The 115,343-nt window shown below is 41.2% G+C and carries 95 protein-coding genes and 1 CRISPR repeat array (1 of these 96 only partly in view); of the genes, 33 read left to right on the forward strand and 62 right to left on the reverse strand.

The features are described 5' to 3' along the window. On the reverse strand, positions 1–553 hold the 5' end (the start) of the coding sequence (gene ilvD, locus AC0SAP_RS02410; RefSeq protein ID WP_286480026.1) for a dihydroxy-acid dehydratase. It extends 1,301 nt beyond the left edge of the window; the window shows 553 of its 1,854 coding nt (coding positions 1–553); its start codon is at positions 551–553; its stop codon lies off the left edge, out of view. 586 nt (positions 554–1,139) lie between these two features. Beyond that, a complete protein-coding gene (locus AC0SAP_RS02415; RefSeq protein WP_473382738.1) occupies positions 1,140–1,586 on the reverse strand; it encodes a YchJ family protein in 447 nt (148 codons plus the stop codon). 224 nt (positions 1,587–1,810) lie between these two features. Here AC0SAP_RS02415 and AC0SAP_RS02420 point away from each other — a divergent pair, with 224 nt between their 5' ends. Then, entirely contained in the window at positions 1,811–4,465 is a 2,655-nt protein-coding gene (locus tag AC0SAP_RS02420; RefSeq protein WP_473382740.1) for a ComEC/Rec2 family competence protein, read from the forward strand. A 110-nt stretch (positions 4,466–4,575) separates the two neighbouring features. On the opposite strand, the gene AC0SAP_RS02425 is transcribed toward AC0SAP_RS02420, so the two are convergent. The 15 genes from AC0SAP_RS02425 to AC0SAP_RS02495 form a co-directional block, all read right to left on the reverse strand. Further along, entirely contained in the window at positions 4,576–5,355 is a 780-nt protein-coding gene (locus AC0SAP_RS02425) for a DeoR/GlpR family DNA-binding transcription regulator (RefSeq protein WP_094567135.1), read from the reverse strand. Positions 5,356–6,527: 1,172 nt separating this feature from the next. Beyond that, positions 6,528–7,952 carry an Asp-tRNA(Asn)/Glu-tRNA(Gln) amidotransferase subunit GatB gene (gene gatB, locus AC0SAP_RS02430; RefSeq protein WP_473382741.1) on the reverse strand — a complete coding sequence of 475 codons (1,425 nt, stop codon included), beginning with the start codon at positions 7,950–7,952 and terminating at the stop codon, positions 6,528–6,530. Positions 7,953–8,125: 173 nt separating this feature from the next. Continuing rightward, positions 8,126–9,577 carry an Asp-tRNA(Asn)/Glu-tRNA(Gln) amidotransferase subunit GatA gene (gene gatA / locus AC0SAP_RS02435; RefSeq protein ID WP_473382742.1) on the reverse strand — a complete coding sequence of 484 codons (1,452 nt, stop codon included), beginning with the start codon at positions 9,575–9,577 and terminating at the stop codon, positions 8,126–8,128. Positions 9,578–9,589: 12 nt separating this feature from the next. Continuing rightward, positions 9,590–9,877, reverse strand: a complete 288-nt coding sequence (gatC, locus tag AC0SAP_RS02440) for an Asp-tRNA(Asn)/Glu-tRNA(Gln) amidotransferase subunit GatC (RefSeq protein WP_094567132.1) — start codon at positions 9,875–9,877, stop codon at positions 9,590–9,592. Then, positions 9,864–10,148, reverse strand: a complete 285-nt coding sequence (gene ccoS, locus AC0SAP_RS02445; protein ID WP_473382744.1) for a cbb3-type cytochrome oxidase assembly protein CcoS — start codon at positions 10,146–10,148, stop codon at positions 9,864–9,866. Before ccoS ends, gatC begins: the two co-directional genes overlap by 14 nt. Further along, complete coding sequence (locus tag AC0SAP_RS02450) at positions 10,145–12,610, reverse strand: heavy metal translocating P-type ATPase (protein ID WP_473382745.1); 2,466 nt, start codon at positions 12,608–12,610, stop codon at positions 10,145–10,147. Before AC0SAP_RS02450 ends, ccoS begins: the two co-directional genes overlap by 4 nt. Positions 12,611–13,006: 396 nt before the next feature. Then, the gene (locus tag AC0SAP_RS02455) at positions 13,007–13,840 is read right to left on the reverse strand and encodes a FixH family protein (protein WP_473382746.1); all 834 of its coding nucleotides are present in this window, start codon (positions 13,838–13,840) and stop codon (positions 13,007–13,009) included. A 20-nt stretch (positions 13,841–13,860) separates the two neighbouring features. Then, entirely contained in the window at positions 13,861–15,294 is a 1,434-nt protein-coding gene (ccoG, locus tag AC0SAP_RS02460) for a cytochrome c oxidase accessory protein CcoG (RefSeq protein ID WP_473382748.1), read from the reverse strand. 212 nt (positions 15,295–15,506) lie between these two features. Then, a complete protein-coding gene (locus AC0SAP_RS02465; protein ID WP_094567127.1) occupies positions 15,507–16,544 on the reverse strand; it encodes a cbb3-type cytochrome c oxidase N-terminal domain-containing protein in 1,038 nt (345 codons plus the stop codon). Between the two features lie 43 nt (positions 16,545–16,587). Beyond that, positions 16,588–16,818, reverse strand: a complete 231-nt coding sequence (locus tag AC0SAP_RS02470) for a cbb3-type cytochrome oxidase subunit 3 (protein ID WP_286480160.1) — start codon at positions 16,816–16,818, stop codon at positions 16,588–16,590. An 18-nt stretch (positions 16,819–16,836) separates the two neighbouring features. Continuing rightward, positions 16,837–17,661 carry a cytochrome-c oxidase, cbb3-type subunit II gene (gene ccoO / locus AC0SAP_RS02475; RefSeq protein WP_369828056.1) on the reverse strand — a complete coding sequence of 275 codons (825 nt, stop codon included), beginning with the start codon at positions 17,659–17,661 and terminating at the stop codon, positions 16,837–16,839. Positions 17,662–17,680: 19 nt separating this feature from the next. Then, positions 17,681–19,138 (reverse strand): cytochrome-c oxidase, cbb3-type subunit I, encoded by a 1,458-nt coding sequence (ccoN, locus tag AC0SAP_RS02480; protein WP_094567124.1) that lies wholly within the window; start codon positions 19,136–19,138, stop codon positions 17,681–17,683. A 170-nt stretch (positions 19,139–19,308) separates the two neighbouring features. Then, positions 19,309–20,667 (reverse strand): deoxyguanosinetriphosphate triphosphohydrolase, encoded by a 1,359-nt coding sequence (locus AC0SAP_RS02485; RefSeq protein ID WP_286480180.1) that lies wholly within the window; start codon positions 20,665–20,667, stop codon positions 19,309–19,311. A gap of 4 nt (positions 20,668–20,671) precedes the next feature. Further along, positions 20,672–21,691: a tRNA (adenosine(37)-N6)-threonylcarbamoyltransferase complex transferase subunit TsaD gene (gene tsaD, locus AC0SAP_RS02490; protein ID WP_473382750.1), complete on the reverse strand. Its 1,020-nt coding sequence runs from the start codon at positions 21,689–21,691 to the stop codon at positions 20,672–20,674. 66 nt (positions 21,692–21,757) lie between these two features. Beyond that, on the reverse strand, positions 21,758–22,120 hold the full coding sequence (locus AC0SAP_RS02495) for a diacylglycerol kinase (RefSeq protein ID WP_094567376.1): 363 nt from the start codon (positions 22,118–22,120) through the stop codon (positions 21,758–21,760). Positions 22,121–22,599: 479 nt separating this feature from the next. On the opposite strand from AC0SAP_RS02495, the gene AC0SAP_RS02500 reads away from it, so the two are divergent. The 5 genes from AC0SAP_RS02500 to dnaJ all read left to right on the forward strand — a co-directional run bounded on the left by AC0SAP_RS02500 (position 22,600) and on the right by dnaJ (position 31,757). Beyond that, positions 22,600–25,131 carry a DNA topoisomerase I gene (locus AC0SAP_RS02500; RefSeq protein ID WP_473382751.1) on the forward strand — a complete coding sequence of 844 codons (2,532 nt, stop codon included), beginning with the start codon at positions 22,600–22,602 and terminating at the stop codon, positions 25,129–25,131. A 221-nt stretch (positions 25,132–25,352) separates the two neighbouring features. Next, on the forward strand, positions 25,353–26,732 hold the full coding sequence (locus tag AC0SAP_RS02505) for a sigma-54-dependent transcriptional regulator (protein WP_473382753.1): 1,380 nt from the start codon (positions 25,353–25,355) through the stop codon (positions 26,730–26,732). Between the two features lie 36 nt (positions 26,733–26,768). Then, positions 26,769–27,521, forward strand: a complete 753-nt coding sequence (locus tag AC0SAP_RS02510) for a YggS family pyridoxal phosphate-dependent enzyme (protein WP_473382755.1) — start codon at positions 26,769–26,771, stop codon at positions 27,519–27,521. A gap of 536 nt (positions 27,522–28,057) precedes the next feature. Further along, positions 28,058–29,971, forward strand: coding sequence for a molecular chaperone DnaK (dnaK, locus tag AC0SAP_RS02515; protein WP_109235665.1), 1,914 nt, complete (start codon positions 28,058–28,060; stop codon positions 29,969–29,971). A gap of 643 nt (positions 29,972–30,614) precedes the next feature. Beyond that, positions 30,615–31,757: a molecular chaperone DnaJ gene (gene dnaJ, locus AC0SAP_RS02520; RefSeq protein ID WP_473382757.1), complete on the forward strand. Its 1,143-nt coding sequence runs from the start codon at positions 30,615–30,617 to the stop codon at positions 31,755–31,757. A gap of 153 nt (positions 31,758–31,910) precedes the next feature. Here the strand turns inward: dnaJ and AC0SAP_RS02525 are convergent, their stop codons facing one another. Then, positions 31,911–33,149 (reverse strand): multidrug effflux MFS transporter, encoded by a 1,239-nt coding sequence (locus AC0SAP_RS02525; RefSeq protein ID WP_473382758.1) that lies wholly within the window; start codon positions 33,147–33,149, stop codon positions 31,911–31,913. A 388-nt stretch (positions 33,150–33,537) separates the two neighbouring features. Here AC0SAP_RS02525 and cysS point away from each other — a divergent pair, with 388 nt between their 5' ends. The 5 genes from cysS (at position 33,538) to AC0SAP_RS02550 (ending at position 42,016) form a co-directional block, all read left to right on the forward strand. Continuing rightward, on the forward strand, positions 33,538–34,902 hold the full coding sequence (gene cysS / locus AC0SAP_RS02530; RefSeq protein ID WP_473382759.1) for a cysteine--tRNA ligase: 1,365 nt from the start codon (positions 33,538–33,540) through the stop codon (positions 34,900–34,902). Continuing rightward, positions 34,899–35,174, forward strand: coding sequence for an HP0495 family protein (locus AC0SAP_RS02535; protein ID WP_094567114.1), 276 nt, complete (start codon positions 34,899–34,901; stop codon positions 35,172–35,174). The genes cysS and AC0SAP_RS02535 overlap by 4 nt, the downstream gene beginning before the upstream one ends. 358 nt (positions 35,175–35,532) lie before the next feature. Continuing rightward, complete coding sequence (gene aroC, locus AC0SAP_RS02540) at positions 35,533–36,600, forward strand: chorismate synthase (protein WP_473382761.1); 1,068 nt, start codon at positions 35,533–35,535, stop codon at positions 36,598–36,600. Between the two features lie 288 nt (positions 36,601–36,888). Next, a CRISPR array of direct repeats spans positions 36,889–37,937; the repeat unit is 29 nt; unit sequence GTTAACTGCCGTATAGGCAGCTTAGAAAT. A 335-nt stretch (positions 37,938–38,272) separates the two neighbouring features. Continuing rightward, a complete protein-coding gene (locus AC0SAP_RS02545; RefSeq protein WP_473382762.1) occupies positions 38,273–39,949 on the forward strand; it encodes a hypothetical protein in 1,677 nt (558 codons plus the stop codon). A gap of 663 nt (positions 39,950–40,612) precedes the next feature. Then, on the forward strand, positions 40,613–42,016 hold the full coding sequence (locus AC0SAP_RS02550) for an NAD(P)-binding domain-containing protein (protein WP_473382763.1): 1,404 nt from the start codon (positions 40,613–40,615) through the stop codon (positions 42,014–42,016). 200 nt (positions 42,017–42,216) lie between these two features. Here AC0SAP_RS02550 and bioB read toward each other — a convergent pair whose 3' ends face one another. From bioB to AC0SAP_RS02580, 6 genes are all read right to left on the reverse strand, one after another. Continuing rightward, positions 42,217–43,245, reverse strand: coding sequence for a biotin synthase BioB (gene bioB, locus AC0SAP_RS02555; protein WP_473382765.1), 1,029 nt, complete (start codon positions 43,243–43,245; stop codon positions 42,217–42,219). 226 nt (positions 43,246–43,471) lie between these two features. Then, positions 43,472–44,062 (reverse strand): hypothetical protein, encoded by a 591-nt coding sequence (locus tag AC0SAP_RS02560; RefSeq protein WP_473382767.1) that lies wholly within the window; start codon positions 44,060–44,062, stop codon positions 43,472–43,474. 345 nt (positions 44,063–44,407) lie between these two features. Beyond that, on the reverse strand, positions 44,408–45,505 hold the full coding sequence (locus AC0SAP_RS02565) for a ribonucleotide-diphosphate reductase subunit beta (RefSeq protein ID WP_473382768.1): 1,098 nt from the start codon (positions 45,503–45,505) through the stop codon (positions 44,408–44,410). Positions 45,506–45,557: 52 nt separating this feature from the next. After that, entirely contained in the window at positions 45,558–47,801 is a 2,244-nt protein-coding gene (locus AC0SAP_RS02570; RefSeq protein ID WP_109235710.1) for a ribonucleoside-diphosphate reductase subunit alpha, read from the reverse strand. Positions 47,802–48,420: 619 nt separating this feature from the next. Continuing rightward, positions 48,421–49,017, reverse strand: a complete 597-nt coding sequence (locus AC0SAP_RS02575; protein WP_473382770.1) for a YfcE family phosphodiesterase — start codon at positions 49,015–49,017, stop codon at positions 48,421–48,423. A 92-nt stretch (positions 49,018–49,109) separates the two neighbouring features. Then, entirely contained in the window at positions 49,110–49,658 is a 549-nt protein-coding gene (locus AC0SAP_RS02580; RefSeq protein WP_473382771.1) for an elongation factor P hydroxylase, read from the reverse strand. Positions 49,659–50,101: 443 nt separating this feature from the next. Between AC0SAP_RS02580 and AC0SAP_RS02585 the strand changes: the two genes are divergently transcribed. The 5 genes from AC0SAP_RS02585 to AC0SAP_RS02605 all read left to right on the forward strand — a co-directional run bounded on the left by AC0SAP_RS02585 (position 50,102) and on the right by AC0SAP_RS02605 (position 53,312). Next, positions 50,102–51,034 carry a DMT family transporter gene (locus AC0SAP_RS02585; protein WP_473382773.1) on the forward strand — a complete coding sequence of 311 codons (933 nt, stop codon included), beginning with the start codon at positions 50,102–50,104 and terminating at the stop codon, positions 51,032–51,034. 130 nt (positions 51,035–51,164) lie between these two features. Further along, the gene (gene rhtA, locus AC0SAP_RS02590; protein WP_473382774.1) at positions 51,165–52,037 is read left to right on the forward strand and encodes a threonine/homoserine exporter RhtA; all 873 of its coding nucleotides are present in this window, start codon (positions 51,165–51,167) and stop codon (positions 52,035–52,037) included. A gap of 4 nt (positions 52,038–52,041) precedes the next feature. Then, positions 52,042–52,251 (forward strand): hypothetical protein, encoded by a 210-nt coding sequence (locus AC0SAP_RS02595; RefSeq protein WP_473382776.1) that lies wholly within the window; start codon positions 52,042–52,044, stop codon positions 52,249–52,251. Positions 52,252–52,629: 378 nt separating this feature from the next. Next, positions 52,630–52,968, forward strand: coding sequence for a DMT family transporter (locus AC0SAP_RS02600; RefSeq protein WP_198959030.1), 339 nt, complete (start codon positions 52,630–52,632; stop codon positions 52,966–52,968). Then, positions 52,968–53,312 carry a DMT family transporter gene (locus tag AC0SAP_RS02605; RefSeq protein WP_286480270.1) on the forward strand — a complete coding sequence of 115 codons (345 nt, stop codon included), beginning with the start codon at positions 52,968–52,970 and terminating at the stop codon, positions 53,310–53,312. The genes AC0SAP_RS02600 and AC0SAP_RS02605 overlap by 1 nt, the downstream gene beginning before the upstream one ends. Positions 53,313–53,478: 166 nt before the next feature. Here AC0SAP_RS02605 and AC0SAP_RS02610 read toward each other — a convergent pair whose 3' ends face one another. The 6 genes from AC0SAP_RS02610 to AC0SAP_RS02635 all read right to left on the reverse strand — a co-directional run bounded on the left by AC0SAP_RS02610 (position 53,479) and on the right by AC0SAP_RS02635 (position 59,307). Beyond that, positions 53,479–54,117: a LysE/ArgO family amino acid transporter gene (locus tag AC0SAP_RS02610; RefSeq protein WP_473382778.1), complete on the reverse strand. Its 639-nt coding sequence runs from the start codon at positions 54,115–54,117 to the stop codon at positions 53,479–53,481. A gap of 249 nt (positions 54,118–54,366) precedes the next feature. Then, positions 54,367–55,737: an adenylosuccinate lyase gene (gene purB, locus AC0SAP_RS02615; protein WP_473382779.1), complete on the reverse strand. Its 1,371-nt coding sequence runs from the start codon at positions 55,735–55,737 to the stop codon at positions 54,367–54,369. Positions 55,738–55,758: 21 nt separating this feature from the next. Continuing rightward, positions 55,759–56,187, reverse strand: coding sequence for a DUF423 domain-containing protein (locus tag AC0SAP_RS02620; protein ID WP_233146777.1), 429 nt, complete (start codon positions 56,185–56,187; stop codon positions 55,759–55,761). Between the two features lie 98 nt (positions 56,188–56,285). Continuing rightward, positions 56,286–56,648, reverse strand: a complete 363-nt coding sequence (locus AC0SAP_RS02625) for an ArsC/Spx/MgsR family protein (protein ID WP_473382781.1) — start codon at positions 56,646–56,648, stop codon at positions 56,286–56,288. A 143-nt stretch (positions 56,649–56,791) separates the two neighbouring features. Next, positions 56,792–57,481 (reverse strand): thiamine diphosphokinase, encoded by a 690-nt coding sequence (locus tag AC0SAP_RS02630; protein ID WP_473382782.1) that lies wholly within the window; start codon positions 57,479–57,481, stop codon positions 56,792–56,794. Continuing rightward, on the reverse strand, positions 57,481–59,307 hold the full coding sequence (locus AC0SAP_RS02635; protein ID WP_473382784.1) for a GNAT family N-acetyltransferase: 1,827 nt from the start codon (positions 59,305–59,307) through the stop codon (positions 57,481–57,483). The genes AC0SAP_RS02630 and AC0SAP_RS02635 overlap by 1 nt, the downstream gene beginning before the upstream one ends. A 145-nt stretch (positions 59,308–59,452) precedes the next feature. Here AC0SAP_RS02635 and ppa point away from each other — a divergent pair, with 145 nt between their 5' ends. Continuing rightward, positions 59,453–59,995 (forward strand): inorganic diphosphatase, encoded by a 543-nt coding sequence (gene ppa, locus AC0SAP_RS02640; RefSeq protein ID WP_109235721.1) that lies wholly within the window; start codon positions 59,453–59,455, stop codon positions 59,993–59,995. Between the two features lie 255 nt (positions 59,996–60,250). Here ppa and AC0SAP_RS02645 read toward each other — a convergent pair whose 3' ends face one another. The 8 genes from AC0SAP_RS02645 to msrB form a co-directional block, all read right to left on the reverse strand. Further along, positions 60,251–61,315 (reverse strand): hypothetical protein, encoded by a 1,065-nt coding sequence (locus tag AC0SAP_RS02645; RefSeq protein ID WP_473382785.1) that lies wholly within the window; start codon positions 61,313–61,315, stop codon positions 60,251–60,253. A gap of 381 nt (positions 61,316–61,696) precedes the next feature. Continuing rightward, positions 61,697–62,395: a fimbrial biogenesis chaperone gene (locus AC0SAP_RS02650; RefSeq protein ID WP_473382787.1), complete on the reverse strand. Its 699-nt coding sequence runs from the start codon at positions 62,393–62,395 to the stop codon at positions 61,697–61,699. 12 nt (positions 62,396–62,407) lie between these two features. Then, complete coding sequence (locus tag AC0SAP_RS02655; RefSeq protein ID WP_473382789.1) at positions 62,408–64,909, reverse strand: fimbria/pilus outer membrane usher protein; 2,502 nt, start codon at positions 64,907–64,909, stop codon at positions 62,408–62,410. A gap of 336 nt (positions 64,910–65,245) precedes the next feature. Next, positions 65,246–65,803: a fimbrial protein gene (locus AC0SAP_RS02660; protein ID WP_473382790.1), complete on the reverse strand. Its 558-nt coding sequence runs from the start codon at positions 65,801–65,803 to the stop codon at positions 65,246–65,248. 1,111 nt (positions 65,804–66,914) lie between these two features. Beyond that, entirely contained in the window at positions 66,915–67,325 is a 411-nt protein-coding gene (locus AC0SAP_RS02665; RefSeq protein WP_109217742.1) for a YeeE/YedE family protein, read from the reverse strand. Position 67,326: 1 nt separating this feature from the next. Next, positions 67,327–67,749, reverse strand: coding sequence for a YeeE/YedE family protein (locus tag AC0SAP_RS02670; protein ID WP_473382792.1), 423 nt, complete (start codon positions 67,747–67,749; stop codon positions 67,327–67,329). Positions 67,750–67,757: 8 nt separating this feature from the next. Next, positions 67,758–68,066: an ArsR/SmtB family transcription factor gene (locus AC0SAP_RS02675; RefSeq protein WP_094567085.1), complete on the reverse strand. Its 309-nt coding sequence runs from the start codon at positions 68,064–68,066 to the stop codon at positions 67,758–67,760. Positions 68,067–68,527: 461 nt separating this feature from the next. Further along, complete coding sequence (gene msrB, locus AC0SAP_RS02680) at positions 68,528–69,013, reverse strand: peptide-methionine (R)-S-oxide reductase MsrB (RefSeq protein WP_473382794.1); 486 nt, start codon at positions 69,011–69,013, stop codon at positions 68,528–68,530. A 338-nt stretch (positions 69,014–69,351) separates the two neighbouring features. Here msrB and AC0SAP_RS02685 point away from each other — a divergent pair, with 338 nt between their 5' ends. Both AC0SAP_RS02685 and AC0SAP_RS02690 read left to right on the forward strand, forming a co-directional pair. Further along, positions 69,352–69,621, forward strand: coding sequence for a rhodanese-like domain-containing protein (locus AC0SAP_RS02685; RefSeq protein WP_094567083.1), 270 nt, complete (start codon positions 69,352–69,354; stop codon positions 69,619–69,621). Between the two features lie 71 nt (positions 69,622–69,692). Then, positions 69,693–71,378 (forward strand): Na+/H+ antiporter, encoded by a 1,686-nt coding sequence (locus AC0SAP_RS02690; protein ID WP_473382795.1) that lies wholly within the window; start codon positions 69,693–69,695, stop codon positions 71,376–71,378. Between the two features lie 407 nt (positions 71,379–71,785). Here AC0SAP_RS02690 and AC0SAP_RS02695 read toward each other — a convergent pair whose 3' ends face one another. The 5 genes from AC0SAP_RS02695 to AC0SAP_RS02715 form a co-directional block, all read right to left on the reverse strand. Then, on the reverse strand, positions 71,786–72,634 hold the full coding sequence (locus tag AC0SAP_RS02695) for a c-type cytochrome (RefSeq protein WP_473382996.1): 849 nt from the start codon (positions 72,632–72,634) through the stop codon (positions 71,786–71,788). Next, positions 72,522–73,550: a c-type cytochrome gene (locus tag AC0SAP_RS02700; protein WP_473382797.1), complete on the reverse strand. Its 1,029-nt coding sequence runs from the start codon at positions 73,548–73,550 to the stop codon at positions 72,522–72,524. The genes AC0SAP_RS02695 and AC0SAP_RS02700 overlap by 113 nt, the downstream gene beginning before the upstream one ends. Before the next feature lie 135 nt (positions 73,551–73,685). Beyond that, a complete protein-coding gene (locus tag AC0SAP_RS02705) occupies positions 73,686–73,922 on the reverse strand; it encodes a hypothetical protein (RefSeq protein WP_473382798.1) in 237 nt (78 codons plus the stop codon). Positions 73,923–74,636: 714 nt separating this feature from the next. After that, the gene (gene glaH / locus AC0SAP_RS02710; RefSeq protein ID WP_286483354.1) at positions 74,637–75,554 is read right to left on the reverse strand and encodes a glutarate dioxygenase GlaH; all 918 of its coding nucleotides are present in this window, start codon (positions 75,552–75,554) and stop codon (positions 74,637–74,639) included. Between the two features lie 482 nt (positions 75,555–76,036). Further along, positions 76,037–76,354 (reverse strand): DUF3870 domain-containing protein, encoded by a 318-nt coding sequence (locus AC0SAP_RS02715; RefSeq protein WP_473382800.1) that lies wholly within the window; start codon positions 76,352–76,354, stop codon positions 76,037–76,039. 306 nt (positions 76,355–76,660) lie between these two features. Here AC0SAP_RS02715 and AC0SAP_RS02720 point away from each other — a divergent pair, with 306 nt between their 5' ends. Then, positions 76,661–78,031 (forward strand): phosphohexomutase domain-containing protein, encoded by a 1,371-nt coding sequence (locus tag AC0SAP_RS02720; protein WP_473382802.1) that lies wholly within the window; start codon positions 76,661–76,663, stop codon positions 78,029–78,031. Between the two features lie 222 nt (positions 78,032–78,253). Here AC0SAP_RS02720 and AC0SAP_RS02725 read toward each other — a convergent pair whose 3' ends face one another. The 5 genes from AC0SAP_RS02725 to galU all read right to left on the reverse strand — a co-directional run bounded on the left by AC0SAP_RS02725 (position 78,254) and on the right by galU (position 85,209). Beyond that, a complete protein-coding gene (locus AC0SAP_RS02725; RefSeq protein WP_473382803.1) occupies positions 78,254–80,125 on the reverse strand; it encodes an SWIM zinc finger family protein in 1,872 nt (623 codons plus the stop codon). A 150-nt stretch (positions 80,126–80,275) separates the two neighbouring features. After that, positions 80,276–81,292 (reverse strand): UDP-glucose 4-epimerase GalE, encoded by a 1,017-nt coding sequence (gene galE, locus AC0SAP_RS02730; RefSeq protein ID WP_473382804.1) that lies wholly within the window; start codon positions 81,290–81,292, stop codon positions 80,276–80,278. Further along, the gene (gene pgi, locus AC0SAP_RS02735; RefSeq protein WP_473382997.1) at positions 81,289–82,941 is read right to left on the reverse strand and encodes a glucose-6-phosphate isomerase; all 1,653 of its coding nucleotides are present in this window, start codon (positions 82,939–82,941) and stop codon (positions 81,289–81,291) included. Before pgi ends, galE begins: the two co-directional genes overlap by 4 nt. A gap of 79 nt (positions 82,942–83,020) precedes the next feature. Beyond that, complete coding sequence (locus tag AC0SAP_RS02740; RefSeq protein ID WP_473382806.1) at positions 83,021–84,325, reverse strand: nucleotide sugar dehydrogenase; 1,305 nt, start codon at positions 84,323–84,325, stop codon at positions 83,021–83,023. Continuing rightward, a complete protein-coding gene (galU, locus tag AC0SAP_RS02745) occupies positions 84,322–85,209 on the reverse strand; it encodes a UTP--glucose-1-phosphate uridylyltransferase GalU (protein WP_473382807.1) in 888 nt (295 codons plus the stop codon). Before galU ends, AC0SAP_RS02740 begins: the two co-directional genes overlap by 4 nt. Positions 85,210–85,554: 345 nt before the next feature. Here galU and AC0SAP_RS02750 point away from each other — a divergent pair, with 345 nt between their 5' ends. Beyond that, entirely contained in the window at positions 85,555–85,725 is a 171-nt protein-coding gene (locus tag AC0SAP_RS02750) for a hypothetical protein (protein ID WP_157953455.1), read from the forward strand. A gap of 162 nt (positions 85,726–85,887) precedes the next feature. Here the strand turns inward: AC0SAP_RS02750 and torD are convergent, their stop codons facing one another. The 4 genes from torD to AC0SAP_RS02770 form a co-directional block, all read right to left on the reverse strand. After that, positions 85,888–86,643, reverse strand: coding sequence for a molecular chaperone TorD (gene torD, locus AC0SAP_RS02755; protein WP_473382808.1), 756 nt, complete (start codon positions 86,641–86,643; stop codon positions 85,888–85,890). 109 nt (positions 86,644–86,752) lie between these two features. After that, positions 86,753–89,281 (reverse strand): trimethylamine-N-oxide reductase TorA, encoded by a 2,529-nt coding sequence (gene torA / locus AC0SAP_RS02760; protein WP_473382810.1) that lies wholly within the window; start codon positions 89,279–89,281, stop codon positions 86,753–86,755. A gap of 77 nt (positions 89,282–89,358) precedes the next feature. Next, positions 89,359–90,549: a pentaheme c-type cytochrome TorC gene (gene torC, locus AC0SAP_RS02765; protein ID WP_473382811.1), complete on the reverse strand. Its 1,191-nt coding sequence runs from the start codon at positions 90,547–90,549 to the stop codon at positions 89,359–89,361. Positions 90,550–90,600: 51 nt separating this feature from the next. Then, a complete protein-coding gene (locus AC0SAP_RS02770; RefSeq protein ID WP_473382813.1) occupies positions 90,601–90,774 on the reverse strand; it encodes a hypothetical protein in 174 nt (57 codons plus the stop codon). A 441-nt stretch (positions 90,775–91,215) separates the two neighbouring features. On the opposite strand from AC0SAP_RS02770, the gene AC0SAP_RS02775 reads away from it, so the two are divergent. Beyond that, positions 91,216–93,288 carry a hypothetical protein gene (locus AC0SAP_RS02775; RefSeq protein WP_473382814.1) on the forward strand — a complete coding sequence of 691 codons (2,073 nt, stop codon included), beginning with the start codon at positions 91,216–91,218 and terminating at the stop codon, positions 93,286–93,288. A 112-nt stretch (positions 93,289–93,400) separates the two neighbouring features. On the opposite strand, the gene AC0SAP_RS02780 is transcribed toward AC0SAP_RS02775, so the two are convergent. After that, positions 93,401–93,919 carry a hypothetical protein gene (locus AC0SAP_RS02780; RefSeq protein WP_473382816.1) on the reverse strand — a complete coding sequence of 173 codons (519 nt, stop codon included), beginning with the start codon at positions 93,917–93,919 and terminating at the stop codon, positions 93,401–93,403. Positions 93,920–93,936: 17 nt separating this feature from the next. Continuing rightward, entirely contained in the window at positions 93,937–94,224 is a 288-nt protein-coding gene (locus AC0SAP_RS02785; RefSeq protein WP_473382817.1) for a hypothetical protein, read from the reverse strand. Positions 94,225–94,588: 364 nt separating this feature from the next. Between AC0SAP_RS02785 and dnaE the strand changes: the two genes are divergently transcribed. The 4 genes from dnaE (at position 94,589) to sfsA (ending at position 101,401) form a co-directional block, all read left to right on the forward strand. After that, a complete protein-coding gene (dnaE, locus tag AC0SAP_RS02790) occupies positions 94,589–98,080 on the forward strand; it encodes a DNA polymerase III subunit alpha (RefSeq protein WP_473382818.1) in 3,492 nt (1,163 codons plus the stop codon). Positions 98,081–98,188: 108 nt separating this feature from the next. After that, entirely contained in the window at positions 98,189–99,157 is a 969-nt protein-coding gene (locus AC0SAP_RS02795) for an AEC family transporter (RefSeq protein WP_473382820.1), read from the forward strand. A 520-nt stretch (positions 99,158–99,677) separates the two neighbouring features. After that, positions 99,678–100,670, forward strand: coding sequence for a hypothetical protein (locus AC0SAP_RS02800; RefSeq protein ID WP_473382822.1), 993 nt, complete (start codon positions 99,678–99,680; stop codon positions 100,668–100,670). A gap of 23 nt (positions 100,671–100,693) precedes the next feature. Then, on the forward strand, positions 100,694–101,401 hold the full coding sequence (sfsA, locus tag AC0SAP_RS02805; RefSeq protein ID WP_473382824.1) for a DNA/RNA nuclease SfsA: 708 nt from the start codon (positions 100,694–100,696) through the stop codon (positions 101,399–101,401). A gap of 182 nt (positions 101,402–101,583) precedes the next feature. On the opposite strand, the gene AC0SAP_RS02810 is transcribed toward sfsA, so the two are convergent. Then, the gene (locus AC0SAP_RS02810; RefSeq protein WP_473382826.1) at positions 101,584–101,811 is read right to left on the reverse strand and encodes a sulfurtransferase TusA family protein; all 228 of its coding nucleotides are present in this window, start codon (positions 101,809–101,811) and stop codon (positions 101,584–101,586) included. Between the two features lie 50 nt (positions 101,812–101,861). Here AC0SAP_RS02810 and AC0SAP_RS02815 point away from each other — a divergent pair, with 50 nt between their 5' ends. Beyond that, positions 101,862–102,059 carry a hypothetical protein gene (locus tag AC0SAP_RS02815; protein WP_473382827.1) on the forward strand — a complete coding sequence of 66 codons (198 nt, stop codon included), beginning with the start codon at positions 101,862–101,864 and terminating at the stop codon, positions 102,057–102,059. Between the two features lie 77 nt (positions 102,060–102,136). On the opposite strand, the gene AC0SAP_RS02820 is transcribed toward AC0SAP_RS02815, so the two are convergent. The 3 genes from AC0SAP_RS02820 to AC0SAP_RS02830 all read right to left on the reverse strand — a co-directional run bounded on the left by AC0SAP_RS02820 (position 102,137) and on the right by AC0SAP_RS02830 (position 105,252). Beyond that, complete coding sequence (locus AC0SAP_RS02820; RefSeq protein WP_473382829.1) at positions 102,137–103,198, reverse strand: YeeE/YedE thiosulfate transporter family protein; 1,062 nt, start codon at positions 103,196–103,198, stop codon at positions 102,137–102,139. A gap of 485 nt (positions 103,199–103,683) precedes the next feature. Further along, complete coding sequence (locus AC0SAP_RS02825; protein ID WP_473382830.1) at positions 103,684–104,550, reverse strand: SDH family Clp fold serine proteinase; 867 nt, start codon at positions 104,548–104,550, stop codon at positions 103,684–103,686. A 183-nt stretch (positions 104,551–104,733) separates the two neighbouring features. Next, positions 104,734–105,252, reverse strand: a complete 519-nt coding sequence (locus tag AC0SAP_RS02830; protein ID WP_094567029.1) for an adenine phosphoribosyltransferase — start codon at positions 105,250–105,252, stop codon at positions 104,734–104,736. Between the two features lie 162 nt (positions 105,253–105,414). On the opposite strand from AC0SAP_RS02830, the gene AC0SAP_RS02835 reads away from it, so the two are divergent. Together AC0SAP_RS02835 and AC0SAP_RS02840 are read left to right on the forward strand one after the other, a co-directional pair. Next, positions 105,415–105,684: a hypothetical protein gene (locus tag AC0SAP_RS02835; protein ID WP_473382832.1), complete on the forward strand. Its 270-nt coding sequence runs from the start codon at positions 105,415–105,417 to the stop codon at positions 105,682–105,684. A gap of 162 nt (positions 105,685–105,846) precedes the next feature. Continuing rightward, on the forward strand, positions 105,847–106,827 hold the full coding sequence (locus tag AC0SAP_RS02840) for a PfkB family carbohydrate kinase (RefSeq protein WP_473382833.1): 981 nt from the start codon (positions 105,847–105,849) through the stop codon (positions 106,825–106,827). Positions 106,828–106,831: 4 nt separating this feature from the next. Here AC0SAP_RS02840 and AC0SAP_RS02845 read toward each other — a convergent pair whose 3' ends face one another. Continuing rightward, a complete protein-coding gene (locus AC0SAP_RS02845; RefSeq protein ID WP_473382835.1) occupies positions 106,832–107,071 on the reverse strand; it encodes a DUF3079 domain-containing protein in 240 nt (79 codons plus the stop codon). 256 nt (positions 107,072–107,327) lie between these two features. Here AC0SAP_RS02845 and lipA point away from each other — a divergent pair, with 256 nt between their 5' ends. Further along, positions 107,328–108,266, forward strand: coding sequence for a lipoyl synthase (gene lipA, locus AC0SAP_RS02850; protein WP_109235784.1), 939 nt, complete (start codon positions 107,328–107,330; stop codon positions 108,264–108,266). A 120-nt stretch (positions 108,267–108,386) separates the two neighbouring features. Here lipA and AC0SAP_RS02855 read toward each other — a convergent pair whose 3' ends face one another. Beyond that, the gene (locus AC0SAP_RS02855; protein ID WP_473382836.1) at positions 108,387–109,604 is read right to left on the reverse strand and encodes a DUF819 family protein; all 1,218 of its coding nucleotides are present in this window, start codon (positions 109,602–109,604) and stop codon (positions 108,387–108,389) included. 222 nt (positions 109,605–109,826) lie between these two features. Continuing rightward, entirely contained in the window at positions 109,827–110,558 is a 732-nt protein-coding gene (locus AC0SAP_RS02860) for a M15 family metallopeptidase (protein WP_473382838.1), read from the reverse strand. A 514-nt stretch (positions 110,559–111,072) separates the two neighbouring features. Here AC0SAP_RS02860 and AC0SAP_RS02865 point away from each other — a divergent pair. Continuing rightward, a complete protein-coding gene (locus AC0SAP_RS02865) occupies positions 111,073–111,999 on the forward strand; it encodes an Abi family protein (RefSeq protein ID WP_473382839.1) in 927 nt (308 codons plus the stop codon). Positions 112,000–112,510: 511 nt separating this feature from the next. After that, positions 112,511–112,645 (forward strand): hypothetical protein, encoded by a 135-nt coding sequence (locus tag AC0SAP_RS02870; protein WP_473382841.1) that lies wholly within the window; start codon positions 112,511–112,513, stop codon positions 112,643–112,645. Between the two features lie 85 nt (positions 112,646–112,730). Here the strand turns inward: AC0SAP_RS02870 and AC0SAP_RS02875 are convergent, their stop codons facing one another. Continuing rightward, positions 112,731–113,648, reverse strand: coding sequence for a glycerophosphodiester phosphodiesterase (locus tag AC0SAP_RS02875; protein WP_473382843.1), 918 nt, complete (start codon positions 113,646–113,648; stop codon positions 112,731–112,733). Between the two features lie 510 nt (positions 113,649–114,158). On the opposite strand from AC0SAP_RS02875, the gene AC0SAP_RS02880 reads away from it, so the two are divergent. Beyond that, entirely contained in the window at positions 114,159–115,295 is a 1,137-nt protein-coding gene (locus AC0SAP_RS02880; protein WP_473382844.1) for a toxic anion resistance protein, read from the forward strand. Positions 115,296–115,343: the final 48 nt, after the last annotated feature.

Here is a 115,343-nt window from a genome sequence, read left to right on the forward strand (position 1 = left end):
AGACCTTCTCATCTGCAGCGTCATCACTTGCCGCCATCACCATTGCATCAACGAGGTCGAGCTTCATCGATTCGCCATCCCAAGTGATCTTTCCAGCCTCCATGGGGCCACCGGAGACAAAGATAGTAGGGATATTAAGGCGTAATGCCGCCATTAACATTCCCGGCGTAATCTTGTCGCAGTTAGAGATACAGATCAAAGCATCTGCACAATGCGCATTAACCATATACTCCACTGAGTCTGCAATAAGATCACGGCTCGGCAGTGAGTAGAGCATGCCATCATGACCCATCGCTATACCATCATCCACGGCAATTGTATTAAACTCTTTAGCAACACCCCCAGCAGCTTCGATCTCTCTTGCTACCATCTGCCCTAAATCTTTTAGATGGACATGTCCCGGCACAAATTGGGTAAATGAGTTAGCCACAGCGATAATTGGCTTTTTAAAATCTTCATCTGTCATTCCTGTTGCGCGCCATAATGAACGCGCACCGGCCATATTTCGTCCTTGAGTTGATGTATGTGAACGATACTTTGGATCTTGAACCATCTCTATTCCTCTATTCTCCGTAATTTTCTTTTCTAACTGTTTCTAACTCTTCTCTGACCGACCTACTCATCGATACTCTTTTAAAGTAATCTTTAAAATGATCTTTAAAATAATCTTTAGAGCAATGATCGATATCTCTTGAAAATACCATATAAAACGGACTATCAGCGAAACTGATAGCGTATGGGGTTAGTATAGTTTTAATCTTTTTTGATAAGTCATTTTTTGATAAGTAAAAATGCTCGTTGAAGCTGATCTTTTCGCTCTACTATGATGGGGTACATCATTCCTCTCTCGAGACAACAGGGGTACGTTGTTCGCGACCTTAATAGCGATTTTGCGAGAGCTCTCTTAGACCTCTCCTAGATCTCTTTTCAAGTACTTTTCCAAAAAAGTACTTTTTCAATAACTTTTTCAATAACTATAGAGTAAAGCTATCACTAACTTAGAGGAAAATAAATAGCTAAGGTAGAAATCATCGGCAATCACTAAGAAGCAAGCACACTCCTTGATCCATTAGCAATGAAGGGAGGTACTCTCTCACCTACTCAATGCTCAAAATGCTATCCGCGCTACTACTTACCTTTTACGCTATAAACTCCCCATCAATATACTTCAATAATCCACTACTATCCTTAATAAAGCGACTCTTCTCACACATCTTATAGACCTGATGATTCTCACGATAACGCACCTCAAAAGTGACATATTGCTCACCTTGATCATTTTCAGCACAACTTTTGATCACGTTGAGATAGAACCACTGTTGCTCCGGCGATAATGTCAATGTTTCAGGACGCGTCTCCTCATGCCAGCTACTTAAAAGATAGCGCTCTAATCCCATAACAAAAGCACTATAGCGCGACCGCATCAATTGCTCCCCATTTAAAGGCACCTCTCCAAGATGAAGCGGTTCACAGCAATCATGGTATTCACAACCACTTTGACAAGGACAGATCAGAGTATTTCTCTTCCCTTTCTTCCCCTTCTTTCCTTTTTTATGCCATTGTCCGCTTCCATTTGTCGTGGTCATCTCTCTCTCCATTTAATATTAAATTGTAGCTATCAATACGGGTATAAATCGATTGAAGCTGCTTAAAGTTCTCAAAAAGAGGTGATCTTTTCCAAAATTTAAGATCTCTCATTTTACGCCTTTTTCACTTCGCAGAAAACTCTCCTACGCTTAACAAGCATTGTTACCACTTCGAAAAATATTAAAGAGAAAATCTGAAGATGCCTTTTCAGTAATCAACGATTATGGTCACCCTTACATTTGCTTTTGTTCTTCAAGCGCTCTGGCTGATACTCTCACCCTACTCTCTTACTATAACCATTATTATATCCCTCATCGCCCTGCTCTTCATTCTGATCATTCGTCGGGCACTACGATATCTTCCTCAACTCTATAATCGAATTTTGGCATTAAAAACGGATCTTCCCTTCAAACTCTCAATCCCTGTCATCTATTTGCAAGCACAAATCAAACAGGCAGCTCTCAATGGAAGTACCCTCTTTTTGCAAAAAGAGAAAAGCAATCAACTGCTCTTTTTTATAATCGGGCTTCTCTTCGCCACACCGCTCTATCTCTCGGCATTGACCGATTATCGAACCATTCTCGAATCACTGCCTGTCGAAATAGAGGCAACCTACCGTGTTATCTACAATAACTCCCCCTACAGCACCACAATTGAGATCGTAAAAGCTCATAATAGTGAGAAAAGTCAGCAAGAGAATCAAGAGAAGCAATCAAGATTACTAGCAGCTCTCAAGGGCGCACAACTGCGTATCTACTCATTGCCTCCTGATATTAAAAATCGACTAGAAGTCGGCGCACTCTATCGAGGAGATTTAGGATTACGCGCCCGATTTTTTCGCTCAATGCCGGGAGATCAACAACGGATATTACGTGTATTAGCGCGAAAAGAGATCGGTTATGGAAAGCTTCTATCTTCACCTGAAAAGATAGAGGCGCCACCTAAAATCGGTCTTCTTCGCCAAAAAGTGGCTGACATAATGTTAGAAAATTATAGTAATGGTGCTTATATGAGTGCGCTCTCGGTGGGAAAGAGTGAAGCATTAACGCAGCATGATTGGCAAATCTTACGTGAGACCGGCACAATCCATCTTGTTTCAATCTCTGGATTACATCTGACATTAACAGCATTCTATGCCTTTATTCTCTTTCGTATCCTCTTTGCCTTAATCAGCTGGCGACGCCCGGCACCCTATAAAATTGCGGCAGTTATCGCGATTGGTAGTGCTTGGGGTTATGCACTCCTTGCCGGCATGAGTCTTCCGACTATTCGGGCGGCCATTATGTTTTCTGTTGCGATGCTCTCACTGCTTATTGAAAAGCCGATCTTTACCCTCAATAGCGTTGCTCTCGCCCTGCTGATTATTCTCTCAATCTGGCCTCTCTCCATTCTTATGCCAGGATTTTGGCTCTCCTTTACTGCCGTTACCATTTTGACATTAACTGCCCGCATTGTTAAAACAACCGTTAAGGGCGTTATCCTCTCTCAACTAATTATCTCTCTTCTCTTAATTCCACTAACGGCTGCCTTTTTCCAAGAGATCTCGCTGATCAGCCCTCTCATTAATCTATTTGCGATCCCATGGACCTCGCTAATGATTATGCCCTCGCTCTTATTAGGAACACTGCTACTACCCTTTTCTCAATTCATGGCAAAAGTGCCACTTTTTTTCACCAATCAGAGCCTTACAATATTACGCTATGCCATTGAAACAACAGCAAATCTTCCTTTTGCCGCAGTAGAGACAACTTCAATAACACTCGAAATGGCCCTTATCGCAACAATACTCGCTCTTTATTGGATCGCCCATATCCCCAAAATACAACTCCAACGAAATAGGGAGAACACATTTCCATGGCTCTTAAAAGATCAAAGAGAGGAAAGAAAAAATCAGACCGGCAGGCAGATCAGAAATAGAACGCGTTATTTATTGATCGCTTATCTCTTAGGGGGAGCACTTTTTATGCTATGTTTCAGCATGATACTATTTGATCCTCCTATTACAGATAAACCCCTTAACGAGATATCTATCACAAGTCATCAAGACGTAGAGAAAATCTGGGGAAAAGAGCGACTCTACCTCTACCAACTTCCCGTCGGTGAAGGACTCTCCTTCTATCTTCAACTAGGAGATTATCAGCTTCTCTATGATAGTGGAAATCGCTTTGGTGCTTTTGATGCCGGCAGAGATGTGATTGTTCCCTTCTTAAAAAGAAGAGGGATCAATCATCTCACCCACTTAATTTTAACGCAAAATAATCAACAACATATAGGAGGGACTCGCTCACTTCGAGAAGCCATTCCTGTCAAACAGATCTTTGCTCATCGCTCGATAGCGCCAATGATCGATCAGGCTCAAGAGTGCCAAAGACTCTCCTATCGCTCAAAAACAATCTCTATTGAGCCCATTAAGAGAGTCCACTCTAGCTGCGCTTATCGCATTCTCTATCAAGATCAACTATTGCTCTATCTTCTCTCCGATATTAACCAATCTGAATGGCGCCACATTACCCATGTAGCGCTTCCTCAAGATCTGCAATCTACCAATATCAGTCAATTAATTCTCCTCTATCCAAACCAAGGACGGAGCCGTTTTAATATCGACCTTAATAAGACTTTAAATCGAATCGTCAAAGAGATCCCGAAAGAGAGAGAGGAGAATAATCTACAATCGACTATTCTCCTCTCTACAAAGTTTCCTCAAAAAGCATTGCGCTCTATCGACAATATTGAGTACTACAATGGCTATTTTGGTGCTATAGAGATGACCATCACTCCCGATAGCGCCTCACAACATACTCCCCGATTAGATATTCAAATCAAGAACTATGCAGATTCCAACCGATATTGGTGGGTGAAATATCATCCCTCCCACTAATAGCGCAACTAAAAGATCTTAACTGACAGCCCATTAACTCATTACTTTCTAACGAAGAATATGGGCTTGATCATCTTCTCTTTTATAACTGCGGGCTTTACCACTTACACTTAATAAGCAGCAGCCCCGGCATTATCTGTAATCAGATTAATTTTATGATTTTGCAAAATCTCCGTAATATCATCAGGTAGAGGCTTATCTGTAATCACCTCATCAAAATGTTTTAATGGCAAGGAGAAATAGGTATTAACTTTGCCATACTGCGTGCTATCCGCCACTAGAACCAATTTTTTAGCAACATCGGGAAGCGCTTTTTTGATCGGAACTTTATCTTCAGAGGTTGCCGATAACCCACGCTCATTCCAAGAGGAGGTTGTCACAAAGGCGATATCAATTAGATAATTTCGAATACCTTGTGCCGCTCCTTCCCCAACACTACAACTAGATACAGGACAGACCGTACCTCCCGTATGGATTAGTTTACCTTTTCCATTTTCAATCAGATAAAACATGATTATAAAATCATTCGTAATAATGGTTAAATCATCACGCCCCTTAATCTCTCTTGCAATCGCTAAAGTTGTTAAACCTGAATCTAAAAAGATACAACTCTGATCTGGAATTCTTGCAGCTGCAAGAAGTGCGATCTTCCGTTGCCCCTCCTCATTCAAAGATTCTTTTACTTTATAAGATAGCTGTGTCGATAGCTTCTCAGCAGCTTTTACGCCACCAGAGACTGTTACTACCTTCCCTTGACGTTCTAATTTTTGAAGATCTCGGCGTATCGTCATATGTGATACGCCTAAAAGCTCTATCAATTCATTAATCGTCGCTATTCCTTTTTCAGCAACAAGTGCCAAAATTGCCTCATGTCTTTCGACAGGAATCATTACTTACCCCCTTATTTAAACATCACTTTCTCTCTTTATCTCATGCATTTTTCATATTCATATCTTAAGCTCACTCCATCTTTATGCCGCATAACTCTTGCAACATGACGAAGTGTTTTATTAAAGCTATAAATCTCATCTGCATTAGAGAGATAAACTACAAATATAAGCTCATTAAATCGTTACTATCTCTTATTAACTTTTATTAATTTTTTATTGATTTATTTTAAGATTTTCAGTTTTCAAAAAACTTCAAAAACTTTTTTAATAATACTAATGATGTTAGTGATCTTTATAGGCGTCGCGACCTTCATACCCCAAAAAGGGCGCAACTGACAACAATTAGGACAGGGTGATAATATTCCTTAGATTAAATATTTAGTGGCTTGATAGTTATATTTAAGCTTATTAGCAAACTTAACAATAAAATTTCAATTAAGTTATAATTGAAATCTCTATATTATGTCGACATTATTACGTCAATATTATTATCGACACTAAATATCGATAGACACCATTTAATCTTGCCATTTATCCTTATTCGCTCTCGGTTGACCCAATCAAAATTGATATTCCAGTACAATCTTGATTCAATCTAAAAACTGATAAGCAAATGGCACTCATATAATCTTCCCTTCCCTCCATCTTATCGCTACTCTATATTACACATTTCAGATCTAATAAAACCTAAAGGAATTTGATCGAATTTAATCGAATTTAATTAAAACCAATAAGATCTATTTGATGTAATGTATTCACGCTTCCTCAAAGCTTAAAAGTGTAAAAACCGATTATTACACCCCTACCACAAGGCACGCTGTTATAACTCCTATCCTAAAAAGAGAAAAACAGAGATTAATAATAGAGTATTATTAAAAATATAAACTAACAGAAACTAATAAATAGTAGTAAATAGATAGCAAGCAACTCTCTTCACAAAAGACAACATTAATCAATCACCGATTAACATTAATAAACATTAATCATTTATCTTTAGCATTACATACAATATCAGAAATCAATATAAAGAATATAGCAAAAATAAAAATAATGATGAAATAAAAAGACCTGATGACTTTCGTCACCAGGTCTTCGGTAATCTCACTACTTAAAAAAAGATCGTTAAAAAGATCGTAAATAAGATTGTTAATATACTGTTATAACTGAAAAATTTAGATCAATTTTTGTTTAATCAATTCATTGATCATTGCAGGATCAGCCTTACCTTGGCTCAACTTCATCACTTGACCGACAAAAAATCCTAAGATTTTTGTCTGTCCTGAGCGATATTGTTCAACCTGTTTTGGGTTTTTACTAATTACCTCATCAACCCAAGCCTCAATTGCACTACTATCAGTCACTTGTTTTAAGCCTTCTGCCTCAATTACTGCATCAGCACTATCACCTCGCTCAATCATCAAGGCAAAGACTTTTTTCGCAATATTGTTAGAGATTGTCTTATCCTCAATTCTTGCTAAAAGACCGGCAAAGGCTTCAGCTGTAATAGGCAATTGAGTAATATTTAAGCCTTTCTCATTTAAGTAAGCAGAGACATCTCCTAATAACCAATTCGCCGCCATTTTAGCATCCACTTTTTGAGCAAGAAGCGTCATAAAATAATCTGCCATAGCGCGCGATTGGATAATAATCGATGCATCATACTCGGAAAGATCATATTCGCTCATTAACTTCGATTTTAGAGCTTCTGGCATCAATGGAAAAGCAGCCTTAACTGCTTCGATACGCTCATCCGAGATAATAATAGGCAAAAGATCTGGATCATGGAAATAACGATAATCATTCGCTTCCTCTTTTGCACGCATAGAGCGAGTCTCATTCTTGTCTGAATCATAAAGACGAGTCTCTTGCGTAATTGTTCCACCTGCCTCTAAAATCTTTATTTGACGCGCAACTTCATAATTGATCGCTTGCTCAATAAAGCGGAACGAGTTGATATTTTTCAACTCTGTTCGCGTTCCTAAAGGTTCACCAGCTCTTCTTACCGAGACGTTTGCATCACATCTAAATGAACCTTCCTGCATATTTCCATCACTAATATCGAGCCATGTTACGATCTGATGAAGCTGCTTAAGGTAGCTAATTGCCTCTTCTGCCGAATTAAGATCAGGTTCCGAAACAATCTCTAATAGTGGTGTTCCCGCACGATTCAGATCGATACCTGTCATTCCCGGGACTTCCCCATGACGTGAACTTCCGGCATCTTCTTCTAAGTGAGCACGATTAATACGAATCTTCTTCTCACCTGCTTCTGTCTCAATCATCAGATAACCATCATAAACAATCGGCGCATCTAGCTGACTTGTCTGGTAACCCTTTGGTAGATCTGGATAGAAGTAGTGTTTACGCTCAAAGATTGTCCGTTGCTGAACCTTAGCGTTAGTTGCTATCGCTAAACGAATCGCTTTATCAATTACCGCATCATTTAATAGTGGTAATACACCCGGTAGTGCAATATCAAAGATTCCCGCCTGTGTATTAGGTGGTTGACCATATAGCGTACTACTACCGGAAAATAATTTTGTCTTTGTTGTTAACTGAGTATGGACCTCTAGTCCAATTACAACTTCCCAACTCATTGAATACCTCTCATCATACTTGTAAAACTGAATTCATCTACCTGCACCATTAACTCTTTAATTTCTTCACTCTTTGACCGCCTATTTATGACACTTTTATAAGTCTTTTATCTCTTTTTTATGAGACTTTAATAATACTTATCAAAGAAGGCCCATCAAAGATTAAGAGAGCTTTATGCAAAATTTGTTGGGATCTTTTTATGCCAATCACTATTTTGTTGATATTGATGAGCAACTGCCAACAAACGCGCTTCATCAAATGCGCGACCGATGACTTGGAAGCCTAACGGCATACCATCACTAAAACCCATAGGATGACTGAGTGCCGGTAAACCTGCGAGATTTGCACCAATGAGATTGGTATCAAAGAGGGAGTTTTGAATGCTCGAAGCTTTATGATTTTTACTATATGCCGGACCTGCAACTGTTGGACCTGCAATAAAATCGACCTCTTTAAGAACCGATTGATACTCTTCACTAATCAAGCGACGAATCTGTTGCCCTTTAATGTAGAAATCTTGATAGAGCTTCTCGGTTTTTGCATAAGTTCCCATTAAGATGCGGCTTTTTACTTCATTACCAAAACCTTCAGAGCGAGTACGGCAATAGAGCTCTTCCAAGTTTTGAACATCTTCAGCACGGTAACCAAAACGAATTCCATCGTAACGTGCAAGATTACTTGCCGCTTCAGCCGGTGCAACAACATAATAAACCGGCGTTACAAGATCATGATATTTTAATTCCACCTCAACAAACTCTAATCCTAACTTACGATAGATATCGAGCGTCTCATCAATTGCTTTTGCTGTTGCTGCATCCATCTCACCTTCAAAGAAATTGCGTGGAAGCGCCATTTTTAAACCTTTTAGCGGCATATCGAGCGATTGGGAGAAGTGAGGTAACTCGATCTCCATAGAAGTTGGATCTTTCTGATCAAATCCCGCCATTCCCTCTAAAACTAAAGCACAATCTTCTGCACTCTTTGCTAATACACCGGCTTGGTCTAAAGAGGAAGCAAAAGGGACAAGTCCATAACGAGAAACACGGCCATAGGTCGGTTTAATTCCCGTTACACCACAAAAGCTTGCAGGTTGACGAATAGATCCCCCCGTATCTGAACCCGTTGCGGCAAGAACTAAACCGGCAGCTACAGCCGCAGCAGAACCACTAGATGATCCTCCCGCAACATGATCAAGATTCCATGGGTTATTAGTAATTCCGTAGTAACTAGTGCCACCGGTTGAGCCCATCGCGAACTCATCCATATTGACCTTACCTAATGAAATTGCACCATGATTCTCTAATCGTTCTACAATTGTCGCATCAAAAGGAGGAACATAATTACTTAACATCTTCGATGCTGCTGTCGTTAAGACACCTTTAGTCGAGACCAGATCCTTATGCGCGATAGGAATTCCTGTCAATAGCTTCCCTTCTCCATTTTTTAAGATCTGATCTGCTTTTTCAGCATCTGCTTCTGCCTGATCAAAAGTGGTTGTAATAAAACTATTGATCTGTGAATCATATTTTTTAATTCTATCTTGAAAGTATTGCGTAACTTCCGCCGCTGAAACTTCCCCCTTCTCTAACTGAAGGCGAAGCTCTGAAATTGTTTTTGTATGCATGATAACACTCTTCTATTCAATGACTTGAGGAACAAGATATAGACCATCTTCAACATTCTGCGCTAGTTTTTGTAACTCATCACGCTCATTTTTGACAGTCACTACATCGGCACGTAATGTTAAAGTCGCATCAAAGGGATTGGTCATTGGCGCGATGCCTTCAGTCTCTACATCGCGTATCGCTCGAATGACTTCCGCCATATTCTCAAGACGCAATTTCTGTGTTTCAATTTTATCCTCACTAATCTGTAGATGGGCCAAAAATGCCAACCATTCTACTGTCTTATCATCTATCTTCATCTTTTAACCTTTCTTCTGCCGTAAGTGAACCCTCATCTTTCGAGTCTTTCTTTACTAGAGAGCCTTCTTCTCTCTTTAAAGGCTCGCTGGAAGTCTCTTCTGCCCTCTTCTCCTCTTGATCAAGAGGTCTCTCATCCTCATCAAAAAGGATCTGATAAGCAGGACCTTCCATATCATCGAATTGATCTGAGCGAACAGCCCAAATAAATGCGTAACCTGCTACTACCATTCCCACTAATGTTAATGGTAGTAATATAAATAGCGGACTCATCGGTTTCGGCCCTCCCTAATTCTGAGTGTATTGCCTACTACTATTAATGAGCTTAAACTCATTCCGAGTGCTGCCATCCAAGGCAAGACAAAGCCTGTCATTGCGCATGGTATAGCAACGATATTATATAATAACGCCCAAAAGAGATTTTGCGTAATAATTTTATCGGTTCTTTTCGCTAATTTAACCCCCTCTACTAGTGGCATTAAATGTTGATCACTCATCAAAATCATATCTGCTGTCGATTGAGCTAACAGTGCTCCTTGACCAATTGCAATGGAGACATCTGCCTTAGCTAAAACCGGACCATCATTAATCCCATCCCCAAGCATCGCCACAATCGCACCCGATGCTTGCAACTCTTCAACTCGAGCCAATTTCCCCTCGGGAAGAAGATCCCCACGCGCATCTTCGATCTTCAGTGCCTCATTAAAGAGATCAACCGTCGTTTGTCGATCCCCACTTAAGATATGCAGACGGTAACCTTGCGCTCTTAAAGCTTCAACCACCTCTTGAGTATCATCTTTAAGTTGATCTAGTAGAGAGTAAGCTACTAAGAGTTGATCGCCGATTCCTAAGCCGACCCATAAGCCAGAATCAAATTTTCCTTCATATTCGCTAAGATCAAACCAATCAAGACGACCAATTTTATAGTTGATACCGTTGATTTCTCCCTTAATACCTCGACCTACAACATTCTCAATAATATCTACCGTGTAGAGCTCAGCTTGATTCTCATATGCCCACTCATTAAAACCGTAGGCGATAGGATGGTTCGAAGTCGCCTCTAAACTTGCGGCAACTTTCGTCAATTCAAACTCGCTATATTGATCGGTATAGAGAAGTATCTCATTAATCGTTAAGCGACCTTCTGTCAGGGTCCCTGTTTTATCAAAAACAATATCGGTCACTTTCCCTAAGGTCTCTAATGCTCCGGCTCGTGTTGCGATTAACCCCTTCTCAATAATCGCCTGATTGCCGGCACTTAATGCAGAAGGAGTCGCTAAAGCGAGCGCGCAGGGGCAAGAGACAACTAAAACAGCAAGCGTAACCCCAAATGCTGTCGGGGCATCTGCTAGAAAGTACCAAACTGTAAATGTTCCCACACAGCAGAGTAGTAATCCGATCACAAAGTAGGTGGAGATAATATCAGCTAATTTAGCGATCTTCGGCTTTTCACTCATAGAACGATCTATTAAGCGCGACATTTTAGAAAGAACAGTCTCGGCACCTACCGTTAAAACTTCCATCCGTAACGGCTGTTCATAGTTCACTGACCCTCCAATAAGACGATCGCCTTGATGCTTCTCTAGCGGAAGGCTCTCTCCTGATAAGAGAGATTCATCGACCATTGCGATATTATCGAGCAAGACCCCATCAACCGGGATACTATCACCCGGCTTTATCAGAAGAACATCCCCCACATTTAAACGATTGGTAGAGACAAGCTCCAAAGAGCCATCTTCTGCGATTCTTTCAGCAAAGTTCGGCTTGAGCTTTAAGATATCATCAGAGATCAATAACGACTTATGGCGTGCGCTTGTCTCCAATACTCTTGCTCCTAAAAGAAGGAAGACAAACATTGTGACCCCTTCATAATAGGTTTCACCAATCCCCATGTAGGTGTTATAACCACTCCATAAAGTTCCGGCAATGACTGCAATCGAAATATTTACATTCATTGTTAACCGGCCACTGCGCAAATCATGGTACATCGCTTTATAGAAGCTACGACTCGAATAGGTGGCACAAGGAATGGTGGCAAAGAGACTAAACCAGCGTAATAGATGGTAAGAGCTATCGCTCATATCTTCTGAATAATGACCAAAATAGAGTGCAACGGAAATAGTCATTACCTGCATTGAAAAGAGTGCGGCAATCCCAAACTCCATCAATAGTGAACGCCACTCTCTCTTTAGATTCTTCTGCTCAATCTGTTCATCATAGGGGGTTCCTTGATAACCTAAATTGAGAATCTCAATCAAAATCTCTGAGATTTTCACAACTGAAGGGTCAAAGCTTAAGTGAGCGCGATGAGTTGTCAAGTTGATATCAAATCGTTCGACACCCTTAATACGTTTGATACTATTTTCTAGCAACCAAACACAAGCGGCACAAGTAATCTTATCGATAATAAGATAGGCTTCAAAGATCTCTTTATCCTGTTTATTCTTTGATTTAGTAATAAATTGTACGGCAACATCGGGATGATCATAAAAGTGCATCTGTTGTCGTAATTCATCGGGAATTAAGTTAGGTGCTGTATCGGGACGTTCTGCTGCCTCAGACCGAAAATCATAGTAACGCGTTAATCCCGTCTGATCGATCATCTCAGCAACTGCTTTACAGCCAGCGCAACACATCGGTTGCTCTTCTGATTGAATCACTGCCATAAAGGGAGCTTTACCCTTAATCGGTAGCTCACAATGGTAACATTGTAATTGGGTACCCTTCTCACTCATTAAAATATCAACTCCATTAAAAACACACCTATCCTAAAGCCTATAGCGTAGTATAAAGCATCCGGCATCATCACAATGATTTAATCCTATTCATTGGCCTTTATACAACCATCTTTTGCCGCATTCCCTAACTCAACTAATGATGCATCCTGAGCAGAGAGAGTAAAATAGCCAAAGCACCAAAGAGCGACCATAACGCTTAAAGATACCTACCAAAAGTATTATTAAAAAAAACTCTTCTGAAAAAATCTCTCCGAAGACTTTTTTGAAATTTAATTAAAACTTAAAAAGGGAGATAAAGAAAAAGAGCATTCCTGCTCTTTCCCCTATCAATATCTTGTTCTTCTTGTTACATCATAACTTAACCTTCAATGGCTAATTAGAGACCTTAAGCTATCAATGTACTCTAAGACGCTCTTCTAACTTACACTCCATATCGGGTGGACAGTTGACTAGGGTTCGCCCTACCAACTCATGTCGATCCTCACCCTTAAGAATATCAAGTTCTAAACCCCAAGGTCCTATTCTCGGCAAACTAATCGGCACAGAATACAAACCAGGTTCTGACATTTCAAGATTAAAAGATCTATTTAATTCTTGCTCAGCAGAACGGGTGAACTTCGCCACAACTTCGGCATTCTCCAATGGGTTCCCTTCTTTATCTAAAAGCTGAACAACAAAGAAGTTATCCTGACCTACAAAAGGCGTTTCTGCAAAACCAAACTTCACCTGCCAACCACGCTTCTCTTGCTCCAAAAGACGCTTCTGATAAGCATTATAATAAGCCTCTTTTTTGTGATAGGCATTAGGAACCTCCCCTGGGAATCTTGTACTCACAAAAGTGTCTTCAGCATTTGTTTTAAAGATCAATCCCTTCTCTGCCATCACGACAAAAGCACCATTTTGAATCGTTAAGACTAAGAAGAAGCCCAATATCGTAATTGGCGCCCAATGCATACGTTTACCATCTTTATCGCGAAGGCTCTTCATACCGCCAGAAGCAATAAGATAGTATGCAAATGAAGTTAGCAGATTACAGGTGATATAGAGTGTAAAGACATCACCACCACGCCAATGTAAAATAGAGAAAGGAACAACTACCGCTATTCCCATCAGTGCTGTAATACTCGCTGCCTGTAACGGTGTAAATCTTAGTAGCCTGTGTAAAATAATACAGGCTACTAATACGGAGGCGATACCGAGCAGCATTATTGCTACAGTCTCATTCATAGACTTAAATTAATCCTCTTTTATCTTTCAAGAAATATCGCTTTCATCTGCTGTTTATCAATAATATCCCCTGTTTCTGGATCAGAAACGGTAACATTAAAGGTAACCTTCGGAATAAATGCAACATTCTTATCCTTACGAACTGCACCATTGAGGGCAACACGCTGACCTGGCTTTAAGACAATATCATTAAAACGCATTGCTAACTCATAACCCTCATCCTCTACTGCGACATGGATTTTTTGTGGTTCAAGCGTTAAGTTATTGAACTTCAATTCGTAAGTATTCTGAAGTCGACCATCACTTAAAAGTGTTGGCGGTTTACGGGTTGATTCAACAATATAGTGTGCAACATCTCGATGTGAAACGCTCCACGCTAATATCGCTGCAACAATGATGATTACAATACCATAACCAATATTTCTTGGTGTAAAGTAATTAGTCTTTTTGCCCTCTAAACTATTTTCAGAAGCATAACGTATTAATCCCGTCGGATATTTAAGGCTAGTCATCATATTGTGACAAGCATCAATACAGAGACCACACGTAATACAGCGATAGTTGATTCCATCACGGATATCGATTCCTGCAGGACAGACCTGTACACATAGATCACAGTCAATACAATCACCATAACCTTCTTCAATACGTGTATCACGATCTCTTAAAGCTTTTGTTGGCTTCGCTCTGCCTTTCGTTCTCTCCCCTCTTGCTTCATCATAAGTAACAACGAGCGTATCTTTATCGAACATCACCCCTTGGAAACGAGCATAAGGACACATATAGGTACAGACTTGCTCACGAGAGAAACCTGCCATAATAAAAGTTGCTGCTGTAATAAAGGCGATCGTACCATAGGCCGCAAAAGGAGCTTTACCAACAAATACAACCTTTATGAGCTCCGGTGCCGGCATCCAATAAGAGGTAAATGTAAACCCTGTCCAGGCCGCAAAAATCAACCATACCAACCAGGTTAAACCGATTTTGCTAATTTTCTCTCCATTCCATGGACCTTCATGCAGACGTTTACGTGCATTACGATTTCCTTGGATAACGCTCTCAATCATAATGAATGCATCAGTCCAAAGTGTCTGGAAACAGAAGTAACCACAGAATACCCGGCCTAAAACAGCGGTTACAAAGAAGAGTGAGAAAGCAAAAATAGCTAAGACACCCGCTAGCCAGAATATATTTTGAATATCGACAGGTAAGCTAAAGATATAGAAGGTCTTTGCCGTTAAATCAAATACGACTGCCTGCCCTGGTAGCCCCGGCCCCCTATCCCATGGCACCCAAGGTAGTAAATAGAAGACAAGAAACGCTAATGCTAAAACGGAACTTTTAAAGGTTCTAAACTTCCCCTTGACACTACGGGGGTAGATAGGAATACGTTTTGCATAAAGTGAATCACTGCTTGGAGTTGTATTGTTCTGCTCTGATAGATTATTTGCCACTCTCTTCATCCTTTATGAGCTAATGATTTTATAAGGGATCCATTATAACCAAATTTGATAAAAATCTTAAGTGTTCCCAGAAAGGAAATCATTTTTTACGTTCTAAATCAATAAAAAGGCCCTTTACTAACATAAAGGGCCTTTGAAGATCTTTTTAATGGAGCTCTGAAAGTATCTATACTACAACCATCTCGTCACTCCATTAAGAGAGCTTATTGATTAGACTCTTCCGCACTATTTCCACCTAATTGGTGAACATAGACAGCTAATGCACGAATCTGCTCTGGGCTTAAACGAGATTCCCAAGCCGGCATCACACGGTTCGTAGTATTAGGATCAACCCCGTCACGAATTTGTGGGATAATTGCCGCAACCTTCTCTTCTGGAGTCTCTTTTGAATTAATATCTACAATCTCCCAGATCTGGTCAGTCAAGTTAGGTGCTCCAAGAAGCGGATTACCCTGCGCCTTACGCGGATCTTTTGTAAAGTCTACGTGACATGTAAAACATGCACCTTTACCAAAGAAGAGCTCTTCACCACGTGACGTTGCTTCATCGGGAGTATAGTTATTAGAGAGTGTTAAGGTATATTTAGCAACATCTTCAATCTCTTGAGGAGTCATCGTTAATTTACCAGCGGGCATGTTACCACGACGACCTTTAGTAATTGTCTCCTCGATCTGCGCTAAACTACCACCCCAAAGCCAGTTATCATCATTCAGGTTAGGATAGAGACCAACGATTCCTTGCGCTTGTGGACCATGACATGTTGCACAGTTATCAACAAACAATGTTTTACCTGCATTTTCCGCAAACTTAATCATATTGGGATCATTGATAATCTCTTCCTCTGTTTTAGCCATTAACTCAGAGAAATGCTCATGACGCTTTAATGCTTCAGGAGATGATTGTAGTTCATTGACAAGTCTTGTACGTGTTGTCCAGTGAACTTTTACACGCTCCATCTGCGCATTATCTGCATCTTCTACATCTACGAGTAGATCACCTGACTGTTGCTCAACAGGTCTCTCAATCTCAACTTTATAAACCCCTTTGGTATAACCATTCGCCATTGGCCAAGTTGGAAAGAGAATCCAGTAGCCAATAGAGAAGATAATCGTTCCATAGAAAGCATATAGCCACCATCTAGGGAGAGGATTATTATACTCCTGGAGGTCACCGTCCCATACGTGACCGGTTGTTTCTACCTCTGCGTTGTTTAAATCTTTCTTATTTGTGTTTTCACTCATTATTTTATTCCTCAGTCACTTTGACCATGAAGAGATCTTTCACTTATTTGTGTCCATTGCTTTGATCTTGAGTTTTTTCTTTCTGCTCTTTCTGATCAAAGAGAAACTCTTCATCATCCATAAATGGAATATATCGATATTCATCAAATCGTTTTTTCCGAGCTTTACCGGTGAATGTGTAGATGATAATTCCGATAAAGACAGCAAAGAAGATAACAGCTGCTAAGGTTTTACTATTACCTAAGTCTGTAAACCACATAAAGAAATCCATCATCACACATTCTCCTCTAAATTAACGGAACTCACTAAACTCGATACCCTGGTCTTCTTTAAACTCAACCATTGTTCCTAATACCTGAAGGTAAGCAACAATTGCATCCATTTTAGTGAGACGATCAGGATTCATATCATAATTTCCTGCAGCTGCCTGTGCTTCCAAGTTTTGTGCCGCAAGGTCAATAACAAGCATATTGGCTACATCAACACCAAAGCGCTCTATGTTTGCCTGATATTCCTCTTCTGTCTTCGAGTAAGGCACACCTGCAATACGTGCTGCACTTAAGTGCTCCTTAACATCGGCATAGTAGAGATCATCTTCAAGCAACCAAGGATATTTAGGCATAATCGATGCTGGAACACGACTTTTTGGATCTACCAAGTGATCTACGTGCCATTGGTTATCCATTTTACCGCCCACACGAGCAAGGTCTGGCCCAATACGACGTGATCCCCATTGGAATGGCTTATCAAATTGAGACTCAGCTGCTAATGAGTAGTGACCATAACGCTCATACTCATCCTGCATAGGACGAATCTGTTGTGAGTGACAGTTATAGCAACCTTCCGCTACATAGATATTACGACCTAAAAACTCTAATGGTGTATAAGGACGGATCGCATCTACTTCACGCGTTACCATCACCGCATTACCATTTTCATCAAGAACGGGTTGGAAGTTCTCATCAAGCTTTACTTCTGTAACGTTCTTCTTCACCTCTTCGATCGTTCCATCAATATAGAAGAGTGGAACAATCTCGATCAACCCACCGATACTAATCACCGCAAGTGTGAAGAGAAGTAAAAGCCCTGTATTTTTTTCTAAACGTTCATGTTTAATCATTAAAATTTTCTCCTAATTACGCATGAGCTTTTGCATCAGGGATTAACGCATTGTTATCCGCTTGAGCACGAGTACCTACAATCATTGTCATTACAAAGTTAATGATCATAAGAACAGCACCCAATAAGAACATGCCACCACCAATTGCTCTGAAGATATACGGAGTATGCATAAACTTAACTGTTTCAATAAATTCGTATGCAAGTGTTCCATACTCAGGGTTAAATGCACGTAACATCATACCTTGACCGATACCCGCAACCCATAAAGAGACAATGTAGATTACAATTCCAATCGTCGCTAACCAGAAGTGAGCAAAGATCATGCGCTCGCTCCAGATCTTACCACCAAACACACGTGGAACCATGTGGTAGAGTGACGCGAATGTAATCATCGCAACCCATCCTAATGCACCCGCATGAACGTGACCTACTGTCCAGTCGGTATAGTGAGAGAGTGCATTAACAGAACGAAGACTCATCAATGGACCTTCAAACGTACTCATACCATAGAAGGAGAGAGATACAACCATGAAGCGGATAATTGGATTAGTACGGATTGAATCCCATGCACCTGATAAGGTCATGATACCGTTAATCATTCCACCCCATGAAGGAAGAAGAAGAATAATGGAGAATGTTGCAGAGAGTGAGCTCACCCAGTCTGGAAGTGAAGTCCAATGCAAGTGATGCGCACCAGCCCACATATATAGGAAGGTTAATGCCCAGAAGTGAACAATTGAAAGGCGATATGAGTAGATCGGACGACCCGCTTCTTTCGGTACGAAGTAATACATCATACCAAGGAACGCAACTGTTAAGATGAAGCCAACAGCGTTATGTCCATACCACCATTGCACCATTGCATCCTGCATACCGCTAAATACGTTATAAGATTTTAAACCCTCTGCGCCAAATACAGGAATCGAGATGTTGTTAAACACATGGAGAAGTGTCGTCGCGAGGATAAACGCAAGATAGAACCAGTTAGCAACATAGATATGCTTCTGCTTACGACGTAAAATTGTCATGACATAGACAAAGAAATACATCAACCAGATAACGGCTACCGCCCAGTCAAAGATCCACTCAAATTCAGCATACTCTTTACCTTGAGTGTAACCCATCATGTAGCTGATCGGAACCAATGTAAATACAACTGTCCAGCCAATCCATACAATATATGCCAAGACCGGATAGGCTAATCTTACCTGACATGTTCTCTGCACAACATAGAAAGATGTACCGATTAATGCAGATCCCCCCATACCAAAGATAACTAAAGTGGTATGAACAGGTCTAAGGCGCCCGAACGTTAGTCCTGGCAAATCAAAGTTTAATACTGGCCAGGTCAGCTCTAACGCCGCCCAAAGTCCAGCAGATAATCCTAGTGCTCCAAAAAACAGAGTACTAACTACGAGCCCACGGATTACTCCGTACTCATAATGATCATGAAGACTTTTACTTTGTCCCATAGTTCCCCCAAAATTTAACAAACATCATTTTAAAAATGCATCCCATACTAATGTTACTCGAGCCATCATCTTACTAGAATCAAGCAGTTGTGTCTTGATATCTATCAATAATAAATAGTATCAAAGCAAGAAGCGCCAACCTCCGCAGTTCAGCGCATATTAAACAAGAGTTATACAGGCAAATCAACCCCCGTAATCATTTTGAATACTTTTACCGCATAGCGATCAGTCATTCCGGAAACGAAGTCTGTAACCTGTTGCACTCGCCTATATGGATCAGAACTAATAGCTCTCCCTTCACAGAAAAACTGATCAGGCAGGAACTTTAACAACATCTTAGTTCTTGCCCCACCCTTCTCTCCAAATTCAACCGCCTCAGTAAAAGCTTCTAGCAGAGTCTCTAAAACTTTAAATCCTGCAATTCCCACCTCTAAAACTGTATCAGAGTGATAGACGTTTGCTTGCGAATAAGCTTTAATCTCTCGAAGTGACGCTGATGCCGGAATAAGATCTAGCAGACTCTTACTAAAACGCCCTTCTAAAATTGCTGCTTCATTCTCAATGAAAGCCTTTATTGTCTGATCTACAAGTAGACCTATCGCAAATGCTCTAAGATACTCCACCCGATCCTTCGATCGAGTAAAACGACTCAATTTCTCTTCAGGTAATTTTGTCGTACTAGTAATCACAGACTCTAAAAAATGGGCTACTTGCTCACTTCCTAATAATCTTAAACGATAAGCATCCTCTAAATCTACTAGATGGTAACAAATATCGTCTGCCGCCTCTAATAGATATGCTAAAGGATGGCGAAACCAAGCACCCTCAACTGTCGGGTGAGGCGTCATTGAAGATGCACGCGCTACCTCCGAAAAGAGCTTTTTTTCTGATTGAAAGTAATTAAATTTCTTAAATGCTACATTTTCATCACGGGGTTTATGTAGACTTGCACAGGGATATTTTAAGATTGATGCTAAAACTGGGATTGAAAGCTGTAATCCACCTCTATTAGTAGAGTTTTGCAACTTTGTCAAAACCCGAAAGGCTTGAGCGTTTCCCTCAAAAGCTAGAAAATCAGCTTGTTCTTCAGGCTTCATCTGCGCTAAAACATCACGCCCAATACTGTTACGTTTAAAAAAACGGCTAATAGCCTCCTCACCGGCATGACCAAATGGCGGATTACCGATATCATGTGCTAAAGCACCCGCTGCCATAATTGCCCCTAAATCAGCAGGCGTCATCTCAAAGAGCGCATCCTTACGTGCTAGATGCTCTCCAAGTAGAGAACCTAAACTGCGACAGACACTACTAACCTCTAAACTATGTGTTAAGCGAGTTCGAACATAATCGGTCTGCGCTAAAGGGAAAACCTGTGTTTTATCTTGAAGACGTCTAAAAGCAGCAGAGAAGATAAGACGATCGAAATCTTTCTGGAAATCGGTACGATAACTCTGCACCCCCTGCTTGACCTCCACACCTAATCGCTCTTGAGGTAATAACTCCTGCCAACGTCTACGATAACGATCCATCCCTCTACTCCTTGGCATCCCGCTCTGTTAACTGGTCGATCGGCCAACGAGCTAAAAGCTTTACAGATTCACTCTCTTCACCTCGACTCAAGCGTTCACATCCTAGATAAGCAACCATTGCACCATTATCCGTACAAAACTCTGATCGAGGAAAATAGACCTTAAAATCTTTAACGCCACTTAAACGTCTCAGCTCTGCGCGAAGATGCTGATTGGCACCTACGCCCCCCGATACCACTAAATTTTTAGCACCGGTCAGCTTTAGTGCTCTTAAAGATTTTTGAATCAAAGTATCGATTAATGCTTCCTGAAATGCAGCAGCAATATCAGGGTAGTCATCTTCAGTTGCCTCTTCAATCGTCAATAAAGCCTTTGTTTTAATACCGCTAAAACTAAACTCTAACCCCGGGCGATTCACCATCGGTCGTGGAAAGTGGTAACGAGTAGGATCACCCTTTTCAGCCAGCTTTGCTAATTCTGGGCCTCCTGGATAAGGAAGTCCCATTATCTTTGCTGTTTTATCAAAGGCTTCCCCAACTGCATCATCAAGGCTCTCACCTAAAAGTTCATAATCACCAAAATCACGCACTAAGACAAGTTGCGTATGCCCCCCGGAAACCAATAACGTTACAAAGGGATATTCTGGCCGCTCCTCCTCTAACATGACCGCCATTAGATGAGCTTCCATATGATTAACACCCAAAATAGGAATATTAAGCGCTAACCCTAAACCTTGAGCGTAAGTTGCCGCAACCATCAACGCGCCGATTAAACCAGGCCCTCGCGTAAAAGCGATTCCCTCTAAATCATGAAGATTAATTCCCGCCTCTTCAATTGCAGCATTGACTAAAAGGGGGAGCTTACGAATATGATCTCTCGATGCTAACTCTGGTACCACACCACCATATTGAGCATGCAAAGCAATTTGGGAGTAGAGCTGATGTGCTAACAACTTCCTCTCTGCCCCATCATAAATGGCGACACCTGTCTCATCACATGAACTTTCAATTCCTAATACAATCACTTTTGCCTCTGCTCACACTAATATTCCTCAAACCCATATTCCAACATATAGAACTCAATAAAAGAACTAATAAAAGAGAATCGCCAACCAAACAGTGGCAAAAATGATCAATGCCACCATTACAAGTGCTGAGCCAATATCTTTCGCTTGTCCCGATAAGGGATGATGCTCCAAACTTATGCGATCGACTACAGACTCAATCGCCGAATTAACAAGCTCCATCAGAAAGATCAAAATCGCACTTCCAAGGAGAAGAGCTAACTCAACACCACTATCTGCAATCAAAAAAGCAAGCGGAATAATCACAATTCCCGCCCACAACTCTTGACGAATCGCCTCCTCATTCCGGTAAGCTGCTTGTAATCCTCTTAGAGAATATTGGGTTGCTGCAACAATTCTAGCCAATCCCTTACGGTTAGGCTTGTTCATCTTTTGCATCACTATTACACCCTTCCCGGTTGATCTACCGATCCCATTACTGATCTCACTGTTGATTTCTCTCGATCTATTCCGATTCTATTCGGATTTCTGTTCGGATTCTGCTCCGAGTAATGATATGAACTATTGAGGCAACTCAACCTCAATAATCTGCGTTGTTTCATTCTCTTTATCGGTATCATCGAGCATCACCCATACAACAAAGGCGACTATAAGAATCAAATAGAGCCACTTGAAAGATCTTTTTGGTTTTTTCTGGTCGTAATACATATTGATATCAATTCTACTTTTTAGGTTAATTTATAGCGATAGCTTGAATTCTTAAGATAAATTACTCAAACTACTACTTCGTTTTAAATCTGAATTTAGAAATCTGAATTTGTTATTGTAGCAAATATGTGCCACTTTGAACCATAAAATATAGACACGTTAATAGATACGTTACAATCGTAGGATAATTGAGAAATTAGATGAGTAAATCTTTAGTTATTGTTGAATCCCCTGCAAAGGCAAAAACAATTGAAAAATATCTGGGCAAGGACTTTACCGTTCTTGCCTCTTTTGGTCACGTAAGACAATTAGTTCGCAAAACTGGTTCTGTTGATCCAGATAATAATTTTGCGATGAAATATGAGGTGATCCCCCAAAACCGAAAACATCTTGCTGCTATAGAGAAAGCATTAAAAGATGCGGATAACCTTATGCTTGCGACGGACCCGGATAGAGAAGGTGAAGCGATCTCTTGGCATATTTTAGAGTATCTTAAGAGTAAAAGAGCACTGACAGGGAAAAATATCACACGTGTTGTCTTCAATGAAATTACAAAAAGTGCTGTTCAATATGCTGTCGCCCACCCACGGCAGATTGATATGGATCTTGTAGAGGCACAACAAGCTCGAACTGCTCTCGATTATCTTGTCGGTTTCAATCTCTCTCCACTTCTTTGGAAAAAGATCAACCCTGGTCTCTCTGCAGGTCGCGTTCAATCACCGGCATTAAGATTAATTGTAGAGCGAGAAGATGAGATCAATGCCTTCGTCTCTCAAGAGTACTGGTCAATCTTTGCCAACCTTGCAAAAGAGAGCGCAACTTTCTCCGGCAAATTGATCGAATATAATGGTGAAAAAGTTGAACAGTTCACTATCACTGATGAGAAGAGCGCAAATGCGGCTAAAGCAACGCTAGAACAGACTTTTAATCATAAAATCCCTGTCTACAATGTTGAAAAGAAGCAGCGTCGTCGTAATCCGGCAGCTCCTTTTACCACCTCAACCTTACAGCAGGAAGCTTCACGTAAATTGCGATTTAGTACAACTCGCACAATGCGAACAGCGCAAGATCTCTATGAAGGGATTAACCTAGGGGCTGAAACGATCGGTCTCATTACTTATATGCGTACAGACTCTGTCACCCTCTCTAACGAGGCGCTTGAAGATATTCGTCGCTATATTAAGAGTCAACATGGCGATGAGTACCTCCCTAAGGCCCCTAGAGAATATAAGACAAAGGCAAAAAATGCCCAAGAAGCGCATGAAGCGATTCGCCCAACATCTGTCTTTAGAACGCCGGAATCGGTAAAAGAGCATCTGACTTCTGATCAATACCGCCTCTATGAGCTGATCTGGAAACGCGCCATTGCATCTCAGATGGAATCTGCGATCATGAATACCACCTCGATCGACTTAGGAGAGAAAGGTCTTCATACCTTCCGTGTAACGGGATCTACCATTGCTTTCCCGGGATTTATGAGCCTCTACCTTGAAGATGTTGATGATGAGAAAGAGGAGCAGAAAGATGAAGATAAGATCCTTCCAGAAATGGCAGTTGGTGAAATAATCGATCTTACCGAGATCAAACCGAATCAACACTTCACCGAACCACCTCCGCGCTATACGGAGGCTTCTCTTGTCAAGTCTCTCGAAGAGTTTGGTATTGGACGCCCCTCAACTTACGCCTCCATTATCTCAACGCTCCAAAATCGAGAATATGTTATTTTAGATAGTCGTCGCTTTATCCCTACCGACATGGGGAAAATTGTCGCGCGCTTCCTCTCTTCAGAGTTTACCCGCATCGTCGATTATGAATTTACGGCACTCATGGAGGATAATCTCGATGAGATTGCAAATGGAGAAAAAGAGTGGATTCCTCTTTTAGAAGAATTTTGGACCCCCTTTATCGCACAATGTAATCATGTTGAAGAGAATGTCACCCGCGCGGAAGTGGCTCAGGCAAAAATATTGGGAGAAGATCCTAAAACAGGAAAGCCGGTCTCTGTAAGAATTGGTCGCTATGGGCCTTTTGCTCAAATTGGGGATAAAGATGATGAGGAGAAACCCCGTTTTGCCTCACTTCTTCCAGGACAGAGTATCGATACCATTACTTTTGAAGAAGCGATGGCACTCTTCCGCCTTCCTCGCGTTTTAGGTCAAGGAGAAGATGGCTACGATATTCGTGCAAATATTGGCCGTTTTGGTCCTTACATTCAATATGGTCCACGCAAATTTGTCTCTCTAAAAGAGGATGATCCTTATAGCGTCACCTTTGAGCGTGCGATGGAGATTGTAGAAGCGCATAAAGCAGCGGAGGCCGCTAAGTTCATCAACTCATTCCAAGATGGTGATGTAATGATCGAAGTAATTAATGGTCGCTATGGACCTTATATTACAGATGGCACCAAAAATGCGAAGGTCCCGAAAGAGAGTGACCCGGCACTATTAACATTAGAAGAGTGTAAAGAGCTATTAGCAAAAGCACCGGCAAAAGGTCGCCGCAAAGCTGCAACAAAGAAGAGTAGCACTAAAAAAAGTGCGGATGACAAGGCTGAAACTAAAAAAACGACCGCCAAAAAGAGCACGACCAAAAAGGCCTCTCCCAAAAAGAGTACGGCAACGAAGAGCAGTACAACAAAGAGTACCACAGCTAAGAAGAGTACAGCCAAGAGTACTGCGACTAAGAAGAGTAGCAGTAAAAAGAGTAGCGCTAAGGAGAGCAGTGAGGAGTAATCATCCTCAAATAATTCTGAGCTCTATCTCTAATCTCTATCGCAATAGAGAACAGAGAGGCTAATTTTACAAAAGGGGTGGTTAAAGACACCCCTTTTTCCTCTTTATTGATAAAATGAATGCTATAGCACAGAATCAATAGCCCCTTTAAAAAGCATCTATTGATCTACCTAGCCCTATTTACCCTACCCTAATTTGATAAAAGAGAGAGTCAATTCACTATGTCACAAGAAAAACCTTATATCCTAATTATTGATGATGAAAAAGATATCTGTAACCTTGTTAGTGACATTTTACAAGATGAAGGTTACGAGGTCGCAATGGCTTACAATGGCTCAGAGGCTAAAGCACTAAAAGCGGAGCGAGAGCCAGATCTGATTCTTCTCGATATCTGGATGCCCGATATTGATGGCATCTCTCTTTTAGGAGAGTGGCGTAATAATAGCGAGCTACACTGCCCTGTTATTATGATGAGTGGACATGGAACTCTAGAGCATGCGATTGAAGCGACTAAATTAGGCGCCGTCGACTTTCTTGAAAAGCCATTAACATTGGCAAAGCTACTTCTCGTTGTTGAGAAGACATTGGAAGAATCAAAATCAAAAGCTCCTCAGGCAGAAGAGGCCTTACAGAGTACTCCGCCGGCAATTCCTCCCTTTGAACCGATTGGTCGAAGTCAATTGATGGTGACCTTAAGAGAGAGGTTAATCGAAGCGGCTAAATCAGACACCAATGTTCTTCTTCTCCATACATTTGGCTCTGAAGTGGCCGGCATTGCAAGTTATATCCATACTTCATCAAATAGAAAAAAAGCCCCCTTCTTGGAATTGAGTTTCAACTCACTCAGCTTAAATGAAGTAAAAGAGCTTATTGAAAATGCGGAGAAACGTTCACAACTCCTCCAGTCACTTGATGGCGGTACTCTCTATCTTAGCAACTTAGAGCAAGCGGATGATCGCGCACAAAAGCTGATTTATGATCTTATCCAAACAAAATCATATATCCACCCACAAACAGGCACCATTACCCCCACTAATATTCGCTACATCTTCTCGGCTCAGCCTGGACTACTCTCGCTTGTTGAGAGTGGAGATTTTCTTGAGCCTCTCTGGCATCAAATTAATGTCGTTCTTATCGAGATCCCCTCTCTTGCAGAACACCCTGAAGATGTGCCGGAGCTAGTTAATGCCTATATCCACTACTTTGTTGATGATAAAGGCTTAACCTATCGCCACTTCTCTATTGCGGCGCAAAATCGTCTTCGAAACCATCAGTGGAGTGGCAATCATCTCGCACTTAAAAATATCATCCAGCGCTTATTAGTCTTAGGTAAAAGCGATGAGGTTACACTAGAAGAGGTCAATCAGGCATTAGAGCAAGATCTTAAAAATAGTAGCAACTTAACCAACTTAACAGATCATCTACCGCTTCATCTCCCCTTAAGGGAAGCGCGAGAACAGTTTGAAAGAGCCTATCTGATCGCACAATATGAGCGCTCTGAAGGTAATATCGCAAATCTTGCTGAATTGGTAGGAATGGAGCGGACAAACCTCTATCGCAAGTTAAAATCGCTCGATATCGACCCTAAAAAAGGTTACTAGTGGCTAATAGAAGTTAAAAATAGAGGTAAATAGGACATGACGACAGAAGTACAGATCAGCGACCAACAACTTCTCTCCAATATCGAAAAGGTCTATCAACGGATCAAAAGCGCCGCAAAGTGTGTTCAAAGAGATCCCAATGAGATCTCCCTCCTCCTAGCAACAAAAGAGCAGTCGATCGATACAATTAATCGAGCAATTGCTCTCGGTTATGGGCTTATCGGTGAAAATAGAGCCCAAGAACTGATGAAAAAAGCCCCCAAGCTCCTCCAAAAGATCAACACCTCTTTTAAAACGCCCAGAGAGACTCACTTTATTGGTCCATTACAAGGAAATAAGGTGAATGAGGTTACAGCGTATGCAGATTGTATCCAAAGTGTTGATCGCATCAGAATCGCTCGCCGTATCGATCGAGCCTCTCAAGCTTTAAATAAAAAAACAGCCATTTTAATTCAGGTCAACAGCTCATTAGATCCCAATAAACAGGGATTACTTCCCGATCAGCTCGCTCCATTTCTAGAGGAACTCGCCCCCTTTACTCACCTTGAGATTCGAGGCTTGATGACAATTGGCCTTCAATCTAATAATCCAGACCTTATTCGTGCAGGATTCTCCACATTAAGAGAGTTGAGTAAAGAGATGAGGCAACAAGGCTTACTTCCAGAAGATGCTAAAGAACTCTCTATGGGCATGAGTGGAGATCTAGAACTTGCAATTGAAGAAGGCGCCACCATTATCCGTATCGGTAGCGATATCTTCGGCGCAAGAAGATCCTCAAAAGAGGTATAAATCTCAGAGATAAACACTAAGAGATAGGGTGGAGATAGATCCTATTTTGATCAATTTTCCACGAACTCCTTCAGCTAGAACAATCTCCCCTAAGGCCGATATATCGTAAGGAATGAGGCAAACCATATAACAAACCTTAGAGCTTTAAGAGTAAGATTTAGAAGAATGTTTAAGAAAAATTCAAAAAAAATTCAAAAAAAATTTAAGATAAATAGATAAAAACACTTGAAGTCTAAAAATTCGTTCCCATATTGTACTCAGAGAATGAAGTAGGCTAAAGAAAATGAAAGATAAATTGAAAGATTTTAAGTTGTAAAGAGAAGTTTAGAGCAGAGATCTAAGATCTTTTATGAATTGTGTTAGATCAACCTTTTCTCATCGATATTGAATCGGTATTTGTATGACTGATCTTATAGAACTCTAAAACCTTATAAATCTGATTTAAATCTGATTAATTCTGACTTTAACGCATTACTCAACAACAATTATTAACAATCATTGATTCAATAATAAGTGACAATAAAGGAAATAAAATAATGGCTAAAATTATTGGTATTGACTTAGGTACAACTAACTCATGTGTTGCCGTAATGGAAGGCGATAAAGTGCGCGTTATTGAGAACGCAGAAGGTGATCGCACAACCCCTTCTATCGTGGCATATACTCCCGATGAAGTTTTAACAGGTGAGCCGGCGAAACGTCAGGCAATTACCAACCCTAAAAATACACTCTATGCAATCAAACGTCTTATTGGCCGTCGCTTTGATGACGCAGAAGTACAGAAAGATCGTGAGATTGTTCCCTTCTCTATTATCAAAGCTGATAATGGCGATGCATGGGTTGAAGTATTAGATAATCAGAAGATGGCACCACCAGAAGTTTCTGCACGTGTCTTAATGAAGATGAAAGAGACTGCCGAGAAATATCTTGGTGAAAAAGTAACTGAAGCAGTAATCACTGTTCCTGCGTACTTTAATGATGCTCAACGTCAAGCAACAAAAGATGCAGGTAAGATCGCAGGTCTTGATGTAAAACGTATTATCAACGAACCAACAGCAGCCGCTCTTGCCTACGGCCTTGATAAAGACTCTAAGGGTGAGAAGAAAGTTGCAGTATTCGACTTAGGAGGCGGTACATTTGATATCTCCATCATCGAAATTGCTGACTTTGATGGCGACAAACAGTTTGAAGTTCTCTCAACTAATGGTGATACTTTCCTAGGTGGTGAAGATTTTGACAATGCTATCATCAACTACCTTGTTGAAGAGTTCAAAAAAGAGACTGGTATCGATCTCCAAAATGATCCTTTAGCATTACAACGTCTTAAAGATGCTGGTGAAAAAGCGAAAATCGAACTCTCCTCTGCACAGCAGACAGAGATCAACCTTCCTTACATCACGGCAGATAATACAGGACCAAAACATCTTAATATCAAGATGACTCGCGCAAAACTTGAAGCGTTAGTAGAAGATCTTATCGATCGTACGCTTGAGCCATGCCGCGTGGCACTTAAAGATGCGGGCCTTTCTGCAAGCCAAATCGATGATGTCATCCTTGTCGGTGGTCAGACTCGTATGCCTAAAGTACAAGAGAAAGTGAAAGAGTTCTTTGGTAAAGAGCCTCGCCACGATGTGAACCCAGATGAAGCTGTTGCATCAGGTGCTGCGGTACAAGGCGGTGTATTAGGTGGTGATGTTAAAGACGTTCTTCTTCTTGATGTAACTCCACTCTCTCTCGGTATCGAGACAATGGGTGGCGTGATGACTAAGTTGATCGAGAAGAATACAACGATCCCAACAAAAGCGAGCCAAGTATTCTCTACAGCACAGGATAATCAACCTGCGGTAACGATTCATGTATTACAAGGTGAGCGTCCACAAGCTTCTGAGAACCACTCTTTAGGTCAGTTTGATCTTTCAGACATTCCACCAGCACCACGCGGTGTGCCACAAATCGAAGTAACATTTGACATCGACTCTGATGGTATTATGAATGTTTCAGCAAAAGATAAAGCGACAGGTAAAGAGCAATCTATCCAGATTCGTTCAAACTCTGGTCTCTCTGAAGATGATATCGAGAAGATGATCAAAGATGCTGAAAAGCATGCTGAAGATGATAAGAAGTTCCAAGAGCTCGTTTCTGCACGCAATATGGCTGAACAGATGATCCACGCTTCTGAAAAATCACTTAAAGATTTAGCAGATAAAGTAGAAGAGTCTGAAAAAACAGCGATTGAAGCAGCGATCGAAGAGCTTAAAGAAGCGGTAAAAGGCAGTGATCTTGCTGATATCAATGCAAAAACTGAGAAATTAACAGAACTTGCGGGTGGGCTTGCACAGAAAGCTTATGCAGAACAAGGCGAAACAGCTGAAGGTCAAGAAGCGAAAGATGACAATGTTGTAGATGCCGAGTTTGAAGAAGTAAAAGATGACAAAGGTGAGAAGAAGTAATTCTCTTTCATCATAAGTACTCTATGAAGGATACCTCGAAAGGGGTATCCTCTTTTAAAGTCTAAACAAACAGAATTGATATTGGTCGTAAAAATAGTCAATAGAGATTCGATAGACAAGACTCTCAAATAGAGTTCTCATAAGAACATCGATAAAGATGAACCATAGATTTAATATCGATTAAACATCTTATCAATCATGATTAAATAAGTGCCCAAAGTAATAGGAATGGTGATAGTGATTAATCTAACACCGATCTCTCGCTAAGAGCTTAGAGGTTAGAGGTTAATCTGAAAGTTACCCACTTACCCACCTTCTATAAATCTAGATTGATAATCTGTTTAACGGCAACAACCAGAAAAACAAAGATAAATATATGAAGATCTATTTGTATTCAGATCTATTCAATCCTATTCACTCCTATTCAATAGGCATTAATAGTAGAAATATTGATATAGATACTCAAAGCACTAAAGGTATTAAAGATATTAAAGATATTAAAGATATTAAAAATGTTGAAGAGAGTGATATTTAACCAATACCGATAGTTTAAATAGTAAAACAGTAAAATAGTTATTACAGAAATCATTTATAGAAGATAGTGATAGAGTCAAACGATAGAGAAATTAAGGAATAAGCATATATGGCGGAACGCGATTATTATGAGGTCTTAGGCGTAGCGAAAACAGCGACACAAGATGAGATCCGTAAAGCTTACAGAAGACTTGCTGGAAAATATCATCCAGACCGTAATTCGGAGAACAAAGAGGAAGCTGAAGCGAAATTTAAAGAGGTTCAGAAAGCCTACGAAGTTCTCTACGATGAAGAGAAGCGAAAAATGTATGATCAATTTGGTCATGCAGGTGTCAATGGTCAAGCGGGTGCTGGACAAGGTGGATTTGGCGGCTTCGGTGGCGCTGATTTCGGCGATATCTTTGGTGATATGTTTGGTGATATCTTCGGTAATCGTGGCGGCGGCGCACAAGGTGGTCCCCGTGCATATCGTGGAGAAGATATTGGTTACCAACTCGATATCACCTTAGAAGAGGCTGTCTTTGGGACAACAACCCGAATCACTGTACCGACAAAAGTTCATTGTCACTACTGTAATGGTAGCGGTGCTGCTGAAGGATCTGAGCCGGTTACCTGTCCAACCTGTCACGGTTTAGGACAAGTTCGTGTATCGCAAGGCTTCTTCTCTGTACAGCAGACCTGCCCTGACTGTCATGGTCGCGGCAAGAAGATTACCAATCCGTGTAAACATTGCCATGGTAGTGGCAGTATTCGCAAGAATAAAACACTTGAGGTTAAAGTACCGGCAGGCGTTGATACTGGTGACCGAATTCGCCTTTCTGGTGAAGGTGAAGCTGGTGAAAATGGCGGACCGAATGGTGATCTCTACGTACAGATTCGCGTGAAGAAACATGCCATCTTCACTCGCGAAGATGAAAACCTCTACTGTGAAGTGCCGGTCAGCTTTACAACCGCAGCATTAGGGGGCGAGATAGAAGTCCCTACCCTCGATGGACGCGTTAACTTAAAGATCCCGGCAGAAACACAGACAGATCGAGTCTTTAGATTACGCGGAAAAGGGGTTAAGCCCGTTCGAGGTGGCGTGCAAGGTGACCTCTACTGCACAATCAAAGTAGAGACCCCGGTTAAATTGAGCAGCGAACAGCAAGAGATGTTGCGTAAATTTGGTGAAACATTAGGGGAAAATCACGCACCTAAACAGAATAGTTGGCTAGATAAAGCAAAACGTTTTTTCGAAGATTTAGGTAAGTAAAATCATTAGCTCGCCTCACGAAAAATAGGAGGCGATGGGATAATGAACCTACTAGCCAATTTTGAGCTAGCATCTTCACATCAGATCCCAAAATAGCAACCAAAAAAAGAGCCCAGGAGTTTAAACTTCTGGGCTCTTTAATCATTCAATCTCCTATTGATCTACGCTTTGATCCACGCTTTGATCTATACTTTGATCCACTCTTACCTCACGCCATGGCTGATAGAGAAGAAAATAAGCAATCGCTCCTGATATTCCCGAAATCCCCATCACGACAGTTAATAGCGCCTGATGATGAGTCACAATATAACTTGCAATCGCCCCCACAAAAAATTGTGTTGCTGAGTTTAGTGCCATTGCTGCTCCCGCTCGATGATAATTGAGCTCAATAATTTGAGAGACAATATTATTCCCTATAAAGCCAGAGACACACATCAAAAGGAAAGTTGAGAGGAAAAAACCAATGAGAGATTGATCTCCCCAAAACAACATAATAATGCCGGCAAGACTGATCCATACAAGCCCAAAAAGGATCAAAGTGATCACACTAAAACGTTTGAGACAGAGAATATTAAGGAGCGCACTAATAATCACTCCAACAATATTGAGCCCAAATAGAATACTAAAATGGAATTCACTTAAACCATATTGTGCCTGATAGAGATAGGAAGAGCCCGTGACATAGGCAAAAACAACACCTGCCGGCAAAGCACAACCGAGCATCGCACCTAAGGAGCGGCGATCTCTCAAGATCAAACCGTAATTTTTAAAGGTCTGGGCAATGCTGATCTCACCTCTCTCCTCTTTTTGGTAAGTCTCCGGCAGAAAGAAGAAGGTGAGAAAGAAAGCTGCACTACCGAAAAAGGTTAATACCCAAAAGAGCGCCTGCCAACTCTTAAAGAGATAGAGTACCGCAACACCGATAAGAGGTGCCAAGAGTGGCGCGATCATCATAATCACCTGCACCACCGACATCATCACCGCAACCTCCTTCCCCTTAAAGACATCTCGAATTACCGCGCGCCCGACCACCATACATGCGCCGGCACCAATTGCCTGAATCAATCGTAACGCTTGCAAACCTTCAATTTGGGAAACTAAGGTACTCAAGATACTGGTGATGGAGTAGATAATCGCTCCGATTAAGATAATATTGCGTCGACCATATTTATCAGAGAGAGGTCCATAAAACATCATCCCAATACAGAGGCCTAACAGAAAGAGCGTTAAGGTCTTTTTAACTTCAGCATCGGTGGTCCCAAATCCCTCCTGTATTTGTAAAAACGCCGGCAGATAGAGATCGATCGACATCGGAGCAAAAGCCCCCATCAGAGTAATGATAATGACCAGCAGTGGAACACCAGGGAGTTTTTTAGGAGTATAGAGAACCATAAATATTGATCGACCTAATCATTAAATTTTAAAATCGTAGAGTGAGAACTTAAATGAAAACTCAAGAAATGAAGACTCAAGAATTCATCGCTACTTACTAACCTCTACAACAAGTTATTGAGAATGAAAATTATATCATATCTACTATCATTTAGAGTTAAGAAGCAATCTATTTAAGATGTATGAGCTAGGCTATCAGCAATTCATTATCAATATAGTGCAAGATGCTGTAAAATAGTGGGCTTATTATTTCATTGAGTAATGGCCGTTTATCGATACCCTTTAAGCAATACTCTTTAAGAGAATCGTAAAGTAGCAAAGACGTAGAGATACTCATAAAATAACGACTGACCGATTGAGTCTTTTTTAAAGCTGGAGATCAAAGAGCATGATTCAAATCTACAATAGCCTAACACGCAAAAAAGAACCGTTTATACCGATTAATCCTGAGCAGATTAAGATGTATGTCTGTGGAATGACGGTCTATGATTATTGTCATATCGGTCATGCTCGCTCTCTCGTCGCTTTCGATATGATCAATCGTTATTTCCGGCATCGTGGCTATAATCTAAAATTTGTACGCAATATTACCGATATCGATGACAAAATTATTGCCCGTGCGAATGAGCGTGGAATTACAATTGATGAGCTAACAGCTGAATTTATCGAAAAGATGAATGAGGATTGTGATGCACTCAATATCTTAAAGCCTGATGAAGAGCCTCGAGCAACAGATCATGTTGCCGGCATGCTCACAATGATTGAGCAATTAATCGAAAAAGGACTCGCTTATCATGCGGATAATGGCGATGTCTACTATCGTGTTCGCCAATTTAAAGATTATGGTAAGCTCTCCAACCAATCGATCGATGAGTTAAGAGCAGGAGAACGCATCGCAATCGACCAATATAAGGAAGATCCCCTCGATTTCGTTCTTTGGAAGCATGCAAAAGCGGGAGAGCCGGCATGGGATTCCCCCTTTGGACCTGGCCGACCCGGTTGGCATATTGAGTGCTCTGTGATGAGTGCAGAACATCTTGGGGAGCATTTTGATATTCATGGCGGTGGAATGGATCTTAAATTCCCCCATCATGAGTGTGAGATTGCCCAATCTGAGGGATGCCACGATAAGCCGATGGCAAACTATTGGATGCATAATGGCTTTATCAATATCGATAATGAGAAGATGAGTAAATCGCTCGGCAACTTCTTCACTATTCGCGAGATTCTTGAGCTCTACCCTGCTGAAGTCTTACGCTTTTTTATCTTAAGCACCCATTATCGTAGCCATATTAACTACTCAACTGATACCATCACTCAAGCAGGAAATGGATTAAAACGGCTCTATACCGCACTCGCTACAGCGCCTAAAGAGATTGTTCCGATGCCGGAGAGTCACCCAATACTGGACAATTTCTACGCAGCTATGGATGATGACTTTAATTCTCCCTTAGCAATCTCCATATTACATGAAGTAGCGAACAACTATAATCGAACTAAAGAGCCTGTTTACTATACGCTTTTAAAAGAGTTAGGTGCTGTACTAGGAATTTTACAACAAGATCCAACCCACTTTTTACAGGGGGATACAGAGCACTTAGCGATCGATATTGATGCAATGATCGCTGCCCGTAATCAAGCGAGAGCCGAGAAGAATTGGGCTGAGTCAGATCGTATACGAGATGAACTTGCCGCATTAGGAATCGCGCTTGAAGATAAAGATGGTCAAACAACTTGGAGAAAAATATCATGATTAATCCAGAAACTGGCGAATCACTTGTCGATTTCCCAACCCACTTTGCATTTAAAGTAACAGGGGAAAATAGTGACGACTTTGAAGAGCTGATTATCGGCTTAATGAAAGAGGTTGACCCTAAACTAGATCACGATCGTATTAAGCGTAATATGAGTAAATCTGGTAAATATATCTCTTTAACTATAGAAGTCTTTGTCACTGAACAGGGACATATCGATAAAGTCTATGAGTTACTAAAAGATGAGAAACGCGTACTTTTCGCAATCTAGATCATAATTCATAACGAAAATTAGCAAATAGCCACACCACAGAGGTCCACTCATATGGACCTCTTTTTTATGCACCCCACTCGCTTCTATAGATACTCTCCTTTGTAGATCCTTTAAGATTCTTTAAAATTCTTTCTAGCAATTCTTTATAGAAAGTAGATAAAAAAGCGACAAACCTTTTTCGGCAATTAAGAGTGCTCTCAAGAAGAAAAACAGAAGGGTGCGACAACTCTAAAAAGGTGCTATTCTGCTCAATGGACTGAATCGAGAGCGATTCAAAATAAATCCAGCAAATAAATGAAATGCAACAATAAAGAAATAAGCAGTTAATCTCATATCGACAAGGGAGAGAAAGTATATGTCGGGCAATAGCATCGGAAAATTATTTTGTGTCACAACCGCAGGAGAGAGTCATGGAAAAGCATTAGTTGCGATTGTTGATGGTTGCCCTCCAGGAATCGAAATTAATGAAGAGATGTTACAAGTCGATCTTGATCGCCGTAAACCAGGACAATCACGCCATACAACTCAACGCAGAGAAGCAGATCGAGTCTCTATTCTCTCTGGTGTTTTTGATGGTAAAAGTACGGGAACCTCTATCGCCCTACTCATTGAGAATGAGGATCAACGCTCGAAAGATTATAACGATATTAAAGATCTCTTTAGACCTGGTCATGCTGATTATACTTATCACCATAAATATGGCGTACGTGATTATCGCGGTGGTGGGCGCTCTAGTGCGCGGGAAACAGCCATTCGTGTCGCTGCCGGTGCAATTGCAAAAGCTGTGCTGAAAAAACTTTATGGAACGGAAATTTATGGTTATCTCTCACAATTGGGGCCGATCAAACCAAGTCAGTTCCAAAAGGCGGCCATTGAAGCGGAAGGAAATCCCTTCTTCTGGCCTTGCTTAGAGGATATGACCGAGCTAGAAAACTATATGGATCAACTCCGCAAATCTGGAAATTCTATTGGCGCGAAAGTCACCGTTATTGCCGAGAACCCTCCTGTCGGTTTAGGAGAGCCGGTATTTGATCGCTTAGATGCCGATATTGCACATGCCATGATGGGGATTAATGCCGTAAAAGGGGTTGAAATTGGTGATGGATTTGCCGCTGTAGAAGCGCTTGGTACCGAATTTAGAGATGAGATCACAGCTGATGGATTCCTCTCTAATCATGCCGGTGGAATCCTCGGCGGAATCTCATCAGGGCAACCTATCATTACCCATATCGCCTTAAAACCTACCTCAAGCCTTCGTTTAGAAGGAAGAACTGTAGATATTGATGGCAATGAGACATCAGTCATCACCAAAGGGCGACACGATCCATGCGTCGGTATTCGCGCAACCCCCATTGCAGAAGCGATGTTAGCGATTACCCTACTCGATCATGCCCTGCGTCATCGCGGACAAACCGGCCAATAAATATCATCAATCGATGAGTCGCCTAACCCACGACTCATTGTGAATTGAGCTTCAATAAAGGGTGAGATTCTTATCACCACTACTCTTCACAAAAGTAGTAAAAATCTCTTTACAGAGGGGGATTAATATGATTTTAACGCGTTAATTCTTTTTTGACCTTTATTTTATGTTCTTTAAAAACTTAGCAATAAATCAATAAGTTATGAAATATGAGGAGATAATAGGTTTTTAAAGGCAAAACCACCTTAAACTTAGAATACTCAGCCCTTTTAAGACTTAAATCTATTGGTTAACTGCCGTATAGGCAGCTTAGAAGTTTCGGTGTATCTCGTACGCGCAAAAACGTCCGTTAACTGCCGTATAGGTAGCTTAGAAGCCATTGCCATATTCAGAAATCAAAGCAACAGCGTTAACTGCCGTATAGGTAGCTTAGAAGATTTGAAGTTAAAATCGCCGTTCTCTGATTGCGTTAACTGCCGTATAGGTAGCTTAGAAAGATTTTTTGTCGATGCGCTTTCTCTTAGAATCGTTAACTGCCGTATAGGTAGCTTAGAAACTGTCTCTAAATCGACTTGCCCCAATCGTTTTGTTAACTGCCGTATAGGTAGCTTAGAAATGAAATGGTAGGTAGGTCTAAAGAGGCAATGGGTTAACTGCCGTATAGGTAGCTTAGAAATGCAAAGTGTTCCAAAAGATCGATGCAAGCTAGTTAACTGCCGTATAGGTAGCTTAGAAAATCGCATCGCCTACACAATTCAGCTTGATCTCGTTAACTGCCGTATAGGTAGCTTAGAAAATAGCTATCCAATTCCCAAATGTATTCTGTCTGTTAACTGCCGTATAGGCAGCTTAGAAATTGCCGATCTTTAATCTCTCCACTTACAACCAGTTAACTGCCGTATAGGCAGCTTAGAAATTAGGCGTTCCGTTGTATCCACTCGATATGATGTTAACTGCCGTATAGGCAGCTTAGAAATGAGGTTGTTGAAGATGTTGGGTGTGCTGGTGGTTAACTGCCGTATAGGCAGCTTAGAAATTCTTGCTTCTTGCTCTGCTACTTGCTCTAAAGTTAACTGCCGTATAGGCAGCTTAGAAACTTATCTTTTCCCCTCAAATTTCCGTCAGTGTGTTAACTGCCGTATAGGCAGCTTAGAAAAGAGTCTTACTTCGTGAGATCTGTATCAGATTGTTAACTGCCGTATAGGCAGCTTAGAAATACAAAATTCAGCTCTAGCCAATTTTAATACCGTTAACTGCCGTATAGGCAGCTTAGAAATCTAGCGATCTTAGAAGCTGGTTCGCACATACGTTAACTGCCGTATAGGAAGCTTATAAATACTTCCCCTGGAAGGAACGCAACTATTGCTGCTAACTACTATTTAAGTAACTCATTCAATATATGATCTATTTCAATATGCGCTTTAAGTTAAAAATAATTAATATATCAAATAGAGGATCAACAAAGGCTATCGATAAAGTCAAAACAGTTAAGATAATAACTCCAATAAAAATATCACTACGATCAATTAAAAGAGTGCAAAATCAATCCTTAATATATTATTCACAACAACATAATCATAAGGCTGATAAGATGGGGCTATTGACCTGATGAGTCCCTTCACTTAATGTGGAAGTGCGCAGCTCGCAAAGATTATGCAATAGGGATAAATATATGACCATCCATTTCAAAATCCGTACCCTCTTCTTCACCCTTCTTCTCCTCTTTTCAATGGCGACTTCCCTCTCGATGGCGGAAGATACCCCCTTAGAAGAGCGGACAGAAAAACTCAACGATATTGAGCTCAAACTCGATGATATTATTGAGCGTAAGAAAGCTCTCCAAAAGCAGCTTAAAGATAGAGCGCTCTCTGAAGAGGAGGTAGCAGATCTCAATCAACGCCTCCAAACCTTGATGCATCAACAGAAAGAATTTAATGCACTCTTCGAGCAGACAGCTCTTGGAGGAATTGATCTCTCCCTCTTTAATGAACCTGAGATAGCGCCGGAAACAGAAACACAGATCAATTATGATTGGCAACAGGAAGTATTACAGATTTTGCAACCCTTCTTTGCACAGATGCAACGTGCAACTGAAAAAGCGCGAACAAAAGATCTCCTCATTGAAGATACACGTGAGCTGGCAAAAAAGATTGAACTTGCTCAATTTGGACTCAATACCCTACAGAGTATCGATCGAGAGGATCTCAATCCCAAATCACTCGCGGCGATTACCAAGATCGAAGAGCAATGGACCGATAGGATCAAATCTTTAGAGCATCAGAAAAATATTGTAGATCTTAAGTTACAAGATCTCACCGATAATCGCCCCTTTTTAGTCAAACTTTGGGATAATCTCTGGCATTTTATTACAGAGGAAGGGATCACGATTGTGATCGCTTCAGCCGCATCACTCATCTTCTACTATCTCTTTAGGCAGATTATTCTGCTCTACTCCAACTACCAACAGCGCGATCGAAAACGAACCCTCGATTTTAAATGGCGCTTTATGATGCTTTTACTGCAAGCGGCAAACTTCCTTCTCACCTTAACGATCTTTCTTGTTATTCTCCATACGAGTGGGAATCTCATGCTCTTTGGAATTGTGGTCTTCGCTCTCTTGATGCTCGTTGTCAGCTTTAGGGCAAAATTTCCACTCTATCTGCAAAAATTACGGATCTTCCTCAACCTTGGGCAGGCACGAGAAGGTGAAAGAATTATCTATGGCGATATTCCATGGGAGATTAAAAAGATCAGCCTCAATTATGTCTATCTCACCAATCCACTACTCGATAATGGTACGGTGCGTGTCACCATCGATCTCCTCGATAAATTCTATTCTCGCGAAACAATCACCGATGAGCTCTGGTTCCCGAGTCGAAAAAATGACATCTTACTTCTTCCTGATAAACGGATCATCAAAGTATTAAGACAGACTCCAGAATCGATCTATCTCGATCATGATGGCTCAACGATTGTGATGCCGACTGCGGAATTCTATAAGCTCAAATTTAGCAATCTATCCAGAGGATATAGCTTAACGCTCAACTTTACGATGGAGGAGCCTAATCCTGAATCCCCTCTCACATTCGTTGAAATTGAAGAGAGTATGGTCAATGCCATCAAATCTGAATTTGCGCAATATGAAGAGGGATTACCAAATGGCGTTAAAAATATCACCTTCTATCTACGGCAGCTGCTCTCCGGCACAACAACAAGCTATCAAGTTGTTGTGGAGATGGCCCCAAATGCTGCTAAATATTATCTTCTTGCAAGAACTGCCCTCAATCGTGCGATTATTACTAATGCCCGTAAAAATGGCTGGCCAATCCTCTTAACAGAGAATATCTAATAGGCGTTGAAGCAATCAATACCGCTCTATAGCATTTTATAGCGATAGAGCGGTTATCATACCTGCAACACCTTCCTAAAATTTTCCTACAATTTCAACACATAGTAATATTTATAGAAGGTTAACCTCCCACTATTGAGAGAAAATGGCTCACTACTTTTTATCACCTAGATACATTTCAACCACTTTTCTTCCCTTCTCTTGTCTCTTTTTCCCCTTTTAGCACACAACTAATTGTAAATAATTTTGGCAAAAGGCCGATAAATCGCCATTTGAGATCTTCTTAATCTTCACTAAATGATAAAAAAATCACCATTGATCAATATTTAATCAATTGCCGTTTTCCCTTGATTGAAGCCTCTCTTTTATTTTTTATAGCTGAAAACTACAATATAACTACACAAAGATCTCTTCTCTTTTCTCAATAGAGGCTCACTCCCCATAGCTATCGCCTTAAAGCGCCTATGGCTCTTCCTCTTAAAATGGTCGAAAAGCATTTCAAGCATGCGCTGAGCGAACAGAAGTTAATAAAAACGGTTACTTTTAAGATGACCCCTAAAGAGTGCGTTTTAATACAGCGTTTTTCAAGAATTGTCAATATTGTATCAAGTTTTATTTTTCGATACTGTTATAAGCGTTATTGGCAAACGTAGAAAGGTATTTATGAATCAACAAACTAGAATTGCAGTATTAGGCGCAGGCCCAAGCGGACTTGCACAATTAAGAGCTTTCCAAACATTACGTGACCAAGGAACAGAGATTCCTGAAATTGTCTGTTATGAAAAACAGGAAGATTGGGGCGGTATGTGGCGCTACAATTGGGAAACCTGTACAGACCGTAACGGAGAGCCCGTACATGGCAGTATGTATCGATTCTTGTGGATCAACGCACCTAAAGAAGCACTCGAGTTTGGTGACTACACATTTGATGATCATTTCAAAGAGCCGATTCCATCCTATGTCCCAAGAGCGGTATTGAAAGAGTATGTAATCTCGCGTGTTGAGAAGAACAATGTTCGTCAATATATCCGTTTCAATCATGCGGTGCGTTGGGTTGAATATAATGAAGAGACAGAGAAGTTTACTGTTTCTGTCATGGATCATAATCAGAATAAGTTAATTACAGAAGAGTTTGATTATGTTGTCTGTGCAACAGGTCACTTCTCTACGCCGAATATCCCAAGATTTGATGGTTTATCGATGAGTTCTGGTCGTGTCCTTCACTCTCATGAGTTTAGAGATGCCCGTGAATTTAAGGGCCAGGATGTCTTAATTATCGGTAGTAGCTACTCTGCTGAAGATATCGGTACACAATGTTACAAATATGGTGCTAAATCGATCACCTTTAGCTATCGTACCAATCCTATCGGTCATGATTGGCCTGAAGGTTTTACTGAAGTTCCCCTTCTTGAAAGAATGGATGATGATGTTGCACACTTTAAAGATGGCACAAAGAAGAAGATCGACTCTGTCATTCTCTGTACAGGCTTTAAGTTCAACTTCCCATTCTTACATGATAATGTTCGCTTAGTTGCAAAAGAGAGTATCTATCCTGAGAATCTCTATAAAGGTGTCTGCCTGATCGATAACCCCAAAATGTTCTATGTGGGAATGCAGAATCAGTACTACACCTTCAACATGTTTGATACTCAAGCATGGACTGTACGCGACATGATTATGGGAACGCAAAAACTTCCTTCAAAAGAGGAGATGCGCAAAGATAGCCAGAAATGGATCGATCGTTTAGAGAAGCTCTCAACAGACCATGAATTTATCGATTATCAAGCATCCTATATTGAAGAACTGCTTAAAGATACAGATTATCCTGACTTCCATGTACATGAGCAGGGATTAATCCTCAAGTCATGGCAAGAAGATAAGAAGGAAGATATTATGGGCTTCCGTAATAAGAGCTATAGCTCAACAATTACCGGCACATTAGCTTCTGCCCTACCAAAGCCTTGGATGGAGATTATGGATGACTCCTATCGCGGCTTTATGGCACAAGAGTTTGTCGAAGCAAAAGAAGATGCTTTAACAGGTGAACCTGTTGAGTGTGAAAAGTAATAGAAGTCACAAAAAACTCACCAATAGAGCTCTCATCTAAAATTCTCATTGATCCTTAAGATTAGGATTTAGGATTAGGATCAGGAGAAAATGAGAAAAAGAGAAAAAGAGAGGCTTTATAAAGAACCCCCTTTAAGTGATCACTTAAAGGGGGTTTTCAGTATCAGTCGATAATATCACGAAACTTAATGGTTAAGATATTAAGCCGTTACGGCAGCTTTTTTGACCGACTCTTCTAGATCATTTTTTGCCGTATGGGGATTATGCCCTGGTTTATAAGGATCGTGCGTTGCCGTAATATCGAGCTTCTCAAAGAGCTCCTTATCGGTAATTTGATCCGCATTTGGCGTTGTTAAGAGCTTATCACCATAAAAAATGGAGTTAGCACCCGCCATGAAACAGAGCGCTTGCAGCTCTTCGCTCATCGTTTCGCGACCAGCAGAGAGACGCACCATCGATTTCGGCATCATAATACGTGCTACTGCTATCGTTCTTAAAAAATCAAAGTCATCGACTCGCTTATTCTCTTCAAAAGGCGTTCCGGCAATTGGAATAAGGCGATTGATCGGAACACTCTCTGGTGGCGTTCCCATATTCGCTAACTGGACTAAAAGTGAAGCTCTATCACGGACAGACTCACCTAATCCGATAATTCCCCCTGAACAGACCTTAATGCCGGCATCACGCACATAATCGAGCGTATCAAGACGATGTTGATAGCTATGTGTTGTGACAACACTCGCATAATATTCAGGAGAAGTATCGAGATTATGATTGTAGTAATCTAAGCCAGCATCCGCTAATTCTTCAGCCTGCTCAGCATTGAGATGCCCAAGCGTCATACAGGTCTCTAATCCAAGAGATTTAACCCCTTCGATCATCATCTTAATCATCGGCATATCGCGAGCTTTAGGATTACGCCAAGCAGCCCCCATACAGAAACGGCTTGCGCCCGTCTCTTTTGCCGCTTTCGCTTCATTAATAACCTTCTCAACCTCTAGTAACTTCTCTGGCTCTAATCCTGTATCGTAACGAACGCTCTGTGCGCAATATTTACAATCTTCTGAACAATTTCCCGTCTTAATTGAGAGCAATGTACTTACTTGAACCTTTGTAGGATCAAAATTTTGACGATGAACTCTCTGTGCTTCAAAAAGTAACTCAAAAAGTGGTTTTTCAAAGAGCGCTAATGCCTTCTCTATTGACCACTCATTTGTGTAATATTCCATTGTTGTTATTCCTCCAGCCCTTAAGAGCATTCTTAGATATAAACGTACCGTACTATCATAGGGGAAATAGAGATGAAATGTGATTTTATTTAAGATTATTGATGACTCTTTACTCATTTCACCATGACTGTAAAGAGCCATATTCTTCTAATGAATCCTCATAAAAAAGCGACTCTCCTCAAAGAGTCGCCGGCACACTCTATAAATGTCTCTCTTTTTCTCTAATCTAGAGGGTATAACCCGCATAATGGCTTAAGTAATGGGCTAATGTTCTTTTTGTAGAAAAGTCAGCACTTCTTCGTAATGCATAACCTGAAGCATATGCCTCAATCTCTATTAATGCGGCACTTGAGAGTCTGATATCTTTGTTTTGATGATACCAACATTGCTCCTCCCAAGAGTAGTAGCCGAGTAATTTCGATCGCTGATTTTCTCTATCTACTTTATAGCCCTGATCAGTAGCACTATTTAAGTCTGTTGCGGGATTATCTCTCAACCAGATACCGATGCGCCCTGATGCAGGAACGCATTGTAGAAAGAGCTGATAAGGAGAGGCTTGTAACTGATATTGATGTACCGCTATTTGATCAAAATCGATCTGCTTAGAATCGGTCTCTCTAAGATGGGGATCAGAGGCAAAATGGTGAGCATTCCCTCGCTCTAAAGCATCTTTTCTGTCTGATCTATTGTTATTCTTATCATTATTGACATTATTGTTATTATAATTTTGTTTCTGACCGCGTTGATGCTCAACTGATTGATTGTTTTGTTCAGAATCGATATTTTGCATATCAAAATGAATATGATGTTTTGTCATTTTCTATCCTTTTTAGCTGAAATGTAAGGGCCGCAATTAGGAAATCGCCCCAAATAAAAGAAGTGATCTCAAGAGATCACCTTCATAGAATAGAAGAATATGCGATCCTACGCAATAGATATTTCAGTGCCACATCAATCAATAATAGAAATGCCCCATAGAGTATTAGAGTATCTAGCAATGACAACAAAAAAAATAATAACAACAAACGTAACAACAAAGGCAACAATAAGAAGCAGCAATAAAAAAGATCCTAATCATTAAATTAGGATCTTCCAACTAATGATAGATAAAAATAGATAGATATCAAAATTTAGACATCTATTTAGAGATATCTATTTATATTTAGATATCAAAAATCTCATCTTCCGCATCATCCATTACGCTATTGAGACGATAGTTGGTATTATCCATCTCTTGGTTCGCATTTTGCGTTTTATTAAGATCGAACCAGTTATCCATCCAGGAGAGCGGATTCTTCTCAACACGCTTATACGGGTTTTCTAACCCGAGGAATTGATAGAGATCTTGAGCATTCCAAAGAACCCACTCATTTAGAAGCATCTCATTGAGCCCTACGATCGAACGCCCTTCACTAAAGAGATAACGATTCCAATCAAACTCCTGATCGATCACTGATTTAATGATCTCATAGACAGCATCCTTATTCTCATGAAGAAGCTCAACCCACTCAGGATCTTTAAAGAGGATCTCTAAAACTGCCTCATCCATCATCACGTGAACCTGCTCATCTTGGGCAATCTTCTGAACGAGTTTCGCAATACCTTGGAAGATATTTTGCTCAGCGAGTGCAAAAGTACAAGCAAATGAGCTCATAAACTCAATTTTTTCTAAGCAGTAGAGCGCAATAAAAGCACGAAGAATGACAGATTTTAACTCTCTTGAGTCACGATCAATTTTCCCTAACTTATAGAGCGCACCATAACGATCTAACGTATCAAAACAATCGATCACCGTTGTAGAGCGGTTAAGAACTTCATCATTACGCATCACCTCTTTAAAGACCTCTTGAGGATCAGAGATACATTGACGAATAATCTCAGAATAGGTCAATGCGTGAAGATTCTCCATCTCCGACTGTTTTGAGAGCATCACCCAAAGCTCAGAGTTTGTCACAAACGGCGCAAAGAGTGGCGCAATCGTTCTTGATGCGACAGAGTCAAGCTCCCATTGGAATGCGAGCGTCTTGACCATGATATCATAGTTGTTCTTAGAACAGTTTAGGAGGTCCATGCGAGATTGTTCAAGATTGACCTCATCTTCAGTCCAATCCATCGATTTTTGCAACTTATAGAGATCAAATAGACGCGGATATGGCGTATTGATCGAATCATAAAGTGCTAAAGGTTCACCTAAAAAGAGTGGGTACTGACCTGTTTGCCAGTTATCATTCTTCTGATTAAATATTGATATATCTTGCATAAACTTTCTCCAGTAAAACGACGAAATTTGCAGGACTTCGTCGATTATTCAATTAAAGTGTGCATGCTCCGCCGGCGCAACTCTGATCCTCTACCTTCTCATACCCTTCATGGACAATGCCTGAAGCACTATTGAGATAGTAGCGGGTCTTACAACCTAACTTCATCATATAGATAAAGTCAGAGAGGAGCTGTCTGCTCGAAATCGTCTGCTGATTTTGTAAATTGAGGTAGAGGTCAGCACTAATCGCTTGCCCTGTAAATTTCTGAATGATGGCATACATTTCGATAAGATCTTTAGAATCGAGATTCCAAGCGATATCGTAGTAAGGCGCTAACTCATCCATATCAGGAGCGAGTAGAAGATTCTTTCCTGTTCCTGAGGTCTTCATCACTTTCAAGTTACGAATGGGATAGAGTCCATTTGTAGTATTTGTCAATTGTGAGCTAGATTCCACCGGCATCATCGCTTCTAATACCGAGTGACGAATCCCTCCCTGCGCAATAATTCCTTGGCGAAGGCTCTCCCAATCATACACTAATGGCTGCGTATGCACACTGTCGACATTACGATTGTAGGTATCGATCGGCAACCAACCTTCCGGATACTTCGTACGATCAATCCATGCAGCATTCCCCTTCTCTTCTGCTAAGCGTAAGCTTGCTTTATGGAGGAAATAGGAGTGACGCTCAGCAATAAAGTGAATGTAGTTTTTACCCTCTTTTGAAGCGTAGCTCAATTTTTGAAGTGCCATCTCATGCGCAAGGTTTGTGATCCCTACACCAATTGAACGACGTGCTTTTGCCGTTGTCTCAAGTGATGCAAATGGATACTCCATAATCTCAATAACATTATCAATCATCAAGGCGCAGTAGTAAGCAACATCTTCATACTCCTCTTCCGAGACGCGCCCTACCACTATTGAAGCGAGCGAACAGAGACCGATCTCCCCTTCAGGGTCGCTTGAGTAGAGATCAGGCATGCCAGTATAAGGTTTTGTCGGCAGTGCGATCTCAAGACAGAGATTTGAAGAGTAGATTGTATCTTTAAATGGAGTATGACGATTCATCTCATCAATATAGGTGAGATAGATACGCCCTGTTTCTGCCGCTTCTGTTAATGATTTAATCGCAATATCACGCGCTTTAACCAATGTCTTTTCGATAGAATCATCTGCTAAGACACGCTCATATTCTTCTTTAAACGCTTCATAATTTTCACTATAGAAGAGCTCATAAAGTTTTGGTGCATGGAGCAGACTTACTAACATCCAATCTTCATTACGCGCCACTTTCTCAACAAAGTAACGATTCACTAACATCGCATAGTCGATATCACGAATACGTTTTTGCGTGATAGTTGTTGGATTTTTCAAGACTAAAAGGTCGAAAATTTCAGGATCTAACACATTGAAGTAGACCGTTGCTGAACCACCACGAGATGCTTGCATATTGGCATGTACTGCCGATTGAATCATCCGATAATAGGGTAATTTCCCTTGATGCACAACGCGCCCCTCTTTCACCGGATCACCTTTCGAACGGGTTAAAAGATGGGAACCGATTCCCGCTGAAGCACAGGTCATCATATAGGCAATATGGTCACCCACCGCTAAGCTCTTCACATTATCTGCCGTGGTATAGACACAGCATGAAGCATAGCCTTTATGGGGAGTACGCATATTGATCAACATCGGCGTAGGCGTATTGATCTTTAACTCATTCAGATAACGATAGAGTTTCTTAATATCTTCCATACGGCGTTCACGGGGTTGGTTCTGCATATTTTGCATCGCCATGCCCATAAACATAAATTGAGGTGACTCTAGGCAGAGTCCTGTTACACGATTGCTGATCAAGTAACGATCTTTCATCTGACGAAGCGTTGTATAGTTGTAGTTAATATCGATATTGTGATCGATAATCTCTTCCAATGCCTCTAGCTCTTCACGGGTGTAATCCATCGCTTCCCAATGGTTAAGCGCCACCATATGATCATAAAACTCAGGAAGCGTTGGAATCTTTTTAAAACCGCCAAAAGCTTCTTTATAGATCGTTCCAATTAAAAGGCGACCTGCCATCTTTAGGTGCTGATGATCCTCACGTTCAACACAAGCGTCAATCATCGCCTTATGTAGTTCTAGCGTTGTGCAACCGTCATAACATTTACGGTAAGCTTCTAAAGCGATCGCACTCCAATCAACCTCATAATGAGCAGCAAATTCAGCCCATTTATTGAGTTTATCGGCATCGAACTTCTCTCGTTCGCCATTACTTTTAACTACGTAATTAATCATCTCAGCACCCTATGTCAATTTGAAATTTTAAATTTTTCTCATCACTAAAAAGCAAAAAATTCCCGCCTCCGACCTGATGATGAGAGATGGAAATTTGTTCAACAATTGCTTGACTCATTAATAAACGATGGGAATAAATGATGAGAAAAACTCAAGATAAATTTGAGAGACTACTATACCACTCTTATCACTTAATCGTAAGCTGAAGACTTGCCCGTTTTATCCTCGATCATCCACTTGAAAAGTGGTAAAAGATAGTAATGATAGCCCCTTTCAAAGGTTCCTATCGCTCTCAAAAAATTTAAAAATATTTCCCTTGAACAAATTCTTTTTTACTGCCTACAATCTTTCCGGCAATCAATTTAAAGTCTCTACAATCAGCTAATTATCGATCAATTCAAAACTATCTCTCCACTATTTCTCTACTATTAGTTGCTATAAACTAATCAGACTCTCTGAAAGATCTCTCTCATTTGCGTCCTCTTTTTCAAAAAAGAAGAGGGGGTATTTTAAGAACCCCTTTTGAGATCCCTTATAAGGAACCTTATAAGATTAAGATCGATCTTAAATACTCGCGAAAAACCATCGATTAACACGCTCTATCCCCCGCTATTGGCCTCTATTTCCTCAAGGTGAAAAAGTACTCTTCCACTCTGCGCTCTGCATCTACTTTTAGAAGAAGATATCCTCTCTGAGAACCCCCACGTGGATAGCGAATCGCACCGGGACTAAAGAGTTGAATCCCCTCAATCTCTTTAGCTGCCGGAATATGGAGATGACCATGAAGCGCAATATCAGCATGATTGATTTTAGCTCTCTTAATGACCGTAGCTTCAACTTCGCGATAGCTAGCGATATGACCATGAGTCAGATAGATTCGTCTCCCGGCAATCTCTACTACATTCTCTAAAGGAAAATTAAGGCGACTATTCGGTGCTATATGGGGATCATTATTACCGCTAACGCCATAAAATGGCAGATCAGGAAAGATATATGCTGCCTCTAAAAGTTCCTCGGCACCATCGCCTAAAAAGAGCACTGCTGAGATTCGATTCTCCCATCGGGTAATAATATCAACCACACTGCTAAGATCACCATGAGAATCGGAAAGAACGAGCAATAGCTTATCTTCAGGCTTCAAAGTTGCTTCGATATCTTCACGCAATCGATCCTCTCTCTCATCCCATTGCTTAATCGGCTGTCTAATCTCTTCCATTGTTTCTCCTATCGCCTCTTTAAATCCTCTTTAAATCTTCTTTAAATCTCTGTTGCGCAGGCAGATATCTCTACCCCTTACTGAAACTTTCTCTAAAGATCCCAAATCGTCTCGGGATAGGGAAAATCAGCTTCTCTTAATGGAGGTGTTTGATAAAAGTGTTGTAGTGCCACTATCAATTGTTCTCCACGCGGGGGAATTCCTTCATTGAGCATCTTAATCACTTCCTGCTGAACTCGCTGCTGAAATTGAAGGCGATCAGGCTCAAAATCGCCGGCAAGGTTATCACAGCTGACAGAAAATTGACGACCACAAGCTTGTGAAAAGAGCCACTCTAAGGCTTGAGGGCGAATCTCATGCGTTTCAAATTGAGCTTGGGTCGCTTCATCCCGGCCATCGGGGCAATACCAATAACCAAAATCGACCAACTGTCGTCGCTCCCGACCGGCAATACACCAGTGGGCAATCTCATGAAGCGCGCTCTGAAAGAAGCCATGGGCGAAAATAATTCGATGATGAGGAGAATTTGCATCTGCCGGCAGATAGATCGGCTCATCATCCCCTTTGACTAAGATGGTATTTTCACTCTCCAAAAAAGTGTTATTGAAAATCTCAATCAGATCCTCATAGCGGTGATTCATGATGCGCTCCTACTCATTGATCAATAATTTTGATAATAGATTGATTCTGCCCCGTTATAATCTGGGACGCTATTTTACCATAAGCTAATCCTTCACTTCTTGACTAAGAAGCAAAAGGAGATAGGTATAAAAAAGAGGGCAGAAGAGATAAGAAAATATAAGAGAGATATAAGAGAGAGAGATAGGAAAAAAGAGGAGGAAAATAACAGACAAATTTTAACTTTGATATTTTTGACTTTGATATAGTAGAGAGCGGTATCGATATTACACCCCATTTAATCGATCGACTCTTACAAAGTGTCAATAGATTATGACTTCGCCCATACCATGAACGAGAGGCATAATTATAAAGATAAAGAGAGAAGTGATAAGCTTTTGACAAAATCAGGCTTCACTACCATCAGCCCACCCTATTTCAGCTATCTACACCGAAGAGTTTTATTATGATGGAGAACACCCTAACGCCGGCACTCAATAATCGCTCGGCATTAACAAAGATGTCGATCGCCATGATCCTTTTTGGATCTGTTGGCTTCTTTTCCCAGCGAAGCGGTATCCCGGCGCTCGAACTTGTTTTTATTCGTTGCATCTGTGCTTGCCTCTTTTTGGGGCTCTTTTGGTGGCTGACAGGCCAACTACGCCGAGAACGCTGGATTCCTAAAGAGGTTATCAAGATCTTAATCTGCGGCATCTTCTTGATCCTCAATTGGGTCTACTTCTTCAAAGCAATTGAAGAGAGTGGCGTAACGGTTGCGATCTCCATCTACCACCTTGCGCCAGTCATTGTGATGATTCTAGGGGCATTTATCTATAAAGAGCGACTCACCCTCATTCCGCTATCGGCCATTATTATCTGCTTTATCGGCACCCTAGCAATTGCAGAGATCAATCAAACAGAATCAGTTGCCGACTTTTTCAGTAAAGGTTTAATCTATGGACTTCTCTCAGCACTTTTCTATGCCCTCTTAACCTTAACCGGCAAAGGCTTTAAATATGCGAGCTCCTACGCCATCACCACTATTCAGGTACTCTTTGGCGCCCTGCTATTAGCCCCCTTTATCGATTTCTCTCTCTTTGAAAATTTAACCTCTCTTAACTGGTTCTATATCCTTATTACAGGCTTTGTCCATACCGGCATTGTCTTCTATCTCTTCTTCGATTCTATCCGCTCACTGAAGACAGAAACGATCGCACTTCTTGTCTTTCTCGATCCCCTCGTTGCAATTTTGATGGATATCTTTATCACAGGATTCTTCCCTTCTCCCGAGCAGTGGATCGGCATTATTGCGATCTTTGGTGGAATGGCATTGACACTCCTACCACGGAAAAAAGTTAAAAATAGACATTCAAAATCTACATTAAAAAATATGGGTTAAAAATAAATAATCCTCAGATCAGATTCAAATGACTTTGTTGCGCCAAAAATAGTCCCATCATGATACAATTAGCCCCCATTAACATCTGTTGATGATCTCTCTTTAACCCCTATAACGATCTGATATTATTATGATTCATTCAAACCGTGGTTTTCTTCTTCCGCTCCTCTGCCTCTTTGCGGCAATGATCTCGATCCAAGGGGGCGCAACATTAGCAAAACAGCTCTTTCCTTTGGTAGGCGTAGAAGCGGTTACTGCTTATCGCCTAGGATTTAGCGCAATCATTTTGCTGATCATCTTCAAGCCCTGGAAGCGGAAATTGCAGGTGGGATATCGTCGCTATCTGCTCTACTATGGGATCACTCTGGGAACGATGAATTTTCTCTTCTATCAATCAATTAAAACTATTCCTCTTGGAATCGCGGTAGGATTAGAATTTACCGGCCCTTTAGCTGTTGCTCTCTTTGCTTCACGCAGAAAAATTGATTTTCTCTGGATCGGCTTAGTCGTCCTCGGATTATTAGCACTCATCCCTTTTCAAGATAGTAGCTCAATCGATCTGCTAGGAGTCTTCTATGCATTAACAGCAGGTGTCTGTTGGGCACTCTATATTGTTTTTGGTCAAAAAGCGGGGAACTACTACGGAACGGCAACTGTTGGTATCGGAGCGGCAATTGCTGCCATTATCTATGTTCCCATCGGTATTGCGAGCGGAGGATTCTCCATTTTTGCACCTCAATATCTGCCGATGGCGATCGCCGTTGCCGTCTTAACATCGGCACTCCCCTACGCACTTGAGATGATGGCGCTGACCCGAATGCCGGCAAAAACATTTGGGACATTAACCAGTTTAGAACCCGCCATTGCTGCTATCTTTGGATTTATTATCTTGAGTGAGGTTCTCTCTACGGTACAACTTGGGGGGATTTTAGCGATTATTATCGCCTCTCTCGGCGCCTCTCTCTCCTCAAAACCGATTGAAACTGTCAAAAAGGTGAATTAAGTAGATGCCATTTGATCGAGACTTTAAGCAATATCAACAGAAAAAAGGGATAACAGGTCGCTTTGGAAAGTGGATCGGCGCAATCCTCCTGATCTTTCTTTTACTCTTTATTATGAATCATCTTGTTAAAAAGAATGTTGCAGAGCTCATTGAGCAACAGCAAACGACAAAATTGCCGGCTGATCATTCACAGATCATTCACAATAATCTTTGATCAGCTATCAAGCATCAGAGCGTCGCTTCACGAAGTTGAAATTTCTCTCTTATCCCATATTGACATTCTCTTAAGAGAGAATAAAATATATTCACGATTAACAACTCTCCTAATTTTATGCGCTTTAGCGACAAACAGCAGTACAACCACTCTTCTCTTTTTATTGCCCGATTCTGTCTTCTCTGCTATCGGCGCGGGTGAACTCACCCCTTGATGAATCCTCCTCGATTCATCGATGATCCTTAATCTTGGGTCATCACTCTCAAGCACAATCAAAAACTATCAGAAAATATCAAGTCTAAGTGGAAATCTACTAGGCACAATCACGATTGCCTATCCCAACTTATCAATTATCGTTATTTATATACGGAAACTATTATGAACAAAGCGTGGATTTACGTTGCGCTCACCTCTATTTTTGAGCTGATATGGCTTTATGGATTTAATGTAGCATCAACTTGGTGGCACTGGGCTATCGTTGGTATCTTTGTCCTCCTCGACCTCAACTTTCTTGCGAAAGCTTGTGAAGGGCTTCCCACCGGGACCGTTTATGCGATCTTTGCCGCAAGTGGTACGGTCGGTACAGTCTTAATGGATTACTTCCTCTTTGATGAAACCATCACAGGAGAGATGCTCTTCTTTATGGGAATTATTTTAGTGGGAGTTTTAGGACTCAATCTCTTTGATGTCAATATTCGAGAAGAGGAGAATGCATAATGGGAATCTCATATATTACAATCGGTTGGATTTTTGTGGCGCTTGCCTCTGTCGCTGAACTGATCGGTGTCTTTGGATTGAGCCTCTATAGCCAAAATAGAACCTTGATCAATCGGGTACTCTATTATGGTGGGATCTTTGCATCCTTTGCCCTTCTCTACTTCTCATTCCGCTTTTTACCGCTTAGTATCGCTTATACCGTCTTTACAGGAGTGGGGACAGCTGGTGCGGTGACGCTCAACATTATATTTTTCAATGAATCGAAAAATATTAAGAGAATTTTGAGCTTAGCAGCAATTATTATTGGCGTAGTCGGTCTACAGCTCGTCACGGCAACACAATAAATAAGAGAGTGCTCTCAATAGCATAAGATGAGATATCAATCGAAAAGGTGTGGATCAGTCTCCACACTTTTTTTATCTCATCGATAAGATCTCTTCACGATAGAATGTCTTCACGATAGAAGAGTGCTATTAATTGGGCTGATAACTGAGTATGGGTTAACTTACTTTAGGTCAATAGCATCATGATCTGCTCATAACTAAAGCGCAGAAGTTGATAGATAATAAATAACATCATCAGAGCAATCAAGAGATTGAGAATCCGCCAAGTTAACGGCTTTCGGAAGATCGGTGCTAATTTTGTTGCGGCATACCCCAAACTATAGAACCAGATACTCGATGCCGTCAAACTCCCTAGCAGAAAAGCGATCTTATGCTCATCCTCGAGGGTGCCGGCAACTCCGCCAATAATCACTATCGTGTCAAGATAGACATGGGGGTTGAGTAACGTAATAGCGAGTGTTGCTAAAATAACGGATCTCAGTGAGGATCGCCCCTCATAATATCCTGTACTCATCACCTGCTCTTGGAAGATCGCACGTAATGAGTTATAGGCAAAGATCGCTAAATAGAGCGTCCCGAGCAGTGCTAAAATAAGCTGCAAAATAGCATTTTGCGCCACCATTGTGCCAATTCCTAAAACACCAACCGACATTAAGAGAAAATCGCAAAGAAAGCAGACTGTTGCAACCCAAAAGATATGATTATTCTCTATTCCCTGTTTTAAAACATAAGCATTTTGCGCACCGATAGCAACAATGAGTCCAAACGATAGCAAAACACCCTGTAGATAGATCTCCCAAATCATAACTTCCCCCCTCTTTTATACCTTTATCGGCTTTCTTATGATCTCTCATGAGATCTAGCGATCTTTGATGATCTTTTTATTTTTTAGGTTCTTTAAGCTTTTTAAGCTTTTTTAAATCATAAAAAAATATTTACAGCAACCGAAGTCACTGTAAATATTCTTATCAATACTCTTATTACGCATCTCTTCAATCTGAATATTGATACCCAATATTGAAGAGATGATTCTTTATAACAGAAATGTTAAACGTTAGATCTCACGAGCTAATTTCTCAGCAAGTCCAACATACGTTGCCGGCTCGAGCGCTTTAAGTTGCGCTTTCACTTCTGGAGCAAGCTCTAACGTATCGATAAACTCACGCATCTGCTCAATATTAATACGCTTACCACGTGTGAAATCTTTCAATTTTTCATAAGGATTCTCAATACCATCACGGCGCATCACCGTCTGTACCGCTTCCCCTAATACTTCTACGTTTGCATTAAGATCTGCCATTAAGGTCTCGGCGCTCACTTCTAATTTGCCATGACCTTTTAAGAGACTACTAAAACCGATCAAGGTGTAACCGAAAGCAGATCCTACACTACGAAGCACCGTAGAATCACTCAAGTCACGTTGCATTCTTGAGATCGGTAACTTCTCTGCAAAGTGGATAAAGAGTGCGTTAGCAATCCCAAAGTTCCCTTCTGCATTTTCAAAGTCGATCGGGTTCACTTTATGTGGCATCGTTGAAGAGCCCACTTCGCCGGCAATCGTGCGCTGTTTAAAGAAGTTGTGGCTAATGTAGTTCCAGACATCACGCGCCCAATCGATCAAAATGGTATTGATACGGGTCATTGTGTGTGAAAACTCAGCGATATAATCATGGCACTCAATCTGTGTTGAGTAAGGGGTAAAAGTTAAACCAAGATCTTGCGTAATAAAATCTTCTGCAAATGCTGGCCAATCAAACTCGGGATAGACTACAACGTGCGCATTATAGTTACCAACAGCACCATTGATTTTGCCTAAAAACTCTGTGTTTTGTAACTGCTTGACCTGTCTTTCAAGACGATAGATCACATTAGCGATCTCTTTCCCTAAAGTTGTCGGTGTTGCTGGCTGCCCATGGGTTCTTGAGAGCATCGGAATCGCAGCAAATTGATGTGCCATATCACGCATAGAGGCGATCACCTCTTGAAGTTGTGGCAATACAACATCATTAATTGTGCTCTTAAACATCAAACCATATGAGAGGTTATTGATATCTTCCGAGGTACAGGTAAAGTGGGTGAACTCTGATGATGCTGCAAGTTCTGGGTGATCCTTAACCTGATTTTTGATCCAATACTCAACCGCTTTCACATCATGGTTCGTTGACTTTTCAATCTCTTTGACAGCCATGGCATCTTCTGGAGAGAAGTTCTCATAGAGCGAAATTAAGAATGCTTTCGCCTCCTCCCCAAATGAAGGAATCTCTTCAAAATGCTTTTCAGAGGCAAGCTTAATTAACCACTTGATCTCAACCATCACACGATAACGAATTAAACCATACTCACTCACCTCAGCCACTAATGGCTCAACACGACTAGCATAACGACCATCGAGTGGAGAGACAGATAATACAGAATGAATACTCATAATATTTCCTTTATTAAGTACTTAAGCACGAATTCGAGTAGATAATAGCGCTGCACAGATCAGCAATATCCAACCGACAATAAAAAAGAGACCGCCTATCGGCGTCACCAATCCCAAATTCTTAACAGACAAGAGTGCAATAAGGTAGAGACTCCCTGAAAAGAGAATCGTACCTATCAAAAATGAAAAACCCGCTAAACGGAGAAGTTTAGGGGTTGTCAATAGAAGGAGAAGTATGCCAATAATAATGAGAGCGATACTATGAATAAATTGATACTGAACCGCAGTCTCCCAGATCTCTTTACCGCGCCCTACAAGTTGATCACTTAAGGCATGGGCACCAAAGGCACCGACCATAACGGCTAAGCCGGCTAAAATAGCGCCGATAACAATAAAAGATCGGCTTAATACTACTGGCGCATTCATCAATTCCTCTCTCGTCTGTTCCATTCTCTCTCCCGATTTTTGTAAGCGCAATGCTCTACCTCAATCTGTCATGAATTCTCTAAACTCTACACCTTAATCTCAATCTAAATCCCAATCTGAATCTACTTCCAAGCTTTCGCTAGAAGATGATCGATCGGCGATGGATCAGGTCTTGCAATTACGGCATCCTCTCGGTAGACAACAATCGGTCTTTCAATCACAATAGGATTCTCTACAACAAAGGCAATTTTTTGATCATCATTCCAAGTAAACCACTCTTGCGAGATCTCTTGAAACGGTGCTTCTTTCATTCGAATAATGCCATCAATCCCTAACCCTAATTTTGCAAGAAGAGAACGAATCATCTCCGCTGAGAGCGGCTCGTCAAGATAGTTGATTACCTGATATTCAATCTTTTTCTCATCAAGATATTCACGCGCAGCTCTCGATTTTGAGCAATCGCCATTATAGATAATTTGCCACATATTTAACTCCCTTCGGTTTTCATATTGTCAGCCAACATTGCAAATGCAAATACCGCATATTCAAATATTGCAAACTGACACACAATACCATTTAAAATTTGCGCTTATTCTACCATCTATCCCACTATTTAGATACAGAGTGGCTAAAGGGAACGCTCACAATTTGCTGGCAAAAGATAGAGCCACGCCCTTCCCGCCTTCATTGATACCGTAATCCCTCTCTCTGTTATCACTTCATTGGAATAGGTCAATCCTGAACCTATCTCAAGATCATGTTGCACCAACGGCCACTTGACCCCGGAGAGATTGATGCCACAAAGATCGCTCAAGGCGATAAGACTCACCGTCGCTCCTACTGGTGGCGTAAAATGGTACTCTTTTCCCGCTTCTAAAAAATAGAGCGTCTCAACACCATCGGTATGAATCACTCTTGCTTCGGGATATTGTGCCGGCAAAAAGAGCAGTGCCGCTTGATGATCAAGGCGTCCGCCTATTCCTCCTAACAATAAGAATTGATCAACCCCTTCTCTTCTTGCAAGGGAGAACGCAAGTTCTGTATCGATCTCATCCTTCTCAACAGGATAACTCACCTTCTCTCGATAGAGTGCCGGCGAAATCTCTAGCCTTCTACTCGAATCGAAATCCCCCACCCAAAAATCTACCGCCACTTCACGCGTTTGACTCAACGTTACTAACGCCTCTGCTTTATCAATTCCTTTATCGACGGCAATCACCATCGCATCTTGAAACCAATCTCCAAAGGAGGCCATGACAGCCTCAAAGTTAACAGCCCCAGGTAGTAAGATCACGGCTCGAGTAGGCTTCTGACTCACTATTCGCCCTCCTCAGATGCGCCACTCGATTCACCTTCCGCTGTAGTCTCTTCAATATCGAAATCATCATCTACATCATCGCTAAGATCATCTAAGTGCTTATCTAAAATCCTTTCTCCCCTGCCGGCAAAAGGATCTTCCGGAAGTGCATCAATCACACGCTGTGGTGGAATATCGGCGATAACATCTGCTCGTTTAGGAGTAAAGATCAAGGTTGTCAATGCCTCATTGAGTGGCACCCACTCCAATGTTTTGATCCGCATTAGAGCAATCACCGGCACATGAACCGCATTAGCAAGATGCATCACCGCCGTCTCAACAGAGATAATAAGATCTGAATTTGCCAACATTGCCGGCAATTGGAAGAAATTATCGAGTGCACTAAATGGCGCTGTATTTTGCAATTGATGCTTCTCTATCAAGGCTCTGATCTCAGGGAAAATCTCAGGAATACCATTAATAATAAAGAAACTATTTTGCCATTGAGGATGCTTTTGCATCAGCTCAATCAACTCTCGCACCTGCTCTAACTTCCAAGAGCGACGCGGATTTTTAGCAATATGATTGATAAAGACAATCGGTTGCTCTGCGGTAGCACCCCATTTTTTAAGTTGCTTCCGTGCATCTTTTTGCCACTTTTTGGGAATTCTCACAAAAGGATAGCGCTCCTCTGGAAAGAGCATAACGCCCCCTATTTGGGAAAACCAGTAAGCATAATCATCACTAATATGGCGATCACTTCCATTATGAGGCTTAACAACTTCAATAGTTGCATTCAGTTTTTTAAGATCTAATTTCTCTCGAATTTGATACCAGCGATAACGAATATCCATCCCCATCGCAAATCCATCAGGGCCGGCAATATCACGCGCTAATCCTGCACCATTGAGTGATGCTAAGGTCTCAATTGAGACAACGATGGGATATTTTTGTAATTTCGCTTCCACAATCGATTCAAGGCGAAGTGCTGGTGAGTAGTTTTTATTGTAGATCTTATCAAAGATGCCACATTTTCCGACCCAATCGTAGAGGGAGTATTTCTTCAAAAAGGGCCATTTTTTAGGATCATTGGTGCAACGAACCTCTTCAATAAAGAGATCGATCTTTAAGTGAGGATAAGCTTCCTTAAACGCTCTAAAACCATTTTGAAGATAGGTAAAATCACCAATTGCCAGATGCGCGATAAAGAGAATTCGCTCCGCCTGAGCAAGACGCTCTGCCGGGATCTTCCCAAGCGCTAACCTTCTTCGCATCGTAATATGGGGCTCCCCCTCTTCTAAAAAGGTCTCACCTTCTGCCTTAAATTGATAGCGCTCATAAAATCCCTTTGCCGCTAATTGCGCATGCAGAATCACTTCATCACTCTCTGCTAAGACCGCCATCTTCTTTAATGCCTCTTTTAAGAGAAATTGCCCTAATCGATATCCACGATATGCTTTAAGAATTGCCACCCGTCCTACTTGATATACGCCATCGCTATTGAGAAAAAATCGGAGCGTACCAATCGCTTCTAAATGGGAGCTATCGAGGCTATTCTTACTCTTACCCGAAGAGAGGCCGATCTCGGCAGCTTCTAGAGCAAGATCATGCTCAATCGTTAAATCTTCAAGCTTCTCTACACGGTGCTTTGATCTATCTAATCGATCTAATCGACCTAAGTCTTCTTTATCATCACGATAGAGTAGGAGATGCCATGAATTTTGATCCATTGCATCATGATCGATCTCCGCGGGGAATCCCTGCTCTTGTGTAAACACCGTATCCCTAACCGCTAATGCATCTTGAAATGCAGATGCTTTCTCCCCTTTAATCCAGATAAATTTCATAGCAAAACCTCTCAATAACGATCTGTTAATACTATCAAATATGGTCATTTTTTGCAGTTAAAATAGGAATAGAAAACAAAGTTGCTATAATTGAGTGCTAAGATTTAATACCCATTAATTATATTAGAGAGAGGCAAAGAAGATTATGAGTTTTGCAAAAGTTCCCGCAGCCAATGATATTGCAAAGATTACAGAAGATTTTAACTGTATTATTGAGATCCCTGCAGAATCTGATCCTGTTAAATATGAAGTTGATCACGATACTGATCTAATCTGGGTAGACCGCTTTGTCGGCACCAATATGCGTTATCCTGCAAACTACGGTTTTATTCCTAATACATTGTGTGATGATGGTGACCCACTTGATGTCTTAGTAATCACCCCATTCCCACTGATTCATGGCTCTGTTGTTCGTTGCCGTCCATTGGGTGTTCTCAATATGACTGATGAATCTGGCGGCGATGCAAAATTGATCGCTGTTCCTATCAGCAAACTCTGCCCGATGTATGATCATATTGAAGATATTAAAGATCTGCCAAAATTACTAGTTGATCAAATTGAATTCTTCTTCCAAAACTACAAAGGTCTTGAGAGTGGCAAATGGGTGAAACTCGATGGCTACAGCGATAAAGCTGCAGCACAAAAAGAGATTGAAAATTCCCTTAAACTCTTTAATGAGAAGCAATAGCCGATCGAGAATCGTTAAGCTCAATAATGATCAAGGATAATCAATGACAATAAAGATTTATAAGATCTAACGAGTGATAAAAAAGCGATAAAAATTTAAAGCAATTAAAAAAGGAGCAATCCCATAGTACAGATTGCTCCTTTTTTATCACTACTACCAACTCAACAAAATTTCTTTTGGTTGAATTCGAATACAGTTTAACCCAACTTAATTAAAATCATAACGCTAACGCCCTGTCCTATCATGCTAATGCAATTAACGGAACTCAATATGATAGATCATCACAGTTGAAAAATATCCTCCCCTTAAAGGCTTCTCTGGATTTTTACGAAGATTTGCCGTGATATACAGATTAAGCAAACCTTGAGGCTTTAGCTCTCCAAACCGTAAAGGCGTATTAAATTGTAACTTTTTAGTTCCTATCGTACTCTCTGGGGAGAGGTCTTCGATTACAAACGAGAGATTGGTACCATTGGGAATCTCTATCTCATCATTAACAACAGGATCCGTCGCTTTAAATGTAATAATTGGATATAGGGAGTGACCGCAAGTATCGTCAGCAGGTCTAGCTAATCTGAAAAAAAAGCTCTTTTTAACGCTTTGCACAAGATCTTCCCGATTAAGTACTCCAAAATCAATGTCTGTCGGCACATAGACTCCTGGTCCAGGCGTTACACATGGATCTGGGAAAGTATCAAATGTCGATACTAAATAGAGCGGATAAGGGGCATATCTCTTCTCTAATTGCACATCAGAAGAGTTATCGATTACAGAAAAAAGTGGTATGTAAAATGGATTGATAGGCTTTGGATTTTCAGGAATGACACGAGGTTTTACAACTCTTTCACTAATATTTATCTTAACCGAAAATTCATGAAATTGCCCTTCACCTAATGCCGGTAAAAATAGCTGCTTACCAAGCTGACCAGCCGCAATATCAAAGACATATAGAGAACTTTTTTGTGTTTCCCCACTATTGAGCGCAACAACTGTTGTTTCCACATCAAAAATTCCAGTAGTCGGCAGGTATTGATTAACAATATTATTAGCAAAAATCGATACTCCCCCACTTCCTGTTAGTGTTTGAACAAAAATTGGGACATTTCCCTTACAGCGCAACCTAAACTCAATAGTTTGCGCAGGAGCAACCTCATTTATTGGTAAATTTGTCTCAATATATCTTGGTCCGCCCAGACCTGTATCACTGGCAATACATAATGGATTATTCCAATCATACCCCTTTTGAGCATAGTTAGGAGTAATGATCATTATTCCTAAAAAAAAGATTAATATAGCCTGCAGCCTAATTCTAACTCTCATTATATGATTCTCTCCACTATTTTATAAAAACATAAACTAATTAATTAGGGTCTGTTGAGCATTCATAGCTTCAACAGACCCAAAGCTTTAAAAAACTGTATTATGCTTTCCAATGTATTCTAGTAAATACCTCCAGGGATACTCTATTTTCAGACGATATAAGGTTCCCATAAAGATATTTCTTAAATTTGGTTTGTCATAGATGTTCAAATCTAGGAGAATGGCCCTTAGTTTCTACCAATGCTTGTCATTCAGTAATGCTTGAAGCATACGTATAGAGAGTTAATATTGTGTTTTGCGACTGCATTTAACTACTCTCTATTTTTTATTTCAAATATTAAACTGCCCTAGATAGATTGAATTATAGTTAGATCGTAGTGATTACTTATTACGATCTACTAGTTGACAACTACTACCACACTGATAACTTTGCGACTCTGTGCCACCATAATCATTGATAAAGTAGATTGTTGGTGTATTACCCAAAGATTGAGTAACTGTTACGCTCCCAAAAGGTTTCACAACAAGATCTTTTTCAATAATTTTCCCCTTTGGACCATTGCTGACACCAAATATCACGATATGGTAAGGAGATGGGTTTTGTAGTGTATAGCTATTACCTGACTTCGAAACTTGTAACTCTTTTAACCAACCATTATCTTTATACTGTGGCAAACCCTTTGGTCGATAAAAGAGTTTTACTTTTGATTGAATAACTATGTTAACTTGATTCTCAGCATCTGTTTTCGGAGGTACTCCTAAAACATTAAAGAATAACATTGTTTCACGATCTTCAGGTAGATGACTCTGCCCGGCTAAAGAGATCTTCACTTGCTTTTCTTGCCCAGGATTGATTCTTTGAAGAATCGGTAATGCAACAAGAGGTGTTTCAATCTTATTTCCTGATTCATCTTCTATCCAAGATTGTGCTAAATAAGGTTCATTTTTATTAGTATTCGAAACAACAATTGATTGAGAGTTAGATTGTGCTCGATCAAAAATAACACGCGTTCTATCAAGCGTTAACTGAGCAAAAGAGACATTGAGTAAAGCTACTGCTAAAATTAACAGTCGTTTCATAATTAGTTACTCCTAGTGACAAATAATAGTAGTTAAATCTTTAGAGTCTGTTGACCGGATAGGCAAGGTACATGATTGATCTCTTCCCCACTTCACAACAAACTCCGCCTTTTTATTAAGCCCGGTAAGATATGTTCTGCCTTGATCTGCAACCATTCCTACTTCTGTACCCTGACCATTCTCTCGATAAACAATAGCACCAAATGGCGGGTGAGATCCATCAGGAAGTGTAATCGTTACTAACGCCTTTTCCCCACTAATCGCATTTGCTGACCGATATGCAATCGCCCCTTTAGTCGGCGCAACTTCCATCACCCCATCTTGAATCTCAACATTATTGGGTAGATTATCATTATCGATGAGATAAGTAGAGCGATAGTAGTTTGGAATATTACTAATACCGGCTAGACCAAAAATATTAGATTTACTACTATCTCCCTGCATTCCTACCCCAGGAACACCGGCATCGATAATCAAACGTGAACCCTCTTCAAAAACATAAGGATGAGTTGCTAAACCATGCTCTGTTAATGTTAAAGAACCACTGAATCCTGCAGTAACATTTTGCTGATCTGAGGCATAACTTACAGAGCCATTAAAGTTACCAAAACTTAATGTTGTGTTATAAGAAGCACTTAAAGCATAATCGACTGAACCACTCAGATCATGTTTGTGGTTCATTGCGGCACCTAGAGAATAGTTGCCTCCCAGTCCTTCACTATAAAATACTGCTTGTTGTGAGACATTTTTACGATTTCTCTCATAACGAGCATTATATGAGAGGCGAGATTTTCTATCTTCCAAAGGAATAGAGACATAAAATCCAACTAGATCATCCTTCGCCCCATAATTACTCTTATTATGGGTAAAGTTAAGGGAAACCGATGAGCTTCGGAACCAGCCACTTTCAATCGTCTTATAGAGCGAAAGATTGTAGTAAGAATTACTCTCCTGATTCCAATAGGTCGATTTTGAAGCGGTTGCAGCTACACTAATATTCCACTGCGGGACATATTGTGACACACTTAGAGAGAAACGATTTTTTTCTAAATAGATCCGGCTATCTCTTCCCGTTTTCATATCCACATAGTTACTCAAGGTTGTATAATCTCGACTTGAGAAGCGATAACCCACAATATTGAGTGAGGTATTCTCACCAAAACGTTTTGCATAATTAAAGCGATAGCTCTGCCCCGTTAAACGGCGACCTGGATTCGCTTTATTCTCTGATTTAGTGATATCAAAGGAGAGCGCCCCCACGATTCCAAGATTGAGACCTAAGCCCGCATTGTAAGCAATATACTCATTATTTGTTGTATAGGTTAGCCCACCAATCAGAGAGATCATATCGGTCAAACCATATGACCCATCCGCTGATGCAAACTTTACATCAATTTTATGCGAATTATTTTGAGGTGCTAATTTACCGGCGTTAAGATTGTAGCGTAATGCCCCTTTTCGCGTTAAGTAAGGTACATGCGCTATCTCGACCTGAAACTCATTGATTGAGCCATCGCTCTCTTCTACCGTAACATCAACAGTTCCACTCAAATAGGAGGGGAGATTGGCAATCGCAAAAGGTCCTGGGGGAACTTGCACCTGCTTAATGATATTGCCATATTGTCTTACCGTTACAACGGCATTTGAGGTTGCTGTCCCGGTCACTTGAGGTGCATAACCTTGTAAATAGTTAGGCATCATACTCTCTTCAGTATAGAGAGAAACCCCCTTAAAACGCACAGAACTAAAGAGATTTGAGCGAGAGTAGAGCTCTCCGGCATAAAGATGTGCATTAAGAGCACCTATATCGGTAAATCCATAGGTTTGTGTTCGCTCAAACTTCTTCACATTATTAGGGCTATATTGATAATTGGTTCTAAAACGAAATCTCCCGAGATTAAAACCGATTACACCATAACTTGAGAAGTGATTACTACTATAGTGTCCACCATCACTTCCCTTATAACGATTATAAGTTTTGAGTAAGTTGTAATCTAAAAACAGACCACTAATACCATAATCACGCTTATTTGGTGGAACCCAATAGGGATCGAAGTCCACCAAATAAGCATGAGGCATACGAATCTTAATCTTTTGTTCTCTATCATCAAACTCTGCCGCAATTGCAGAATCATACTGCTCTAATCCATAGCACTCACCTGCATCAGTACTATTGACTAGCGTTTTTTTAGCCCCTACACGGAGCTCTTTGCTAATAGGAAGAGATGTTAACAATTCATCGGTATAACAGATATAACTCTGCCCTTCCTCGCTATAGAGATAGACAGGATAGTTATAGAAAATATTTTGCTCATTGATTACAATATCAGCAAGATATTTACCCGTAAATTGATCATTACTCCCCGCAAAGGCAGAAAGATCAACATTCTCAAATCCTAAAGACTCTAATATTCTATTATCAAATTCAAATGCATAACTGATAGGTGATAGTAGAGCACCGATAAGAATTAGGGTTCCCCCTCTTTTCACAGCAGCTTTCATTAAAGGTTTCATTACTCAGTAACTCTTTCTAGGATGATTATCTAGGATTAGGATGATGATAGAGAGATGGTCGATAGGAGAAACTTTCCCATCAAAATAATTATCTTGAATCTATTTATTGAATCTATTTATAAATCCATTAACAGCACTTTTTGATTTAAGTTTTAAATAAATTTTAAACAAAATAGTTAACTTACAAAGTGCATCGTCACCACCGCTCAATTGATTCAAAAGTAGGTACCCCTCAATAAACTTAGAGGGATACCTATCCTTTATTGCATAGAAATTAAAGTACTAATGAACCACTAAAGTGACTAACCTTAATTTCTAAGTTTTTGCTAGAGCGACCTATTTATAGCTTGCAGTAAATAATATAGTTGCATCAACAGATCCAGGAGTTACAGTAGCAGCACCTGCCATACGACCCTGCACTTGATACGTAGCAGTATTATTTACTCCGTCAATTTTAGCAACAATCGGTTCTGTAACGCCTGCAGGAGTAACTTTCTTAATGCCATCTTGACCACCAATTTCTACTTCGATGCCGACACCAGTTGCTGTACCTGCATTTGCCCATAGATTGTCACCAAAATCTGCCTTTTTACCTGGGTTAATGGTAATTTCAACAGATTGAATTGGCTTCTCCTCATCCTTAATTCCAAAATTACAATTTTTAAACTTAATACTTCCTGTCCGCCAACCACTGAAGGAATTTTGAAGAACAGCTTTAGGCTCTGATCCAAGATCAATAGTGGCTGAAGTAGGATCAATGGTACAACCTGCTTCTGTAATGGTTCCAGTGAACTTAATTTGGCCATCTGAACCAGGTACAGATTTAGGCTCTTCTGCAAATGCTGCTGTCGATAAAGATAATGCCGCCACTAATGCTAATGATAATTTTTTCATAGTTTTCACAACCTTTTTAATTCAATTTCTATTTAACAACTTGTTCAATATTAAAAAGAGGGAGGTGAAATCCTATAGAATTCCTCTCCTCAATGTCCTCAATCTGACAAGCAGAAAAGATGACAGGGAGAAACCTAGCATAAAAAATATTTTAAAGTAAAGTGACGCGCTCACACCCTTAATCTTGTTTGATAAATAAATGAAGAGATAATTATGGAAGTAAATATTCGATAACCCTTAACAAAGCCGGCAAATAAGCGGAAGAGGAAAAATATAAAAAATAGGGAATTTTAAAGTTATTATTTTTTAATAGGTATTCCACCTTAAAATTTTGATCAATATTTATGCAGAATCAGGGGAGAAAATCACATAAATAAACATTATTTAATGTAAATTATTGTATATTGGTGTCCTCAAACATAAAATTTTTATTTTAATGATTTTAACAATGTAAATGTTATAGGCTTTTGTTGACGCTACTAGCATCTATCCATCGCTCTTCTTGAACCTAGATCAATATCGCATATACAGCAAATTGAGAAGATAAAGAGAGATAAAGATCAAGATATTAACAATATATACCACACAGATAGATCCTGCCTCAAGGTGTTAAAGAAACCGGCAATTTAAAGATAATTTTTCTAAATTATCTTTAAAAAATATAGATATATCAGAACTCAAAATACCCAAATAACAGAGAAATATAGAGGAGATAATAAAAAGTTAACAAAAAAACTACCAAAAAATAACATTATTTTATATTGGTTATTTATGTGTTGATTATTGATAGATTATTAATAAATACTCTATTGTTTGTCTATTACTGATCTATTAGTTACCTATTACTTATCCCTTAACTACAAACAGTTAGTTAGAATGACAACCAGGGTCTTATCCCCCTTCAAAAGAATAAGATCTCCTCCTCCGATCTCTTTTTTTTTAAACAATAAAAAAGCCTAGTCAAAAAATGACCAGGCTCATGAAGATAGAATAGTAGGGACTTTAAAATATTTAATTATATAAATTACTTATATCTATTAAATCTTTTAAATATCTACTTGTAATAGTAGATTTATAGCATCCTCTATCGAAGACTCAACCCCTAATTGACTTAACGATTTTTAAAGAATGTGACCAGACGCATTCCAACAAGCATTGCGATCACAAAGATGATTCCTTCCCACATTCCTCGCCCAAGGAGTACTAATGCTGGTGCCGGACAGATCCCAACTAATCCCCAACCGATACCAAAGATCAATCCCCCTAAGATAAGATCTTTATTAATCTTGCTATTTTTAGGAAAATTGAGCGGATCGCCCGTTAATGTTTTGTCTCGTCTTCGAGCAATAAAGACGCCGAGAAAAGAGATCAATAACGCGCCAACCATAACCCATAAAAGCGCAGGATTCCAATCCCCAAAAGGATCTAAAAAACCTTGAACAACTGCAGGATCAGCCATACCTGAGTAGAGAAGCCCTAAACCAAAAAGCAATCCTGAGGCAAACGAAATAATCAACTTCATCTTAACCTCCCATCATCAGATGTTTTAGGACAAAAACGGTGACGCCACCTGCCACCATAAAGAGCACCGTAATAATAAGGGAGCCCGGAGCAAATCGCGAGATACCACAGATACTATGGCCACTTGTACAACCTGATCCCATCGCAGATCCTACCCCGACCAAAAGGCCAGCGGCGATCAGAAGAGGTATTGAAGCGGTGACAGAAACCGTTGGAAGTGACCCCGCAATTAGATAATAAATTCCAGGAGAGATAAGTAAGCCAACCACAAAAAGAACGCGCCAAGCTGTAATACCTTGACGCGTTAAAAGATTACTTACAATACCACTCACCCCCATAATCCGCCCTAACCCAATAAGGAAGAGAACAGCGGCACACCCAATGAGCAATCCCCCAAGGAGCGCCGGAAGCGAAAAGAATGTCATAATATTGATTACTCCTTAAATTCTTTAGAACAGAATAGACCATAAATACAATGTAAGAGTGTAATCACTTTTGGATCATCAACAGAGTAGTAGATCCACTTCCCATCACGTCGGGTATTGACCAAATTATCTTCTCGCAAGACACCCAATTGCTGTGAAAGTGTTGGTTGTTGAATGCCGGTCAGCTCTTCGAGAGCAGAGACAGAAAACTCCCCCTTACTTAAGTGACATAACAGCAGTAATCGGTCTTCATTCCCAAATTTTTTTAAAAAAGCAGTCGCTTCCGTTGCGCCTTCACGCATCTCTTGAATATTCATCTTTCCCCCTAAAAACTTACTAACGTTAACAAAATCGAATCATTGCACCGATATCTGCATCCCAAATCGATTACAATGATCATTATACCTACTAATAATATATTTAAAAATTATATCTTTACTTTTAGACAACATAAAAGAGCACTATTCCCCTCTCTTTTTAGGTACAGCACTCCTATACTCCCCTTTTATCCTTACTTCTGTGACTATAGTCAAACTTCAATGGAGCGATATAGATAACGGCATAACCTCAGTTGATCTAGGCAGTAATGGTTATCTTTCTCACTCAATCTTCTTATTATCTGATTCTTTATATCTAATTCTTTTTAGCCGCTCTTATTAAACGTTCTATTACCCTTATTAATCTGTTTCTTACTATCTCTTTATTATGCCTCGACCTTTAATCTTCAATCTCCGATTCCAGATTTCCGATTTCCGATTTCCGATTTCCGCTTTATGGTTTATGACTTTTTATCTAACAGTGAAAGATAACGCCCATATCCCTCTTTTTCCATCTCCGCTTTTGGAATAAAACGAAGGGCTGCAGAGTTGATGCAATAACGCATTCCCCCAAGCTCTTTTGGACCATCATTAAAAAGATGTCCTAAATGGGAATCTGCGTTACGGCTCCGTACCTCTGTTCGGTGATAGCCATATGAGAGATCATCATGCTCTGTAATCTCTTCTGCCTCAATAGGACGAGAGAATGCCGGCCACCCACAACCTGCATCAAATTTATCACAAGATGCAAATAGCGGTTCGCCAGAGACGATATCGACATAGATCCCCTCCTCAAAATGTTGATCATACTCATTTTGAAAGGGGGGCTCTGTGCCATTCTCTTGAGTGACAAAATATTGCATAGAAGTTAACCGACTCTTTAAAGAGGCTTTCTCCTCTTTCGATAATTGATGATCGATTTTCGTCTCTTTTTTTATTTCATCCATAGCATTCCCCTTGTCTCATTTCGGTATCTGTTAGAGAGAGATAAAATCGCACTCTCTCCGCTGTTTTTCTAATTTAACACTTTTTAATAAAAAAATGTGATCCCCATTGCTAAAATTATAAACGCTTTACCGTTCTCTGTCATAAAATCGCAACCCCAATAACATACAAAGTAGGTATACTTTAAATGATTTGAGAATTACAATTACGCCTTAACCACAAAAAAGTAAACCCTTCTGATGATAATTTATTTGTCGCTTAACTATTTCTCTATTTATGCATCTTACACACAATGGTAGAATAATCGCTTCTTTTCATTGAATAAAGTGAACCTATCACCATGCTAATCATCGATGTAAGAACTCCTGAAGAGTTCAGTGCCGGACACCTAAAAGGGGCGATTCTTATTGAGTATCAAAATATATTAGAGGAGATTGAAAACTATATCGACTCTAAAGATGCGCCTATCGGTCTCTATTGCGCAGCCGGCATTCGTTCCGAATTTGCAACCCAAGCATTACTCCATCATGGCTACCATCAAGCGGTAAACTTAGGAAGCTTCACAGATCTTTGGCAACAATACCCTCAATTACGAGATGAATCGCAATAAAAGAATGCCCTTTTATCCATCAAGATTTCCCTTCTAGATTTCCCTTCTAAAATAGGAGAGCGTTCAATCGTATGAGTATATTTATTACTATCTTTGTCATCATTCTACTTATTGCGCTTGCGAGCACAGTTCATAAGTTGATCCCTTTTAAGTTCCCACTCCCCTTTATTCAGATCTTAATGGGGGCGATTGTCTCATGGCCTCATGATGGCTTTCATGTCACCTTTGATCCTGAGCTCTTTATGCTCCTCTTTATTCCGCCACTTCTCTTTGAAGATGGCCGGAAAATGCCGCTCAAAGACTTTCTGAATTCAGGACGGGAGATTGCAAGCCTAGCCCTTGTCTTGGTCTTTGTCACCGTCGGTGGTTTAGGATACTTGATCTACTACTTTATGCCGGAGATGCCTCTTCCGGTTGCATTTGCGCTTGCGGCTGTTCTCTCCCCGACCGATGCGGTCGCGCTCTCAAGCATTGTTGGTAAAGGGCGTCTCTCCCATAAATTGATGCAAGTCCTTGAAGGGGAGGCGTTGATGAATGATGCTTCGGCACTGGTCTCCTTAAAATTTGCGATCGCTGTTGCCCTTGGAGTCGCGGCACTCACAACAACAGAGGATTATGCCCTATTAAGTCTGACATTCCTCAAGATGGCAGTGGGTGGCGTTATTATCGGGATCGCCTTCTCATGGGTCTATATTAAGCTCATTTTCTATATCGGGAAATTACAAGGTGATGAGGTCGGATCGCAGATGATTATGTTAATGCTCCTCCCTTTTGGAGCCTATGCCATTGCCGAACTACTCGATCTTTCGGGAATTTTATCAGCCGTCACCGCGGGGATGACCGTCAGCTTCTCTAAATTCTTCCAGACAACACCGGTCCAGATGCGTCTGCGTGCTAATAGTATCTGGGGATTATTGGAGTACCTCCTCAATGGTGCCGTCTTCCTAATGTTAGGATTACAGATACCAAGTATCTTCCAAGAGACCTATCTTGATGCCTTAGTCGATCCTTCTACCACTTTTACGACATTGATCGGGGATATCGTCCTCATCTACTTTGCATTGATGCTCTTACGCTTTCTCTGGTTGCTACTACTGCGCTATACCAGCCCGATTACGCCTTTCAAAAAGCCGATGGTCTTTGCCAAAATGAGTTTTAAAGAGCTTCTCATTTTAACCTTTTCTGGAGTTCGTGGAACGGTCACGCTCGCGGCAGCCCTCTCTATTCCGCTCTTTATCTCAACGAATCCTGATATCCCCTTCCCGGCACGCTATCAGGTGATCTTCTTAGCGGCGGGGATTATTATTATGTCTCTTGTGACGGCCGCCATTGTGCTTCCCTTCCTCTTAAGAAAGAAACAGGAAGCGGAACCGATCGCGATAGAGAATATTAAAGAGGAGCATGAAGTTCGCTCTGAGATCGCAACAGCGGCGATTGAAGCCGTTGAAAAGACAGCTGAATCACTCAATGCCGAGAAATCTTCTGAAGAGGAGGATGAGCGACAACTCTTTATTCGTCAGATCAGTAATCATGTGATTAGTGAAATTGAGCAGGTCAATCATATGATTCAAAAAACGAAGGAGAGTGATGCCATTGAGGTTCATATTCGTCTTGCCGCCGTCCGTGCAGAGCGACGCAAACTCTATGAACTCAACTCGAAAAAGCGGCTCACTCCAGAGCTCTATGCTAAGCTACTCTATGAGATCGACTTAGCAGAGACCCTTATTTTAGGTCGCTCTCCGATTCACCCTAACTAATCTCTTTTGACCTGCTGATCGCTTCTAATTATTGATAAAAGCATTGATAAAAGCGTCACCAAAGCATTAAAAGGTCATAACAAAAGAGCGTCATAACAGAAAGAGCGAGATGAAATTAAAATCATCTCGCTCTTTTTTCATTCTGCCCTAAGCCTTATCCTAAGCTCTATAAAAGTGCATAGAAAATCATGAGAGATCATAGAATCCATACTAGAATCCACAAAAAATAGGCAAGAAAAAGGCCCCTTGGGACAAAGTAATTGTCGGGGCCTCTTTAAGGGATGCCTATACAATATGGAGATGAGTACCACTATTTCAAGGGATTAAACTCATCATTCGGCTTAAATAGTCAATTAAGCGAATCAATATTGACCTAAGACAAATTCAGAGAGATGCATCTCCTACTCCTAATAACGCGCATCTTTCGGCTTTTTACCATTGGGCCAAACATTCACTTTTCCTTCAAAATTAGGACGTGGAAGATGGGTAAAGTACTCAGAAACATCCACTGCCTCTTGATCTGTTAAGACGCCACCCTGTCCCCATGCACCTTCAAAATTGACGGCCATCGGCATATTATATTTGACAAATTGTGCCGCCTTATAGGTTCTCGCCATCCCTGCCCCAATATTGAAAGATTCAGGTCCCCAAAGTGGTGGGAAGATCACATTACCACGCTTATCTTTTAAGCCTTCGCCCTGATCCCCATGACAACTTGCACATTGCGCTTCATAGATCGCCTGCCCACGCACAGGATCGGGCACTAAACTCTCATCGACAGGCCCTGAATTAACAATCGCCACTTTCGCATCGGCAGGTTGACTTGCACTTAACCAGGACATATAAGCGATCATCGCTTTCATCTCTTTTGATTTAGGATCGAGCGGTTTTCCATTTATCGAACGTTGAAAACATCCATTAATTCGCCCCTCTAAAGAGACCATTTTGCCGGCACGTGGCATCACTTTAGGATATTGATGCGCTGTTGTTAAGTAAGGTGCGCCATATTGCGCTTTCCCCTCGGCGATATGGCAACTATTACAATTCATCGTTGCGCCGACATTATCGGGAAGCAGTCGCTTTGTCTCATTGAGTAATACTTTTCCGTAGAGAATCTCTTTGGCATTAGGCTCTTTTAAGATCTCAAGATCGGAAGGAACCGTATACCAACCTAAATCTTCTCCATTTTGATCGGTCATTGGAAAACGTTCCGGATCTGCTTCTGTTAAATTCGCGGCAATCGCGACTGCCCCGATCCCGGCAATTGATCCCCCTAAAATAAGGGCTAAAATCGATTTTTTCCAACCTTGACGATCGCTCTCTTTCTGACTCTTCATCGCTTAAGTGATTAAAGGCTGGCATCGTAAATGCCATCCGATCTGCCGGAGTGGCCGCCATCTTGCCCCCTTCTAGCGTCACCTGAATCACAGATTGAGCATTATTAGCAATCACTGCGCTATTTAAGTTTAATGCCGGGAAGATTCGAGGGACACCATCACCATCTGCTCTATGGCAGGTATAGCAATGTTCAACATAGAGGATCGCACCAGGATCACTATATTGACCCGATAGAAGCAGGTCTGTCGTAGTATCCTCTTTTTCAGGAAGCGTTAAAATCTTATTCGGTGCCGGCGATAAGCTCTTTAAGTAAGCTGCTGTTGCCGCAAGATCTTGATCACTCCAATATTGAGAACTATGCTCAATCACATCAGCCATCGCGCCAAAAGCGATAATACGATCTGTACGCCCTGTTTTTAAGAACTCCACGAGCTCTTCTTGGCTCCACATCTTCAGCCCTTGTGCTTCTCCACGAAGACTCTTTGCGCGCCAACCATCAATCACAGCGCCTGAAAGGAAAAGATCGGAGTCATTAGAGAGCGTCACCTCTTGATAAGCGATACCACGCGGGGTATGACACGCACCACAATGCCCAGGTCCTTCAACAAGATATGCACCATGATTCTCAAGCTCACTCAATGCCGGATCAGGCTGAAACTCACGTGATGGTGAGAAGAAGAGCTGCCAATAAGCCACCGGCCAGCGCATACTCATAAACCAAGGGAATGTCGTCGGCGCATTGGGCTTCATTACTGGCTCAACGCCCATCATAAAGTAAGCGTACATCGCCTCCATATCCTCATCTGGCATAATCGCATATGAGGTATAGGGCATCGCCGGATAGAGTGGTGCATTATCTTGACGAACACCATGTTTTACCGCATTAGTAAATTCCTCTAAGCTATAGCCACCGATACCGGTCTCAAGATCGGGGGTAATATTGGTGGAGTAGATCGCACCAAAAGGGGTCTACATTGCCAATCCGCCAGCATACTCAGGTTCACCCGGAACCGTATGACATGCCGCACAGTCAGAGAGCCTTGCCACATACTCTCCCCGATTAATCAATGCCTCATCATAAGCGATCTTAGCGCTATCTGCCGGCATCTCCACCTTTCGGGAATGGGTTAAAAATGTGGACCCAGCGTAGGCGCCTAAAAACCCCACTACGCCGATGATCACTAGACTACTTATCAGCCTCTTCATACTTGCAGCCCTTCTACTTTTAATGCGTTTAATGCACTTTTATTTAAATACTCAATCCCTTTAATCAACGATACTTCCGATTGCGTGCTCTACTCTTTTTTCTACTTGCTATCTCTCTTATTCGTTTTCTAGAGCGATTTGATAAAGCTATTTGATGGATCTATTTGAGATAAACAACCTGAGATAGAACTGCTAAACACTCCGCTTTATCGTAAGCTTCAATTGCCCGAAACTCGCTGACTTATTAGCTTCTCAGTCTACTGCGCACTCAATTGGAGAGAAAGCTATCCATTAGAGCGATTGACTTATATCGCTTTATCTGATTCAAAAAAATCTCTTTTTGACTTTCTCAATATTACCAAGGGGTTAAAGTACTCTCTTTCTCTAGAAAACCTGTATTTCTACTTAATTAGGCTCTTTTTTAAAAAGTAACAATTTGCAACAGATATGATATTCATCAAATAAAGATCAGGAAAAAAGAGGAATATAAAAAGGCTCTAAAGTCATATTATCTGACTTTAGAGCCTCTTCTTTTGATAGCGAGCTATTACGACAGGAGCTATTTATTGTAATCCCATTAAGTTAAAAACTAACTTAAAACAGATTGGGCCTCAATAAAACTTCTTTCTTTTCTCTTTCACTAATAACTCGACTATCCCCCCATTACCGCTCACCGATTAAGCGGTTATCCTTCCTTGATTTTCTGCTATTGATCTACTCGTAGAAACGCCCTCTCTGACGAAGTAGCTCACGATTGAGGTTAGGGTTCTTTTCAAATGCTGCGCGCCCATGCATCCAAAACTCATTATTAAGTACTACAAGATTACCTACCGGTAACTCAAGCTCAATCACACTCTTATCCGCTTCAAGTGATTGTGAAAGTGCTTTTAAGAATTTCGCCTCTTCAATTGTCTCAGGATAAGCGAACTGATCGATAAAGCAGATACAAGGGCGATTATTTTTTAAGAAGAAGAGCTTACGGAAAACAATTTCCTGTACATTTTTACTCGGCGGCGCAATATATTGGAACTTATGCTCACCTAATGAACTTTTATGGAATTTATCGAGCTCGCTCCAATCATCGAGATGGAGTAATCGACTCTCGCCGCCTACGGCATTCTCCTCAACCATCTTCATCATCAAGAGCCAATCTGTCGGTTCATTAACAAAAGTTCCATCGGTATGGAGTGTAAAGAGGCGGTAAGCTTGACGCAGATAGGAGTCACTATTATCGGTATCTTTTACTGTAAAGCGGGCATAATATTTACCCGTCATCGAGTCGAAATTAGAAATTCCCACAAGATGGGCAATCGCTGTTGAGAAGATGACATACTCATCGGTATCTTCCGTTACCCCTTCAAGACCGATGGTAAAACCACCTGTTTCACGGTCATTCACGATCTCACGTAACATATTGCCAAAGTCATTACCTACCTCTTCATCTAGGTAACTTGCAATCACTTGACGCTCATAAGGAGTATACTCAAGGCGCTGAACTCCGATCTCTTCTTCGCGAATACGCTTTAGAAAATTCTCAACAACGCTCTTTGAGAGATTAACATTGAGTAGACGTTTCGATTGTGGATTAAAACTGACTTCGAGCTGATCGTTTTTCTGAATAAACTTGGACATTCTCTTCTCCCTATTTCTCTTTTCTTTAAATGTTTTAAATACATTAAGTATGTTAAATGCATTAGATACTTTTCATGCTTGCCGTTAAATTTTAGCCACAAAAAAACCAGCAAACAGACCGACTGAAAATTTCATAAAATCTTCAATCAACCTGTCTACTGGTTTATCCATTCTTGTTGGTCAGCTATGCGACGATGCACTCACTTCTAAATCTCTAAGTGGCTTCGCAGGATAAGTGATCCAAAACGGCTCTGCAGTTGACAATTAACGGCAAAATATATTGGGTAAGTTCAAGTTAAAGGAGTGGTTCTATTAATGAATCGATCCGATAAGGGTATCTCATTAATGAGCACTGCTATCTGTTGAACCTTGATCTTGAATGTAGCATGCAACAAAAAATAATGCTACCCCTTTTTATAAATTTTTTCTCTTTCTACCGCTTAGCTATCTCTTACCCTCTCTTCACCGCCCCACTTAACGGCTTAACGCCGCTTTAACTGCTGATATTGATGCTCAAGATCTTTTAGTGCCGCAATCAGAGCGCTTGTCGCCTTACCTCGATAAGCATCATGGATCGCTTCAACAATGGTCTCAATGCCCTCATTTAAGCTATAACCTCGCAATAGCTGACCAATAAAGTTACGCCCAAGCTCGGTAATTAAGGTGCAATCGGCAGCTAAAATAACCCCATATTTCGGCTCAATTTCTACTGTGATTGTCATCGATTCAAAGAGATTTTTTGCCGCCATCCCTTGAGGTAAACGCGCATATCCTGCTAAAAAGAGTGTTTTACTATTCATTGATTATTCCCATCTTTCTCTGATTTTCCATCCCTTAAATTTCCAATAACGATTCCAATAGCGATTGCTACTTATCGTAACAGTATTGAGGCGTCTTACTCAACTATTACAGTTAATGATCTTCCCAAAAAGCATTCTCTAACTCTTAATGTGAAACTTCCCAATCCTTTTCATTCGACAAGTCAAAGTGATCAACAAAAAAATGGTGAACGATTATAATGGTGGGAAAGATTAGAGAGAAAAAAAGAATCATGACACATTAAGAGAAAATAAAGATCAATATAAGGATAAAAATAAGGATAATTTATGATACAACTTCCCTGCTTTAAAGCTTACGACATTCGAGGAAAACTTGGTGAAGAGCTCGATGAAGCCCTTGCCTACAAGATTGGTCGTGCCTATGGCGATATCTACCAACCTCAAAAAGTGGCGGTAGGAGCGGATATTCGCCTTACTAGTGAATCGCTCAAAAAAGCGGTAATCGATGGCCTGACCGATGCCGGCGTAGATGTATATGATCTCGGCATGACGGGTACTGAAGAGGTCTATTTTGCCGCCTTTCATCTCGATGTTGAAGGGGGAATTGAAGTGACAGCAAGTCACAATCCGATCGATTATAACGGCATGAAGCTCGTCCGTGAAAATGCACGCCCCATCGGCATGGAGAGTGGCCTAAAAGAGATTCATGACAGAATCATTGCCGATCAATTTAATGAGCCGGCAAAAAAAGGATGTGTCACCTCTTACAATATCGTGCCGGAGTATATCGAGCATCTCTTAACCTATATCGATCCTGCGAAAATTCGCCCGCTAAAACTGGTGGTTAATGCCGGCAATGGCGCTGCAGGACATGTGATTGATGCTTTAGAAGCACGTTTTAAAGATCTAAATATCCCGATCGAATTTATTAAAATTCATCATGAAGCTGATGGCACCTTTCCCAATGGAATTCCTAACCCACTCTTAATTGAAAATCGTGAAAGTACCCGAAGTGCAGTATTAGCGCATCAAGCTGATATGGGCATTGCTTGGGATGGCGATTTTGATCGTTGCTTTCTCTTTGATGAAAAGGGAGGATTTATTGAAGGATACTATATCGTTGGCCTCCTGGCACAAGCCTTCTTAACACAAAAACCTGGCGCAAAAATAGTCCATGATCCACGCTTAATCTGGAATACCTTAGCCGTTGTAGAATCACTCAATGGTGAGACGATTCAATCAAAATCGGGGCATGCCTTTATTAAAGAGGCGATGCGGGAGGAGAATGCGATCTATGGAGGCGAGATGAGCGCGCATCACTACTTTAAAGATTTCGCCTATTGTGATAGCGGCATGATCCCGTGGCTCTTAGTCGTCATGCTTCTCTCTGAGACGAAAAAGCCACTCTCAACACTTGTCGGAGAGATGATTACCCAATTCCCTTGTAGTGGTGAAATTAACTTTAAGGTGAAGGATTCAAAAGAGACTATCGCACGAATTTTAGCGCATTATGAGCCCCTCAATCCTGAGATCGATACCACCGATGGCATCAGCCTAAATTTTGGCGAGTGGCGCTTTAATGTACGCGCCTCCAATACCGAGCCGCTCCTTCGTCTCAATATCGAATCAGACACGTCAAAAAACCCACGCCCTATGCCGGAGTATGTTGCAGAGTTAACGACATTGATTGAGCAGTAATTGACAACCTCTGCAAAGTCTCTAGAAAAGTTGCTGCAAAAGATTGAATAGCTCAATTGCCCAGGTCAATTGCATAGGTTAATTATATAGGTCAATCACAGAGATCATAAAAAATCCCTCACTTTAGATCAAAGTCGAGGGATTTTGTTATGGGGAACTTATTGTAATATTAGAGAACTCTATTCGTATAAGTATGTTCTACATAGCAACTCTATGAAAAATCTATTGAATAAACTTTTGTAACTCCTCAATGAGTTTTTTACGTCGTGCGTAATGCTCTGTACAATAGTGAACAAAGTCTTGTATCTCTTGAATCAATCCTACCTTGTGACAAGTTGCCACCACTTCGAGTGTAAACTCATAATTATTACTACGGCACTCTCTTAAATAATCTTGTTCTATCATTAATAGAGTTTTAAATAATAATTGAATATCTGGAGTTTGACGTACTGCTGATAAGGCACGAAGATAAAAAAGTAGGGACTTTTTGTGTTGTCCACTTTTAAAAGTGTAGTTATTCTGCAATAAACTTTGCGTTCTAAACCACTTAAAATAATCTAATAGTCGTAAATATTCTCCTGATTCCCAAAAAAACGTAGCTTTATCAGCTTCATTCATATTTTGGTGTTGCGCTACAAACTCATAAAGTGTGAGTAATGATTGCTTTTTAAGTTCTCTATCTTTTGCAGTTTTGACAGGATGATAATCTTCAATCAAATCTCGTTGTAAAGATGCCGCCTCTTTAAGTGTCAATACCGATCGACTATTAATCGCATAATCTCTATCTGACAAAACTCGATCTAATATTAATTGTACTTTCTCCCACTGATTACTCTCTAGCAGATAAAAAAACTCATACCGATCTATACGATCACCCGAAAGAGAATCGCAATATTGTAAATACTTCTCCATTTGCCCTGTACGATTGTAATAGAGCTTATAATAATCCGTTCGCTTCTTCTCTGATATTAAGTCGCATTCTGCAATCACCGAATAAAAAAATGGATCATCTGTCGTGAGATCTGGCCTCATAACAATAAGCGCTAAAGTGGATAACTGAAAATATGCATTACTCTCCACTCCTTCTATTGTTCGAGTATTACTGAACTCTATCCGCTCTAGAACTAACCTACGCGCTTGTTCTTGCCCCCAACTCACTAAAGCCCGCCAAATTGCTTGATTAACATCTCGATTGAGTGCCATTTCAACGATAGGCTTAATCTCAAGAGGATCTGTTTCTAACGCTGTAACAATAGAAAGTGCAAAGACCTCATAAAGATCTTCAATTTCTACAAAATTATATCCTTCATAAATCAACTCATCATAGATCAGCTGTAATATCTGTAACCATAATTTACACTTTTCTACAGTACTATTCACATTCATCTCTATATGATGAATAACATTCGCAAAAAAAGAGTCAATCTCCAAGATCAGCCGTCCGCTTTTCTCTCCATAAAAATCGTGGGCGAATCCCTTTTTCTGTTTATTCACAAATGCAATCACTGATTTCATATCCAATGCTTGCGATTCTAACCACAATTTAGTTGCACTATGTGTCACTTTTTCAGTTTCTAATAAATGCATTAAGAGTGCTAACTTGTCTGCATCTGTTGCTTCTTCGAGGAACTTTTTCAAATACTTGGGATACTTCAACTTAGTGGATTCTTTTGACCTTACTAGCTCTGCTAATTGTCGTTTCAATATGTGACTTTTAGATGATGCAGATCTATTATCCCCCTTCGTATTATTTAACTGAATATTCTCAAATAGCACATCTTGCTCTATAGTGCTTCTAGAAGTCTGTAACAATTTCTCATTCGGTTGATAATCATTGTCCGCTAAAGCATAGACCGTAGCAATGACATGTTTACACTTTTGTTGAGGCTCATCACTAGGACAGCCACACCGCCCTGTTAAGCGCCCTAAATCAATTCTAACTTGATAATAACACTCATTACCTCCGGCAACATCGGCAGTGACTATATTCGATGGTTGTTTCATTTCAAAAGTGAGTATTCTACCCTCTTTATAGTATTGTACTCCTTTACGATATTTTTCGGGTGAAGTTAAAATAGATAGCCAAGACTTCATCTCCTGAATATCAGACTTATATTGTTGTTGTATCTGCTGTTGAGTACTTATCATATTTATAGTCAATTTGGTTTAAGAAAAATGATTTTAAACAACACTTGCAAGATGCCGAATAGCATGGTTTTCTAAGGCGCTTAATACCTTGATTACCTACTCCCGATACCCTCTCGGATTCTCTTTCTGCCAGCGCCAGCTATCTTCAAGCATCTCTTTAAGGCCATATTGTGGCTTCCAGTTGAGCTCTTTGACGGCACGCCCATTATCAGCATAAGAGATCGCAACATCACCGCTTCGGCGCTCTGTGATCTGATACGGAATCTCAACACCATTGACGCTCTCGAAGGTCTCTTTCATCTCTAGAACGGAGGTGCCATTGCCGGTACCAATATTCCATGCACGGCAGCCGTGCGCTTCAAGACGATTTTTAAGGGCCGATAGATGCGCTTTTGCCAGATCCACCACATGGATATAATCGCGAATCCCGGTGCCATCTGTTGTGGGATAATCATTGCCGAAGATATAGAGCTTATCACGCATCCCGACTGCCACTTGTGTCATAAATGGCATCAGATTGTTGGGCGTTCCTTGTGGGTCTTCCCCAATTTTACCGCTCTGATGCGCCCCAACAGGATTGAAGTAGCGCAATAGCGCGATCGACCAACGCGCATCGGCGATCGCCGCTTTTTGTAAGAGCTGCTCAACAATCAGTTTTGTATAACCATAGTTGTTAGAAGGCATTCCGGTGGGCATCTCCTCTGTTAATGGCGAGATATTGGCCTCATCATAGACCGTTGCGGAAGAGCTAAAGATCAGCGTGAAGCATTCTGCTTTCTCCATCGCTTTGATCAAGGAGATGGAACCTGCGATATTATTATCAAAGTAGACCAGTGGAATCTCCTGACTCTCTCCGACCGCTTTAAGGCCGGCAAAGTGGATCACCGCTTTGATCTCATGCTCTGTAAAGAGCTCATCGAGCGCTGCACCATCACGAATATCCCCTTCGATAAAGATAAGGGATCTCCCCGTAATCTCTTCTACCCGCTTTAAAGATTCAACAGAGCTATTGGAGAGATTATCAAATACCACTACCTCAAAGCCTGCTTCTAATAATTCAATAACGGTATGAGAGCCGATATAGCCCGCTCCGCCGGTAACTAAGATCTTCATTTCGTGTCTGCTCCTTGTAGATATTGAATCAACCCTGCTGTGGATGAGTCTACCACACTACCTGTAGGTCGATCCCCCTTTAATAAGGGGATTAATTGACTGGCGATCTCTTTCCCTTTCTCAACACCCCATTGATCGAAAGGATTGATATTCCAAATGACCGATTGCACAAAAACTTTATGTTCATAGAGCGCGATCAGCATCCCTAATGTCTTCGGTGTTAAGCTCTCGATAAGGATCATTGAGCTCGGTTGATTTCCCTCATACCCTTTATAGGCAGGGATTCTCTCCATCGCTTCAATGTTCTCCTCATGCACTTCCACTAGTGCCGCATTTCCAAAGGCGAGAAGGCGCGATTGCGCAAGACAATTGGCTAATGCCAAATCATGTTGCTCGATCAGCTCTGTCGCATTCTCACTATAGGTAAATTGATCATCGGTATAGCGCCGTTTAGGGGCGATAAAGTCAGCACTCACCGCCTCTGTCCCTTGATGGAGTAATTGATAGAAAGCATGTTGCGCATTTGGCCCTACCTCACCCCAAATAATGGGGCAAGTGGTATAGTCAACGCGCTCTTCTCCGCGGGTGATATTCTTACCGTTCGACTCCATCTCAAGCTGCTGCAAATAACTGGCAAAATATTTAAGGCGACCATCATAAGGGAGAACGGCATGGGTCTGAATATCGAGGCAATTACTATTCCAGATCTCAATCATCGCCATCAAGATAGGGAGATTTTCAGTAAGAGGCGCCTCTCTAAAATGGCAATCCATGGTATATCCCCCTTCGAGGAAGGATTTAAAGCCCTCGACGCCAATAGTGAGCGCAATGGGAAGACCGATCGCCGACCAGAGCGAGTAACGCCCGCCGACCCACTCCCAGAGATAGAGTTGCCGCTCTTTGGCAATCCCCCATTGGCTCATCGCCTCACTATTACTGGAAACGCCAATAAAGTGATTTTTCAGCAGTTGTGGCTCATCGCCTAATGCCTTCTCCATCCAGCTGCGCACTGTTGCCGCATTCTTAAGGGTATCGATCGTGCCAAATGATTTCGATGAGATAATAAAGAGCGTCGTCTCCGGGCGCAATTGGTGCAGCAATTCAGAGAGTTGGCTCCCATCCATCGTAGAGACAAAGTGGATATTGAGTTCTTTTTCTGTTCTAACGGTAAAATCAGCTAAAGCATAAGAGGCCATCAATGGCCCAAGATCAGAACCTCCGACCCCGATATTGACCACATCGGTCACCACTTCCCCTGTCGCCCCTCGATATTGTCCTTGATGAATCTGCTCCACCAATGCATACATCTTCTCAAGCTCATGGTGAATCGCACTGCTAATTTGTGGATCGATCCCTAACGCCTGAAGCCCCTTTTTAGGAGTACGAAGCGCCCAATGCATTGCCGCTCGACTCTCACTCTGATTGATCTTACTCTCCGAAAAGAGAAGCGCAATACTCTCTGTAAGTTTGCGTGATTTTGTCAGATCAGCAAGTTTCTCCAAAACCGCTTGATCGATCCGTTGCTTACTAAAATCGATCAAAAGCCCCTCTAACTGAAAGTGAAACTTGCTAAAGCGATCAGGCTCCTCCGCAAATAGGCGTGCTAGCGGCTTCTTCTGCATCGATTCTGCCATCGCTTCTAGCGCCATAAAGTGGGGATCTACCGATAATGGTGGTAATGTCTCTAATATCGTTAATGATTCTTTCTGCATCGATCATCTCCCGGCACTAACGGCCGATTCCCTTATAGATAAAGCCTAAATTTTGCATATAGTGTGGATCAAAGATATTGCGCCCATCGAGAATAAAGGGATGCGCCATCTTCTCCTTGATCAATCTGTAATCGGGGCTAAAGAACTCCTTCCATGCCGTTAAGATAATCAGAGCATCGGCATCTTCGAGCGTCTGATACTTATCCTCACAATAATCGATCGGCTCAAAAGGATAGGCATTCTTCACTGCCGGCATCGCAGCAGGATCATAGAGCGAGATCGTGACACCTTGCGCAACCAGTGCGCGAATCATCTTATGAATAGGCGAATTATAGATACTCGCCGTCTCCTCTTTAAAGGAGGCGCCCCAAATCGCCACTTTTTTACCGGCAAGATCGCTCTCGTAATAACGCCAGAGATGGCGGAAGAGTACCTCTTTCTGATCCTCATTCACTTCCCAAACTTGATCCATCAAGCGGCTTTTAACCCCACGGCGCCCCACCTCTTCAGAGAGCATCAAGATATCGCTTGAGAAGTTCTCTCCCCCAAAGCCCGCTCCCGGCGAAAGATAGGCGCCACCAATTCGGCGATCTGCCGCTAAACCCTGTTTAACATTGAGGATATCAACCCCAATCGTCTCTGCAACATTGGCAAGATCATTCATATAACTGATGCGCGTTGCGAGCATCCCGGAGATACTCAACTTCGTAAGTTCCGCATCGAGAATCGGCATCACTAACCATTGGGAAGGAAGTGGGAAGAAGGGACGAAAGAGCTCTTTAAGTCGAATCAATGTCTGCTCCGATTCTATCCCCACAATCAGCTGCGCAAGATCGACAAAGCTCTTGACCGCATTTCCCTCTTGTACGATATCAGGAAGATAGGCCCAATCCGCTTCTGGAAATGCTTGGCGCAATGCCTCCGTACCATAGAGTCCAAACGTCGAACCATTGATCAAAAGCGGGATATTATGCTGCTTCTGCTCGATATGATTCTCGGCAATTCTACTTGCCATCGCTTCTAAAAAATCGGCCGCTCTGCTCTTCTCTAACGCATTAAAACTGAGAAAGTAACAATCGATCTCCGTTGAAAGATCCATCAACTCTGCCATAGAATCGAGCTGTTTGAAGCTCTGCTTCTCCTCTAGGCGCTCCAATTCTGCTAATAATTGCGGGTCTTGAAGATGGGGAAAGAAGGATTGTTGCCACTCATTCTCTCCCTGATCAATCCCCGTTAAGACATAGACCTCATTCCCATATTTAGAGAGTAGCGCCGTTAAGACCCCAGCTTGGAGGGTTGATCCAATAATAGCGATCTTCATAACTTTATCTCACGCGCGGATCTTTCAATTAAAGCTCTGAAAGGCTCACCCAATGTCGGATGAATCGCACCATAATGGAGAACCGCTTCTAAATACCCAATTTTGCTACCACAATCGAAGGTCTGCCCCTTCATGCGATACGCTTCAATCGGTGCCTCTTTCTGTAATAGTGCGATCGCATCGGTAAGTTGAATCTCATTGCCGGCACCTTTCGGCGTCTTCTCAAGCAGCGACATAATCTCCGGAGGCAAGATATAACGACCAATCACCGAGAGATTCGACGGCGCGCTCCCCACTGCCGGCTTTTCCACAATCCCCTGCATCACAATCGATTCCCCTTCTGCCGGGGTTGATGCCACATCGACAATCCCATATTGATCCACCAAAGATGCCGGCACCTCTTCCACCATAATCTGCGCTGCCTGATGCTGGTTGTAATACTCAATCATGCGCGCAAGATCATTCTCTTCCCCTTCGTTATAGACCAATACATCAGGGAGAAGGACGGCAAAAGGTTCATTGCCGATCAATGATTTCGCGCACAATACCGCATGCCCCAAGCCAAGTGGCTCGCCCTGACGCACGCTCACAACGCTCACCTCTTTGGGAAGAATCGATTCGATCTCCGCTAAGATATCGAACTTCTGCTTCTCTTTAAGGATTGTCTCTAACTCAAAGTTCTTATCGAAATAGTTCTCAATACTCCCTTTTGAGCTATGCGTTACTAGGATAATCTCTTTAATCCCTGCTTTGACTGCCTCTTGCACCACATAATCGATCACGGGACGATCGACCACCGTCACCATCTCTTTCGGAATCGCCTTACTCGCCGGCAGAAAACGGGTCCCTAAACCCGCAACAGGTAAAATTGCTTTCTTAATCATGAAAATCCCTACTATTGGTCAATAACGATAATAACTATAAATAACTATAAATATCTATAATGGGTATAAGGATATCAATAATTGGGATAAGAGAGAATGACTATTGCCAAGAAAGGAGGATCTTCTTTCACTCATCTAAGAAGTTATCTGAAAACTCTCTGAAAATAACTGACTCAACGATCAATGACCATAAAGAAATAGAAACAGATTGATTAAAATATACTTACCCCGACAATTTTAGATTATACGCCTATACTTTTCTTATCTTTTAAGACTCTCTTGCCTCTCCCTTCTTATGATGCTTTTGAGTTTTATCCATTATGCGTGGTAAAAGGAGATAACAACATGACACTAGAGAATAATGCCAAAGAAAAGAGAGAAAAAGACCAAATGCTCACCTACTTTGAGTATTACAAGAAACTCTCTGAAAAGCGACGCGCACTTATTAAGAAGAAGGCGAATATCAGAAGATTGCGCCCTTCACTAGAATCTTATGATCCCAAGTGGGAAAAATGAGATATGTGCAAATATGAATATATAAAAAATTAGGGGATAAATGTAGAGGAATTTATTTCAATACAAATGCGCCTGCCACCAAAACGGAGTTGCTACATGATTTCCCTTTTCTGTTATCAACAGATATTCACGTAGCGCTCACTGCTCCTTGGTAATCAATTTCTACTCTCCCTCTCCCATCTCTTCCAAAAATTGTCGATCTGCTTCGAGATAGGCAAACAGTAACTTCATAACAGCGGAATAAAAGGTACTTTTGACCACTATATTTCCCCCTCTTGCGATAAATTGGGGGAGCCAACTTAAAAGTGCATCATCGATATATTGCATCTGCGCTGTGATTCTCTCTACAAGAGCATTTTGATCGTTTAGGAGCGTCTTACTATTTCGCTCACTCCGATCGGTCTCACTCCATCTTGCTAATACCATTAAAATAATGGCTAAATGATCTGCCGGCTCATTAAAAGCTTTATCCACCATCAATTGATTATCGGCCAATAGCTGCTTCATTGCCCCTTCAAGATCGCCAAAAAGATCCCCATCCTCCTCTAGATAGTAAGAGGCATATGGAAGAGCGGCATGTTGGCCATCGAGCAGAAAGAGCGATGCGAAATCTGCAGCAAGCTCCAATTGAATTGTCTCGATATCCCCCAATGCATCCCACTGTTCAATCGCACTTTGCACTGCTTTACTCTCACGAGTAAAACCACTCTCGTTTAAAAAAGAGAGCAATGGGGAAATCGCCCCCTGTTGATAGGCGATAATCTGCTCTTTTGTTAATTCAAGGGCAAAGATAGCAGCGAACCAATGATAAATCTCTGCTCGTTTTGCCATTAATGTCGGCCATAATTCCTGAAGATTCTCCTCTTTACACACGCTCTTCTCTCTATTCTTCTCTCTATTCAATTGATCTACTCTCATCTCAATTCCTCTCTTTTACAGCAATGCTTATTAATATTTGTCATATCTATCAAAATAGAGAGGCAATGCAAATAGCATTGCCCCGATAAAAAATATTAGATAAAACGCATTACGATAAGGTCTCTACAATATTACCATTGGGGTCCACTACCGTAGGTCCACCAAAAGCGGTAATACGAGGTGGCGTTCCTTCAAACTTCTCAAAATCGACCACACAGGTATTAGCACTCACTGCTTGTGCTAATTTAGAGCTTCCAATATCCTGCGTTAAGACATTGGCATCACCGTAAGTATCGAGAGCGCCGATCTTTTCATTAACCGGACCATACCATCCACCCTCATGGATTCGTACAATACCTTCTGGATAATCATTCGATAGACGCGCACCAGCAAGAAGCTCGCCGCGATCATTAAAGACACGGACAAGATCCCCCTCTTTAATCCCTTTACGTTCTGCATCAGCGGGATTGATATAGATCGGCTCACGCCCTTGAACAGTATAATCCTCCCGAGCACTCTCCACTTCACACATCTGTGAATGAAGGCGCTGATCAGGATGAATCGACTGTAACCAGAAGGGATATCTATCTGATTTCGGTCCACCGTGTGATCGTTCTGACTTCTCCATCCAGATAGGATGCCCTTTACAATCATCATAACCATAAGAGGCGATCTTACGGCTATAAATTTCGATAAAGCCAGAAGGAGTACCAAGCGCATTAACCTCTGGATCTTCCCTGAAAGCGGCATGTTGTACAAAAGACTTACCATCGGGGAAAAGAACGTAACCGCGCTCCCAAAACTCTTTAAATGAGGGCATATAGAAACCTTTTTGGAGATTCTCTTGATAGCACTCGTTATAGAGCTTCTCTACCCACTCCATCTCATCTAAACCTTGACTATACTCCTCTTCCCTACCGAGTCGTTTTGCAAAATCGCGCCAGATATCAAAATCAGAGCGAGATTGATAAAGAGGATCGACCAACTTATGCATTGCGATAATCCCACGATTACAATAAGTGCCGTAGATATCTAAATCATTACGTTCATAAGGCGTACAGGCTGGGAGAACGATATCGGCAAAGCGACAGGTTGCCGTCCAGTTATAATCGATCGAAACGATGGTCTCTAACTCCAGATATTTACGCTTCATACGATTTTTGTCCTGATGGCGCGCCCAATGGTTAGAGCCGGAAAAAACTGCCATCTTATAAGCCGGCAACTTAATCCTCTGGCCATTGAAATCGATCTCTCGTCCATCAATTGCATCTATCGCACGGGTCAAGGGAATCACAGAGACCGCCCCTTTATAATCATCGTTGTCATATTTAGGCTTACGACCAAAATCGAGATTAAGCGGAAATGCGCCTGGCATCGAAGCTCCTGTTGTTGTTACGCCGGCACCACTATAGTTATGCGAGTAGCTAATTCCTCCTCCGGGAAGCCCAATCTGTCCCAACATCGCCGCGATAATAGCTCCCATCCAGAAAGGCTGCTCACCATGTTGATTACGCTGAATCCCCCATCCCATCATAATTTGTGTTCGTTTTGAGGCCATTAGACGCGCAAGTTCACGAATACGATCTGCCGGCACACCACAAATCGGGGCGGCCCACTCTGGTGTTTTCTCCACCATATCTTCTGTCTCCCCCTTTAAATAAGGGAGAAAGAGCTCAAATCCGACCGTATAAGTATCAAGAAACGCCTGATCGTAAAGCTCCTCTTTCCAGAGCGTATGGGCAATTGCTAACTGAAACGCCACATCAGTTAAGGGATTGAGATATTGTTGCTCAGATTTAAGATATTTTTGTGTCTTTGTTACCACAGGATCGATCGAAATAACCTGCATCTCCCCTTTTGCGATCTTCTCTTTAATCTGCTCAAGATAGATGTAAGATTCGTGAGTCTCCGTATTCCAACCAATCTGTAAGTTCTTAATAGGGTCCATCGCCCACATGATTAACAGTTCTGTATTATCGACGATATACTCCCATGATGTTCCTTGAATATAGACCTCTGTGGTTCCCATCACATAGGGCATAATCGTCTGTCCGGCACCGGTGGAATAATCCTGCATTGTGCCGACACTATTACCGTGCATCTTAATCCCGCGATGCATATGATTTCCACAACTATGAACCTGCCCGACAGAACGCCAACCTACATGACCACGCAGTAAACCACTAGGCCCATAGGTCCGCTGAATACGCTCCATCTCGTTATACATAAGATCTAATGCCTGATCCCAGCTTACCCGTACAAATCGGTTATCGCCACGTTGGCGCCGATCACTATAGTGACCATTTCTAAACCAATCGAGGCGCACCATCGGATAACGAACTCGAGAAGAATTATAGATAATGCCGGGAATATTGTAGATCAGATCGGATGGGAACTTATCAAACTCAAAGGGAACAACTTCTGTCACGCGATCCCCGATAACTCTTGCCCGAAATGCTCCCCAATGGGAACCTGAAAACTTCCATTGATCTAAAATCGAGCGCTCGGCGCCCTCAATAGTTGTAGAACTCTGCGTAACAATATCACGGCTATTTGCCAAAGCAATGGGCGCGACCAATGTCCCGGCAGAAATTGCCGTAAGTGCTTTTAGAAAGTCTCGACGTGAATGTTTTTTCATTTTTGACTCCTTAAAATAGGTAGATCTATCGATTACATGACCTGCTGACCTGCTAATCGATGGATCAGTTGATCGATTTACTCTGCTTGCGCACTATCGCTGGCATGAAGCTGAATATATTTCAAAATAAGCGATGCGCTATCATTATCGAGGTTAGTAAAACCAACCATTCCATTGAAAATCCCAGGCCAAGTATTGGTATCGAATTGATCAACTAAAGGCTGTTGATGGCAGATACTACAACTTGCGTTATAACGAGAATCGGCAAACTCCCAGAGCGGTTTTGCACTTTCAACTAACCCCCCATTATTAATCCATGCCGTACTCTTCACCTTTTGCCATTCAAGCCCTGTTAAGGGATCTTCTTTTGTCTCTAAAACTTCCACATAATCACTATTTTGGGCAATCTCTCTATCGAGAATGACACTCATAATATTAAGACCAAAATCTTCATACCAGACGCGACCATACCCTTTATTCTTGCGCCATAGTTCAAACTCTATTAACTCGGCATCATCCTTCTTATCGAGTACTTTAACGGCGGTTGCAGTTTCGATCGTACCGATTGGTTTTTGAAGATCGGCATCAAGATAGATCGGTTGCGGTAAGACGTTATAATATTTTTGATTTTTATCTGTCTTTGTCTTATTCGCAGTAGCGAGAAGATCATCTAAGCCAGAGTCACGAACCCTTTCCACTTTTGGTAATTGGTGCGCAATCCCTTTATGACATTCGATACAGCTAATATCCCGCTCTGCAGCACTTTGCATCTCCATCTGTGCCATAATATTCATTCTGTCAAAATCCATATGTTGATAATCATGACATGAGCGGCACTCTTTAGAACCATTAGCATTCATCCGATCCCACTCTCTTTGCGCGAGGAGTAAACGTCTATCCTGAAACTTCTTTCTGGTATCGATATCCCCTCTAATCTGCGCCCACACTTCCCGACTTGCCTGCATTTTACGTGCGATCTTATCGGTAAAATTGTGAGGAACATGACAATCAGAGCAGTAAGCACGAACCCCTGTTCTATTTTTATAGTGGATCGTATTTTGCAACTCCGCATAGACATTATCTCTCATGGTATGACAGCTGATACAGAATGCTTCGGAATTACTATATTTAAGCCCTGTATCTAAAGCATTCCAAAAGAGGATACCTGCGATAAAACCACCCGTTACCAAAATCCCTAATCCAATTCTCACACTAGGACGGAGAAAGAGATTATAGAGCGCTTCTTTAATGCGTTTAAATGCTCCCATTTAACATCTCCTTTAAAAAATATAATAAAAAATCCCATACAGCAGAACGGCTTAAGAAGGAGATCCCCAAAAAAGAAGCTGCATAAACCAAATAAAAAAGCCGTATGTACCAATTGCGCATACAGCAAGAATGGGGAGAATGATAATAGCTAGCAGTAAAAATCTGCGCCACTCTTCAAACTTAGAAGAACGGTTTTTACACTCTTCGATATAACTCTGTTTCATAATATATCCCTACAAAATAATGGCTACTCGCCATAAAAGCATTGTCAATTAGCCGAAATAACTACATTGTCGACATCAATAAAAGTAGGTTATATTTTGTAGACGTTAAAACAGAAGAAGAAATTTTTGATTTAAATCATAGAGATAGCGCTAAAATAGCGATAGTTGGGCAGAAAAAAGTGACAGATGGTGGGGATTATGATGTACGTCCCGACTCTCTTTTATCCCAACCTTATTTTCACAGCTCTCGCGCGTCATAATCCCTGCTCAATCTACTATACTCACATTCTAAAGATGACTATGATGAGCTACCATATTTCAAATAAAACTCAGACTACGTAAACACTGATCAATCACACACCTAACATTATCCAAAAATTACGGCATAATATTATCAAATAGAGATAAAAATAAGTTCATCAAATAAATATAGGGGGTGATATGAGCGACTATAATCAAGAAACTGCTAATAAGCTAAGAGATTTTCTTTCAAATGAAAACAACAAAATTCTCATTTTTAAGGGGAAATGGGGTATTGGAAAAACCTACTTTTGGAAAGATTACTTCGAAAAGCAACTCCTACAAAAACCGTCCGCAAAAGAGATAGCGCCCCAAGAAGAGCACCCTCACCTCTCCTCACAATTTAAGAATTATAGCTATCTCTCTCTATTTGGCATTGAGGATATCAATACTTTAAAGAGTAAGCTCTTTAATAATAGTCAGCCACTTTTTCAAGAAGCCTCTTTTTGGTCCGGTTCTTTAAGCCCGCTAAAAATCATCCTCTGGATTATCTTATGCTTCTTTTTCAATCTATTTTTTGAGAATTCCTTAAAGAGTCCCTACTTTTTTCTCCTGGCTCTATCGAGTTTAATCATTATCTATCACTCAAAATATATTTTTAATATGAGGTGGATTCACGCTCTTTCTAAACTTAGAAATAAAGGATGGAAACTATTCCAACTGCAAATCTTTAAGGATTTTCTAAAAAAGAGAGGAATAACTCGGAACTTCTTCAATCCTAACTATGCCAGTAAACTTTTAACAGATATCAATAAAATTGGCATTGTAAAGAGATATTTAGGGGATCAAACCCATACAATAGAGAACCAATATATTAAGGATATGGTGATCTGTTTCGATGACATTGATCGTATGAATTCTAAGCTCCCGATTACGGCATTAATGGGCTATGCAGATGAATTAGCGCAACAAAAAAACTGCAAAATAGTTTTTATCTTTAATGAAGATGCGTTATTAAAAGAGCAGAAGAATGAACTCAATCAATATAGAGAAAAAATTGTCGATCTAGAATATAGCTACGCGCCAACATTAGAGAACCAGTTAGAGATTGTCTTTGGTGATCAGTTAAATCACTACCCTATCATCAAAGAAGCTATTACCGAAGACTTAAGAGATTTAAAGATTGAAGTTAAAAATATTAGAGTACTGAATAAAATCAAGGGGATAATGGATAATTTTTTTGAAATTGCGCCTGATGCTATCGATGAAATAATATCTAATGATTTTATTAAACGACTTATATTTCTATCTTATTTCTATTTTGAAAAAAATGATGAGGTCCCTTTTGCTTCACTTAAAGATATAATATTTGGTGAAGATAACCCATCATCTCCAACTCAGCAAGATGCAAAAAGCGAAACTGCTCAAGAAGACTCCTCCGAAACGCATCGGCAGAAGATATATCAAATATTAATGATGCCACACCTACAAGATATCACCTCTTACTCCCCCTTCTCTAAGGAGATTATCAATAGACTGGAAAATGGCACCTGGTCTACAGAAACTATTTTAAACTTTATAGAATCGGAAAAATCTAGGGTTTCTATCTTAAGAAAACAAGCAGATATCCGCCAACAGCTCAATACCGTTTGGATACTATATCGCAGTAGTTTCAAAGATAATTTAGACGAGATCATTTCGGGACTTAAAGAGATTTTAAATAACAAAGGGAATTATCCCTATTGGGAATACCCGCTTTTCATCTCTACATTAACTAGTTATTACCAATTTAGACGATTAAAAGATCCGACAACAGGAGAGAAAGATATTTTCGACTATATCGATGATTATATAGAAATCAATCGGGAAACTATCAAGAATATGCCGTGGGAAGAAAGTCTCCGTACAATCTCTCACATAAATTTAAATCGTTTAGGAAATGAACCTATCGTCAAATATGCTGAAGAATTATTTTCCCAAATTAAAAAAGAAAAGAGTGATCTGCCACTTTCTGAGTTTGTTAAGAGCTTAAGAGTAGATGGCTTAAATAATGAAGAAAGATATTATATTCAAAATATTACCCTAGAAGAGCTAGAAGATTGGTTAAGAGAGGTCAATGATCCTAATATGGTCATCTATATTGATACGCTTAGAACCTGGATTCACCATGTCAATCCTCATAACCCATCTCTTATTGACCAAGCTCTTGAAAATATCGCTAATGAAAATCCCCTTAACAATTATAGAGTTCGTAAGATGATTATAAAGTCATAATCAATTTTCTACTTACCCATCACCACCCCGATCCTATCTAACTTATAGTATTACTTATAGAGTAATACTATAAGAACTCTATAAGCATACTATAAGAATGAGTATAAGAATGTTATAAGCTAATGCGCTTCGTGAAGATATTCCACCCAGATCCTAATCCTCTCTTAGAGTAAGCTTCCTTTATCTGATAACAAGGATAGCTCCCGGTCACTTCACGCTCTAGCTGAGTTTTTACTCTGCGTCCCTCATCCGATTGTCGTATTTTTTCCATCGTGTCATAACACTGGTTATAGGTTTCGACAAAGCGCTGATCATCGTTGATAAATTGATTAACGATTGCGGCATTTTGAGTATTCCAGCTCTTTTTCCAAACATCACAAGCAGAACCCGATCGCTTATCCAAATTACAATAAATCTCTTGCTGCTCTGTTAAGGCTTCAAAGTTCTCTTTTGAGAGTTGATCTTCCCCACTCTTAAAGGCCTCTTCATGGATCTCTTTCCAAGCCATGCACTCGGGAGTATTTCTTTGGGAGAGATTGTTGCACTCTTTCTGTTTTAAATATTCTGCAATAATCTCATCCCAATTTTTATCGGTAAGTGATCGAGAAATACGATTTTTAGCTTCTTCCATCGCCTTCTGCTTTGCTTCTAATTCTTGTTGTCTCTTAAGCTCTCTCTCTCCGCTCTCTCTTTCTCTCGCTCAATCTCTTTCTGTTTATTAAGCGCATCAAAAGCCGCCTGACACTCTGTATCTGCCTTCAATTTAGCGAGCGCCTTTTCATCCTTTCCCGCCATCAATATTTTCTCTAATTGGTTATTACAGCTCTTTGCCTTCTCTTCTGCTTTATCTAGGTGCTTAAAGTAGTAATCTTCATCCTCCGGGGTACAAGCTACCAGTAACGCTGAGATAAAACCTAAAAGAACTATTTTTTTCATGATTGATCCTTTTGTGATTTTCGCTTCAAATTTTTCGTTTTAATATAATATCAATTATTATAATTAATCGATATTTTGATATTATTATCTATTATAGATAAATGGAAATAAAACTCGTAACCTTATTACGTCATAATAGATTTTTCTATCTATCAATCACCACTCATCGTCCGGATCAATCCTTTCAGCTGTTACCACTTTCTGCCGAAGTAATTAAGCGATCACATAGATCGATCTGAAATAGAGAAACCTGAAATACGAAATATTAAAATTTGGCAACTTATCTTCCAAGGGACAAGATCGAGAATGATTTGTGATATCATTTTGCCCTACTCTTTTGGAAATTTAGTGAAGCTGAAATCTTATGACCTTTACCCACTTTAATCTTCATACTGAATTCTCGATGGTTGATGGCTTAGTTCGCATTAAGCCCCTCTTTGCAAAGCTTAAAGAGATGGGGTTTAGCGCTGCGGCACTCACCGACCTTGGGAATGAGTTTGCGGCCATTAAGTTTTATGAAACGGCACTTAAATCAGGCATTAAGCCGATCTTTGGGGCCGACTGCTTAGTAATCGATGAAGAGAATAGTGTCGGCCGTATCACGCTGATTGCACAAAATTATCAAGGTTATCTCAATTTAGCGGAGCTCTTGAGCTATGGTTACCGCTACCATCAGATCCGCGGTGTTCCCTATATTACTCATGAGAAGTTGCAAGAGTATCAAGAGGGACTTATTGTCATTATGGCGAAAGAGAGCCATATGGGGCAGAAGCTGCTCAATCAAGGAGAAGTTGCGGCGGAGAAGTTTTTACAAAATACCTACGCCTCCTTCTTGGAAGATCGCCTCTATATCGGCATTAAGCGCCTCGATCAACAAGATGATGAGCGCTTTATTCAAGAGGTAACCCCCTTTGCAGAACGGCTAGGTCTCCCGCTGATTGCACTCAATGATGTGCGCTTTATGCGGGAAGATGAGTATGAAGCCCATGAGGTGCGTGTTGCGATTCAATCGGGCTATTCGATGCTCGACCCTAATCGCCCACGAAACTACTCCCCAAAACAGTATCTCCGCTCGATTGAGGAGATGGAGACGCTCTTCTCCGACTATCCCGATGCGATTGAGAATAGTATCGAGCTCGTTAAACGCTGTAACGTCACCTTAACGCTCCATCAACCGCAATTGCCGGCATTCCCTATCCCTGATGGGATGACGATTGAGGAGTATTTCAAGGCAGAATCGTATCGCGGCTTAGAGGAGCGGATCGGCCAGCAGAGTGAGGAGAATCAGCACTATTGGGAACGGCTCGATATTGAGTTGAACGTCATTAACAATATGGGCTTTCCCGGCTACTTCCTCATCGTTGCCGACTTTATCCAATGGGCGAAAGATCATCAGATTCCTGTGGGCCCCGGGCGCGGATCGGGTGCCGGCTCTCTTGTAGCGTGGGCGCTGAAAATTACCGATCTTGACCCCCTTCCCTATGACCTACTCTTTGAACGCTTCTTAAACCCCGAACGTGTCTCGATGCCGGACTTCGATATCGATTTCTGTATGGAGGGGCGCGATCGCGTGATTGAGTATGTGGCCAATCGTTATGGCCGAGAGGCGGTATCACAGATCGCCACCCATGGAACGATGGCGGCAAAAGCGGTGATTCGTGATGTGGGGCGAGCATTAGGGCATCCTTATGGCTTTGTCGATCGCATTGCCAAATTGATCCCGATGGATCTTGGGATTACCCTTGAAAAGGCGATGATGCAGGAGCCGGAGCTTCATGATCTCTACCATCAAGATGAAGAGGTGAGGATTCTGATCGACTTTGCCAAGCAGCTTGAAGGCTTAGCGAAATCGGTGGGGCGCCATGCCGGCGGTGTTGTCATTGCGCCGACTAAACTGACCGACTTCTCCCCGCTCTACTGTGAGGAGGGCTCCACGGCGCTCGTCACCCAATATGATAAGGATGATATTGAAGCGGCGGGATTGGTCAAATTTGACTTCTTAGGCTTACGTACCTTAACCATTATCGATTGGGCGATTAAGAATATTGAGTATAATCGCGGTGAGACGATCGATCTGCACGATTTACCGCTCGATGATAAACCCACCTTCGATCTCTTAAAGGCGTGCCAAACCACCTCCGTCTTCCAGCTAGAATCTCGTGGGATGAAGGATCTTCTTCGCCGACTCCAGCCTGATAACTTTGAAGATATTGTCGCACTTGTTGCCCTCTTTCGCCCTGGGCCCCTTGAGTCCGGGATGGTGGAAGACTTTATCAATCGTAAACATGGGCGCGAAGAGGTGATCTACCCCTTCCCAGAGCTAGAACCGGTCTTAAAACCGACCTACGGCGTTATTGTCTACCAAGAACAGGTAATGCAGATCTCCCAGATTATCGGGAATTATAGCTTAGGGGGTGCGGACTTACTGCGCCGAGCGATGGGAAAAAAGCTCCCAGAAGAGATGGAGAAGCAACGCGCGCTCTTTATGCAAGGGGCAGAAACGCTCGGCTTTGATAGTGAGAAAGCGGGTCGACTCTTCGACTTGATGGAAAAATTTGCCGGCTATGGATTTAACAAATCTCACTCCGCCGCTTATGCCCTTCTCTCCTATCAGACCGCCTATCTTAAAGAGCATTATCCTCCTGAATTTATGGCAGCGGTGCTCTCTGCCGACCTCGATCATACCGATAAGATCATTATCATTATCGAAGAGGTCTTGGCGATGAAGATTCCGCTCATCCGCCCGAGCATCAATCAATCCTACCATCAATTTACCGTCAATAAAGAGGGAGCAATTATCTATGGCCTCGGCGCATTGAAAGGGTATGGAAAAGCGGCGGCACTACAACTGATTGAAGAGCGGGAGGAGAATGGTCCTTATCGCGATCTATTCGACTTTTGTCGCCGGGTCGATCTCTCTAAAACCTCCAAACGTGCCATCGATATCTTAATCCGTGCCGGCGCGCTCGATTGCCTCAACCCTGAAATTGACTCGATCGCCGAACGTGCCGCTTACCGAGCAGAGCTGCTCGCAACGATGGAGGAGGCGATTCGTCTTGCCGATCAAAATCGGAAGAATGAGAGTAGTGGTCAGGGCGATATCTTCGGCCTCTTTAGCGATGAACCGAGTGATGAACCCCAATATCAACTGCATGAAGCGATGCCACTGACGGAAAAAGAGCTTCTCCATGCGGAAAAATCGGTCTTAGGCTTCTTCTTTAGTGGCCATCCGATCGATCAATATCGCGCGGAGATCAAAGAGGTGGCCAATACCACCCTCTCCGCACTGCAAGCGATGCCAGAGCCGCAATATCATTCACGCAATGAGGATAATGTGATCGTTGCCGGTTTAGTCACCGCCTTCTACACCCGCATCAGCAAAGCAGGCAATAAGATGTTTTTCGTGGTGCTCGATGATGGGCATGCTCGCGCTGAATTTAGACTCTTTGAAGAGCCGATCGAAACGCTCAATGAAGCGGGAGAAGAGATCACGCCCGATAGCATCCTCTTTATTCGCGGCAGCCATAGCTGGGATTCCTTCAATAACTGCATGACGCTACGGGTAAGTGAATTACGAACATTAAGACAGGTGCGAGAAACCCATGGGCACTTTATCTTAATTGAGAATCGCCGCCCCTTACCGCTCTCCACTGTTCAGGAGATCTTCCAGAAATTGATGCCCTATCGACATGATGAGAAGGGCTTACAGCTGATCTTTAAGTATCACAACCCACGCAGTGCCGGCGTTCTTCAGATGCAGCAGGAGAGAGTGATCGCTGATGATGAGTTGCTCGTGAGCTTAAAACAGCACTATCATGATGAGATCGATCTCTCAGTAGGCTATCGAAAACATTGATCCCTTAATGTATTGATCCCTTAATGTCATTTCGATAACCCGATTCAATGATCTAAATGATCATAGACCTTAATTAGGACCTTAATTAAAAGCGATAAGGAGCCGTTCATGGAGCAGATATTACAATCCGCCGCAGTTGTTGTCCCGATTATCTTTGTTCTCGCCTTCGGTTTTGGCGCACAGAAGGCGCATCTCTTTGGAACCGACGTTAACCCGATTCCAATCATCAATAATCTAGTGCTCAAAATCGCTCTCCCGCCGATGCTCTTTGTGGGGACGATTATGGTGACTAGAACACAACTCTTGGAGGAGATCATCCTCTTTGGTGCGCTTTTAGTAGCACTACTGATTGCCTACTTTGTCGGCTTTTTGGTGGCGAAGATTCTCTTTCGGCGCAATAGTGTAGAATCCTCCATTGCCGGCTTGGCGGTGAGCTTCTCTGCAGGGCCTTTCTATGGTCCGGCACTCTTAGGGAGCCTCTACGGCGTTGAAAGTGGCGTTGCGATTAGTATTATCTCCCTTGTGATCAATGTGGTGATTGTCCCCTTAGCGACCATTATCATTAAATTGAGTCTGGCAAAAATGGCAGATCAGCATGATTCTCTTACGAAATTGATCGGTCACTCCCTTTATGAAGCGATCTTTAAAACGCCCTTTGTCTGGGCGCCACTCTTAGCCTTTATCCTCGTCTTTTTAGATATCAAAATACCGGAGGTGGTGGATCACTCGCTAACGCTTATCGGTAAAGCTACTGCCGGTGTTGCCGTCTTTGTTGCCGGGATGACCATTGCCGCTAATCGCTTTAAACTCAGCTTTGAGGTGCTTTTGATTGCCCTCTTAAAAAATGTGGGATTGCCGGCACTCTTTATCGCCATCGCGCTCCTCTTCGGGATTCAAAAAGGGGCATTGATCTATGATGAGGGTCTACTCCTCGCCGCGCTTCCATCGGGGCCGATGATTGTCCTCCTTGCGACAAAATATCAGCAATATCAGCAGCAAGCCTCCTCCATCTTAGCGGTCTCCACCGTGGGGATGCTGATTACTGTTACAGCGCTGATTACGCTTCTGCATGGATAGATCGCTACTCTATATTAGAGTAGAGTAGATTAAGATAGAGTAGGTAGAGTAGGTAGAGTAGGTTACAAGATAGGTCATCACAATATTTAGATATCATAAAATATAAATTCTTTGATAGACACTATTTTATAGGAAATATTTGATAGAAAACACTATATACTCTCTATTCTCAACACTCCTCTTAACTTCCTAGATAAAAGCTCTAATATGTTGCAATAAAAAAGAATATAATAGCGCCCATTAAACTATTTATAATGACATGCAGGCTCTGCTTTACACTATCAATAATGATTGATTCTCAATGTAGTCTATTGGCAGTAAAAATAGTTTCTTTTTCATCAGGAAAATTGAATATAGAAAATATAGAAATAGAGCTAATTGATTAAAGATCTCTATCGAGATGCCTTTCCTTATTGTTGTATTTTTTGTTTTTATCTTATTATTTTACTAAAGGAGCATCAAAGTGCCTAAATTAAATATCTGGAGAGTAGTTTCCATAAGCACGCTAATAATTTTCTCAATGAAATTAGGATATTCCCAAAAACAGACCAATTGGAATGATCCGCTCTGTATCGCTAGTGATACAGGAATGGGCGGACCTCGCTATATCGAAACAACCTTTCCCTTAACAGATTTTTTTGGTAGTCCCCAAAAATACCATTTTAATCTTCGATGCAGAGCGGATGTTCCTATAAAAATTGAACCCGATAATAGCGGAACGACCGAGGCGGAAGCATTCGTAGCAAGCCTACAACAATATAAACCTATACAAGAAGCATTCTTCACATATACCAATGTTGTCACCAATTATGGAGAGTCGACCAATATTTTTGATGTTTTTAAACTCAATGCCCATAGACCAGGGAAAACGATCTACCTGCCGGTTTTAGGTCCTGGGAAATATCATGAATTTCCCGTCAATATAGAGTTGAGTGTCAAAATATTTCAGCCAGGTTATCAGCCTGAAAATCCTAAGCCCATTAGTCCACTTTATCTACCTATCTTAAATGTAACGCAAATAGGTGGGCAACCTTCATATGCACCTTATGAAATTATTGTCGCTATGGGCATTGATGCATACCCTGACCCTTGTATTACGCCTACTGTTAATATCGGACATCCTGGAGATATTGATTTTGGTGCAATGAGTAAAGAAGATCTTAATCAGACGATCACAAAAAATCTCTCTCTGAGAATATCACGTTCTGCTAAGGATAGTTGTAGCTACCCGCTCTACCCTATCATTACCTTCAGCGCAACTGATCCTGTTGTTAATGATAATATCGAACTTAAAAATGGTACGCTTCTCTCACTCGATGGCGTGAAGCACTCCTCTCGTGGAAATGAGAATTTTGGAAAGTTAAAATTTAATACACCTATTCGTTTAGGTGAAATCGGTTTAGATGAAAATATTATTTTAGCCATGGAAGCTCACCTACGAAAAAACCCTAAAAAAGAGGTAAAAGGCGGGGCTTTCTCAACAACGGTGATCTACCATATTGAGTATCGTTAATATCTATAGTTATAAAAATTATTATGAAATTTACCCCTCTACTCGCCAAAGGGCGATTGATCCGGCGCTATAAGCGATTTTTAACAGAAGTTGAGCTCGATTCGGGTGAGATCATCACCCTTCACTGCCCGAATACCGGCTCGATGAAAAATTGTCTGCTCCCCGGCAGCGATCTTTGGTATCTTCCGGCAAATGATCCGAAAAGAAGTACCGCCGGCACTTGGGTGATTGCCACCACACCTTTTGGCGCGCTCGCCAATATTAACACCCATTATGCCAACCTGTTAGTAGAAGAGGCGCTCAATGAGGGGATCATCGATCTTGGTCCTTTCATCAGCCTGAAAAGGGAGGTGCGTTATGGGGTGGAGAATTCACGGATCGATTTCTGCCTCAAAGATCGCGATGAAAACGAGATCTATATTGAGGTAAAAAGCGTGACGCTAGGCTTTGAAGAGAGCGATATTGCCGCCTTTCCCGATGCGGTTACAACCCGTGGGCAGAAGCATCTTCGAGAGTTGATAGCGCTAGCAAAGAGTGGTACGCGGGCGATTTTACTCTATTGTGTGAATCTTACAGGCGCTAAAGGCGTTCGCCCGGCAGATGAGATCGATCCCGCTTATGGTAAACTTCTGCGAGAAGCCGTTGCCGCCGGTGTCGAGGTAATCGCATACGGCACCAGCATCAGCCCTGAAGAGATCAGAATCACCCATCCTCTGCCGGTGATTCTTTAGGGGTTACTAATTTGAAATGACTAGTTTGAGTTTACTAATTTGTAATAGTAATTTGTAATAGTAATTTTGTAATAGTGATTAAAAAGAGAGGATGATCAAAGATGATCATCCTCAAATCTTATGGGTAATCTGCCCCATTGATGCATTATCACCGTTAAAATATGAGTGATAAGACTTATCCATTATCGTTTCACAATGGTAATCGACCATGCGGCATCGCCGATCTGTTCATAATCGGTGACCTCATGCCCTGCTTCTGCCGCCCAGCGAGGAATCGCTTCCGTCCCTTGGGTACAATCAAACTCAATTTTCAATGCATCACCCGTCTCCAATTGCTCCATCTTCTCTTTAGCCTCCAGTAGTGGAAAGGGGCAGACAAGTCCCAACGATTTTAATTCATAAAGTGCCATACTATTTTTCTCCTATCTATTGATCCTATCGAACTCTCTTTTTAAAAATAATGAAACCAGCAAAAGCTGAACGCTGCCGGATTTCACCATCGCGTATTTCCAAAAACCTCTCGCCGGCAGTTGGCATCAAAGGTGCCGACCTGCGGGCATGCAGTTGTGAGAAGAACAAAATCGTTCTCTCCCGCCCTTCCGCTGATTCTCTTACCTACTCTTATCTACTAAAATATCAAGGTAAAAGGAGCTGTTGAGTTGCCGGAGAACACTATTACGCGCTTCTATAAGTTGCATGCCGGCAAAGTGGCGATCTTATCACCGAAGATTCGTACTATGATGCCGAGTGGCTCACAGCGCTGACAGTCCCTTGTTGTGCGACTCTTCTTGGACGAACATAGATAAAGTAAGAGGCAATCCAGACACCAATAATAGTGAAGAAGAGCCCTAACCAACCTTTCCACGCCATGATGGAGGTGTTGGTTAATCCATTACCAATCGTACATCCGCCGGCAAGACTTGCACCAATCCCCATCAAAGCCCCACCAATCACACTTGTAATGATGATGTTGTGACTTGGTACGCGCCACTTAAACTCTCGACTCCCCTTCGCCGCCATAAATGACCCAATAAAGATCCCAAGAACTAAGAAGACACCCCAATCGATTAACCCTAAATCACCCGTCACTAAAAATTGAATAATATTGGCAGAAGGTGTTGTAATCCCTAAACCACTATTACGTCCTGTCATCGAGCTTAAGGGCCAAGCAGCAAGTGCAATAAGACCAATGACCGCACCGGCAACAAAAGGATGCCAACGCTTTTCAAAGAGAAGATGACGAATCCCCTGATGTTTCGCCGGAAGAGAAGGTATCTTCACCGCCGGCTTACGAAGATGTTTAATCGTGAAAAAGAGCGTTACCGCCACCAATAATAATATTAAAATCCCCTGCTCTATCCCTAATGTTTCGGCAATTGAATCATTAATAACGGTGTGACTTGCAATCTCTCTTTGTAATCCAGAGAGCGCACCATACTTTGTAATCGCAGCAAAAATCATATAAAAAATCAGCGCGATCCAACTCCCAATAAGCCCTTCTGCTGCGCGATACCAAGTCCCCGTCGCACAACCGCCGGCAAGAACAATCCCAAAACCAAAAAGTAGACTACCACCGATCGAGCCGATCAAGGAGATCGATCCTGTTGAGATCGCAAGATAATCACCCCTCACCAACAAAAAGACACCAACAGCCTGCACCGATATCGCAATCAAGAAGGCATAGAGCATCGTAAAGTTTTTCGCAAGATAGATATCACGAAATCCTCCCGTCATACAAAAGCGCGCTCGCTGCAAAATAAAGCCCAATATCGCCCCCACTAACAACCCCGTTACCATTTTTTATCTCCCTAATTATTTTTCAACCCATTTTTAACATACTATTCATATATACTAAATATTAAGTACAGTTCTATTATTAACAGATCTTTTATAAAACGCAATGATTGATTAAAAAAGAGAGATCACCATGCGCTTAACCGCAGGCAAACAGCGGTAAACTGCAGACAAAAAATAAGCCCAGCGAGTTAAGCTGGGCTTAGTGGTAAATCTCAGGGGATTGCGATGATCTCAAATAGAGATCTCACCTCTTAAGGGTGATTTATCATATAAGTACTACTCTGTGAATTATCATTACGTCTTTTAATAATGTCAGAACCATATGCCAATTTTGTACTTGGAGGCTCTAGTAACCCCATTTTTTTAAATTAGATATCATCTTCGCTTGTTTACAGGAGACGACCATTTTTTTTAATTTTTTATGATCTAACTCTATGTTCATTGTGATTCTCCTTATCAGAATCTATTACAACAAAATAAATGATTTATTCTCTCTTTGCAATATAGATTATCCATGCATAATTGTTTTTTAACTTAAAATCTAATATCAAATCATGTAGGTTTGTGGTTTCACCCATCATTTGATGATTATCTGTATAATCATCAATTCTTATATTTAGATCACTTTGAAGTGTATCTATATTAATAAAACGACTATGAGATAACCACTTATTATTATCACTTAAAGCCTCTGCTATTTGTCTGGCTCTATCCAACTTACAGCTTTCTGTAACAATTTCACCTGTTGTCTCCTTATGAGACCAATCTTTAAACTTATATTTTGTCAGCCATTTCTTTAACAACGAAACAGAGAGCTCTGTTGCTTGCTCATACCTACGTAAATTCGCAAGATCTAACTGATTAATCATCATTAACTCAACTTGAGACACCGTCCCATTTTTAGACTTCTCAACAATTTCATTAAACTTATCAAGATAACCTAAAGCAGGGACCCACCTTCCATCATTACTTTGCACTTGAGGATCAATCGGCCCTAATGAAGATAAATAACTCATATATATATTGTCACCAGACATAGTCCAGATCGTGCCAGCTGACATTGCTTGGCTAGGAATAACAAAAGAAACCTTCTTATAAAATCGCCGACTAATATCAACCATCTTTTCAACGCATTCTACACTACCACCGTGAGTTGAAAGAATAACTACTAGCTCTTCAGGAATACCTACTCTATTGGTTACTAAGTTCCCAATTTGTTTCTCCCATAACTCTAGTGCTCCATGCTCAATACTTCCATAGTAAGTAATAAGGTCACTATCTGGAAAATTATTCTTTCTATAATTATCTACAGTGAAAATGATATAGCTTTGCATTGCATTATTTAAAGGCATACTAAACCTCCACCACGCATAAAGAATTAATAACTCCATCTAGAGAAAGATAGTAACCCTAATAATAAAAAAGCAGATAATCGGGACTAAAGTCCATTAATTATCTGCTCTCATTCGTTATCTGCAGTCTTTCAGACTATTTTAAATATTAGATTGCTAAATCATCAGGAAAAATCAGGAAAATTAATCTTCATAACTAAGAAGGCTCTTCACGTTGTAGCCCTCTAATACTTCTGGTTCATGGAGATAAGTGAGATCAGCAAGGAAGCAGATCCCTTCTACTGTTGCTTTCTCCCGCGTAACCATCTCGATAATCGCCTTAATGGTACCGCCTGTTGCCAGTACATCATCAATAATCACAACGCGATCATTCTCTTTAACATCACCGACATGCATCTCTTGCGTATTATTTCCATACTCTAATGAGTAGGCAACCTTATGGCATTTACGGGGTAATTTCCCCGGCTTACGCACAAGGACGAGGCGCGTTCCTGTCATCACTGCAACAGGTGCGGCAAAGATAAAACCACGTGCTTCCGGCGCTACAATCACTGTCGCTCCACACGCTTTGACAAACTGACTCATCTCCTCAACGGTATAGCGATACGCTTCAACATCATTGAGTAACGGCGTCACATCCTTAAAATCAACACCTTCTGCAGGGAAATCTTTGATACGAGCAATATACTTCTTTAAATCCATGTCAGTCCTTAATGCGTTAGATTATTTGATCGATTTCATTTGATATTTGAAGAATTATCTTTGATGAATTATCAAATATCAGCTAAAGAAAAATTATACCACCGATCACAAAAAATCGCCTCTTTCCTCCTGAGTTTTCTCAATAACTTGAAATAAAAGAGGTTGTTAAGTTGCCGGATCTCCCTATCGCGCTCTTCCATAAACCACGCGCCGGCAGTGGGCATCATCGATGCCAACCTGCGGGCATGCAGTTGTAATAAGAATGAAATCGTTCTCTCCCGCGATTCCAGAAATCGTCTTAGAGGATATCGATTAAAAACAGAAGCTGAACGCTGCCGGATCTCACTATCACGCTCTTCCATAAACCACGCGCCGGCAATGGGCATCATCGATGCCAACCTGCGGGCAGGTAATTATGGGATCTTCTCTTAGCAGATCTCGTAAAATAATCGCTTCATTGATAAGATAGCTCATTATTGCTGAGCGTCATCACTCATCAGTCATAGTCATTTATGAGTTGCTCATAAGTACTTATCACCACTCATAACCTCTCATAACCATCATTCAAAAGCATACTTTAAAGGGGAACAATATATGAATCATCAAGCCACTGCGCTCTGTTTCGGTGAATTACTTTGGGATTGCTTTCAGGATGATTTGTTAGAAAATAAAGGAATTGAAGGTCCCAAACGAATATTGGGCGGTGCGCCGAGTAACCTCTGCTATTTTCTTAATCAATTAGGATTTCCGGCAACGCTTGTGACCGCTATTGGTGATGATTCTTTAGGAAGAGAAGCCTTAGCACAATTTCAACAGCATCATATTCCCGTGATCGCGGCGCAAAACAAGTTCCCCACCGGTCGCGTCGATATCACCATTATCGATCAAGAACCCCACTACCAATTTGCAACGCCCGCTGCATGGGATCAGATTCCCCTCACCCCCGAGATATTAGAAAAAGCTGCGGCAACAACATTGATCGCCTATGGCTCACTCGCTATGCGCTCAGCGCTACCACTCTTTGACCCTAAAAATATAGATTATAATGATGAGCTAAATCATCACTCTTTTACAACGCTCAAAGCTATTTTAGAAAACAATCCACAAGCGATGCGCTTTTGTGATCTCAATCTTAGAGCCCCCTACTACTCTGCCCCCTTAGTCGATCAACTCTTGCGCTATGCCGATCTCCTCAAACTCAATGAGATGGAGCTACGTTATCTGCAGAAGAGCTATCAGATGGAATCGCTTTCGCTTCGAGATACGCTCTACCATCTGATCGAGCGATTTGAGCTCAATGCTATTCTCTTAACCTTAGGCGCTGAAGGCAGTATTGTGATGAGCCCGAATGATTACTCGGCACTATCGGGAAAATCGATCACCCTTGCGGATAGTATCGGTGCCGGCGATAGCTTCTCTGCTGCCTTTATCACCGCACTTCATAAAGGAGCCTCATTTCAAGAAGCGCATCAATTTGCTCATCATTTGAGCCACTATGTCTGCACTCAATCAGGCGCATTTATCACATTGCCGGATCAATTTTCAGAAAAACTGACAACCTTCCAAGCTTGGTGATCATTTACACCAATTCGATATAAGCGAGCTCTTCTTCTGTTAAGGAGAGATACCAATCCTCCCCAAAGAGCTCACAGGGATGTTGCGAGCGCTCACTACCATTGCCACAAAACATCTTATTTGCGGCACAAAGACGCTCACAACCCCAACAGATTCGCTCTGGATGTTTAGGATTTTTGGGAATCCGCTGCTTTTTCCCGGCGCGCTTTCCTACTGTGCGATTCGATCGATCATCTAATTTCATCTTCTGACCTCCTTATCGAGACCTGATCCTGATGATCTCAAGTCATGCCTTCATCATGCCATAGATCTTGCTTGCTGTAGAGCTTTTTTGATCAGAGTTCAAATGCAGTTTTAATAGGTGTTGAGAACTATTTTGAGAAAAAGAGAATGTATAAAATCTCTCTAATCATTCTCTCGATCTATGGTTAACTTCCCCCTTTTCCCTGTTATACTGTCTCTTATCGATTTTTTTAATCTGCGAAATAGTGACCATAACAATGAAATTAGAACAAGGTGAAAAGCTACGCGGAGCTGCCAAAACCGCACGTATTCCGATTAAGGTTGTCGCCGTTCCTAAGGAGGAGCGCATCCCCAAACCCGACTGGATTCGAGCTAAGATTCCAAGCGGTAAACGCTTTAGTGAAATTACCAAGATCTTACGCGATAACAAGCTTCACTCAGTCTGTGAAGAGGCGGCATGTCCTAATATTGGCGAGTGCTTTAATCAAGGTACTGCCACCTTTATGATTATGGGGGATATCTGTACCCGCCGTTGCCCCTTCTGTGATGTGGCGCATGGTCGCCCCAATCCGCTCGATGCTGAAGAACCCAAACGCTTAGCGGAGACAGTGAAGATGTTAGGACTCGATTATGTGGTGATTACATCGGTCGATCGCGATGATCTTCGTGATGGCGGTGCCGGCCACTTTGCCGATTGTATCCGCGAGATCCGTGCGCTCTCCCCTCATACGAAAATTGAGATCTTAGTCCCCGATTTTCGTGGCAGAATGGATGTCGCAATCGATATCTTAAGCGAAACCCCACCGGATGTCCTCAATCACAATATGGAGACCGTTCCTCGCCTCTATAAACAGGTGCGTCCCGGCGCCGATTATGATCACTCCTTAATGCTCCTTAAGAAGTTTAAAGCGCGTAATCCTGATGTTCCCACAAAGTCGGGCTTAATGGTGGGCGTCGGTGAGACCGATGAAGAGATGATGGATGTGATGCGCTATATGCGTGAACACGATATTGAGATGATCACCATCGGCCAATATCTCCAACCCTCCGGCGGGCATCTTGCGGTAGAGCGTTATGTCACACCGCAAACCTTTAAAGCTTATGAGGAAGAGGCATATCGTCTCGGCTTTAAGCTTGCCCATATCGGCCCGATGGTTCGTTCGAGCTACCATGCCGGCGATAATACCTTGGCGTAAAAAAATGGTAAGAGAATAGTAAAAGCAAGAAAGGCGCCTCCCATGAGACGCCTTTTTTATCGCGTTTTTCAGCTATTTGGGCGCTAGTAGTAGAGTTTTATGACTCGACAGCAAACCGCTCTACAATAATCGTGTGGTGATTAGATAGATTATTGTCCCGGCATAATTTCCCACCACATAGCCGACGGTGCCGATCACTAAAATAGGACCCACCAGAGTACGCCATCCCTTACTAATCGCCATCGCTGCCGCAGTTGTCGGACCACCGACATTGGCATTACAGACTAATAGAATCTCCTCTAAAGTAAACTTAAAGAGACGCCCTAATATAAGGCTCACAATGAGATTCACAAGCATAATGAGAACGACAAAGAGTAGCAGTAATGGTGCATTTTGAATAATCATAGGGATCGATGCCGGAATTCCAATCACGACAAAAAAGAGGTAGACCATATAGGTTCCAAGCTCTTGGCTCCCATTTAGCTTTTGGAAAGGTTTTTGAAAAAGGAAGATCACCACAAAAGTTAAGGTGGTTAAGATCAGATAAGGATCGGTGATAAAGCTCACTAAAATCTCTAAAAGTAGATGATCTACCATACCTCTTAATGGTTTTAACCAATCTGCAAGGGTAAAAGAGATGGCAACAATCAGTAGTGATGCGCCCATATTAATGGCGATATCTTTTAGCGAGATATTTCGGGGTTGCCAATAGCTCGCCGCGAGATTTTCATCTTGATGCTGATCTAAATTCTTCTCAACTTCATCGATATAGGGTGTTTTAAAACGCTTGCGGAACCAACTCATCGCGGTAATGCTCAATAAGAGAATAAAATAGAGCGCCATAATCAGATTATCCGCCACAATGGTCGAAGCTACCATATCTTTAGAAGGCTCCAATTTCGCCGTCATCGCTGCAAAGTTAACACCACCGCCGATATAGGAGGCGCTAATCATGCCGCTAATTTTATCTAATTCAGGAATCCAATCTTTAAAGATAAAGAAGGCGATAAACGCGCCCACCATTGTCCCCACAGAGCTCAAAAGAAAGATAAAGAGTAAGCGCCGGCTCTCTGTAAAGATACTCTTCACATTGACCTGAAAGAGCAGTAATGGAATCGCAATCGGCACAACATATCCCCACACCATATCGTAAACGGCGGCATCTGTTGGAATAATTTTAAAACTTGAAAATGTGATTGCAATAATCAGCGCAATCACCGCGCCGGGAACTTTTGCCGACCATTTATAACGTTGCTCAATCACAATAGATGCAGAAGCAACAACAAATAGAAAAGCCAATAGTAGCCATGTCTGATCGGCTGATATTAAGGTCTCCATACCTTCTCCTCTTTTAATTTTTCTTTTAATATATTTTAGATAAATCTTTTTTAGTGTTTTTAGGTGCTTTTGGGTGGTACTAGTGTTTTTTTACTTGCTCTTTTAACAGCTCTTTTTAATAGAGCTGTAATAAATCTACAATAGATCTACAATAGATTGATAATAAATTGGTAATCATTCATCTCTATCAACTCTTTTCTACTAGATCTTCTCTATTATTTATCATTGTGCTGAGAGAGAAGCAATACCGTAAAAAGCACTCTCTTTTTGATAATATCCCCAAAGCTGATTACCAAAATCGAAATGCCACCATTCAGAGGGGAGATTTGTAAAACCCATCGCCGTCATGCCATTGATTAAAAGTCTTCGATAATCTCGAATATGCCTATCTTCCGCATCAGTAGCATTCTCCTCAAAATAGTGACTCCAAGAAGCTTCCTCCATCGCATCAAAAGAGGTTCCCATATCGATTTCGCTCTCTGTCGTTAGATCAAAGAGGGTTAAATCGATCGATCCCCCCGTAAGATGAGGACTTGGTGCAAGAGGATCTGCACTCGGCTTTGCAACAAATTGATCCAATAAATCTTCAATCTGATCTTGATTAAAATCGGGATAAGATCGCTCGAGATCTTCACGAAAATTGTGACGCAATGACTCCTGTACCGCCACCGGGCGCCAGCCATCGAGAAGGAGTAGCCCTAAATTTTCCGGTAATCGATCGACCAGTTGCTCTAACCGCTCTAAAACAGATTGTCGAAGATAGATCGATGCCAGCGCACCTGAGATTCCATCATGATAGTAAGCGCTATAGACTCTCATTCGAGTCGTCGGCATCACCCTTACTAGTGGTTCTTGATGAAGCTGATGAGATGAGTCGATACCGATCTTCCCCACCTTTTCCCATGCAAGATGATTTTTCACAATCGGCATTTTGAGCCAATCTTCCACCAACATATTCCCTCCTTCACCATTTTATTATTTAAACAACCGGGTTCTTTAGAATCGCTAGAATCGTTAGGATTCATCGAAACAGTTCACCCTCTTCATTTGTATCATATTCACCATTAAGCAATAGTAATAGATCTTAAAACGAAATGGGATACCAACCTATAGGCCTGCGGTTGCAATAAGAGTGAAACCGCTCTCTCCTGTCCCTCCAGAAACTGTCTTAGAGGATATCAATTAAAAACAGAGGCTGAAAGCTGCCGGATCTCACCATAGCGCTCTTCCAAAAACCATGCGCCGGCAGTTGGCGATCTTCGACCACCGATGATTTCAACTTAAAACAGATATAACTTATTGAATTAGCTCTTTATTTATTAAGGAGAACACAATTGAAAAAAGAAAATGGCAGAATATAATCATTGAAGTCAATTTAGCTCTTTATATTTATGTCCTATACCCAATTGCTCTTGAAATTATAGATATTCAAGCGGCTTTAATAAGATGTTAATAGAGTATATTTCAAATGAATTTCTTTAATAGATCACCTAAAAAATGGTTAAGTTTCGAGGATCAACTAGATTTACTAGTAGAGAGAGGCCTTATAATCAAAAATAAAAAGTTCGCTTTGCCCTATTTAGAGAGCATTGGATACTATCGGCTGAGTGGATATTGGTATCCATTTAAAGAAAAAATAGCCACGGGCAAACTCTTGAATAAATTTATAAGCAATAGTTATTTTCAAGATATTCTAGATCTTTATATTTTTGATAAGCGTCTAAGATTATTGGCATTGGATGCATTAGAAAGAATTGAAATCGCAATAAGAGTAGACATTTCCTATTTATTGGGTGAAAAGGAATCTCTAGCGCATACTAATAGTGCAAAATTTGATAAGTCTTTTCGACATGAGGAGTGGTTATCAAGATATAAAAAGTTATTAAGTCAATCAAATAAACTTGAGTTTATAATTCATCATAATCAGTACTACGGTGGTAAATTACCTATTTGGGTCGCTACTGAGATAATGGATTTCGGATCGCTATCAAGATTATATGCTGGAATGAAGATAAAAGATAAAGATAAGATCGCTCGAAAATATCGACTTCCATCAGGAAAAAATTTAGAAACTCAATTACATGCTTTTAATATTATTCGTAATATTGCTGCTCATCATGGAAGATTATGGAATAGAAATGCAATTAGTCGGGTAAGTTTAAAAGGACTAAATGATCCTAACTTACAAAAATTATCGCCTAATCATATGTTTCTATACTTTTGTTTAATAAAACGCATGCTCAATACTATTTGTCCTAGATCGACATGGGGAGTAAGATTTATAGAACTTATTGAAGAATTCCCAAGTCCAGCCAATAAAGCTATTTCTCTCAACCAATTTGGTCTAATCAAAGATATTGATTTAAAATCATGGAAATTATGGAGCGAAAAATAAAAAGCCCTCAACTCTGTTATTCCTAGATTAAATAACTTCAAAGAGTTAATAACTAGGCAGAGATTGAGGGGATTGTTGTCAATAATATTATGATGATAAGATTTTTTTGTCAAATTGAATGGAAAGATTAATTTTAATTTAAAGGCTGAACACTACCGAATCTCACCATCGCGCTCTTCCAAAAACTACGCGCGGCAATTGGCGATCCCTCTATCACACCGGCAGATATTATTTAACTGCTGTTTAAGAACTATTTAATAACCGTTCAAATCATATTTAATTATTTTCCCGGCATCAAAGATGCCGACCTGCGGGCATGCAGTTGTAATAAGAGCGAGATGGTTCCCTCCCGCGTCTCCACTGACCTTCTTAAGGACGATTGATTCAAAAAAGAGTCTGAACGCTGCCGGTCCTCACCATAGCGTTCTTCCCAAAATCACGCGCCGGCAGTTGGCGATCTTCGACCACCGGTTATTAATACTTATTTATTGATAGAAAAGCGTTTGTTGAGTTGCCGGAGAGCACCCCTGCATACTTCCTCATACCTCTCGCCGGCAATGGGATCAATGCCAACCTGCGGGCATGCAGTTGTAATAAGAGTGAAATAGTAGGTTCCCGCCCTTCCGCTGATTCTCTTACCTATTGAAAAATCAAATAAAAAAATCCCGTACTACTTTGTACGGGACTCTCTATTATTCTACTTATAAAATATATTTAAAAATTTTAAACATTTAAGAAAAACAAGCCGCCGCATTGATATTATCGGTAATGACGCTATCGACTCCCATCTTGAGGAGTTGATCAATCTCGATGATCTCATCAACCCCTGTCACAAATAGAAGATAATTCTCCTGCCGGCAGCGTTCGACAAGTGGGGGAGTGACAAACTCCTTAGGGATAATAAGCGCACTGCATTTTAAGTTTTTAAGTAATGAAAAGAGCGCTTCTCTATCAACGTCTCTATCAACATCTCTATCAACTTCGCTATTCACTTTTCTATCTGAAAAATGATCATCGTCAGGATCGACAATATAACCTCGTGGAATCCAAGGTTGGGCGGCAAATGCACCCTCTAAAATCAAGGGAGAGCTCGAGGTGATGAGAAATTGATTTTTAATACAGTAATCGGTCGGTCCATCGAGCATCTCATTGAAGAGGCGCTCAAAGAGTCGATCGAGATCCTCATCAAAGAGAATATCGACACAAGCATCAAGACGATCAATAATCTTCCGATAGAGTCTTTCAGCCACGATTTGACCTAATTCTCTATCATCTATCACACCACTTTTCACCTCAATATTGAGTCGGCAATAATTGCTAATCATAAAGTTTACAACCGCCTCAAAACGGGGGATCGATTCTCCCATATAGAGCGGTGAATAGTAAGAACCTGCCTCTAACTTTGAGAGTAGATCCCAACTCATCTCATCTGCTCTACCATAACCATTGGTCGTTCTATCAAGATCAGCATCATGAAGGAGAAAGAGTTCCCGATCCTCAGAGCAACGAATATCACAAGTAAAGTAGCGATATCCTTCTTGAAAGGCGTGACGAAATGCCACTAATGTATTCTCCGGCGCACTCTTTCCGGCACCCCGATGAGCGATCACTTTAGGTTCAGTTGAGAGTCCTTTTTGATATAAAGACATAATATTGTCCTCTTTAATGTAGGTAGTAGAGGCAATTTCTCGCCTCCATCCCTATTAGATCGCTTTCTATCGAAAAATACTATTTAATACTTTTTATGATTCTCTTTAAATTAATTTAAATAGCATCTATTATCGATATCTATTATCGATTATCGATAATAGATAGACCTCTAACACCAATATAATCAAACAGTTATTATTAAGAAAGCATGGTTAATTGAGCATAATTAAGTAAGCGCGATTAAATGAACACCATTAAATAAATATCATTAAATGAATATAATTAAATGAATATAATTAAGTCAATATAGTTGCATCAATATAATCATATATCAAGCAGGTTATTATCATTAAAGAGTTTGCTTGAAACAGCCCCTGCAACTATCACTAAACTCCCCTATTATAGATAACGAGCATAAATCGGAAATTACCTAGATTATTGAGGATTATCCCGTCAAAAAACATTATAATGATGAGATATTACGATAACGTTAAGAAGAGGGATCAAGCATGAGCGAAGAGAAATTATTGGAAGAGAAAGCATTACAAACCGTTACCCCAACAGAGATGGCAGAATTTGATGAAGGGAAAGAGCTCCCGGTGAAGAAGGAAGATCTTGTTCGAATCAATGCTATTTCCGAGACAATCAATATCGATAATCCCGCTGAGGTGATGGCGTATGGGGTTAAACCGATGGAAGAGATCGCTAAATTTGCCGATACACTTTTAGATCGGGTAAAAGGTAAAGACTCTGGCGTGATTGGTGATCAGCTCTCTTCCCTCATTATGAAGATCCGAGAGTATGATCCCCTCTCTGCTGAAGAGAAGAGCGGTAACTTTCTTGCAAAACTCCCCATTATTGGCTCCCTCTTTAAAAAAGGGGTAGAAGCGAAGATCGATCATATGTCGTTAACCTCACAAGTCGATTCTATTGCGAGCCATCTCGATAACTCAATGGTGGGACTTTTAAGAGATAATGAGCGCCTCGAGCAGCTCTATCTAAAAAACTTCGATTACTATAAAGAGGTGAATCTCTTTGTCGAAGCGGGAAAAGCGAAGGTTAAAGAGATTAAAGAGACTCAACTGCCAGCACTACAAAAGGCGGCAGATGAATCGAAAGATCTTTTAGACGCGCAAAAAGTGAAGGATCTTATGGAAAACCTAAATCGTTTTGAACGCCGTTTACACGATCTTGAGATCTCAAAAACGATCTCCATGCAGACAGCACCCCAAATTCGGATTATTCAAAATAATAATCAACAGCTTGCAGAGAAGATTCAAGGAAGTATTCTCTCAACGCTTCCGATCTGGAAGAGTCAAATCGTTCTCTCCCTCTCACTCGATGAGCAGGGGCGTGCCGCACAGTTGCAGAAAGATGTCTCCGATACCACTAATGAGTTACTTCGTAAAAATGCTGAGGCATTACAGCAAAACTCCATTGCGACAGCAAAAGAGGTGGAGCGCTCAATTGTCGATATTGAGACAATTCGTGAAGTTCAGACTCGCTTAGTCGATACGATTGAAGAGACGATGAAGATCGCAACAGAAGCGAGACGTCGTCGTGCAGAAGTTGAGGTGGAATTGGGTCAGATGGAAGAGAATCTCCGTGAGCGTATTAGCTCTGTTGTCGATAAGTACAATAGCTAATCACTAGAGCTAATCACAATGGCCAATCAACCACCAACGATGATTATC

This window comes from Ignatzschineria sp. PL_is040, assembly GCF_055813795.1.

Coding starts and splice junctions, on each gene's coding strand:
- AC0SAP_RS02775 (WP_473382814.1), top strand. CDS start 91,216: ATGAGCGACTATAATCAAGAAACTGCTAATAAGCTAAGAGATTTTCTT.
- AC0SAP_RS02510 (WP_473382755.1), top strand. CDS start 26,769: ATGACGACAGAAGTACAGATCAGCGACCAACAACTTCTCTCCAATATC.
- AC0SAP_RS02535 (WP_094567114.1), top strand. CDS start 34,899: ATGATTAATCCAGAAACTGGCGAATCACTTGTCGATTTCCCAACCCAC.
- AC0SAP_RS02810 (WP_473382826.1), bottom strand. CDS start 101,811: ATGGCACTTTATGAATTAAAATCGTTGGGACTTGTCTGCCCCTTTCCA.
- purB (WP_473382779.1), bottom strand. CDS start 55,737: ATGAGTATTCATTCTGTATTATCTGTCTCTCCACTCGATGGTCGTTAT.
- AC0SAP_RS02580 (WP_473382771.1), bottom strand. CDS start 49,658: ATGAATCACCGCTATGAGGATCTGATTGAGATTTTCAATAACACTTTT.
- AC0SAP_RS02585 (WP_473382773.1), top strand. CDS start 50,102: ATGATGGAGAACACCCTAACGCCGGCACTCAATAATCGCTCGGCATTA.
- AC0SAP_RS02700 (WP_473382797.1), bottom strand. CDS start 73,550: ATGCCCTATACCTCATATGCGATTATGCCAGATGAGGATATGGAGGCG.
- AC0SAP_RS02795 (WP_473382820.1), top strand. CDS start 98,189: ATGGAGCAGATATTACAATCCGCCGCAGTTGTTGTCCCGATTATCTTT.
- AC0SAP_RS02690 (WP_473382795.1), top strand. CDS start 69,693: ATGAGTATATTTATTACTATCTTTGTCATCATTCTACTTATTGCGCTT.
- AC0SAP_RS02750 (WP_157953455.1), top strand. CDS start 85,555: ATGACACTAGAGAATAATGCCAAAGAAAAGAGAGAAAAAGACCAAATG.
- dnaJ (WP_473382757.1), top strand. CDS start 30,615: ATGGCGGAACGCGATTATTATGAGGTCTTAGGCGTAGCGAAAACAGCG.
- AC0SAP_RS02880 (WP_473382844.1), top strand. CDS start 114,159: ATGAGCGAAGAGAAATTATTGGAAGAGAAAGCATTACAAACCGTTACC.
- AC0SAP_RS02705 (WP_473382798.1), bottom strand. CDS start 73,922: ATGAAGAGGCTGATAAGTAGTCTAGTGATCATCGGCGTAGTGGGGTTT.
- gatB (WP_473382741.1), bottom strand. CDS start 7,952: ATGAGTTGGGAAGTTGTAATTGGACTAGAGGTCCATACTCAGTTAACA.
- AC0SAP_RS02815 (WP_473382827.1), top strand. CDS start 101,862: ATGAAACCAGCAAAAGCTGAACGCTGCCGGATTTCACCATCGCGTATT.
- AC0SAP_RS02655 (WP_473382789.1), bottom strand. CDS start 64,909: ATGAAACCTTTAATGAAAGCTGCTGTGAAAAGAGGGGGAACCCTAATT.
- AC0SAP_RS02565 (WP_473382768.1), bottom strand. CDS start 45,505: ATGCAAGATATATCAATATTTAATCAGAAGAATGATAACTGGCAAACA.
- AC0SAP_RS02425 (WP_094567135.1), bottom strand. CDS start 5,355: ATGATTCCTGTCGAAAGACATGAGGCAATTTTGGCACTTGTTGCTGAA.
- glaH (WP_286483354.1), bottom strand. CDS start 75,554: ATGTCCAAGTTTATTCAGAAAAACGATCAGCTCGAAGTCAGTTTTAAT.
- AC0SAP_RS02485 (WP_286480180.1), bottom strand. CDS start 20,667: ATGGATCGTTATCGTAGACGTTGGCAGGAGTTATTACCTCAAGAGCGA.
- AC0SAP_RS02860 (WP_473382838.1), bottom strand. CDS start 110,558: ATGTTGGTGGAAGATTGGCTCAAAATGCCGATTGTGAAAAATCATCTT.
- AC0SAP_RS02715 (WP_473382800.1), bottom strand. CDS start 76,354: ATGAATAGTAAAACACTCTTTTTAGCAGGATATGCGCGTTTACCTCAA.
- AC0SAP_RS02500 (WP_473382751.1), top strand. CDS start 22,600: ATGAGTAAATCTTTAGTTATTGTTGAATCCCCTGCAAAGGCAAAAACA.
- dnaE (WP_473382818.1), top strand. CDS start 94,589: ATGACCTTTACCCACTTTAATCTTCATACTGAATTCTCGATGGTTGAT.
- AC0SAP_RS02545 (WP_473382762.1), top strand. CDS start 38,273: ATGACCATCCATTTCAAAATCCGTACCCTCTTCTTCACCCTTCTTCTC.
- AC0SAP_RS02840 (WP_473382833.1), top strand. CDS start 105,847: ATGAATCATCAAGCCACTGCGCTCTGTTTCGGTGAATTACTTTGGGAT.
- ccoS (WP_473382744.1), bottom strand. CDS start 10,148: ATGAGTCCGCTATTTATATTACTACCATTAACATTAGTGGGAATGGTA.
- aroC (WP_473382761.1), top strand. CDS start 35,533: ATGTCGGGCAATAGCATCGGAAAATTATTTTGTGTCACAACCGCAGGA.
- AC0SAP_RS02855 (WP_473382836.1), bottom strand. CDS start 109,604: ATGGAGACCTTAATATCAGCCGATCAGACATGGCTACTATTGGCTTTT.
- AC0SAP_RS02725 (WP_473382803.1), bottom strand. CDS start 80,125: ATGAAGTCTTGGCTATCTATTTTAACTTCACCCGAAAAATATCGTAAA.
- AC0SAP_RS02635 (WP_473382784.1), bottom strand. CDS start 59,307: ATGAAATTTATCTGGATTAAAGGGGAGAAAGCATCTGCATTTCAAGAT.
- AC0SAP_RS02465 (WP_094567127.1), bottom strand. CDS start 16,544: ATGAGTGAAAACACAAATAAGAAAGATTTAAACAACGCAGAGGTAGAA.
- AC0SAP_RS02600 (WP_198959030.1), top strand. CDS start 52,630: ATGAACAAAGCGTGGATTTACGTTGCGCTCACCTCTATTTTTGAGCTG.
- AC0SAP_RS02550 (WP_473382763.1), top strand. CDS start 40,613: ATGAATCAACAAACTAGAATTGCAGTATTAGGCGCAGGCCCAAGCGGA.
- galE (WP_473382804.1), bottom strand. CDS start 81,292: ATGAAGATCTTAGTTACCGGCGGAGCGGGCTATATCGGCTCTCATACC.
- ccoN (WP_094567124.1), bottom strand. CDS start 19,138: ATGGGACAAAGTAAAAGTCTTCATGATCATTATGAGTACGGAGTAATC.
- AC0SAP_RS02470 (WP_286480160.1), bottom strand. CDS start 16,818: ATGATGGATTTCTTTATGTGGTTTACAGACTTAGGTAATAGTAAAACC.
- pgi (WP_473382997.1), bottom strand. CDS start 82,941: ATGGCGCTAGAAGCGATGGCAGAATCGATGCAGAAGAAGCCGCTAGCA.
- torC (WP_473382811.1), bottom strand. CDS start 90,549: ATGGGAGCATTTAAACGCATTAAAGAAGCGCTCTATAATCTCTTTCTC.
- gatC (WP_094567132.1), bottom strand. CDS start 9,877: ATGAAGATAGATGATAAGACAGTAGAATGGTTGGCATTTTTGGCCCAT.
- AC0SAP_RS02570 (WP_109235710.1), bottom strand. CDS start 47,801: ATGATTAATTACGTAGTTAAAAGTAATGGCGAACGAGAGAAGTTCGAT.
- AC0SAP_RS02720 (WP_473382802.1), top strand. CDS start 76,661: ATGATACAACTTCCCTGCTTTAAAGCTTACGACATTCGAGGAAAACTT.
- AC0SAP_RS02420 (WP_473382740.1), top strand. CDS start 1,811: ATGGTCACCCTTACATTTGCTTTTGTTCTTCAAGCGCTCTGGCTGATA.
- sfsA (WP_473382824.1), top strand. CDS start 100,694: ATGAAATTTACCCCTCTACTCGCCAAAGGGCGATTGATCCGGCGCTAT.
- AC0SAP_RS02525 (WP_473382758.1), bottom strand. CDS start 33,149: ATGGTTCTCTATACTCCTAAAAAACTCCCTGGTGTTCCACTGCTGGTC.
- AC0SAP_RS02780 (WP_473382816.1), bottom strand. CDS start 93,919: ATGGAAGAAGCTAAAAATCGTATTTCTCGATCACTTACCGATAAAAAT.
- AC0SAP_RS02800 (WP_473382822.1), top strand. CDS start 99,678: ATGAAATTAGGATATTCCCAAAAACAGACCAATTGGAATGATCCGCTC.
- bioB (WP_473382765.1), bottom strand. CDS start 43,245: ATGGAATATTACACAAATGAGTGGTCAATAGAGAAGGCATTAGCGCTC.
- cysS (WP_473382759.1), top strand. CDS start 33,538: ATGATTCAAATCTACAATAGCCTAACACGCAAAAAAGAACCGTTTATA.
- AC0SAP_RS02740 (WP_473382806.1), bottom strand. CDS start 84,325: ATGAAGATCGCTATTATTGGATCAACCCTCCAAGCTGGGGTCTTAACG.
- AC0SAP_RS02450 (WP_473382745.1), bottom strand. CDS start 12,610: ATGAGTGAGAAGGGTACCCAATTACAATGTTACCATTGTGAGCTACCG.
- rhtA (WP_473382774.1), top strand. CDS start 51,165: ATGATTCATTCAAACCGTGGTTTTCTTCTTCCGCTCCTCTGCCTCTTT.
- AC0SAP_RS02660 (WP_473382790.1), bottom strand. CDS start 65,803: ATGAAAAAATTATCATTAGCATTAGTGGCGGCATTATCTTTATCGACA.
- AC0SAP_RS02625 (WP_473382781.1), bottom strand. CDS start 56,648: ATGTGGCAAATTATCTATAATGGCGATTGCTCAAAATCGAGAGCTGCG.
- msrB (WP_473382794.1), bottom strand. CDS start 69,013: ATGGATGAAATAAAAAAAGAGACGAAAATCGATCATCAATTATCGAAA.
- torD (WP_473382808.1), bottom strand. CDS start 86,643: ATGAGAGTAGATCAATTGAATAGAGAGAAGAATAGAGAGAAGAGCGTG.
- AC0SAP_RS02610 (WP_473382778.1), bottom strand. CDS start 54,117: ATGATTTGGGAGATCTATCTACAGGGTGTTTTGCTATCGTTTGGACTC.
- ppa (WP_109235721.1), top strand. CDS start 59,453: ATGAGTTTTGCAAAAGTTCCCGCAGCCAATGATATTGCAAAGATTACA.
- AC0SAP_RS02665 (WP_109217742.1), bottom strand. CDS start 67,325: ATGAAGTTGATTATTTCGTTTGCCTCAGGATTGCTTTTTGGTTTAGGG.
- torA (WP_473382810.1), bottom strand. CDS start 89,281: ATGAAAAAACATTCACGTCGAGACTTTCTAAAAGCACTTACGGCAATT.
- AC0SAP_RS02415 (WP_473382738.1), bottom strand. CDS start 1,586: ATGACCACGACAAATGGAAGCGGACAATGGCATAAAAAAGGAAAGAAG.
- AC0SAP_RS02455 (WP_473382746.1), bottom strand. CDS start 13,840: ATGAATGAGACTGTAGCAATAATGCTGCTCGGTATCGCCTCCGTATTA.
- AC0SAP_RS02865 (WP_473382839.1), top strand. CDS start 111,073: ATGAATTTCTTTAATAGATCACCTAAAAAATGGTTAAGTTTCGAGGAT.
- AC0SAP_RS02820 (WP_473382829.1), bottom strand. CDS start 103,198: ATGGTAACGGGGTTGTTAGTGGGGGCGATATTGGGCTTTATTTTGCAG.
- AC0SAP_RS02670 (WP_473382792.1), bottom strand. CDS start 67,749: ATGACATTCTTTTCGCTTCCGGCGCTCCTTGGGGGATTGCTCATTGGG.
- AC0SAP_RS02875 (WP_473382843.1), bottom strand. CDS start 113,648: ATGTCTTTATATCAAAAAGGACTCTCAACTGAACCTAAAGTGATCGCT.
- AC0SAP_RS02575 (WP_473382770.1), bottom strand. CDS start 49,017: ATGGAAGAGATTAGACAGCCGATTAAGCAATGGGATGAGAGAGAGGAT.
- AC0SAP_RS02830 (WP_094567029.1), bottom strand. CDS start 105,252: ATGGATTTAAAGAAGTATATTGCTCGTATCAAAGATTTCCCTGCAGAA.
- lipA (WP_109235784.1), top strand. CDS start 107,328: ATGAAATTAGAACAAGGTGAAAAGCTACGCGGAGCTGCCAAAACCGCA.
- AC0SAP_RS02770 (WP_473382813.1), bottom strand. CDS start 90,774: ATGAAACAGAGTTATATCGAAGAGTGTAAAAACCGTTCTTCTAAGTTT.
- AC0SAP_RS02650 (WP_473382787.1), bottom strand. CDS start 62,395: ATGAAACGACTGTTAATTTTAGCAGTAGCTTTACTCAATGTCTCTTTT.
- gatA (WP_473382742.1), bottom strand. CDS start 9,577: ATGCATACAAAAACAATTTCAGAGCTTCGCCTTCAGTTAGAGAAGGGG.
- galU (WP_473382807.1), bottom strand. CDS start 85,209: ATGATTAAGAAAGCAATTTTACCTGTTGCGGGTTTAGGGACCCGTTTT.
- AC0SAP_RS02785 (WP_473382817.1), bottom strand. CDS start 94,224: ATGAAAAAAATAGTTCTTTTAGGTTTTATCTCAGCGTTACTGGTAGCT.
- AC0SAP_RS02845 (WP_473382835.1), bottom strand. CDS start 107,071: ATGAAATTAGATGATCGATCGAATCGCACAGTAGGAAAGCGCGCCGGG.
- AC0SAP_RS02505 (WP_473382753.1), top strand. CDS start 25,353: ATGTCACAAGAAAAACCTTATATCCTAATTATTGATGATGAAAAAGAT.
- AC0SAP_RS02685 (WP_094567083.1), top strand. CDS start 69,352: ATGCTAATCATCGATGTAAGAACTCCTGAAGAGTTCAGTGCCGGACAC.
- AC0SAP_RS02620 (WP_233146777.1), bottom strand. CDS start 56,187: ATGGAACAGACGAGAGAGGAATTGATGAATGCGCCAGTAGTATTAAGC.
- dnaK (WP_109235665.1), top strand. CDS start 28,058: ATGGCTAAAATTATTGGTATTGACTTAGGTACAACTAACTCATGTGTT.
- AC0SAP_RS02825 (WP_473382830.1), bottom strand. CDS start 104,550: ATGCCTTTAAATAATGCAATGCAAAGCTATATCATTTTCACTGTAGAT.
- AC0SAP_RS02495 (WP_094567376.1), bottom strand. CDS start 22,120: ATGAACAAGCCTAACCGTAAGGGATTGGCTAGAATTGTTGCAGCAACC.
- AC0SAP_RS02595 (WP_473382776.1), top strand. CDS start 52,042: ATGCCATTTGATCGAGACTTTAAGCAATATCAACAGAAAAAAGGGATA.
- AC0SAP_RS02645 (WP_473382785.1), bottom strand. CDS start 61,315: ATGAGAGTTAGAATTAGGCTGCAGGCTATATTAATCTTTTTTTTAGGA.
- AC0SAP_RS02675 (WP_094567085.1), bottom strand. CDS start 68,066: ATGAATATTCAAGAGATGCGTGAAGGCGCAACGGAAGCGACTGCTTTT.
- AC0SAP_RS02560 (WP_473382767.1), bottom strand. CDS start 44,062: ATGACAAAACATCATATTCATTTTGATATGCAAAATATCGATTCTGAA.
- AC0SAP_RS02605 (WP_286480270.1), top strand. CDS start 52,968: ATGGGAATCTCATATATTACAATCGGTTGGATTTTTGTGGCGCTTGCC.